The organism is Variovorax sp. 350MFTsu5.1, assembly GCF_048302515.1.
Taxonomy (GTDB): Bacteria; Pseudomonadota; Gammaproteobacteria; order Burkholderiales; family Burkholderiaceae_C; genus Variovorax; species Variovorax guangxiensis.
In genome coordinates, this window is the sequence record NZ_CP157620.1 from 5,977,800 (window position 1) to 6,090,364 (window position 112,565).

A 112,565-nucleotide genomic window follows, 5' to 3' on the forward strand; every position below is an offset into this window, starting at 1 on the left:
CGTCTGCTCTTCTTTGGGCATCGAGAGGTGCTTGGGCAGCAGGTTGCCGATCACGCCGATGGGGCTGGTCTCGGTCATGCCCCAGCCCTGCACGAAGTCGGCGCCGAAGTCGCGCTCGAAGCGCTCGATCATGCTGCGCGGCGTGGCGGCGCCGCCCACGCCGATGCGCTTGAGGCCGATGGCGCGCGTGTCGATCTCGGGGTGCGCATCGAAGTACTGGAACAGCATCAGCCAGATGGTGGGTACGGCCTGCGAGAAGCCGACCTTCTCGTCGCGCATGAGCTCATACAGGCTCTGGCCGTCCATGTGCGGGCCGGGCATGACCAGCTTCATGCCGGTCATCGCCGCCGCATACGGCATGCCCCATGCGTTGGCGTGGAACATCGGCACCGCGAGCAGCAGCGTCATCTGCGAGTTGACGCCGAAGGTGTCGGGCGCGCACTCCATCAGCGAGTGCAGCACGGTGGAGCGATGCGAATACAGCACGCCCTTCGGATTGCCCGTGGTGCCCGAGGTGTAGCAGAGCGACGATGCGGTGCGCTCGTCGAACTCGGGCCACTCGTACTGCTCGCTCTGCGAGCCGACGAGTTCGTCGAAGCACAGCAGGTTGGGCACGTCGATGGCCGGCATGTGCGCGCGGTCGGTCATCGCGATGAAGGCGCGCACCGACTTCAGCGCCGGCGCGAGCTTCTCCACCAGCGGCGCGAAGGTGGTGTCGAAGAACAGCACCTTGTCTTCCGCGTGATTGACGATGTAGTCGATCTGCTCCGGAAAGAGCCGCGGGTTCACCGTGTGGAGCACAGCGCCGGAACCCGACACGCCGAAGTACAGCGCAAGGTGGCGCCAGGTGTTCCACGCGAGCGTGCCCACGCGGTCGCCGCTCTCGATGCCCAGCGTCCTCAGCGCATTGGCCACCTGCTTGGCGCTGCGCTGAATCTGCGCGTAGTCGGTGCGGTGCACCGGCCCCTCGACGGTGCGGCCCACGATCTCCGCATGCGGATGAAAGGTGGCCGCGTAGTCGATGAGCGACGAGATCAGCAGCGGGCGGTCTTGCATCAATCCGAACATGTCTTGTCTCCTGTACGCTGGCCGGATGCTAGGCAGCGGCCATGCCGTGCGGCATCGTCGGAAGAGACGATTGAGGCCATCCGAGGGTTGCCCCTAGCATCGACCCCCAAGAGGACTTTGGAATGAACGTTCAGGACGCCATCGCCACCCGCCGCTCGGTGCGCGAGTTTCTCGACACGCCGGTGCCCGGCGAAGTCATCCGCCGCGTGATCGAACAGGCGCTGCGCGCGCCTTCGGGCGGCAACCTGCAGCCCTGGCACCTGCACGTGGTGGGCGGCGAGAAACTCGCAGAGCTCAAGGCCATCATGCGCACGCGCGTGAAGGAAGCGCCCGCCGGCGAAGGCAGCGAGTACGACATCTACCCGCGCGAGCTGGTCGCGCCCTACCGCGACCGCCGCTTCGCAGTGGGCGAGGCGATGTACGCGCGCCTGGGCATTCCGCGCGAGGACAAGGCCGCGCGCCGCGAATGGTTCGCTCGCAACTACCAGTTCTTCGGCGCGCCGCTCGCGCTCTTCTGCACCGTCGACCGCCGCATGGGCCCGCCGCAGTGGTCCGACCTGGGCATGCTGCTGCAGAACGTGATGCTGCTTCTGCGCGCCGAAGGCCTGGACAGCTGCCCGCAGGAATGCTGGGCGATCTACCCGCAGACCATCGGCAGCTTCATCGGCCTGCCGCCCGAGCGCATGCTCTTCACCGGCATGGCCATCGGTTACGCGGACCGCAGCCGGCCGCTCGATGCGCTGGTCACCGAGCGCGCACCGCTGTCGGAGGTGGCGGAGTTCGTCGGCATCTGAGCGCGATGCTCGCAGCGGAACGGATCGTGCTAGCCCTCGTGGCACAACGAACAGCACGAGACGCCGCATGCTCATCGCACAGATCTCCGACCCGCACATCCGCCCCGCAGGCCAGCTCTACCAGGGCGTGGCCGACTCGAACCGCATGTTCGGGGAAGCCATCGACCACCTGCACGCGCTGGACCGCCGGCCCGACCTCGTGCTGCTGACGGGCGACCTCGTCGACGAGGGCCGCCCCGAGGAATACGCGCAGGCGCGGCGCCTGCTCGCGAAGCTGGAGATCCCGTACCTCGTGATCCCGGGCAACCACGACCGCCGCGAGAACTTCCGCACCGCCTTCGCCGACCACTCCTACCTGCCGGCCGAGGGCGCGCTGCACTACTGCATCGACGAGCACCCCGTGCGCATCGTGGCACTGGACTCGTGCGTTCCCGGCCACCACCACGGCGGCGTCGACGCGCAGGGCCTCGCATGGCTTCAGCGCACGCTGGAGGCCCACCGCGCCAAACCCACGCTGCTGATGCTGCACCACCCGCCCTTCGTCAGCGGCATTCCCTACATGGACACGTACCGCTACATGGACACGCCGCCGCTCGAAGCCATCGTGCGCGGCGCCCCCAACATCGAGCTGGTGCTGTGCGGCCACGTGCATCGCACGATGCTGCGGCGCTGGGCGGGCACCGTCGTGTGCGCCTGCCCGAGCAGCACGACCGAGATCGCGCTGCAACTGGCCGAAGGCGCGGCGCCGGCCTCGTACATGGGACGGCCGGGCTGCATGCTGCACCTGTGGAGCGACACCCACGGCATGGTGAGCCATGTCAGCCACATCGGGGCGATGGAAGGACCATTTCCGTTCGCCTGAGCGAGCCGGCGCTCGCGCGCTCAGGATCTCTTCAGGCAAGGCGGACAGAATCCGCCCGGGTTCCGCAAGGAACGACGCAGCCACCCAAACAACGCAGGGGCAGCCCCGGTCGACCAGGAGAGATTCGATGCAGAAACAACAACAGCCCTACTGGTTTCCCGCCAAGCGCTACGGCTGGGGCTGGGGGCTTCCCAATCGCTGGCAAGGCTGGGTGGTGGTCGCCGTCTACGCCGCGCTGGTGCTGACGGCGGTGTATTCGCTTCATCCCGAACAGGAGCCGCTGCGCTTCTTCCTCGGCCTCGCGATTCCGACCCTCGCGCTGGTGGCGGTCTGCTGGCTCAAGGGCGAGCCCCCGCGCTGGCGCTGGGGCGACGAAGACAGCGGGAAATAAGCCGCCGGTGCCCCTCGGCGCGCAGAATGTTGCCGGGGGTCGTGCTGGCGAGCGGGGCGGTGGGGTGGAGAGCGACGCAGGCGGCACGCTCTTCGACATGGCAGCCTCGGGTGACGCGGGCAGAATGCGGCGGATCATCGCGACCGAAACCCGCACGACATTTATCCAATGCCCCGCGCGTCGACGCAGCAACGCTCGACGCGAGTACGCCGGAATGAACCGAGAGGGCGCCGGCTGACAAGCCTCCGGCCGTCGTTGCGGATCAGGACGCTGCGATGACGCGATCCCGCCCCATCGCCTTCGCGCGATACAGCGCCGCATCGGCCAGCGCCAGCACGTCGTCGATGCCGGTGCCGCCGGAGCTGCTCCCCCCGGCCGCCACGCCGATGCTCACCGCCATCGAGCCGACGACGGCCATGGACGAATCCGCCGGGAAGGGCTCGCCAACGGCCTGCCTGAGGCGCGCCGCAATTTCCATCGCCTCGGCCTTGCCGGACTCTGGCAGCAGCACGACGAATTCCTCGCCGCCGTAGCGGCCGAGCACGCCCTTGTCGCCGATGGCGCGCTGCATGCGGTGCACCGCCTCGCGCAGCACGGCGTCGCCCATCTGGTGGCCGAAGCGGTCGTTGATGTCCTTGAAGTGGTCCAGGTCCACCATCAGCAGCGCGCCGCGGCGCTCGCCCGAGGTGAAGGCGCCCTCGCAGGCGTCGAGCACCGCGCGGCGGTTGAGCGCGCCGGTCAGCGGGTCGCGCGTGGCCAGGTATTCGAACTCGGTGTGCACGCGGTCGGTGGCCATCAGGATGGCGGCGATGGTCAGCAGCAGCACGGTGAACGAGTACATGCTGATGTAGAGCGACTGGATCCAGGAGCCCTCCATGAGACCGCTGCCCGCCATGCCCGCCACCACCGACACGAAGCGCAGGGCCGCCACCAGCGCCTGCGCCAGCAGCAGCCCCGTCATCAGCCGCTTGCCGAACACGCGGCCGGTGTGCCGCATGTACAGCAGCGCATGCCGGAAGAACAGCGCCGACACCGCCAGGGTGACGAACAGCAGCCGCATCTCGAAGTCGGGCTTCACGATGCCGAACCAGAAAAGCGCCACCGCCAGGACGCAGTTCAGCACCGTCCAGCCCCGGGTGTCGCTGCGGCCGAACAGGAACTTCTGGCTGCCGGCGTAGTACAGGATGCAGGCCTGGTACAGGACGAAGTTGGCGACGACGATGGTGAGGAAGTCGGGGAAGTAGCCGCGCGCCGCGAACAGCATGGTGCTCACGAACGCCACCAGCGGCGCCCGCGCCCATTCGGCCAGCCCCTGGATGCTGCGCGGATAGCTGCGCTGCATGAAGAAGACCACGAGCGCCATCACGACGCCCATGACGCCGGCCAGCAGGATGACGGAGCGAGGATCGAGGATGGATGGCGATGCGCCCATGGAGCCCGATTATGTTGGCATCGGCCAACCCCTATCCCGCGGCTCGGTTCCGCAGGCCCGGGCGGGGCCGCTGCTCAGGCCTTTCGGAACACCGGCTCGCGCTTCTCCAGGAAGGCTCTCACGCCCTCGGCGAACTCGGGCCGGTCGAGCAGCTCGCGCTGGCGCTGGGCCTCGTGGCGCATTTGCGCCACCAACGGCTGGCCGGCGGCAGACTCGTACACCGCGCGGATCTCGCGCGCCGCATGCGCGGGCAGCCGCGCGAGCCGCTGCGCCACCGACACGGCCTGCGCGCGCAGTTCGGCATCGTCCACGCAGGCCCATACCAGGCCCCATTGCGCGGCCTGCTCGCCCGAGAGCCGCTCGCCGAGCAGCGACATGCCCACGGCCCGCGCGCGACCCACCAGCCGTTCGAGGAACCAGGTGGTGCCCAGGTCGGGCACGATGCCCAGTCTCGGCATGAAGGGCAGGTAGAAGTAGGACGAGCGTGCCGCGATCACCACGTCTGCCGCCAGCGCCACGCCGACACCTGCGCCCGCCGCCGGACCGTTGATGGCGCTCACCACCGGAAAGGGCATGCCGCGCAGGTCCTCGATGAGCCGGTTCGACAGCGCCTCCATCGCATCGGCCGTGCGCTGGCCGATGCTGCCGTCCCCGCCGCCGGGGCCCATGCTCGACAGGTCTGCGCCCACGCAGAAGGACTTGCCCGCGCCGGTCAGCACCAGCGCGCGCACCGTGCCCGCCTCGCCTTCCTTGCGCAACTGCGCGAGCCTGTCGCGCAGCGCCTGCTGCAGCCCGGCCGTCAGCGGATTGAGCCGCTTCGGGATGTTGAAGCTGACGATCTCCACATCGCCTTCGCGCTCGCACAGGATGGGGTCTTCATCCACGGGACCCATGCCTTGCTCCAAGGCCGTCACAGCCGCTCGACGATGGTCACGTTGGCCATGCCGCCGCCCTCGCACATGGTCTGCAGGCCGTAGCGCTTGCCACGCTGGCCGAGCGCGTGCACGAGCGTGGTCATGAGCTTGGTGCCCGACGCCCCCAGCGGATGCCCCAATGCGATCGCGCCGCCGTTCACGTTCAGCCGCGCGGGGTCGGCATCCAGCGTCTGCAGCCAGGCCAGCGGCACCGGCGCGAAGGCCTCGTTGACTTCGTACAGGTCGATGTCGGAGATCTTCATGCCCGCCTTCTTCAGCGCGCGCTGCGTGGCGGGCAGCGGGGCCTCCAGCATGATCACCGGGTCGTGCCCCATCACGCTCATGTGGTGGATGCGCGCGAGCGGCTCCACGCCCAGCGTCTTCAGGCCGCGCTCGTTCACCACCATCAGGCCGCTGGCGCCGTCGCAGATCTGGCTGGCGGTGGCCGCGGTGCAGCGCCCGCCCTCGGCGATGAGCTTCACGGCGGCGATGCTCTCCAGCGTGGCGTCGAAGCGGATGCCCTCGTCCACGGTGTGCTGCTCGCCGGGCTCGGCGCCGTCGGCCATGCGCACCGCCACGGGCACGATCTCGCGCTCGAAGTGGCCGGCCTTCGTCGCCGCGATGGCGCGCCTGTGGCTTTCCAGCGCATAGCGGTCGAGCTCGTCCTTCTCGATGCCGTAGTTCCTGGCGATCATCTCGGCGCCGGTGAACTGGCTGAACTGCACGTCGGGATAGCGCTTTGCCATGAGCGGGCTCACGTAGAAGCCCAGCCCGTTCTTCAGCGGCAGCGTGACGGGCATGCCCATGGGCACGCGCGTCATGCTTTCCACGCCGGCGGCGATCACGATGTCCATGGTGCCCGACATCACGGCCTGCGCCGCGAAATGCAGCGCCTGCTGCGACGAGCCGCACTGCCGGTCGACCGAGGTGGCCGGCACCGATTCGGGCAGCTTCGAAGCGAGCACCGCGTTGCGCGCGATGTTGGAAGACTGCTCGCCGGCCTGGTCGACGCAGCCCATGATGACGTCCTCGACCAGCGCCGGGTCGGCGCCGGTGCGCTCCACAAGCGCGTCGAGCACCTGCGCTGCGAGGTCGGCCGGGTGCCAGCCGGCGAGGCGGCCGTTGCGGCGGCCGCCGGCGGTGCGCGCGGCGGCGACGATGAAGGCTTCGGGCATGCGAGTTCTCCTGTCTGTATCTGTGTGGATGTAGGGATCGGATCAGCGCGGCGCCATGCGGATGGCCCCGTCGAGCCGCACGCTCTCGCCGTTGAAGTAGCCGTTGGTGATCATCAGCTCCGCCAGCGTCGCGTATTCCGCCGGGTTGCCCAGGCGCTTCGGAAACGGCACCGACGCCGCCAGCGCCGCCTTCACGTTGTCGGGCGCGCCCTGCAGCAGCGGCGTGTCGAAGATGCCCGGCAGGATGGTGTTGACGCGGATGCCCTCGCTCATCAGGTCGCGCGCGATGGGCAGCGTCATGCCGACGATGCCGGCCTTCGATGCGGTGTAGGCCGCCTGCCCCATCTGGCCGTCCTGCGCGGCCACCGAGGCGGTGTTGACGATGGCGCCGCGTTCGCCGTCCTGCAGCATGCCGAGCGTGAGCATGCCGGCGGCCGACTTGGCGATGCAGCGGAAGGTGCCGACCAGGTTGATCTGGATGATGCGGTCGAAATTCGCGAGCGGAAAGTGCTTGATCTCGCCGGTGGCCTTGTCGCGGCTGGCGGTCTTCACCGCGTTGCCGGTGCCGGCGCAGTTGACCAGCACGCGCTCCTGGCCGTGCGCCGCGCGCGCCCTGGCGAAGGCGGCGTCCACCTGTTCCTCCGACGTGACGTCGACCTTGCAGAAGATGCCACCGAGTTCCTTCGCCAGCGCCTCGCCCTGCTCGGCGTTGAGGTCGAAGAGCGCGACTTTCACGCCGTGGCCCGCGAGGCTGCGCGCGGTGGCGGCGCCCAGGCCCGAGGCGCCGCCGGTGACGACGGCCGCAATGCTGGAATCGAGTTGCATCTGCTGGTGTCCTTGAGGTGTCTTGAATGGTTTGTCCACATCCAGTTTAGGAAGCAGAATCGGCCGCACACATCGTCGGAAACGACGGGATTTCAGCGCCGCATGCAGCCGCCCACACCCCGCATCCTCGAAACCAAGCTCAATCCCCCGGCCTTCGTCGCCACGCAGGTGCCGCGCACCGCGATCGGGGAGGAGGTCGCCTCGGCGGCCGTGAAGCTGGTGCTGGTGCGCGCGCCGGCCGGCTTCGGCAAGACCACCGCCATGGCGCAGATCCGCGAGCGCATGGAGGCGCGGGGCATCGCCACCGCGTGGCTCACGCTGGACCGGGCCGACAACGACGTCTCGCGCTTCCTCGACTGCCTGGCCGAGGCCGTGCAGCGCCTGGGCGTGGAGGAGGCGCGCGGCAACAACAGCAACCCCTTCGACGCGGTGGCCGCGCTGGCGGCGCACGAGTCGCCCTTTACGCTCTTCCTCGACGACTTCGAGCGGGTGCAGGAGCCGGCCGTGCTGGGGCTGGTGCGCGAGATCGTCGAGCACCTGCCGCGCCGGGGGCAGATCGTGATCGGCTCGCGCAGCCTGCCCGACCTGGGCCTGGGCCGGCTGCGCGCGCGCGGGCAGCTCACCGAGATCGACACCGACCGGCTGCGCTTCAGCCTGGAGGAGACCGGCGCCTTCTTCGGCCCGCGCCAGGCGCTGCCACCCGAAATGCTTTCGCTGCTGCACCGCAAGACCGAGGGCTGGGTGGCGGCGATCTGGCTCGCTTCGATGGCGCTGGAGCGCCACGGCACCGGCACCGAGACCGCCACCGCCACTGCTTTTGTCGAGCGCTTCTCGGGCTCCGACCGCGCGGTGGCCGAGTACCTGGCCGAGGACGTGCTCGCGCACCAGCCCAAGGAGATCCGCGACTTCCTGCTGCGCACCAGCATCCTGCGGCAGCTCGACGCATCGGTGTGCCAGGCGCTGTGCCCGCGCGTGGACTGCGCGGCCATCCTCGAGCGGCTGGCCGCGTCGAACCTTTTCCTCACGCCGGTGATGAGCGGCGACGGCGATGCGTGGCGCTATCACAGCCTCTTCGCCGACTTCCTTCGCGCGCAGCTCGCGCGCGAGATGCCCGGCGAGCCGGCGCGCCTGCATCTCGCGGCCTCGGGCTGGTACGAGTCGCACGGCCGCCCGGTGCCCGCCATCGACCACGCCATCGAGGGCGGCGACCATCCGCATGCGCTGAATCTGCTCGACCACCATGCCGCGCAGTTCCTCGAGGAAGGCCGCATGCGCATGCTGGCGCGCTGGTTTTCGGCCATTCCCGAGCACCAGCTGCGCGAGCACCCCTTCCTGCAGCCGATCTCGCTGTGGGCCACCTGCTTCACCCACGGCCCATGGGACGCGATGCGGCAGCTCGACGCATCGGGCTGCCTCGACAGCCCCATCGCCGAGGTGCGCGCGAGCGCCCACACGCTGGTGCCGCTGCTGCTGGCCATGCAGGACCGCCACGACGAAGCCTACGAGGCCGGCCGCCTGAGCCTGGCGCGCCTGCCCACCGGCCTGGCCTTCGCCGACAGCGTGCTGCTCAACGCCATGGCCCACATCCTCGCGGTGCGCGGTGACCAGCACGAGGCGCGGCGGCTGCTCGACGCGGCCCGCCGCGAGCAGGGCAACAGCGCCTTCAACCGCATGTACACCGAGTCGCTTGCGGGCCTGTTCGACCTGCACGAAGGCCGGCTGCGGCAGGCCACCGCGCGGCTGCGCATGGCGGTCGATTCGACGCATGCCGTGTCGTACAACCACAGCCACGGCAACGCATGGGCCGGCGTGCTGTATGCGGGCGCCGTCTACGAGACCAACCAGTTGGTGCAGGCCGAGCGGCTGCTCAACGTCTACCTGCCGCTGGCGCGCGACGTGGGCCTGCCCGACCACATGATCCTGAGCCACGCGATGCGCTCGCGGCTGGCCTTCCACGCGGGCGACATCGACGCGGCCTTCCAGGCGCTCACCGAGCTCGAGTACCTGGGCCACGCGCGCCAGCTGCCGCGCGTGGTGGCGGGCGCCAAGCTGGAGCGCTCGCGCATGCTGCTGCTGCAGGGCAACGGCCCGGCCTCGCACGACGAGCTGCTGCGCGCCGACGACCCCACCCTGTGGGAACGCGAGCGCCGCCAGCGCCTGCCCGCGCACGACCTCGACTATCTGGCGCTCGCCAAGGCGCGCTGGGAAATCGCCTTCGGCGACGCGCGCATGGCGCTCTCGGTGCTCGACGCCGAACTGCACGCCGCGCTCGCCGTGGCCCGCAACCGCCGCGCGCTAAAGCTCAGGGTGCTGCGCGCCCTCGCCCTGCAACGCGCCGGCGACCCGGCCGCCGCCACCGAGGAGTTCGCAGAGGTGCTGCAGGCCGCGAGCCAGGAAGGCTTCATGCGGCTGATCCTCGACGAGGGCCCGGCCGTCGGCACGCTGGTGCACCGCTGCGCCGCCGCGATGCAGGAAGGCGGCGGCGACCCGATCCTCGCCGACCACCTGCAGCGCCTGCTGCAGGCCGTGGGGCCGATGGCGGCACCGGCCGAGTCGGAAGCGCCGGCCGGCGACGCCATCGAGGAGCCGCTCACGCGCAAGGAAATCCGCGTGCTGCAGCTGCTGGCCGAGGGCTACTCGAACAGCGCGATGGCCGAGAAGCTCTTCGTGTCCGACAGCACCGTGCGCACGCACCTGCGCAACATCAACATGAAGCTGGACGCGAAGAGCCGGACGCAGGCGGTGGCGATCGCGCGCAGGCTCGGTGTCATCCGATAGCCTTACATCCGGCCTTTTTCAGGCACCGCGCACCCCCTGAACTACGGATTCCGGTGATACCCCGCCGGTGCCTGCGTCCCTAGCATTTCCCTCTGTGTTCCAACTGCCGCGATAGCGCAAGGCGCATCGCGGCGCATGGGAATCCCGGCCTGGCGCCGCACCCCGAGGCGCCCGGCAGGAAGCCATGCAAGAACCAGAGAGCGGACTCAAGCCGAAGCACCATGCCCAAAGGAATCCCCAACCCCGCAGCCATGTACGGCATCTACCCTCGCAGCTGGGGCTACGAGGTGTCGATCGTGCGAAACGGAAAGCGCTACTTCCAGCAGTTCGGCCGCGCCAGCTACGGCGGCGACGCGCAGGCGCTGCGCCAGGCGCAGGAATGGCGCGACGGCGTGGTCCGCAGCGTGCCGCCGGTGCCGCGGCGCACGCGGGCCGAGAAACTGCGCATCAACAACACCACGGGCGTGTCGGGCGTGTTCTGCCAGGTCGCGCCCGGCGGCAGGGTGCGGGCCTGGGTCGCCAAGACCTACATCGGGCAGGACGAGATCCTGCGCACCGACTTTCCCGTGAACACGGTGGGCGAGGCGGCGCAGGCGCTGGCCATCGAGGAGCGCGCGCGCCAGCTCGAGCGCATGGACGGGCTCGCCAAGCTGCATCCGGCCGAGGAGAGCATCCGCACGAGCCCGCCGTCCGCTCCCGCCGGGCTGCTGGCCCCCAAGCGCTCGAAGTCGGAGATCAGGCGCAGCACCAATTCGAGCGGTGTGAGCGGCGTGCACTTCAAGGCGCCGAACCCGGGCCATCCGGGCTACTGGCTCGCCATCACGTACACGGCCGGCCGCGGCAGCGTGAGCAAGGCCTTCTCCATCAAGGAGCACGGGCCCGAGAAGGCGAAGCAGCTGGCCATCGAGGAGCGCCAGCGCCAGCTCGAGGAGAAGCTCGCGTTCCTGCAGCAGGACAGCAGCGTCGCCGCCAGGACGCCGCCGCTTTCCATTCCCTTCCTGCTCGACCAGCCTTCGCAGGCGTCCTCGCTGCAGCACGGCATGGCTGCCGGCGGGACAAGGCCGCCGCAGTGAACCCGCCCGCTTCCGGGACCGGCTCCGTTGGCGCGGCTGCCGGCGGATATGCGCGCCCGGCGCGCTCCCGCGAAGATATTTTTCCGATCTGTTGCGTGCGAGCGAATTCGTGGCGGCGCTTCGGCCAGAATAGCTGCGAAATATGCGCGCCGAAGCGAGACGCGCAAGCCGGGGAGCCCATCGGAATCAGCATCGGCGATGCTGAGTACGGAAGTAGCAGCATCACGTCGAGAATGCCCAAAGGTGTCCCGAACCCGGCAGCCATGTATGGCATCTACTCCAGGTCCTGGGGTTTCGAAGTTTCCATCGTCCGCAACGGCGTGCGCCATCACAGGCTGTTCGGCAAGGCCAGCTATGGCGGCGCGGAACAGGCGCTGCTCCATGCGCAGGACTGGCGCGACCACATCGTGCGCAGCGTGCCGCCACAGCCGCGCAGCGCGCGCGCCGAGAAGCCCCGCGCCAACAACAGCACCGGCGTGACCGGCGTGTTTCACCATCTCGCGCCGGGCGGCCGCGTGCGGGCCTGGATGGCCAAGACCTACATCGCGCCCGACGAGATCCTGCGCACCGATTTCTCCGTCGCCGAGCTCGGCGACGCCGCGCAGGCGCTGGCGATCCAGGAACGCGCGCTGCAGCTCAAGCGCATGACGGGACTGGCGCACATCCACCCGGCGGAGGAAGCGATCCGCATGGGCCTGTCGGCCCACCCCGCCGGGCCGCGCGAGCCCAAGCGCTCCAAATCCGAGATCACCCGGCGCAACAACACCAGCGGCGTGAGCGGCGTGCATTTCAAGACGCCGAACCCCAGCCACCCCGGCTACTGGCTGGCCATCACCTACACGGCGGGCAAGGGCAGCGTGAGCAAGGCCTTTTCGGTGAAGACATACGGCGCGGAGGTGGCGAAGAACATGGCCATCGCCGAGCGTGCGAACCAGCTCGCCGACAAGCGGCGGGCGACCGGCAACCAAGAAGAACGGCAGAGAGGAAAAGCCGAGCAGGGAGCCCGAGCGGCATCCGGCGCGCGGCGGAACAACTGATGAGGTCATTGCAAGAAAAAGGCTTCGCGAAGACTGCGAAGCCGGGGAGCGGCTGTGCGCGCGGAGCGGCTCGCCGATGAGGCACAAGCAACTGCACCAGCTGCTGCGCGTGGCGTCGCACCTGATGGACCAGGCCGCGGCCGAAGTACACGCCACCGACCTCGGCCCGGTGGACGAGAATATTCAGCGCATCGGCCGCGCCCTGATCGAGGTGATCGAGGTGCAGCGCCAGATCTACGCCGCGCAGCCGGAACTGCAGCCCAAGACGCTGGCCGCCACATCGCGCGAAAGCGACGCCAACCGGCTCTTCACCCAGTTCACGATGGAGGCGCTGGAACTGGAGGACGCGGGCAACCCCGAGGCGGCGCGCGAGAAGTACACGCAGTTCATCGGCCTGTCGCCCTCGTATCCCCACCGCGAGATCGCGCGGGCGGAAATCAGGCGGCTGTCGTGACCCGGCCGGGGCTCAGAGCGCCCCAACTTGGAAAGCCAGGGCTCAGAGCGCCCTGGCGATCACCTCCTTCATGATCTCGTTGGTGCCGCCGTAGATGCGCTGCACCCGCGCGTCGGCGTACATGCGCGCCACCATGTATTCGTTCATGAAGCCGTATCCGCCGAAGAGCTGCAGGCATTCGTCGACCACGCGGCCCTGTGCTTCCGAGCCCCAGAGCTTGGCCATGGAGGCGGTCGCGGTGTCGAGCCTGCCGGCCACGAGGTCCTCGATGCAGCGGTCGATGAAGGCGCGGCCTACCTTGATCTGCGTGGCGATCTCGGCGAGCTTGAACTTCGTGTTCTGGAACTCGGCCACCGGCTTGCCGAAGGCCTTGCGGTCGCGCACGTAGTCGAGCGTGGCCTGGTAGGCGCCTTCCATGGTGGCCAGCGCGCTCAGGCCGATGATGGTGCGCTCGTAGGGCAGGTCGCTCATGAGCTGGAAGAAGCCCTGGCCCTCCACGCCGCCGAGCAGCGCGTCGGCGCTCACGCGCACGTCGTCGAAGAAGAGCTCGGAGGTGTCCTGCGCCTTCATGCCGATCTTGTCGAGCACGCGGCCCACGCGGAAGCCCTCGCAGCCTTCGGTCTCCACGATGAGGATCGACGTGCCCTTGGCGCCCTGCGTCGGGTCGGTCTTGCACACCACCAGCACCACGCCGGCCAGGAAGCCGTTGGTGATGAAGGTCTTGGAGCCGTTGACGACATAGCCGCCGTCCTTCTTCTCGGCGCGGGTGCGCACGCCCTGCAGGTCGGAGCCTGCGCCGGGTTCGGTCATGGCGATGGCGCCCACCATCTCGCCGCGCGCCATGCGCGGCAGGTAGTGGCGCTTCTGCGCCTCGGTGCCGTGGTTGAGGAAGTAGTGCGCCACGATGCTGTGCACCGAGGTCGCCATGCCGGTGAGCGCGCGGCACGACATCTCCTCGTAGAACACGGCCTCGTGGCGGAAGTCGCCGCCGGCGCCGCCGTACTCCTCGGGAATGTCGGCGCACAGCAGGCCGAGCGCGCCGGCCTTGCGCCACACCTCGTGGCCCACGTGGCCGCGCTTGCGGGCCTCCTCGTCGTGCGGGAGCACTTCGGTCTCGATGAAGCGCACCACGTTGTCGCGGTACAGCTCCAGGTCTTCGTCGCTCCACGAGCGGCGGAAATCGATGGCCATGTTGTCTTCCTTTGCTTTCTTTCTCTGATTCTTGCGTCCCGGGCCTCAGCCGACGCGCCGTTCCCGCCCGGCCCAGAAGGGCTCGCGCAGCTGGAACTTCTGCAGCTTGCCGGCCGCCGAGAGCGGCAGCGCGTCGCGGAACTCCACGCTGCGCGGGCACTTGTAGTTCGCGATGTGCTCGCGGCAGTGGGCGATGACGGCCTCGGCTTCCAGCGCCATGCCCTCGCGCCGCACGATCACCGCGTGCACGCGCTCGCCCCACTTGTCGTCGGGCACGCCGATCACCGCAGACATCAGCACCTGCGGCATCTGCGCGATGGCGTTCTCGACCTCGGCCGAATAGACGTTCTCGCCGCCGCTGACGATCATGTCCTTCATGCGGTCGACCACGTAGACGAAGCCCTGCTCGTCCATGTAGCCGCCGTCGCCGGTGTGCATCCAGCCGCCGCGCAGCGCGGCCTCGGTCTGCCCGGGCTTGTTCCAGTAGCCCTTCATCACCATCGGGCCGCGCGCGACGATCTCGCCGACCTGCCCGGGAGGCAGCTCGTTGTCTTCGCCGTCGACGATGCGCACCTCGGCGATGGGCACCGGCGTGCCCGCCGAACGCAGCAGGCGATCCCGGTCAGGACCGGGCAGATGGCAGTGCGGCGAGAGCGCCGTGACCACGGGCGACAGCTCCGTCATGCCGTAGACCTGCGCGAAGGCGGCGCCGGGAATGGCGCGCATCGCCTGGTCGAGCAGCGCGGCGTCTATGGGCGCGGCACCATAGAACAGCAGCTGCAGGCTCGACAGGTCGAACTCCGCGAAGCGCGGATGCTCGACCACGCGCTTGATCATCGTCGGCACCATGAACATCTCGGTGATGCGCGCGGACTGCACCGCCTGCAGCACGGCCAGCTCGTCGAACATCGGCAGCACGTGCGTGGGCGTGAGCCGCAGCATGTTCTGGATGGTGGCGCCGCAGCCGGCCACGTGGAACATGGGCGCGGCAACGAGGGCCACAGCGTTCTGCGCGTCGCGCGGAAGCGCCGCCACAGTGCTCAGCGCGTTGATGCACAGGTTGCCGTGCGTGAGCATCACGCCCTTGGGCTGCCCGGTGGTGCCACCGGTGTACATGATGGCGGCGAGCTCGTCGGGCGCGTGCGGCGCATCTTCGACGGGCTGCGCCTCGCCCAGCAGCGCCTCGTAGCCCACCGTGCCCTCGGGCACCGCGCCGTCGCCGCAATAGACCACGGTGCGCAGCGAGGCCGAGAGCTGCCGCAGCGCCGGCACCATCGGCACGAACAGGTCGTCCACCAGCAGGATGCGGGTGTCGCAGTCGTCCAGCGAGTAGGCGACCTCCTTCGGGTTCCAGCGGATGTTGACCGGGTTGATCACGCCGCCGCCCCACCAGGTGCCGAAGAAGTATTCGACGAAGCGGTGCGAGTTGAGGCTCATCATGCCGACGCGGTCGCCGCTGCCCATGCCAAGCTGTTTCAACACGGCGCCCAGGCGCGCAACGCGATCGGCGAGCGTGGCGAAGTCCAGCCGCGTGACGCCGCAGACGATGGCTGTGGCGTTCGGCTTCTCGCGCCGGCCCTTGTGCAGGGGTTGGGTGAGGAACATGGGTGGCTGTCTCCGTTCTTGTCTTCTTCTTGCGTTCTTTTTCTCAGGCGCCGCACAGCGGCGCGATGGCTTCCGCCGCCACGCCCCAGCGACGCAGCACCGTCGGGCCGTCGTCGCGCGCCGTGGGCTGCGGCACCATCGGCGCGGTGCGGCTGAAGCGCGGCGCGGGCGCGGGCTGCACCACGCCGCCCACGTTGGCGAAGGTGCCGCGCGCCACGTTGTGCGGATGCTCCGGCGCCTCGTCCCAGTCGAGCACCGGGGCGAAGCAGGCGTCGCTGCCTTCGAGCAGCACGCACCACTCGTCACGCGTGCGGGTGCGGAACACGTCGGCCATGCGCAGCTTGAGCAGCGGCCAGCGGTCGGCGTCCATCTGCGCGTCGAAGGCGGTGTCGTCGGCGATGCCGCAGCGCTCACGCAGGAGCGCGTAGAACTGCGGCTCGATGGCGCCCACGGCCACGTACTTGCCGTCGGCGCAGGCGTAGGTGTCGTAGAAGTGCGCGCCACCGTCGAGCATGTTCTCGCCGCGCTGGTTGCTCCACTGGCCGGCCGACCTGAAGCCGTACATCATGGAAGACAGCAGCGCCGCGCCGTCGGTCATGGCGGCGTCGACCACCTGCCCCTGGCCCGAGCCCTTGGCCTCGTGCAGCGCGGCGAGGATGCCGAAGGCCAGCAGCATCGCACCGCCTCCGAAGTCGCCCACGTAGTTCAGCGGCGGCACCGGCGGCTCGCCCGCGCGGCCGATGGCGTGCAGCGCGCCGCTGATGGCGATGTAGTTGATGTCGTGGCCCGCCGCATGCGCGAGCGGCCCGTGCTGGCCCCAGCCGGTCATGCGGCCGTACACCAGCCGCGGGTTGCGCGCGTGGCACTCGGCGGGACCGAGCCCCAGCCGCTCCATCACGCCAGGACGGAAGCCCTCGATGAGCACGTCGGCCCTGGCGATGGCGTCGAGCACCGATTGCGCGGCGCCTTCCGCGCGCAGATCGACCTGCAGCGTGCTGCGCCCGCGCGCGAGGATGTCGTGCGGCGCGGTGCGGGTGCCGGGCCGCTCGATGCGGATCACCTCCGCCCCCATGTCGGCAAAGAGCATCGCGCAGAACGGCCCCGGGCCGATGCCCGCCATCTCGATCACCCGAAGGCCTTGCAGTGGACCAGCCATGGTGCGTCTCCTGTGTGTGGAGGCATCTTGGCGCCGGGCCCACGGCGCCGCATCGTCGAAAGCGACGAATGCGCGGCGCTATGCCATCGCGGCGGCGGCACGCAGCTTCGCCACGCGCCGCAGATGCCACGAAGGCGGGCCGAACTGGCCTTCGATGAGCGTGGCGCGGCGCACGTAGTGGCCCACCGCCAGCTCTTGCGTCATGCCCATGCCGCCGTGCAGCTGCACCGCGCCCTGCCCCACGGCCTTGCAGGCCTTCGCGGCGGCCACCTTGGCGGACGAAACGGCGCGTGCGCGTTCCGGCGCGGATGCCGTGTCGATGGCTTCACCCACGCTGGCGGTGAGCGCCGCCGCCTGCTCCAGTGCCATGTGCATGTCGGCAAGCCGGTGCTGCAGCACCTGGAAGCTCGCGATCGGCACGCCGAACTGCTTGCGCTGGCGCACATAGTCGAGCGTGTCGCGCATCAGGCGGCGCATGACGCCGACGGACTCGGCGCAGACGGCGAGCGTGGCTTCGTCGAGCGCCTGTTCGATCTGCGGCAGCGCGGCGCCTTCCGTGCCCAGCAAGGCATCGGCGGGCAGGCGCAGGTCGTCGAGGGCGATGTCGGCTGCGCGGCCGCCGTCGCGCGTCGGATAGGCGCGAAGGCGCAGGCCGGGCGCGTTCTTCGGAACGACGAAGAGCGAGAGGCCGGCACCGCTTCGCGCGCTCAAGAGCAGGTGGCTGGCCCATGGCGCGGCGTGCACCACGGCCTTGCGGCCGTCGAGGCGGAAGGAGCCGTCGGCATCGCGCACGGCTTGGGCCTGCACGTCGGCGCGGTCGTGCCGGCTCTGCGGCTCGGCATGCGCGAAGGCGAGTACGGCGTCGCCGGCGACCACGCGAGCGAGCAGCGCATCGGCCTGCGCACCGGGGTTGCGCTGCAAAAGGCCGGCGCCGATCACCATCGTCGACAGATAAGGCTCGGCGGCGAGCGCGCCGCCCAGCGTTTCCATCATCGCGAGATGCGCGGCCATGCCGCCGCCGAGGCCGCCCTGCGGCTCGGGCAGTGGCGCGCGCAGCAGGTCGAGATCGGTGGCGAGGCCGCGCCAGAACGGCGGCGGTGCGTCGTCGGCCTTGCGCAGCACGTACAGGCGCTGCTCGAAGCCGTGGTTGTCGTCGAGGTAGCGCGCGAGGCTGTCGCGCAGCATCGCCAGGGTGTCGTCGCGTTCGGTGGTGGCGTTCATGGAGCGGCCTCTCTCTCAGTTCGCCAGCAGGTGGGCAGCGACGATGTTGCGCTGCACCTCGTTCGAGCCCGCATAGATCGAAGCCGCGCGGTCGTTGAGGTAGGCCGACATCGAGAACACGGCGTCCTCGGGAACGGGCAGCGCGCCACCCTGCAGGCCGTCGTCCAGCGGAAGGTCGGCGGCGGCGTAGTGGGCGGCGATTTCGACGCCCAGCTCGGTCAGCCGCTGGCGCAGCTCGGAGCCCAGCACCTTGCCCATCGACGGGCGGATGCCGTGCGGCTCGCCGCGGGCCTGCGCGCGCAGCGATTGCAGCTCGGTGGCCTCGAGCGCGTCGATGGCGCATTCGGCTTCGGCCAGGCGCAGTGCCATGTCGTCGGCCTCGTGCGGGTCGCCCACCGCGAGGGCCGCGTCGGCAGCTTGCTGCAGGCGGCGCAGGCGCGCGCGCAGCATCGGCGCCCACGCGCCGCCGCGCTCGTGCTGCAGCAGGTACTTGGCGATGGTCCAGCCCTGGTTCTCCTCGCCTATGAGCCCCTCGGCCGGCACGCGCACGTCGTCGAAGAACACCTGGTTGAGCTCGTGGTCGCCCGAGATGCTGATGATCGGCCGGATGGTGATGCCCGGCGCCGGGATATCGAAGCACAGGAAGCTGATGCCCTGCTGCGGCTTGCCGCCCGACGCGGTGCGCACCAGGCAGAACATGCGGTTGGCGTACTGGGCGTGGGTGGTCCAGATCTTGGTGCCGTTGATGACGTAGTGGTCGCCCTCACGCACGGCCTTGCACTGCAGCGAGGCCAGGTCGGAGCCCGACTGCGGCTCCGAGTAGCCCTGGCACCAGTAGTCCTCGCCCGAGCGGATGCCGGGCAGCCAGGCGCGCTTCTGCGCCTCGGTGCCGAAGGCGATGATCACCGGCGCGACCATGCCCGGGCCCATGGGCGCGCGCGCCGGCGCGTCGGCGGCCGCCAGCTCGGCCGAGAAGATGTAGTGCTGCATCGGCGTCCAGCCGGTGCCGCCGTGCTCCACCGGCCAGTGCGGCACGCTCCAGCCGCGCCTGGCGAGGATGCGGTGCCAGCGGTTGCCGTATTCGTAGTCGCTGAAGATGCCCGAGCTGCGCCGGCCGGCGGCGCGCAGCTCGGGCGTCAGCTCGCGCGCGAGGAAGTCTCGAACCTCGTCGCGGAATGCGGTTTCCGCGGCCGTGAGTGCCCAGGCCATGTGTTTGTCGTCTCCATTCGGGATGCTGCGGCGAGTGTGATGCCGGCGGGGGCTGGTGGCATCGTCGGATCGGACGAACGTGGTTTGGCCGCCAGCGACCTACGGATTCCAGTGGACTTCTGTTTTCATCCGGGATAGTCCGATACGCCGCCGTGCCGCTTCCTGCTTCAATCTGCCGGGGAGTCGTTCCGGGCGCAAAAAAATGCGCCGCGCTGAAGGAGCACCGCAGTGAGCACTGTCATTCCCGGCTTCCCGCACGCCAGCGTCGAGCGGCTGTGCGACTACGAACTGCCGGAACCGCCTGCCGCCGCCTCCACCCTTTTCCAGAACCTGCCGGAAGCCGACGGCCCCGAGAAGCTCGCGCTGGCCTGGTGGCTGTGGATGGACGAGCTGGGCAAGAGCATGTTCAGGCACTACGACGCCTGGCGCGAGCAGTTGGGCCACGCGACGGCGAACGGCCCCGATCGCAAGGGCTGACGGCCGGCCGCACCGCGCTCAGGCGGCGACGGCTTCGCGCTGCGGCGCCGCCTTCGCGGGCACGGGCATGTGCCTGGCCCAGTCGATGATTTCCAGCGTGCCGTCGGCATGCTCGGCCAGCGCCGTCAGGCTCTCGACCCAGTCACCGTCGTTGCAGTAGAGGATGCCGTCGATGTCGCGCATCTCGGCATGGTGGATGTGGCCGCAGACCACGCCCTGCGCGCCGCGCTTGCTGGCCTCGCGCGCCACGGCCACTTCGAAGTCGCCCACGTAGCTCACGGCCCGCTTGACCTTGCCCTTGAGGTACTTGGACAGCGACCAGTAAGGCAGCCCCATGCGCGCGCGCAGCGAGTTGAGGTGGCGGTTGAGCTTGAGCGTGAATTCGTAGAGCGAGTCGCCCACGTAGGCCAGCCACTTGGCGCACTGGATCACGCCGTCGAACAGGTCGCCGTGGATGATCCAGAGCTTGCGGCCGTCGGCCGTCTCGTGGATCCACTCCTCGGCCACGTCGATGCCGCCGAAGTTGTGGTGCAGGTACTTGCGGGCGAACTCGTCGTGGTTGCCCGGGATGAAGATCACGCGCGTGCCCTTGCGCGCCTTGCGCAGCAGCTTCTGGATCACGTCGTTGTGCGCCTGCGGCCAGTACCAGTGCCGCTTGAGCTGCCAGCCGTCGATGATGTCGCCGACCAGGAACAGGGTCTCGCACTCGGTGTGCTTGAGGAAATCGAGCAGGGCCCTGGCCTGGCAGCCGGGCGTGCCCAGGTGCAGGTCGGAGATCCAGAGGGTGCGGAATTGCAGTGGCGGACGCCCGCGATCATCGTCCTCGGGGTCGAGGGCCCGGGTCGCGGTGTCGCGCCATGCGCGAAGGAAAGCGTCGTCGCGTTGCATGGCCGGGTAGGCTCCCACCGCCGGGTGACCATACGATGGCGTCCCCGTGACATCCCGATGACTTGTCGCAGTGCAGCAACGCACAATCGCGCGATGCGACCTGGCCAGATCATCGTTCTAGCGACCCCTGTCTTCTTCCTGCTGATGGGGATCGAATTCGCGGTCGGCCGCGCGCGTGCCCGCCGTGGCACGGGACAGGACACCTACCGCCTCGCCGACGCCGTCAACAGCGTCGGGCTGGGCATGCTGAGCCAGATCAGCGCGGTGCTCACCGGCCTTCTGCGCATCGGCATCTACACGGCCGTGTACTCGTCGATCGCGCTCTTTCCGCAGGAAGCAGCGAAGGAGTTCTGGACCGCCTGGTACGGCTGGCTGCTGGCGCTCGTGTTCTACGACTTCTGCTACTACTGGCTGCACCGCATGGGCCACGAGTCGGCCGTGCTGTGGGCCGCGCACGTGGTGCACCACCAGAGCCAGCACTACAACCTCTCGACCGCGCTGCGCCAGACCTCCAGCGGCGCGCTGCTGGGCTGGATCTTCTACCTGCCGATGGCGGTGGCCGGCGTGCCGCCGCTGGTGTTCGGCGTGGTGGCGCTCGTCGACCTGCTCTACCAGTTCTGGGTGCACACCGAGCAGGTCGGCAGGCTGGGCTGGTTCGACCGCTGGTTCTGCTCGCCCTCGAACCACCGCGTGCACCACGCGGTGAACGACCAGTACCTCGACCGCAACTACGGCGGTGTCCTGATCGTGTGGGACCGCATGTTCGGCACCTTCCGCGAGGAGGACGAGCGCTGCGTCTACGGCACGCGCGGCGGGCTGCGCAGCTGGGACCCGCTGTGGGCCAACGCCGAGGTCTACTGGGCGCTCGCGAAGGATTCATGGCACGCGCGCAGCTGGGCCGACAAGCTGCGCGTATGGATCAGGCCGCCGGGCTGGCGGCCGGCCGACGTGGCGGCGCGCTTTCCGAAGCCGCCCTTCGACATCGCGAAGGTGACGCGCTACGAACCGGTGGTGAGCGCGGGCGTGCAGTGGTTCGCGGGCATCCAGTTCCTGCTGCTGGTCGGGTTCGCGGTGGTGTTCCTGTGGTTCTCCGACCTCCTGCCGCTGCCGCATTCGGCCGTGTGGCTGGCCGCGCTGACGGCCATGCTGTGGGCGATCGGCGGCGTTCTGCAGGGGCGGCTGGCCGTCACGGAGGTGCTGCTGATCGAGGCAGCCGCCCTGGCCACGGCCAGCGCGGCACTGGGCATCGGCTGGCTGCACTACCTGTTCAAGCCGCTGGCGCTGTCGATCGCGATCTTCCTCGCGGCCCGGCGGGCGCTTTCGGCCGGCCCGATCACCGGCTTCGATGGCCTGCTGCTGGCGGGCCTGGTCGCCTCGCTGGCAGGCGACGTGCTGCTGATGGGGCCGGGCGGGATGTTCGTGCCGGGCCTCGTGTGCTTCCTGCTGGCCCACCTCGCCTACATCGCTCTGTTTCGCATCGGCGTGGGCCTGTTCCCGCGGCCGGGGGCGCTGGCGGCCACGCTGCTGGTCGGCGCGGGGATGTACGCCTTTCTCTGGCACGGCGGGCTGCCTGTGGCGCTGCGGATCCCGGTCGGCGCCTACGTGGTGGTGATCGCCTGCATGGCGGCGCAGGCCATAGGGCGCGCCGCGGTGCTGCGCCGGGCCGACCCATCGGCGGCATGGGTGGCAGTGGGCGCGTGCTTCTTCATGCTGAGCGACTCGCTGCTGGCGATCAACAAGTTCATGGCGCCGTTGCCGCTGGCGCAGCTGTGGGTGCTGGCGACCTACTACGCGGCGCAGGTGTTGATCGTGCGGCACGCCAGGCCCAAGGCCTGACTTCGGCTCGCTCGCTCGCTCCCCGCTGGACCTAATCCGCGCAGCGCTGGATTTCCACCGTCGAGTGGCGGATCTCCTCGTGCATCGAGAAGCAGGCCCGCACCTCGTCGGCGGTGAGCGTCGGCGAGTGCGTCACCACCGTGAGCGCGCAGGCGTACGCGTCGCGGCCCACGCGCCACACGTGCAGGTCGGCCACGCGGGTTTCGGAGTCGGCCAGCATGGTCTCTACGCCTTCCCTGATCTCCTGCGTGACGGGGTGGTCCATCTCGCGGTCGAGCAGCACCTTGCCGGTTTCCTTCAGCAGCCCCTTGGCCCAGACCGCCACCAGCACCGCGCCGACGATGCCCATCGCCGGGTCGAGCCAGGCCCAGCCGTAGAACCAGCCGCCCAGCAGCGCCGCGATGGCGAGCACCGAGGTGGCGGCGTCGGCCACGACGTGCAGGTAGGCCGAGCGCAGGTTCAGGTCGTGGCCATGGTGGTCGTGATGGCCGTGCCCATGGTGATCGTGCGCATGGCCGTGGTCGTGCCCGTGATGGTGATGCGCCCCGCCCAGCAGCCGCGCGCAGACCAGGTTGACCACCAGCCCCAGCACCGCCACCGCGATGGCCTCGGGGTAATGGATGGCCGAGGGCGACCACAGCCGCTCCAGCGAGCCCACCACCATCAGCGCCGCCACACCCAGCAGCGCCAGCGCGCTCGCGAAGCCGCCGAGCACCTCGATCTTCCAGGTGCCGAAGGCGAAGCGCGGGTCGCGCGCGTAGCGGCGCGCGGCGGCGTAGGCGAAGGCGCTCAGCCCAATGGCCAGCGCGTGCGAGCTCATGTGCCAGCCGTCGGCCAGGAGCGCCATCGAGTTGAACCACCAGCCGGCGCCGATCTCGACGACCATCATCGCGAAGGTGATCCACATCACCAGGCGCGTGCTGCGCTCGGCGGAAGAGGTGTCCGCGCCGAAATGGTGGTCGTGCTGCCAGGCGCTCAGGTCATGGGTGTGCATGGAATTCAGGCTCCAAAGAGATCGGGACCGTCGGCGCGGCCCGAAGGCGGCGCCACGCCCAGGTGGCGGTAGGCGGCCAGCGTGGCGATGCGCCCGCGCGGGGTGCGCTGCAGGTAGCCCTGCTGGATGAGGTAGGGCTCGATCACGTCCTCGATGGTGTCGCGCTCCTCGCCGATGCTGGCGGCCACGTTGTCCAGCCCGACCGGGCCGCCGTCGAAGCGGTGGATGACGGCTTCCAGCAGCTTGCGGTCCATCAGGTCGAAGCCCTGCGGATCGACGTCGAGCATGGCCAGCGCGCGGTGGGCGATGTCTTCGGTGATGCGGCCGGTGCCCTTGACCTCGGCGTAGTCGCGCACGCGGCGCAGCAGGCGGTTGGCGATGCGGGGCGTGCCGCGCGAGCGGCGGGCGATCTCGAAGCCGCCAGCCGGGTCGGCCTCCACCTTGAGCAGGCCGGCGCTGCGGTGCACGATCAGCGCCAGCTCCTCGGGCGTGTAGAACTCCAGCCGCGCGACGATGCCGAAACGGTCGCGCAGCGGGTTGGTCAGCATGCCGGCGCGGGTGGTCGCGCCCACCAGCGTGAAGGGCTGCAGGTCGAGCTTGATGCTGCGCGCCGCGGGGCCCTCGCCGATCATGATGTCGATCTGGTAGTCCTCCAGCGCGGGGTACAGGATTTCCTCGACGACCGGGCTCAGCCGGTGGATCTCGTCGATGAAGAGCACGTCGTTCGGCTCCAGGTTGGTCAGCAGCGCCGCCAGGTCCTTGGGCTTCTCGAGCACGGGGCCGGAAGTCTGGCGCAGGTTCACGCCCAGTTCGGCCGCGATGATGTGCGACAGCGTGGTCTTGCCCAGGCCCGGCGGGCCGAAAAGCAGCACGTGGTCGAGGGCTTCCTGCCGCTTGCGCGCGGCGCCGATGAAGATCTCGAGCTGCTCGCGGACCTTGGCCTGGCCGACGTACTCGTCCAGCAGCTTGGGGCGCAGGGCCCGTTCGATCGCCTCCTCGTTGGGCGAAGCGGGGGCTGCGGACACCACGCGTTGGGGAGCGGGCGCGAAATCGTCTGTCTGGATGGTCATTTGCTGGGGGTGTGCGACTACAAGTTTAGTCCCGAGCGCCGCGCCGGGCCGCCCCAAGCAAGCGAGCGCCCCCTCGGGGGGCAGCGAGGACACGCAGTGCCGAGCGTGGGGGCCTGTTCTTCGCTGGCAGAATGCTTCGGCCATATAACGAACGAGGGGAAGCCAGCACGTGTCGATCTACGAACTGAAGCCGCGTTTCCAGGCCCTGCTGCGGCCTCTGGTGATCCGGCTGCATGCGATGGGCGTCACCGCCAACCAGGTCACGCTGGCGGCATGCGCGGTATCGGTGGCGCTCGGACTCTGGCTCTTCTTCGCGGCGCCCTCGCTGGCGGCCTTCGGGCTCATCCCGTTGTGGATGTTCCTGCGCATGGCCTTCAACGCCATCGACGGCATGCTGGCGCGCGAGCACAACCAGCAGAGCAAGCTGGGCGCCTTCCTCAACGAACTGACCGACGTGGTCTCCGACGCGGCGCTGTACCTGCCTTTCACGCTGGTCCAGCCCTTCGGCGGCTTCTGGGTCGGCACCGTCATCGTGCTGGCCGGGCTGAGCGAGTTCGCCGGCGCGCTGGGCCCCACCGTGGGCGCCTCGCGCCGCTACGACGGCCCGCTGGGCAAGAGCGACCGGGCCTTCGTGTTCGGCGCGCTCGGCCTCTACGTGGCGCTGGGCGGGCCGCTGCCGGGCTGGACGGCCTGGCTGATGCCGCTCGTGGCCGCGCTCGTGGCCTGGACCATCACCAACCGCATCCGCCGGGCGCTGGCGGAGGCAGACGACAAGAATCAGACAGGGACTCAATGACGAACACCACTCCACGCATCGCCGAGGAACTCCACTTCCAGACGCACGACGGCGAATCGCTCTTCTATCGCCGCTGGCCCGCCACGGGGGCCGCGCGGCGCGGCGCCGTGCTGCTTTTCCACCGCGGCCACGAGCACGGCGCGCGCATGGCGCACCTGGTCGACGAGCTCGACCTGCCCGACTTCGACTTCTACGCCTGGGACGCCCGCGGCCACGGCCGCTCGCCGGGCCAGCGCGGCTACAGCCCCAGCTTCGGCACTTCGGTGCGCGACGTGCAGACCTTCGTGCAGCACATCGGCGCGGTGCACGGCGTGCCCGAGCAGGACATCCACGTGGTCGCGCAGAGCGTGGGCGCGGTGCTGATCGCCACCTGGGCGCACGACTACGCGCCCAAGGTGCGCGGCCTCACGCTCGCCTCGCCGGCCTTCAAGGTCAAGCTCTACGTGCCCTTCGCGCGGCCCGGCCTGACGCTGATGCACAAGCTGCGCGGCCTGTTCTTCGTCAACAGCTACGTGAAGGCGAAGTTCCTCACGCACGACCCGGAGCGCATCGCCAGCTACGAGAGCGACCCGCTCATCAGCCGGCCGATCGCCGTCAACATCCTGCTGGGCCTGTACGAAGCGGCCGAACGCGTGGTGGCCGACGCCAACGCGATCACGCTGCCGGTGCAGCTGCTCATCTCGGGCGCCGACTGGGTGGTGCACCACAAGCCGCAGCACCAGTTCTTCGAGCGGCTGGGCAGCGCGGTTAAGACCAAGACCGAGCTGCCGGGCTTCTTCCACGACACGCTGGGCGAGAAGGACCGCGCGCCGGCCGTGGCGCAGATCCGCGAATTCATCCTGCAGCGCTTCGACGAGCCGGCCGTGCCGGTCGACCGCCGCGAGGCGCACCTCAGCGGCGAGACGGCCGAGGAGTCGCGCGCGCTGGCCGAGCCGCTGTCGCCCCTGTCGCCGCGCGGCGCCTACTGGGCCATGACGCGCGCCGGGTTGAAGCTGGGCGGCACGATGTCCGAGGGCATCAGGCTGGGCCACGAAACCGGCTTCGACTCCGGCAGCACGCTCGACTACGTCTACCGCAACCATCCGCAGGGCAGCTCGTTCATCGGCCGCTCCATCGACAAGACCTACCTCGAATCGATCGGCTGGCGCGGCATCCGCCAGCGCAAGATCCACGTCGAGGAACTGCTGCGCATCGCGATGGAGCGGCTGGCCGAGATGCACCGCGAGGTGCGCCTGATGGACATCGCCGCCGGCCACGGCCGCTACGTGCTCGACGCGGTGCAGGCCAGCCCGGTCAAGGCCAGTTCGATCCTGCTGCGCGACTACAGCGACATCAACGTGCGCGACGGCCGCGCGCTCATCGCCGAGAAGGGCCTGGAGGACATCGCCCAGTTCGTGCAGGCCGACGCCTTCGACCGCATGAGCCTGGCCAGCGTCACGCCGCGGCCCACGCTGGCCGTGGTGTCGGGCCTGTACGAGCTCTTCCCCGACAACGAGATGGTGCGCCGCTCGCTCGCGGGCGTGGGCGACGCGGTGGAAGACCGCGGCTACCTGGTCTACACCGGCCAGCCCTGGCACCCGCAGCTCGAGATGATCGCGCGCGCCCTCACCAGCCATCGCCAGGGCGAGGCCTGGGTGATGCGCCGCCGCACGCAGTACGAAATGGACCAGTTGGTGGAAGAAGCGGGCTTCCGCAAGATCGACCAGCGGGTCGACGAGTGGGGCATCTTCACGGTGTCGCTGGCGGTGCGCGTCACGCAATGACGACCGCCCCGCCGGCACGACGGCCCTGGAAGCGCGCAGCCGCCTGGCTGGTGCTGCTGGGGCCGCTGTTCTACGCGACCTACGGCTTCGCCAACTGGTGGGCCACCACGCGCGCCAACGTGCCGTCGATGGCCTTCGAATGGGAGCGGCACGTGCCGTTCTGGCCGTGGACCATCTTCCCGTACTGGACGATCAACGCCTTCTACGCGCTGTCGCTCTTCCTCGCGCGCAGCAAACATGCGCTCGACCGGCATGCGCTGCGGCTGCTGACGGCCACGCTCGTCGCCTGCACCTGCTTCGTGCTGTGGCCGCTGCACTTCAGCTTCGGGCAGCCGCCGGTCGACGGAGCGCCGGCCTTCCTGTTCAACGCGCTGCGCGGCTTCGACCAGCCCTTCAACCAGGCGCCATCGCTGCACATCGCGCTGGCGGTGATCCTGTGGGACTGGTATCGCCAGTTCCTGAAGCCGCTGTGGGCGCGGCTGGTGCTGCACGTGTGGGCCTTCGCCATCTGCGCGTCGGTGCTCACGACCTGGCAGCACCACTTCATCGACATTCCGACCGGCGCGCTGCTCGGCATCTTCTGCGTGTGGCTGTGGCCGCTGGAGCGCGTGGTGTCGATGCCGCGCGCCTGGCGCACCACCCGCGATCCGCAGCGCTGGAAGCTGGCCGGTTTCTACGCGGTGGGCGCGGCGCTGTTCCTGGCGGCGGCGCTCTACGGCGGCGGCATCGCGCTGTGGCTCGCCTGGCCGGCCGCCTCGCTGGCGCTGGTGGCGCTGAACTACGCCGGCTTCGGCGCGCGCGGCTTCCAGATGGACGGCCATGGCCGCATGGCCTGGGCGGCGCGGTGGATGCTCGCGCCCTACCGGCTCGGCGCCGCCATCAACGCCTGGCTCTGGACGCGCAGCCTGCCGGCCTCGGTCGAGATCGTGCCGGGCCTGCGGCTGGGCCGCCGGCCGACGCACGCCGAATGGCTGGCGGCCGGTCGGCCCCGGCTGGTGAGCCTGTGCGCCGAGCTGCAGCTGCCCGCCGGCGTGCCGCACGCGCGCTGCGTACCTATCCTCGACCTGACGGTGCCACCCACCGTGCGCCTGCAGCGCGCGGCGGCCGTCATCGAAGGCCAGCGCAGGAACGCGGACGGTGCCACAGTGTGGGTCTGCTGCGCGCTCGGCTTCTCGCGCAGCGCGGCGGCGGTGATCGCCTGGCTGGGCCGCTACGGCGCGGCCGGTGGCGTCGCCCAGGCCGAGGACACGGTGCGCCGGGCACGGCCGCAGATCGTGCTGCGGGATGCGTGGCGGGTTTCCCTGGAGCCGTTCGAGCCCTTGCAGGAGGTGCCGCACCATGACCGATGACAACGACAGAACCACATGCGCCGCGCTCGCGGCGCTGCTGCGCGCCATGGCGCTGCTGGCCCTCTGGGGCTTCGCGCTCACCTGCATCTCGGCGCTGGTGCTCGCGCTGACGCTGCGTTCGCTCTCGACCACCGCCACCATGGGCTTCGGCGCCGTCGTCATCCTCGGCGCGCTGGAGCGCTACTTCGCGTTCCGCCTGCGCTTCGACGAGGCGCTGTTCGACGGCCTGGCGCGCAACACCGTCGCCTCGCTCGAGGCGCTCGATCGCGCGCTCTCCTCGCTCGGCCTTCGCGAGCCGCCGCCTTCGCAGCATGCGCCCCGCCCGCTCGACGACCGCGTGCAGGGCACCCGCCAGCTCATGCAGCGCCACGCCATCGTGGTGGCCTGCCAGAGCGCCTTGTTCCTACTAGCCTTGATGACACAGGACTTGTCATGACTCTCCCCCAGGCTTGCCCACTGCGTGTGGCCTCCTCCCCCCTCGCCGGGGGCCGCACCAGCGGCCCGGCAAAGCCGGTTCCGCGGTGCGCACCGAACCAGGCGTTCACGCCGGAGGCGACGCTTTGAGCGATAGCACGGACAAGCCCGAAAGCACCGTGCTGCGGCGCGGGCTCGCCATCGTGGCGGGCAAGCTCATCATCGGCGCGGCCGGGCTGCTGACCGGCGTGCGCGCCATCTGGTCGGGCACCACGCCCAAGGCCGAGCAGACGCTGTACTTCGCCAACCACACCAGCCACGGCGACTTCGTGCTGCTGTGGGCCACCCTGCCGCCCGACCTGCGCGCGCTGACGCGGCCCGTGGCGGGGCAGGACTACTGGATGGCCTCGAAGCTGCGGCAGTTCATCGGCATCGACGTGTTCAACGCGCTGATGATCCGCCGCGACGGCTCGGGCCAGGGCGAGAACCCGGTGGAGCAGATGAAGCAGGCACTGGACGCCGGCGACTCGCTCATCATGTTCCCCGAGGGCACGCGCAACACCGGCGACGAGATCCTGCTGCCCCTGAAGAGCGGCCTCTTCCACCTGGCGCGCGCCTGCCCCAACGTGCGGCTGGTGCCGGTGTGGATCGAGAACCTCAAGCGCGTGCTGCCCAAGGGCACGCTGGTGCCGATTCCGCTGGCGTGCACGGTGCGCTACGGCGCGCCGATCTCGCTGGCAGAGGGCGAGGACAAGACCAGCTTCATTGCCCGCGCTCGCGCCGCCATGCTCGACCTGCGGCCCGAGTACGACCGCATCGAGGAGAACGGACAAGCCGGAAACAACAACACAGGGACCGCCGCATGATCGAGCTCTCTCCCTTCGCGTGGACCACGCTCAAGCTCTTCGGCGGCGTGGCCGGCGTGCTGGTGCTGGCCTCGGCCATCGGCGCGCTGCTCAAGTGGAAGGTGGCGCACAGCCAGCCGCACTCGGTGATCGACAACCTCAACTCGCGCGTCAACGCGTGGTGGGTGATGGTGGCGGTGATCGGCATCGCCTTCGCCTTCGGCAAGGGCGGCGTGATCGTCCTGTTCTACCTGATCTCGTTCTATGCGCTGCGCGAGTTCATCAGCCTGGCCTACACGCGCCGCGGCGACCATGCGCCGATCGCGCTGGCCTTCTACCTCGCGCTGCCGGGGCAGTACTTCCTGATCTGGATCGACTGGTACGGGCTTTACGCCATCTACATCCCCGTCTACGCCTTCCTGCTGTTGCCCATTCTGGCGGCGGTGGGCGGCGACACGCGGCGCTTCCTGGAGCGCACCTCGAAGATCCAGTGGGGGCTGATGGTGTGCGTGTTCTGCATCAGCCACGTGCCCGCGCTGCTCACGCTGCAGATTCCGGGCTTCGAGGGCCGCAACCTGCTGCTGATCGCCTTCCTCGTGATCGTGGTGCAGGGCAGCGACGTGCTGCAGTACGTGTGGGGCAAGCTCTTCGGCAAGCGCAAGGTGGCGCCCGAGCTCTCGCCCTCCAAGACATGGGAAGGCCTGGTCGGCGGCGTCGCGAGCGCCACCGCGCTGGGCGCGGCGCTGTACTGGGCCACGCCCTTCAACCCGTGGCAGGCGGCGCTGATGGCGCTCACCATCTGCCTCATGGGCTTCTTCGGCGGGCTCGTGATGTCGGCCATCAAGCGCGACCGCGGCGTGAAGGACTGGGGCTCGATGATCGAGGGCCATGGCGGCATGCTCGACCGGCTCGACTCGGTGATCTTCGCGGCGCCCATCTACTTCCACGCGCTGCGCTACTGGTGGGTGCCATGAGCAAGGCGCAAGAGCAAGAAGAGCGCGTCGTGCACGAGGCGCCTCTGGAGTGCGCCAACGCAGCCGCGTGGGCGCGCTGGCTCAGGCGCCACCACGCCAGCGCCGCCGGAATATGGCTGCGCATCGCGAAGAAGGACAGCGGCATCGCCTCCATCGACTACGCCGCCGCGCTCGAAGAAGCGCTGTGCTGGGGCTGGATCGACGGCCAGCGCAGGAGCGACGACGCGCAGTACTTCCAGCAACGCTTCACGCCACGCACCAAGCGCAGCATCTGGTCGCAGATCAACCGCGCCAAGGTGCTCAAGCTCATCGAGGAAGGCCGCATGCAGCCGGCCGGCCATGGCGAGATCGAACGCGCCAAGGCCGACGGCCGCTGGGAGGCGGCTTACGAGGGCGTCAGCGCCGCGACGGTGCCGCCCGACCTGCAGGCCGCGCTCGACGCCAACAAGAAGGCCGCGAAGTTCTTCGCCACGCTCGATTCGCGCAACCGCTTCGCGGTGCTGTTCCGCACCCAGGGCGCGAAGAAGCCCGAGACCCGCGCGCGGCGCATCGCGCAGTTCGTGGAGATGCTCGCCAAGGGCGAGAAGATCCACCCCTGAGCCTCATCCGGCTCCTCCTCAGGTGCCGGCGGCGATGCGCGCCAGCCGGTCCGCATCGACGATGCGGATGCGCTTGTAGCGCATGTCGATGGCGCCCTCTTCAACCAGGCGTCCCAGTTCCTTGTTGATGGTCTGGCGCGACAGGCCCAGCATGGCCGCCAGGTCGTTCTGCGACAGCCGCACCAGCGGCCCCCCGGCGTCCTCCGCGGTTCCAGGACCCTGCCCGCCGTAGAAGTGGACCAGGCTCATCAGCGTGGCCGCCACACGCCCGTGGATCGAGTTGAGCATCTGGTTCTGCAGCAGCACGATGCTCAGCCGCTGGCGCTGCAGGCCCAGCTTGGCCACGTCGCGCCACAGCACCGGCTCGGCGTCGAGCACCGCGATCACCGCGTCGCTGGGCAGGTGGACGATCACCGAATCCTCGTGCGCGTGGTAGTCGTAGGCCAGCGGAACGTCTTCCAGCAGCCGCACCAGCGGCGCCACCTGCCCCGGGCCCAGCAGTGCGTTGACGTACTTGCGGCCGTTGGCGCTCATGCTGCTGATCTCGAGGCAGCCCGACACCACCACCAGCAGCTCGCGCCGGTGGCGGTCGTGCGCGAGCACCTGCGTGCGCCGGCTGTAGCGCTCCATGCGCGCGGACTTCATGAGCTCGGTGCGGCGCGCGTCGGGCCAGCGCGAGAACAGCTCGTTCCAGCGCAGTGCGCGCTCGATGAGCGCGGCGCTCTCTTCGGCGTTCCTGGGGGTGGAGCGGGGCGATCGGGTCAGCGGGTTCTCCCTGCCGTGATGTTCATGAATCTGTCAAAGCATTGACAGATTCGGGAGGGCGTCATTTCTATCGTAAGCACCGGACATCCACAAGCACACAAGCGGCACCGCCATGCATCCGCATGCGGCAAGCCCTACCGGAGACAAGCAGCACATGAAGAAGACAGCCGCCGCCGGCCTCGCGCTGGCGGCCTACTCCTCGCTCACCCTGGCCCAGAGCAGCGTGACCATCTACGGCACGGTCGACCTCTACATGGCCTTCGCCAAGTCGGGCATCACCTCGTCGAAGCGGCTCGAAGATGGCGGCCAGACCGCCTCGCGCCTGGGCTTTCGCGGCACCGAGGACCTCGGCGGCGGGCTCAGCGCGCATTTCACGCTCGAAAGCGGCTTCGCGCCCGACACCGGCAACGGCACGCTGCCCGGGCCGGCCATGTCGTTCAGCCGGCAGTCCTTCGTGGGCCTGTCGGGACCGTGGGGCCAGATCGATGCGGGCCGCATGTACACGCCGATGTTCTACACGCTGTTCAAGGCCGACCCGTACGGCGTGAACTCGGTGTTCTCGCCGATCAACCTGGTGGCCGCCACCGACGCGCAGCCGGGGCTCACGCCCTTCGCCGCGCGTGCCAGCAACATGGTGCGCTACCGCACGCCGGTCAGCAGCGACTTCTTCGCGGACATCGCCTACGCGCCGGGCGAATCGAGCGCGCCCAGCCACCAGAGCGGCAACTTCTACGGCGGCAGCCTGGGCTGGTCACGCAAGCCCTACTACATCGCCTACGCCTTCCAGCGCGCGCGCTCCGGCTCGGCCGCCGCGCCCGTGGCCGAACCGGCCACCACCACCTACCAGGCACTGAGCGGCGCCTACGAGCTGCCGGACATCGGGCTGCAGTTCTACGCCAACTACGTGCGCAACAGCTCGAACCTGCCGCGCGTGCCCACGGCGAAGCTCGCGAGCCTGGGCGTCACCTACAACGTGACGCCCGCCTCGAACCTGATATTCGAGGCCATGCAGCGCAAGGTGGACGACACCGGCCGCTCGCAGCTCGCGTGGACGCTGGGCTACGACTACTACCTGAGCAAGCGCACCGTGCTCTATGCGCGCTGGCTGCGCCTGCTCAACCGGCACGGTGCCTCGGCCTCGCTCGCGACCATCGCCGTCGCGCCCGACAGCGGCGCCGGCGTGCGCGTGCTCGCCGCCGGCATCCGCCACAACTTCTGAAACCGCTCCTCTTTCCTCTATCCATGGATTTCTTCTCGTCCCAGGCCGAATCGCTCTCGGCCCTGTTCGCGCCAAGCTCCATCGCGGTGGTCGGCGCCTCGTCCAGCCCGCAGAAGATCGGCGGCATCCCCATCGATTACCAGCGCCGCTTCGGCTTCGACGGCGCGCTCTACCCGGTCAATCCCAACGCCGGGCGCATCCAGGAACTGCAGGCCTGGCCCGACCTGCGGTCCATCGGCAAGCCGGTGGACCTGGCCATCCTCGCCGTGCCCGCCGCGCTGGTCGACGGCGCGCTCGACGACGCCATCGCCGCGAAGGTGAAGGGCGTGGTGCTGTTCTCGTCGGGCTTCGCCGAGACCGGCGCCGAGGGCGCGGCCGCGCAGGCGCGGCTGGGCGACAAGGCGAGCGCGGCCGGCGTGCGGCTCGTCGGCCCGAACTGCCTGGGCTTCATGAACATCGCGCGCAATGTCTACGCGACCTTCTCGCCGGCGCCCGGCGTGGGCCGCGTGGCGGCAGGGCGCATCGGGCTGGTGAGCCAGTCGGGCGCGTTCGGCGCGTATGCGTACTCGATGGCGCGGGCGCGCGGCGTGGGCCTGTCGCTGTGGGCCACCACCGGCAACGAGGCCGACGTGCAGTTCGCCGACTGCCTCGCCTGGCTGGCGCAGGACCCGGCCACCGACGTGATCATGGGCTACATGGAAGGCTGCCGCGACGGCCCTCGCCTGCGCGCCGCGCTGGCCCTCGCGCAGGCGAACGGAAAGCCGGTGGTGATGGTCAAGGTGGGCAGCACGGCGCTTGGCGCGCAGGCCGCGGCCTCGCACACCGCCGCGCTGGCAGGCGACGACGCGGTGTATGACGCTGTGTTCCGCCAGTACGGCGTGCTGCGCGCGCGCAATCTCACCGAGTTCTTCGACCTGGCCCACAGCGCGGCCGTGGCCGGCCGGCCGCGCGACCGCTCGATCGGCCTGTTCACGCTCTCTGGCGGCGTGGGCGCGCTGATGGCCGACGAGGCCTCGGCGCAGGGCCTGGACGTGCAGCCGCTCAGCGATGCGGCGCAGGACACGCTGCGCAGCTGGGTGCCCTTCGCGGCGCCGCGCAACCCGGTCGACATCACCGGGCAGGTCACCAACGACATGAGCCTGCTGGAGCGCAGCGCCCGTGTGATGCTCGACGACCGGGGCTTCTCATCGTGGATGGGCTTCCTCGCGGCCGCGGGCGCGTCGGACGCCTTCTGGCCGGTGCTGCGCGAACTGGTGGGCTCGCTGCGCGCGGCCTATCCCGACACGCTGCTGGCCATCAGCACGCTGCTGGCGCCCGAGCGCCGCGCGGAGCTGGAGGCGATGCGCTGCCTGGTGTTCGCCGATCCTTCGGACGGCATCCGCACGATCGCCGCGCTCGCGGGGCTGAAGACCGGCGCGGTGCCTTCGACGGTCCCGGCTCTCGCCTCGAATCCGCTGAAGCTGTCCCCCGGCACCATGTCCGAGCCCGACGCGCTGGCGCTGCTTGCCGAGGCCGGCGTGCCGGTGGTCGAGCACCGGGTGGTGCGCAGCGCCGACGAGGCGGCGGCCGCCGCCGAGGCCATCGGCGACGCGGTGGTGGTGAAGATCGTCAGCGCGGACATCCCGCACAAGTCGGACGTCGGCGGCGTTGCACTCGGGCTGCGCGGCGCTGCGCAGGCGCGCGCAGCCTTCGAGCGCACGCGCGACCATGCCCTTTCGGCACGGCCTGATGCACGGCTCGACGGCGCATTGGTGGCGCGCATGCTGACGGGCGGCGTCGAATGCATCGCGGGCGTGCACCGCGACCCGGTGTTCGGGCCGGTGCTGATGTTCGGCCTGGGCGGCATCCACGTCGAGACGCTGCGCGACGTGTCGCTGCGCGCGCTGCCGATCACGCGCGACGACGCGCTGGCCATGGTGCGCGAGCTGCGCGCCTTCGCGATCCTCCACGGCGCGCGCGGGCGTGCGCCGGTCGATCTCGAATCGATCGCCGATGCCCTGTGCGCGCTGGCGGGCTTCGCGCTGCGCGCAGGCGATTCGCTCGACAGCGCCGAGATCAACCCGCTGATCGCGCGGCCTCGGGCCGACGGCGGCTGCGTGGCGGTCGATGCGCTGGTCGTCGGACGCGCCGCATGAACAACCACGGGAGACAGACCGCATGACGACATCGAAGAGACAACTTGCCATGCTCGGCATCCTCGGCATGGGTGCCGCCATCGCGCACGCCGAAGCGCCCTTTCCGTCGAAGCCGCTGCGCATCGTCGTGCAGTACCAGGCGGGCGGCTCCACCGACATCCTCGCGCGCATCGTGGCGGAGGGGCTGTCGAAGCGGCTGGGCCAGCCGGTGGTGGTCGAGAACCGCAGCGGCGCGGGCGGGATCATCGGCACCGACTACGTCGCCAAGAGCGCGCCCGACGGCTACACGCTGCTGCTGACGGTGCCGGGCCCGGTCACCGCGAACATGGTGCTCTACAGCAAGCTGCCCTACGACCCGCGCACCGACCTGCGCATGGTCTCGGACATCGCGACCACGCGCACCGTGCTGGCGGTGCATCCTTCCGTGCCGGCGAAGGATTTCAGGAGCCTCATCGCCACGGTGAAGGCAGCGCCCGGCAAGTACACGATGGGCTCGTGGGGCCCGGGCACGCAGCCGCACCAGATCCAGGTCTACATGGACAAGACCTACGGCCTGCAGACGCTGCACGTGCCCTACAAGGGCGAGAGCCCGATGGCGGTGGACCTGATCAGCGGCGTCATCAACATGACGGTCGGCTCGGTCACCACGCTGCAGCCGTACATCGCGGCCGGCAAGCTGCGTGCGCTCGCGGTGGCCGGCCCGCGCCGCGCCAAGGCGCTGCCCGACGTGCCGACCTTCGCCGAGCAGGGCTACGCCGACGAGGTCTATGCGCTGACCGGCCCGACCTCGCTGATGGCGCCCGCGAAGACGCCCGACGCGGTGGTCGAGCGGCTGGGGCGCGAAGTCAGCGCGGTGATCCGCCAGCCCGAGGTCAGCCGCCGCATCGAGGAACTCGGCGCCGAGCCGGTGGGCAACCTGCCGGCCGAAGCCACCGCTGCCTACAAGGCGTTCCTTCCCGTGACGCTGCGGCTCACGCAGGCCACGGGCGTGAAGCTCGATTGAACCGATCCATGAACTCCAGCAAAGAGACATCCCGATGACCGCTCCCGATTCCACCGTCACTGCCGCGCGCAAGGCGCTGGCCCGCTCCATCGGCCTGGCCGCCTTCGTCTACGGCTATCCGCTCACCGAGACCTACCGCACCTGCGCGATGCAGACCGCGCCCCGGGGCGAGCGCCGCACCGGCGCCTCGCACGGTTCGGACGTGCGCGCGCCGGTGAACACGCTGCATCACGCGCCGCGCCCTTCCACCGATGAAGACCGCGACGTGGTGACGCCAGCCAACGACCTGCTCTACACCATCGCCTGGGTGCACCTGGCGCAGGGGCCGATGCTGCTGACCGTGCCCGCGTCGTCGCGCCACCCGGGCCGCTACTTCGTGCTGCCGCTGTACGACGCCTACACCGAGAACTTCGAGAACCTGGGGCCACGCAACTGCAACCCCGAGGGCGAGACGGTGGTGCTCGTCGGCCCCGGCGGCACGGTGCCGGCATCGCTCGAGGGCCACCGCGTGGTGCGCTGCCCGACCGACCTCGTCTGGCTGATCGGCCGCATCCTCGTCGGCGACGAGAGCGACTGGCCGGCCGCGCGCGCGTTGCAGTCCGAGATCAGGCTGGAGCCCGCACCCGGCACAGTGCTGCAGGGACGGCCCGCCGCCGTCGAACACTGGGCCGGCCCGGCGGTGGATGCCATGGCTGCTGCGTTCGAGAACGGCGAGCCGGCCGCGCAGGTGGCGCCGCGCTTCTTCACCAACATGTGCCTGGAGCTCGCCGAGGCGCCGGGCCGCGTGGAAGACCGCGCGCTGGTCGCCTGGTTCGGCCAGGCAGGGCTGCGACCGGACGCCACCTTCTCGTGGGACACGCTGGACGAGCCCGCGCGCGAAGGGCTGATCGAAGGCTTCGCCGAAGGCGTGCAGCTGGTAGGTGCCGCGGGCCGCAACCGCCGCCCCAAGCCCTGGTCGATGACGCCTTCCACCGGCCGCTACGGCAACGAGTTCCTCGGCCGCGCCCGCACCGCCTACCTGGGCCTGGGCGCGCTGGCCACCAGCGAGGCGGTGTACGCCGCCGCGCACTACGACGAGAAGCAGGAGCCGCTGGACGGCAGGCGCAGCTACACGATGCGCTTCGAGGCCGACGACCTGCCGCCCGCAGATGCCTTCTGGTCGGTGACGCTCTACGACGCCGACCGTTTCCTCTACCCCAACGAGATCAAACGACATGCGATCGGCGACCGCACGCCCGGACTGAAGCGCGCGGCCGACGGCAGCCTGGAGCTCAGCCTGAGCCATTTGCGCCCGGCCGACACGTCCAACTGGCTGCCCGCGCCGGCCGGCCGCTTCTACCTGATCCTGCGCATGTACTACCCGCGCGAAGGCGTGCAGAGCTGGCGCATTCCCGCCCTGCAGGCACGGGAGGCCTGAGCGATGCAGACGACAACCATCGACGACGAACTGCGCACGCTGGCCGAGCAAGCCGTCGTCTACGCCTTTCCGCTCTACGAGATGAGCCGCATGCGCGCCGCCACCTCGCCGCAACGCACCGACAGCGCCGGCGAAGCGCCCAAGCCCCATCGCTGGTGCAACGTGTTCACCCACGCGCGCCAGCTGCTGGGAGCGGGCAAGAGCCGCGTGGTGACGCCGAACAACGACACGCTCTACACCAACGCATGGCTGGACCTGGGCGACGGCCCGCTGGTGATCGACGTGCCCGACACGGCCGGGCGCTACTACGTGCTGGGCCTGCTGGACTTCTACACGAACCCCTTCGCGCATATCGGCCAGCGGCTCACGGGCACGGCCGCGCGCTCCTTCCTCGTCACGCCTCCGGGCTGGCGCGGAGAAGTGCCGGCCGCGTTCGCGCAACCCGGCTCGCACATCGAGGCACCGACGCGCTGGCTGTGGGTCATCGGCCGCATCCTGGTCGACGGGCCGGGCGACGTGCCCGCAGTCAATGCGCTGCAGGACGGCTTCGTCGTGCGCACGCTCGGCGACTGGCGGGCCGGCAAGGCGGCATCGATGCCGAAGCACTTCGACCCGGCCTGCGACCCGAAGGCGCCGCTGGGCGCCGAGCACTTCGCCACCCAGGTGAATCGGGCGCTGCGCGAGAACCTGCCGCCCGCGCGCGATGCCGCGCTGCTCGCCCGCTTCGCACGGCTCGGGCTGGGCCCCGATGCCGGCACGCCCGACGAAACGCAGCTCGGCCTGCTGCAGGACGCGCTCGATGCCGTGCTGCCGCGCCTGCGCAATGCGCAGTCGGGCACCACGGCACCTTCGGGCTGGGTGCAGATGCCGCTGGTCGAAGGCAGCTTCGGCGACGACCACCTCGCGCGCGCGCTGGTCGCGCTCAAGTACATCGGCATGCTCGAGAGCCGCGAGGCGACCTATCCGCTGGCCTGGCACGACGCCACGGGGCGCAAGCTCGACGGCAGCGGCCGCTACACACTGCGCTTCGCGCCGGGCGCGCTGCCGCCGGTCGAAGCCTTCTGGTCGCTCACCATGTACGACAGCCGCGACTACATGCTGGTGGACAACCCCATCGACCGCTACACCATCGGCGACCGCACGCCGGCGCTGCGCCGCGATGCGGACGGCGGGCTCACGCTGCACATCCAGCATGCGAGCCCCGAGGGCGAGACCGCGCGCGCGAATTGGCTGCCGGCGCCCGCCGGCGATTTCTATCTGTGCCTGCGCGCCTATGTGCCGCGCGAGGAAATGCTGGACGGCCGCTATGCGCTGCCGGCGCTGGTGCGTATCGCGGAGGCCGCATGAGCACCAACAACAGTACGAACAACACTGAACAGGAAAAGCCCTTCCTCATCGTCGGCACGGGCACCGAGACGGTTGCGCCGGGGCTGCACATCCTGCGCGGGCAGGGACAGTCCTTCGTGGCCGAGACCGATGCCGGCCTCGTGGTGATCGACGCCGGGCCAGGCGGCGCGGTGACGCAGGGCATGATCGACGCGGTGCGCCAGATCAGCAACGCGCCGCTGCATGCGCTGTGCTTCAGCCACGGGCACGTGGGCTACAACTCCGGCGTGCCGATGTGGCTCGCGCATGCCGCGCAGCGCGGGGATGCGCCGCCGCGCGTCATCGCGCACCGCAACGTGCCGAAGCGCCACGCGCGCTACCGCGAGACCGAGACGCTGCAGCACCGCATGGCGGAGATCCAGTTCAACCGGCCCGCCGGTTTCTTCGACCACCGGCTCGCCATGCATCCGCCCACGGAGATCTTCGACGACCGGCTGCAGATCGGACAGGGCGACAGCCGCATCGAGCTGCGCTGGGCACCTTCGGAGACCGACGATGCGATCGCGCTGTGGAGCCCGTCGCAGCGCGTGCTGTACGGCGGCGCGGCGCTGATCGACTCGATTCCCAACATCGGCACGCCGTTTCGCACGATGCGCGACACGGTGCGCTGGGCCGACACGCTCGAAGCGCTCGCCGCGCTCGGTGCGCGCAAGGCGGTGCGCGAGTTCGGCGCCACGCTCGAAGGCGAGGAGCAGGTGCGGCACGTGCTCACGCACACCGCGCGCGCGCTGCGCTGGCTGCGCGCCGAGGTCGTGCGGCTGATGAACGAGGGGCACAACGAGCGCGGCGTGCTGGCGCGCATGCGCTTTCCCGACGAGCTGTTCGGCGTCGAGTGGATGAAGCCCACCTATGGCGACCCCGGCTACATCGTGCGCGACATCTACCGCTCGGAGAACGGCTGGTGGGACCGCAACCCGACCTCGCTGCATCCCGAGGCGCCGGAGGCCATCGGCCGGGCCGTGGCGGAGGCCATCACCGACAAGCGCGGCGTGATCGTGCGGGCGTGCGGCTTCGCGAAGGAAGGCCGCTGGCAGCTCGCGCTGCACGTGATCGACCTGCTGGCCACGGCCGAGGGCGACGCGCCCGAGATCGTGGAGGCGCGCTCGCTGAAGGCCGAATGGCTGCGCGAGCGCGCGCGGCAGGTGCCGAGTTACGTCTCGCGCAACCTGTATCGCGTGGGCGCGGACATGATCGAGCAGGGAACGCAGGCGCGCTTCGGCATCCACTGACGAACAGGTAGATAGATAGAGAGACCAGGAGACAAGACATGAGAAGCACAACACTCCTCCGACGCCATCTGCGCAACCTGGCCGTGGGGGCGCTCGCGGCATGGGCCGCAGCCTCCGGCCATGCGCAGGGCAGTGCCGACGCGTATCCCGACAAGCCGGTGACGCTGATCGTGCCGACGGCGGCGGCGGGCGGCACCGACACCATCTCGCGGCTGATCGCGGATGCGCTCTCCAAGTCGCTGAAGCAGCCCTTCATCATCGACAACCGCCCGGGCGCCAACGGCATCCTCGGCACCGAGCTCGCGGCGCGCGCCACGCCCGACGGCTACAAGCTGCTGTTCACCTACGCGGCGGCGATGGTGGTGAACCCCAGCCTCTACAGGAAGCTGCCCTACGACCCGCTGAAGGACTTCGCGCCCGTGGCGCAGATCGGGCGCGGCGGCAACCTGCTGCTTGTGCGGCCGGACCTGCCGGTGAAGACGCTCAAGGAATTCGTCGCCTATGCCAAGGCCCGCCCCGGCAAGCTCAACTATTGCTCGTGGGGCAGCGGCTCCGGCGGCCACCTCGCGATGGAGAGCCTCAAGAAGCAGGCCGGCCTGTCGATGACGCACGTGCCCTACAAGGGCAGCGGCCCCTGCGTGCAGGACCTGATGGGCGGGCAGGTGGACGCGGCCTTCGCCGACATGTCGTCCACGGTGGAACTGGTGCGCGCCGGGCGCCTGAAGGCGCTGGCCAACAGCGGCCCCTCGCGCATCCCGATGCTGCCCGACGTGCCGACGATGACCGAGGCCGGCTACCCCTTCGGCAATTACTCGTGGTACGGCGTGCTGGCGCCCGCGAAGACGCCTCCGGCCATCGTGAAGAAGCTCAACGCGGCGGTGAACCAGGTGCTGAAGGACCCGGCCGTGGTGGAGCGGCTGCGCGAACTGAACTTCACCGACCTGCCGCAGAACACGCCCGAGCAGTTCGCCGCGACGATGCAGAAGGACCTGCACGACTGGAGCGTGCTGGTGAAGGACATCGGGCTCACGCTGGAGTGAAGCCCCGGCCGCGCCCGCCTTACTTGGCCAGCGACTTCAGCGCCAGCTTGATGCCCTCGCTCACTGCCACATCCTTGGGCAGCGCCTTCAGCGCGAGCGCGGCTTCCTTGTCGCTGTAGCCCAGCGCGACCAGCGCCTGCAGGATGTCGGCCTGCGCGTCGGAGGCGGCGTGCGCCGGCAGGCCGATGTCGGCGCCGAGCTTGCCCTTGAGCTCCAGCAGCAGCCGCTCTGCCGTCTTCTTGCCGATGCCGGGGATCTTCACCAGCCGGCCCAGCTCCTGCGTTGTGATCGCCTGCGAGAGCTCGCCCACGCTCATGCCCGAGAGCAGGCCCAGCGCGGTGCGCGGGCCCACACCGGTGATCTTGATGAGCTGGCGGAAGGCGGCGCGCTCTTCCGCCGTGCCGAAGCCGTAGAGAATCTGCGCGTCCTCGCGCACGACGAAGTGCGTGAGCAGCGACACCTTGGTGCCGACGTTCGGCAGGTTGTAGAACGTGCTCATCGGCACGTCGACTTCGTAGCCGACGCCGTTGCAGTCCACCACCACCTGCGGCGGATTGCGTTCGGCAAGGATGCCGGTCAGTTTGCCTATCATTGGCTCCCCCCCGTTGCTTGCTCACTTCGTGTAGCCGCTTCCCCCCTCAAGGGGGCAACACCGGCGGCCCGGCAAAGCCGGTTCCGCGGTGTTCCCCGCCTTGGACTGCGTTTTTTCGAGCGTGGCTGGTCTTGCATAGGGCTGCCGATTAGATGGAAATGGATACTGCGTGATTCTGCGACACACCTTTACCCCCCTGAACAATTCGCGCCTGAGCCACCTGTGCGGCCCGCTGGACGCGCACCTGCGCCGCATCGAGGACGCGCTGGGCGTGAAGATCGCGCACCGCCACGAGCAGTTCAAGGTCGACGGACCCAAGGCCCCCGCGCAGCGCGCGATGGACGTGCTGCAGGCGCTGTACGAGATCGCCCAGCGGCCTATCGACGCTGCGGTGGTGCAGCTCACGCTGGCCGGCGACGGCGGCATGCTCGAAGGCGACGAGGACGCGGCGATGCTCGTCACCCGCCGCGGCGACCTGCGCCCGCGCACGCCCACGCAGGCGATCTACCTCGACAACATCGCCAAGCACGACATCACCTTCGGCATCGGCCCGGCCGGCACCGGCAAGACCTACCTGGCTGTGGCCTGCGCGGTCGACGCGCTGGAGCGTGCGGCAGTGCAGCGCATCGTGCTGACGCGCCCGGCGGTGGAAGCGGGCGAGCGGCTGGGCTTCCTGCCCGGCGACCTGACGCAGAAGGTCGACCCCTACCTGCGGCCGCTGTACGACGCGCTCTACGACCTGATGGGTTTCGAGAAGGTGCAGAAGGCCTTCGAGCGCAACGCGCTGGAGATCGCGCCGCTGGCCTTCATGCGCGGGCGCACGCTGAACAACGCCTTCGTGATCCTCGACGAGGCGCAGAACACCACGCCGGAGCAGATGAAGATGTTCCTGACGCGCATCGGCTTCGGCGCGCGCGCGGTGGTGACGGGCGACGTGAGCCAGATCGACCTGCCCAAGAACCAGTTGAGCGGCCTGATCGACGCCGAGCGCGTGCTCAAGCGGGTGAACGGCATCGCGATGACGCACTTCACCAGCGCGGACGTGGTGCGCCATCCGCTGGTGGCGAAGATCGTCGATGCCTACGACGGCCAGCGCAAGCGCGCGGGAGGCCATTGAGATGGCGGCATCGAAGCTCCCGGCGCTTTCGCTTTCGCTGCAGTTCGGCCGCTTCAAGGGCGTGGAGCGCCATCGCGCCGCGCTGCCGCGCCACAGCGTGACGCGCTGGATACGCCATGCACTCGACATCGATGGCGAGATCACGGTGCGCATCGTCGATGCCGACGAAGGCCAGCGACTGAACCGCGAGTTCCGCGGCAAGGACTACGCGACCAACGTGCTCACATTCGACTATGCGCAGGGCCCGCTGGTGATGGCCGACCTGGTGCTGTGCGCGCCGGTGGTCGCGCGCGAGGCGAAGGAGAACCGCAAGACGCTGGCCGACCACTACGCCCACCTGCTGGTGCACGGCGCGCTGCATGCGCAGGGCTGGGACCACGAGACCAGCGAGGCCGACGCCGACGAGATGGAGGCGTACGAGATCGAGATCCTCGCGGGGCTGGGCATCCGCAGCCCGTACGGCAAGTAGATGGCAGGCCGCGGCGCTACGCCGTCATCTGCAGCGGGATGGTGACCGGCCCGTCGTTCAGAAGGTGCACCTGCATGTCGGCGCCGAATTCGCCGGTGGCCACCACCGGGTGCGCGGCGCGGGCCTGCGCCACGAAGTACTCGTAGAGGCGCCGGCCTTCGTCGGGCGGCGCGGCCTGGATGAAGCTGGGGCGGTTGCCGGCGCTCGCATCGGCCGCCAGCGTGAACTGGCTCACCACCAGCAGGCCGCCGCCGATGTCCTGCACGCTGCGGTTCATCTTGCCGGCCTCGTCGGCAAAGATGCGCAGCTTGAGGATCTTGGCGAGCATGCGGTCGGCGAGCGCGTCGACGTCGCCCCGCTCGGCGCACAGCAGCACCAGCAGGCCCGCATCGATGGCGCCGACGGTGCGGCCGGAAATGTCTACGCGGGCATTCGCCACGCGCTGGAGAACGGCTTTCATAGGGGGTGATGTTCGCCGGCCTGGGTGGCGCGGGCTTCCATGGTCAGGGGCAACAGCTGGATGGTGACGCGCAGGCCGGGCACGGCGTCCATGAGCGCCTGCTCGAGTTCGTCGCGCATGCTGGCGGCGTGCTGCAGCGTCCAGTCGCCGGGTACGTGCATGTGCAGGTCGGCAAAGCGGCGCTGGCCGGCGCTGCGCGTGACCATGTCGTCGAAGCGCAGCCGCCTGCCTTCGGGCACGCGGGTAGCGAAGGCGTCGATGGTGGCGCGCACGGTGGCGAGGGTCTCGGGGTCGAGGGCCTTGTCCATCAGGCCCTGCGAGGAGCGCCACACCAGCTTGACGCCCTCGCGGGCGATGTTCAGCGCGACGCCGATGGCCAGCACAGGGTCGAGCCAGAGCCAGCCGGTGAGCATCACGCCGACGATGCCGACCAGCACGGCGGCGGAGGTCCAGACGTCGGCCATCAGGTGGCGGCCGTCGGCCTCCAGGGCGATCGAGCGGTGGGCGCGCGCCGCGCGGAACAGCAGGAAGGCCAGCCCCGCGTTGAAGCCCGAGCTGAGCACCGACAGCGCCAGGCCCCAGCCCAGCTGCTCCAGCGGCTGGGGCGAAAGCAGGCGCTGCACCGAGACCCAGAGGATGGCGACGGCGGCCCCGACGATCAGGATGCCTTCGAAGCCCGAGGAGAAATATTCGGCCTTGTGGTGGCCATAGGGGTGGCCGTCGTCGGCCGGCCGCTCGGCGATGGTCACCATGGCCAGCGCGAAGACGGCGCTCGCGAGGTTCACGAAGGACTCCATGGCGTCCGAGATCAGGCCCATGGAATTCGTCATGTAGCCGGCCAATCCCTTGAGCGCGATCGTGATCAAAGCCACGGCAATCGAGGCGCGCAGCAGCGTCTTAGGGGTAAACATCATGCAAATGCCATCAGGAATGGAGCAGGAAGCAACGCGAAAAGCGGTAAAAGACCGCAGAAACAGCCTGAATTATCGGCCTCGTGTCCATATGTAACGCCTTCGCATTAATAATGTTTGGCAAACGTTGCGCAACTGTTATTCGCAGAGAGCCAGATGATGAAAAACCTCGTGACCGCCCTCGGCGGCCTCGCCATCGCGGGAGCCGCCATGCTGGCGCAGGCCCAGACGCCGCCGGCCGCACCCGCGGCCTCCCCCGCGACTGTTCCCGCTCCGGCACCTGCTCCCGCCCCAGCAGCGCCTGCTCCCGCAGCAGCCGTGCCGGCTCCAGTGCCTGCCGCTGCCGCTGCCAAGGCAGATCTCCAAGCCGGCTTCGTGAAGTCGGTGCGCGGCAACGTCCAGCTGCTCAACGGCGCGGGCGCCGCCCGCACCGCCAGCCCCGGTGACGCGCTGGGCGCCGTGGACCGCATCGTGACCGGCCCCGACTCCTCCGCCGCCGTGGTGCTGCGCGACGACACGACGCTGGTGGTCGGCCCCTCGTCGCGGCTCGATCTCAAGGAATTCCATTTCGACGGCACCACGCGCGAGGGCGGCATCCTGCTGTCGCTGCTGCGCGGCTCGATGCGCATGATCACCGGCCTCATCGGCAAGACCAACCCCGACGCGGTTCGGGTCGAGACGCAGACCGCCACCATCGGCATACGCGGCACCGACTTCATCGTGCAAGCCGACGGCCAGCCATGATGAAGACGCAGATGCCGAAACTCCAATCCTCCCGTTTCCCCTCGCTTCTCGCGGCGACGCTGGCCGCAGCGCTTCTGGCCGCCTGCTCCACGCCCGGCACGCGTGTGGTGCTGCTGCCGCAGGCCGACGGCAGGCCCTCGGCGGTGGTGGTTCGCGCCAAGGACGGCGAGGAAGTGCTCTCCACGCCCTACCAGCGCGCCACGGCCGCGGTCGGCGCCAAGGGCGCACCGGTGGTCGACAACGTCGATCCGGCCAAGGTGCAGGCGGAGAACAAGCCGCTGTTCGACATGCGCCCGCCCCCGCCGCAGCGCTACACGGTGTACTTCGAACTCGGCGGCACCACGCTGACGGCGGCATCGCAGCAGATCATGAGCGAGGCGCTGGCGGCGGCGCTGGCGCGCAGCGGCGGCGACATCGTGGTCACCGGCCACACCGACACCAAGGGCAACGGCGACCAGAACGACGAGCTGTCGCGCCGCCGGGCGCAGGAAGTGGCACAGCTCTTCGTGGAGCGCCAGTTCCCGGCCAACCGCATCGAGGCCGTGGGCCGCGGCGAACGAGACCTCGCCATCCAGACCGCCGACGACGTGGACGAGCCGCGCAACCGGCGCGTCACCATCGAGGTCCGCTAATTAGACATAGAGGGATCGAGCAGGTCGCCCCGGAGGGCGATCAGCTCAGGGTCACGCGCGCGAACTTGCGCTTGCCGACCTGAACCACGTAGCTGCCTGCAGGCAGCTTCAGCGCCTTGTCGCTGACCACGGCGGAATCGATGCGCACGCCGCCACCGTCGATCAGGCGGTTGCCTTCCGAGGTCGAGGGCGCGAGGTTCGCCTGCTTGAGCACCTGGGCGATGCCCAGCGGGGCGCCCGAGAGCGACACCTCCGGAATCTCGTCCGGCACGCCGCCCTTGCTGCGGTTGATGAAGTCCTGCTCGGCCGCATCGGCCGCCGCCGCGCTGTGGAAGCGGGTGGTGATTTCCTTGGCCAGCGCGACCTTGGCGTCCTTCGGGTTGCGCCCGCCCTCCACCTCGGCCTTCAGCGCCGCGATCTGCTCCAGCGACTGGAAGCTCAGCAGGGTGTACCAGCGCCACATCAGGTCGTCGGAGATCGACAGCACCTTGGCGAACATGGTGTTGGCGTCTTCGCTGATGCCGATGTAGTTGTTCTTGCTCTTGGACATCTTCTCGACGCCGTCGAGCCCTTCCAGCAGCGGCATAGTGAGGATGCACTGCGGTTCCTGGCCGTATTCCTGCTGGAGATGGCGGCCGACGAGCAGGTTGAACTTCTGGTCGGTGCCGCCCAGCTCCAGGTCGCTCTTGAGCGCGACCGAGTCGTAGCCCTGCATCAGCGGGTACAGGAATTCGTGCACCGAGATCGACTGGCCGGCCTTGAAGCGCCTGTTGAAATCGTCGCGCTCCATCATCCGGGCCACCGTGTACTTGGCGGCCAGCTGGATCATGCCGCGGGCGCCCAGGGGGTCGCTCCATTCGGAGTTGTAGCGGATCTCGGTCTTCTCGGGGTCCAGCACCAGGCTGGCCTGCTTGTAGTAGGTCTGGGCGTTGGCCTCGATCTGCTCGCGGGTGAGCGGCGGGCGGGTGCTGTTGCGGCCGGAGGGGTCGCCGATGGTGGTGGTGAAATCGCCGATCAGGAAGATCACCCGGTGGCCCAGGTCCTGCAGCTGGCGCATCTTGTTGAGCACCACGGTATGGCCGACGTGAATGTCCGGCGCGGTGGGGTCCAGGCCCAGCTTGATGCGCAGCGGGGTTCCGGTGGCTTCGGAGCGCTGGAGCTTGCGCACCCATTCGTCCTGCGGCAGCAGCTCGTCGGCGCCCCGGAGGGAGATTTCGAGCGCGCGTCCTACACTATTCGAGAGGCTCATGGATGTAACAGAATCGGCCTTTACGGGCTTTTTTAGCTGATTTTTGGGGTGCCGAAGCTATACTCAGCCCGACTTTTCTAGCGCCGAATTCTAAGCGGCGCTCTTTCCGCACCGTCTCCTGCCGCCCTGAACGTTACTGGGCCTTGCAGCACGGACCTGCAGAACCTGAGCTGGAATTCATAGTTTGATCAACGGCATCCTTGCCGCCGAGGAGCTTCTCGCTTCCCGCGTGGCTTACACATTCCGGACGTACCCCAGGCAGATCACCGCGATCATCGCGGGCGCGCTGCTGAGCGCCGGCACCCTCGCGGTGGCCTCCCTGGGCCCCGACGCATCCGACCTCCCCGTCCACCAGATCCTCGAAGCCACGGCGCCCGTCTCGTTCGCCGACCAGAGCGAATCGCTCGAGAACTTCAGCTTCACCCTCTTCCGCACCGACGTCACCCGCTCCAGCGACACGGCCGATGCGCTCATGAAGCGCCTGGGCATTTCCGACCCGGCCGCCACCGCCTTCGTGCGCGGCAGCGTCGAGGCCCGCAACGCGCTCTTCTCGCGCGCCGGCCGCACCGTGACGGCCGAGGCCACGCAGGAAAACCAGCTCAAGAAGCTCAGCGCCCGCTGGATTCCCGACGGCGACGGCGGCTTCAAGCGCTTCGTCATCGAGCGCACGCCCACCGGCTTCTCGGGCGTCACCGAGCGCGATTCGCTCACCCCCGGCACGCGCCTGGCGAGCGGCACCATCCGCACCTCGCTCTTCGCCGCCACCGACGACTCGCGCATCCCCGACGCAGTGGCCAGCCAGCTCGCGGACATCTTCGCGGGCGACGTCGACGTGCGCAACCTGCGCAAGGGCGACCGCTTCGCCGTGGTGTACGAGACCTTCGAAGCCGACGGGCAGGCGCTGCGCAGCGGCCGCGTGCTGTCGGCCGAGTTCGAGAACAACGGAAAGATCCACCAGGCCGTCTGGTTCCAGCCCCCCGGCGCGGGCCAGAAGGGCAGCTACTACCGCCCGAACGGCGACAGCCTGCGCAAGGCCTACCTGGCGACGCCGGTCGAGTTCTCGCGCGTGTCCAGTGGCTTCGCGATGCGCATGCATCCGATCCTGAACAGCTGGCGCCAGCACAACGGCATCGACTACGCGGCGCCCACCGGCACCTCGGTGCGCTCGGTCGGCGACGGCACGGTCGACTTCGCCGGCACGCAGAACGGCTACGGCAACATCGTCATCATCAACCACCGCAACAACCAGCAGACGGCATACGCTCACCTGAGCCGCATCGACGTCAAGGCCGGCCAAGCGGTGAGCCAGGGCCAGACGGTCGGCGCGGTGGGCTCCACCGGCTGGGCCACCGGCCCGCACCTGCACTTCGAATTCCGCGTGGGCGGCGTCTACCAGGACCCAGCCTCCATCGCACAGGAAGGCGGTGCTCCGATCACCGCTGCCATGCGTCCTGCCTTCGAACGCGTTGCCGTGGGCGCGCGCACCGAGCTGGCCGCGGCCTTCTCCGTCATCCAGGCCAGCGCCGACTGACCTCCCGGCGATGGCGGCCGAGGAGCTTTTCATCGGCCTCATGTCGGGCACCTCGCTCGACGGCGTCGATGGCGTGCTCGCCGACTTTTCGGGCGGCCGCATCGCGGTCAAGTCCTACGCCACAGCCCAGTTTCCGGTGGCATTGCGCGCCGAGCTGCTGGCGCTGAACACGCCGGGCGACAACGAACTCCACCGCGCGGCACTGGCCGGCAACGGCCTGGCCCGCGCCTACGCCGGCGTCGTCGCCCAGCTGCTGGCCGACAGCGGCACCGATGCCGGCGCGATCACCGCCCTCGGCGCGCACGGCCAGACCGTGCGGCACCGGCCGCTCGAGTTCGACGAAGTCGGCTACACGCTGCAGATCAACAATCCCTCGCTGCTGGCCGAGCTGAGCGGCATCGACGTGGTGGCCGACTTCCGCAGCCGCGACCTCGCGGCCGGCGGCCAAGGCGCACCGTTGGTGCCGGCATTCCACCGCGCGCTGTTCGGCAGGCCGGACGAGACGGTTGCGGTGCTGAATATCGGAGGCATTTCCAACCTGAGCCTGCTGCCGGCCACCAACCGGCCGGCAGGCGCGCCCACGGTGCTCGGCTTCGACTGCGGCCCCGGCAACGCGCTGATGGACCACTGGTGCCAGGCCCATCAGGGCCAGCCCTTCGACCGCGGCGGCCAGTGGGCGGCCAGTGGAAAGGTGCTGCCCGGCCTGCTCGCGCAGCTTCTGGCCGACCCGTACTTCGCCCGGACCCCGCCCAAGAGCACCGGCCGCGACCTGTTCAATCCCGACTGGCTCGCCGCGCAGCTCGGCACCGCGACCATGGCGCACGAAGACGTACAGGCCACGCTGGCCGAACTGACCGCGCATGCTTGCGCGGCGGACCTCAAGAGCTACGGAAAAGATAGCAAGCTGCTGATCGTCTGCGGCGGCGGCGCGCTGAACGACCACCTGCTCGCCCGGATGCGCGCCCTGCTGCCAGGCGTGACGGTCGCGGCTTCCACCGATCACGGGCTGCCGCCCCTGCAGGTCGAGGCCGCCGCCTTCGCCTGGCTTGCCCGCGCAACGGTGCGCCGCGAGCCGGGCAACCTCGCCAGCGTGACCGGCGCGCGCGGCGCCCGGGTGCTGGGCGCGATCTACCCCGCCTGACCCGATCAGCCCTGGCCGGAAACCTCCGGTTGCGCCGGGTGCGGCGCACGCACTTCAGATGGCAGATGCCAGAAGATGAGCGCGGAAGCGATCGTGATGAGCCCCATGGTCGCAAAAGTCGCCTGGAAGGCGTCCAGCGTGTGGGCCGGCGTGTCGGTGCCGAACACACCGTTGTAGCCCGCCAGCACCGCGCCCGCGGCGGCCACGCCCATGCTCATCGCGAGCATCTGCACCATCGACAGCAGGCTGTTGCCGCTGCTGGCCGTGCTGCCGTCCATGTCCTTCAGCGTGATGGTGTTCATGGCCGTGAACTGCAGCGAATTGACCGCCCCGAAGGCCAGCAGCTGCAGCACGTGCAGCGCCATCGGCTGGCCCGGCGCCGTGAGCCCGAAACTGGCCATGGTGCAGCCGACGAGGATGGTGTTGACCACCAGCACCTTGCGGTACCCATGGCGGGTGATCAACGGCGTGGCGAAGCGCTTCATGGCCATGCCGGCCAGCGCGATCGGCAGCATCATCAGCCCGGCGTGTACCGGCGAGTAGCCCATCGACACCTGCAGCAGCAGCGGCACCAGGAAGGGCATGCAGCTGCTGCCCAGCCGCGAGAACAGGTTGCCGATCAGGCCGATGCTGAGCGTGGGCACATGGAAGAGCGAGGGCGCGAACAGCGGCTCGGGCGTGCGCGCGGCGCGCAGCCAGTAGCCGGCGATGCTCGCGAAGCCGAAGATCAGCACCACCATCACCCCGCCCTGGCGCAGGCCCACGCCGTCGAGCGCGAGCGAAATCGCCACCATGCCGAAGGCCAGCATCGCGTAGCCCACGCTGTCGAAGCGCTTGAGCGCCGCGCCCCGCAGGTCGGGCATGTACTTCAGCGTGGCGATGCAACCGGCCAGCCCCACGGGCACGTTGATCAGGAAGATCCAGTGCCAGGAGGCGTACTGCACCAGCCACCCGCCCAGCGTGGGGCCCAGCAGGGGGCCGATCAGCCCCGGGATGGCCACGAAACTCATCGCCTGGAGAAACTCCCCGCGCGGCACCGTGCGCAGCAGCGACAGCCGCCCGACAGGCAGCAGCAGCGCCCCGCCGAGCCCCTGCACCACCCGCGCCGCCACCAGCTGGCCCAGGCTGTGCGACAGCGCGCACAGCACCGAGCCCAGCGCGAACAGCACGATGGCCGAAAAGAAGATGCGCCGGGTGCCGAAGCGGTCGGCGATCCAGCCCGAGGCGGGGATCAGCATCGCCATGGTGAGCGCGTAGGCCACCACCACCGACTGCATGCGCAGCGGACTCTCGCCCAGGCTCGCGGCCATCGCGGGCAGCGCCGTGTTGATGATGGTGGCGTCGAGCGTCTGCATGAAGAAGCCGACGGCCACGAGCCACAGCAGGCTCCTGCGAACGGGTTGATCGGCGGGCTCAGCCTCGGGAGTCGTCATGGCGCGAAAGGAAACGGGAACGAAAAAGCCGCCCGAAGGCGGCTTTCTGGGGGGAGGCTGGTCAGCGGCATCCAGGCATCAGGCCGAGAAACTCGACCCACAGCCGCAGGTGCTGGTGGCGTTCGGGTTCTTGATCACGAACTGGGCGCCTTGCAGGTCTTCCTTGTAGTCGATCTCTGCGCCGACCAGGTACTGGTAGCTCATGGCATCGATGAGGAGCGACACACCGTTCTTGGTCATGGTGGTGTCGTCTTCGTTGGTGATCTCGTCGAAGGTGAACCCGTACTGGAAGCCGGAGCAGCCGCCACCCTGCACGAACACGCGCAGCTTGAGGTCGGGATTGCCTTCTTCGGCGATCAGGTCGGCCACCTTGGCTGCCGCGCTGTCGGTGAAGATGATCGGCTCGGGCATCTGGGTCTGGATGTTTTCGGCTACGGCGCTCATGGGCTAATAACTCCTTGGGGGGCCGGATGTGCGGTCAATGAAACGAATCCTACTGCAATGACGCGATTCCGGCAGGCCATGGCCGGCTCGCACCCCATTGCAAGTGGGGTCGGAGCAGCCCGGTACCAGGGGCCTCCAACGAAAAAGCCGCCCGAAGGCGGCTTCTTGTTCGCTCGCAGGAAGCGGATCAGCGCTTGCTGAACTGCTTGCGGCGACGGGCGGAGTGCAGACCGACCTTCTTACGTTCGACTTCACGTGCATCGCGCGTGACGTAGCCAGCCTGGCTCAGCACCGACTTCAGCGCTGCGTCGTAGTCGATCAGCGCGCGGGTGATGCCGTGGCGGGTAGCGCCGGCCTGGCCCGATTCGCCGCCGCCGTGCACGTTGACCATCACGTCGAAGGTTTCGAGGTTGTTGGTCAGCGCGAGGGGTTGCTTCGCGATCATGATCGAGGTTTCACGGCCGAAGAAATCCTGGATGTCCTTGCCGTTGACCGTGATCTTGCCCGAGCCCTTTTTCAGAAACACGCGGGCGACGCTCGATTTGCGACGGCCGGTGCCATTGTTCCATTCACCAATCATTCTCAAGGCTCCTTAGATTTCCAGCGTCTTGGGCTGCTGGGCGGCGTGCGGGTGCTCAGCACCACCGTACACCTTGAGTTTCTTGATCATTGCGTAACCGAGCGGGCCCTTGGGCAGCATGCCCTTGACAGCCTTTTCCAGGGCGCGGCCCGGGTGCTTCGATTGCATGTCGCGGAAGTTCGTCGCCGTGATACCGCCCGGGTAGCCCGAGTGACGGTAGTACACCTTGTCGATGGACTTGGCGCCGGTGACGCGCAGTTGCGATGCGTTGATGATGACGATGAAGTCACCGGTATCGACGTGAGGCGTGTAAATGGCCTTGTGTTTGCCGCGCAGACGGAGAGCAACTTCGCTGGCTACTCGTCCGAGGACCTTGTCGGTCGCGTCAATCACAAACCACTCGTGCGTCACGTCAGCGGGCTTTGCGCTGAACGTTTTGGTCATGAGTTTTCTCTTGAAAAGAGGGTTTGGCGGGCCCTTTTCCACGGTCGGCGTTCCTCTGACGGGAATCTCTTAGGTGGGTTTCGAAGTCTTCGCCGCGGGGCCACAAAAACGCTGCGAAGCCCGCGATTATACGAAGAATGGCCCTGGGCGGGCAAATTCGCCCGTATCCAGCCCCAACACCGTTACCATCCTCCCCCTATGTTCAGTTACCGCCACGCCTTCCATGCCGGCAACCACGCCGACGTGCTCAAGCACACGGTGCTGATTGCCACGCTCGACTACCTGCTCGAAAAAGAGGCGGCGCTGACGGTCGTCGACACCCACGCCGGCGCCGGCCTCTACCGCCTGGACGGCGACTACGCCGGCACCAGCGGCGAGGCGGCAGACGGCGTCCTGCGCCTTCTTTCGGACAAGAAAGAGCCCGCCACGCCGGCTCCTGCGACAAAGCCTGCTATCAAAAAGGCAGCACCCGAAGCCGAAGCCCCGCTGGCCGACGCCATTGCCCGCTACCTGAGCGTGATCAGCGACTTCAATCCCAAGGGCGGCGCCCGCGTCTACCCCGGCTCACCCTTCATCGTGCAGCACCTGCTGCGCGACCACGACAAGCTCAAGCTGTTCGAGCTGCACCCCACCGACGCGCGCACGCTGGACGCCAACATCGCCCAGCTGGAGGCCGGCCGCCAGATCGCCGTGCTGCGCGAGGACGGCTTCGGCAGCGCCACCAAGTTCCTGCCGCCGCCGTCGCGCCGCGCGCTGGTGCTGATGGACCCCAGCTACGAGATGAAGACCGACTACGGGCGCGTGCTCGACTTCATGGCCGAGGCGCTCAAGCGCTTCGCCACCGGCACCTACGCAGTCTGGTATCCGATCATTCCGCGCCCCGAGGCGCATGACCTGCCGCGGCGGCTCAAGACGATGGCGACCAAGGCCGGCAAGTCGTGGCTGCACGCCACGCTGACGGTCAAGTCCAGCAAGATCACGAAAGATGCCGCCTCGGGTGAAACGCACCGGCCGGGCCTGCCGGCCAGCGGCATGTTCCTGATCAACCCGCCCTACACGCTGAAGCCGATGCTGGCGGCCGCACTGCCGCAGCTGGTGGAGCGCCTGGGCCAGGACCGCAACGCGGCCTTCTCGCTCGATTCGGGCGGCTGAGCCGGCCGAATCTCCCAACCTTTACTTGCGACGCCGGGGCGGTACCGCCGCCTTGCGCCGAACCGGAACCGGTGCCCGCGCCCGCTGCTGCGACGGCTCGCTCGACGCCGCCGGCGCCGCTGCATCGCCGGCCTCCACCGGCAAGCCGCCGCAGCGCATGCCGTCGCGGTCGACGACCGTCAGCGCCACCTGCTTGATGCCCAGCCCCGTCAGGCCGATGCGGTCGGCCGCCGCGCGGCTCAGGTCGATCACCCGGCCTGCCGCATAGGGCCCGCGGTCGTTGATGCGCACCAACACCTCGCTGCCATTGACGAGGCTGCGAACGCACACGCGCGTGTTGAAGGGAAGGGTCTTGTGCGCCGCCGTCATGGCGGTCATGTCGAAGCGCTCGCCGCTGGCGGTCTTGCGCTGGTGGAACTGGATGCCGTACCACGAGGCGCCGCCGCGCTCGAAGATCTCGCGCGGCCCGTCGTCGGGCACGCCGTCGTCCGGCGCCTGCTCGCCCGTGCCCGAGACAGCGAGGTCATAGCGCACCGCCGGCACGCTGGAGCGCGCGGCCGCGCCCGGAGGCACCGCGATGGCGCGAGGCAGGGGCAGCAATTTCGCGTTGCCCTCGGCGTCGGTCGCAGGCGGCATGGCGCATCCCGCGAGAACGCAGGTCGCCGCGGCAAGCGCCGCCCGAAGCCCCGCGCGCCTTCTCAATCGAGGCGCTCCAGCACAGCCAGCGTGGCCGCCGACTGGTTCATCGTGTAGAAGTGCAGCGCCGGTGCGCCGCCTTCCTGCAGGCGTGCACACAGGTCGGTGACCACGTCGAGGCCGAAGGCCTTGATCGACGCCGTGTCGTCGCCGAAGCTCTGCAGCCGCAGGCGGATCCAGCGCGGGATCTCGGCGCCGCAGGCGTCGGAGAAGCGCATGAGCTGCGTCGAGCTCGTGATCGGCATGATGCCCGGCACGATCGGGGTGTCGAGCCCGAGCTTGCGCACGTCGTCGACGAAGCGGAAGTACGCCTCGGGGCTGAAGAAGTACTGCGTGATCGCCGAATCGGCGCCCGCCTTCACCTTGGCGGCGAAGGCCTGCAGGTCGGCCTCGGGCGAGCGGGCCTGCGGGTGGATCTCGGGGTAGCAGGCCACCTCGATGTGGAAGTCGCGGCCGGTCTCCTCGCGGATGAAGCCGACGAGGTCGCTCGCGTACTGGAACTCGCCACCGATGCCGTAGCCGCTGGGCAGGTCGCCGCGCAGGGCCACCAGGCGCTTGACGCCCATGGCCTTCAGCTCGGCGAGCTGCTCGCGCACGGTGGCGCGGGTGGCGCCGATGCACGAGAAGTGGCTTGCGGCGTCCACGCCCTCGGCCAGGATCTCCTGCACCGCGCCGAAGGTGCCCTGGTGCGTGGAGCCGCCCGCGCCGTAGGTGACCGAGCAGAACTGCGGCTTGCGCGCATAGAGCTGCTGGCGCACCGCGCGCAGCTTGACCGCGCCTTCGGGCGTCTTGGTCGGGAAGAATTCGAAACTCAACGGAAGGCGCACCTGCGTCTCCTTAGGAACCGTTCGCGCGCACGGCGCGCTCGGCATGAATGAAAAACTCGCGGTTGCCGTCGCCACCGGCGATCGGGCTGTCGAACCACTGCAGCACCCGCAGGCCGAGCGCCTCGCAGGCATCGCGCAGGCGCTTCTCGACCACCGCGTACATGGCCTCGTCTCGCACGATGCCGCCCTTGCCGACCTGGCCCGGTTGCAGTTCGAACTGCGGCTTGACCAGCATCAGCAAGCGGCCCTCGTCGGCCAGAAACTCGACCACCGCCGGCAACACCAGCGTGAGAGAGATGAACGACAGGTCACCCACGACCAGGTCGAAGCGCGACTCGCCCTCCTCGCCCAGATCGTCGGCCGAGAGAGCGCGCGCATTGACGCCCTCGATGGCCACCACGCGCTGGTCCTCGCGCAGCCGCGCATGCAGCTGCCCGTGGCCGACGTCGACGCCCACCACCCTGGCGGCGCCGCGCTGCAGCAGGCAATCGGTGAAGCCGCCGGTCGACTGGCCCACGTCGAGGCACAGCTTGCCGGCGGCGTCGATACCGCTCGCCGCCAGAGCGCCTTCGAGCTTGAGCCCGCCGCGCGACACGTAGCGCGCTTCCGCCGCGTCGAGCAGCTCGAGCTCGGCCGATTCGGGCACGTCGTCCTTGTTCTTGACGACGTCGCGCCACGCGTCGCCCGAGCCCGCATCACGCCAGCGCAAGCCGCCGGCAATGAGCCGCACGGCCTGCGAACGCGATGCGGCAAGGCCGCGCTCCACCAGCAACTGATCGGCGCGCATGCGTTGGCTGTCGCCGCTCAGTAGCGGTAGGTGTCCGGCTTGTAGGGGCCGTTCTTGTCCACGCCGATGTAGGCGGCCTGCGTGTCGGTCAACTCGGTGAGCATGGCGCCGACCTTCTTCAGGTGCAGGCGCGCGACCTTCTCGTCGAGGTGCTTCGGCAGCACGTAGACCTTGCCGGCCTGGTAGGCGTCGGGCTTGGTGAACAGCTCGATCTGCGCGATGGTCTGGTTCGCGAACGACGACGACATCACGAAGCTCGGGTGGCCCGTGCCGCAGCCCAGGTTCACGAGACGGCCCTTGGCCAGCAGGATGATCTTCTTGCCGTCGGGGAACTTGATGTGGTCGACCTGCGGCTTGATCTCTTCCCACTCGTACTTCTCGATCGAAGCGACGTCGATCTCGTTGTCGAAGTGGCCGATGTTGCAGACGATGGCCTGGTCCTTCATGGCGGCCATGTGCTCGTGGCGGATCACGTCGCGGTTGCCGGTGGTGGTCACGAAGATGTCGGCCTTGTCGGCGGCGTATTCCATCGTCACGACCTTGTAGCCTTCCATGGCGGCCTGCAGGGCGTTGATCGGGTCGATCTCGGTCACCCACACCTGCGCCGACAGCGCGCGCAGCGCCTGGGCCGAGCCCTTGCCCACGTCGCCGTAGCCGGCCACGCAGGCGATCTTGCCGGCGATCATCACGTCGGTGGCGCGCTTGATGCCGTCCACCAGCGACTCGCGGCAGCCGTACAGGTTGTCGAACTTGCTCTTGGTGACCGAGTCGTTCACGTTGATGGCGCGGAACAGCAGCGTGCCCTTGGCCGACATTTCGTTCAGGCGGTGCACGCCGGTGGTGGTTTCTTCGGTCACGCCGATGATCTCGGCCGACTTGCGGGTGTACCAGGTGCCGTCGACGGCCAGCTTGGCCTTGATGGCGGCGTAGAGGATGCGCTCTTCCTCGCTGGTCGGGTTGGCGAGCACGCTCTGGTCCTTCTCGGCGCGCTGGCCCAGGTGCATCAGCAGCGTGGCGTCGCCGCCGTCGTCCAGGATCATGTTCGGGCCTTCGCCCTTCGAGCCCTTGGGGCCGAAGTCGAAGATGGCGTGGGTGTAGTCCCAGTAGTCCTTGAGCGACTCGCCCTTGATCGCGAACACCGGCGTGCCCTTCTCGGCGATGGCGGCGGCGGCGTGGTCCTGCGTCGAGAAGATGTTGCACGAGGCCCAGCGCACCTGCGCGCCCAGCGCCTGCAGCGTCTCGATCAGCACGGCCGTCTGGATGGTCATGTGCAGCGAGCCGGTGATGCGCGCGCCCTTCAGCGGCTGCGACTTCGAGAACTCCTCGCGGATGGCCATCAGGCCGGGCATCTCGGTTTCCGCGATGCGGATTTCCTTGCGGCCCCAGGCGGCGAGGGACAGGTCGGCGATCGCCTGGTCGGCGGTCGAAACGGGGGTGGGTTTGAGAACAGCGCTCATGGGAACTCCAACAAAACTGGTTTGAAGATGCCGCTGCGTACGGAAAAAGACTCACCGCAAGAACAGCGGGTGAGCGTCGTTGCGACGTGGTCCGAGCCTCACGCCTGATGGCGCTGCAACGCTCCTCGGAGCGGCGGATTGTAGACGGGGCACGAGCGGGCGCCAATGCTCGGGGTTTGGCCGGCATTTGTCATCCCCGGCATGTCATTGACCTCTGGTTACGATTTCAACAGGTTCGGTTCAGGAGCCGCCGGCTTGCTGCCGAGCCCACTTGAAAACAAAAGGACACGACATGAGGAAGAGGATGACGAGGTATCTCGCGAGCTGGGGCATGGTCGCCTTGCTGGCGGCCTGCGGAGGGGGCGGAGGAGGAGGCTCCGGCCTCTCGCTGTCGTCGGGCGGCAGCGGGAAACCCGAGGTCGCGGCAGCCAAGACCCTGGGCACGCCCGACGCGCGCAACGGCAGCTACCGCGTCTACGCGGCCAACGGCACGCAGCAGCAGCTCTCGGTCGATTTCGACGCCGGCAGCTACACGATGACGGACAACCTCGGCGCGGCCGAGTCCGGCACTTTCGCCGAAGACTTCACCGAGCCCGGCACCTACGTGTTCGCGAGCGGCCGCATCACCACCGCGGCCAACACCTCGCGCTTTCGCGTGACCACCGACACCATCGTCGGCGCCTTCCCGTTCCAGACCGCGTACTCGAGCCCCGCTGCCTACGCCGCGCAGCCCTTCGTGGCGGCGCGCGACTTCGTCACCACCGCCGCGCTGATCGACGGCACCTACAACCGCTTCAGCATCACGCGCAGCCCCGGCGGCGTGCAGGACTCGACGATCCTCTCGATGCGCCTGTCGGGCAGCGGCACGGTGCTGGAGTTCTGCAACGACTCGATCATCTACAAGATCGAGCTCTGCCCCGCCGCCTCGAAGCGCACCTACGCCGTCACGCCGGGCGTCGACGACGCCTGGGTCGCGACCAACGTGGCCAACAGCAGCGACGTCGCCAACTTCCGCGTGGCGCGCATCGGCGGGCAGAACGTGTACCTCGGCGGCGGCGTCAGCGTCTCGCCGGCCCAGCAGTTCATGCGCATCGGCCTGCCCGAGTCTTCGAGCTGGCCGACCACGCGCGGCATCGGCTCGTCGACCACGGGCAGCTGGGGCACGAACTTGATCAGCACCACCAACTCGGTGCGCACCTCCACCGGCACGGACGACACCTTCGGCACCCTCACGATGCCGGTGGACAGCACGGCCTACACGAACCAGCCCCTGGGCATCCGCGGCGTCAACTTCACCGGCGCGAGCAAGTACTTCGCGATGCAGGCCGGCGAGCTGTCGGTGCTGGTCGGCGCACGCAACAACACCGCCACGCAGGGCTACATCCAGCTCAACCTGATCGACACCGGCGCCACGCCCGACGCGCGCAACGGCCGCTACAAGGTCTACGCTACCAACGGCTCGCGGCAGACGCTGGCGCTGAACCTCGACAGCAAGCGCTACGAGATGACCGATGCCGCCGGCACCGTCGCCTCGGGCAGCTTCGCCGAGGACACCACGGAAGCGGGCAGCTTCATCTTCGACAGCAGCCGCATCACGAGCGCCGCGAACACGGCGCGCTTCCGCTTCACGACGGACACGGTGGTCGGCGCGTTCCCGTTCGCGGTCGCGCAGGTCACGCCCGAGGGCTACGCCGTGCGGCCCTTCGTGGCATCGCGTGCGCTTGTGAAGACGCAGAGCGCCCTCGACGGCACCTACAACCGGCTGGGCATCAACATGACGGCCACCGGCGGCGATTCGTCGATCACCCAGATCCAGATCGCCAACGGCGGCACCGTGCTCTACCTGTGCAACGACAACGTGATCTACCGGATCGACAACTGTCCTTCCGCATCCGTGCTGACGTACACCGTGTCGGCTGGCACCACCGTGGACACCTGGCGCATCGTGAACGTGGCCAATCCGTCGGACAACGGCACCTTCGCGGTCGCGCGCGTCGGAAGCGAGAACATCTACCTCTCGGCCGGCAATGTGGCGTCGACGCCCCCGAGGTCGGTGTTCCGCATCGGCCTGCCCGAACGCGCCACATGGCCCACCGTCATCGCGCGCGGCAGCGCCACCAGCGGCGGATGGGGCAGCACCGGCCTCGACGCGTCGTACTACACGCGCACGCAGACGCTGCCCGACGGCACTAGCGCCACGCTCGCCGCGACGCTGGGTTCGATGGGCACGAACGGTCCGCTCAACATGCGCGCGGCGACCTTCATCGGCCCGAACTACCACTTCGCGAGCCAGAGCAGCAAGCTCTTCGCGATGGTCGGCTCGCGCAACCCGGCCACGGCCGGCACGATGGAGATCGACCTGATCGACTGACGCCGCGGGCGCTTCGCCCTGAAGGCCAGGAAGGCCGCATGCCGCGCTCGTGGCATGCGGCCTTTTTTCATTGCTCATTCAGGCCTAAGACGGCCGCCTGCACGTTTCGCCGACGCGACGTACATTGGCCGGCCCACAGCCCCTCCCCTGAAAAGCCAACATGCAGATCCACTCCTCCAGCACGCCCAGGACCTTGCTCTCGGCCCTTGCTACCGCCGCCAGCCTGACCGCGGCCCTGCTTCCGGCCATCGCGTCCGCCCAGAGCGCCGACACCGTCCGCATCCGCGGCACTCTCGTGCGCGTCGATGCGAACACCCTGGTCGTGCAGGACCGCACCGGCGAGGTCGTCTCGCTCGCGCGCCCGGCCGACTTGTCGGTATCCGAGGTCTATCCGATCAAGCTTTCGGACATCAGGCGCGGCAGCTTCATCGGCACCGCCGCCATGCCGCAGGCCGACGGCACGCAGAAGGCGCTCGAAGTGGTCGTGTTCCCCGAGGCCGCGCGTGGCACCGGCGAAGGCCATCGCCCATGGGACCTGCTGCCCGAAAGCACCATGACCAACGCCACCGTCGCCGACCTGGCCGCGGCGCCGAAGTCGGTACGCGGCGGCCAGCAGCTGCACCTGACCTACAAGGGTGGAGAGAAAACCGTCGTGGTGCCGCCCGACGTGCCGGTGGTCACCTTCCGACCCGGCACCGATGCGCTGCTGGTACCCGGCGCCCGGGTGCTGGTCAATGCGCAGGAGAAGAACGGTACGCCCACGGCCTTGCGCGTGACGGCCGGGCGCAACGGCTTCGCGCCGCCGATGTAGGCCCCGAAGCCGGCAACGAACGCGGGCACGCACCCAAGGGAAATCCCGCAGGCATTTTTGTCGCTGCGGCGACCTCCGGCGCACCGGCGCGGCGTATCGTGGCGAGGGATTTTTGCCGTCAGGCTGGTCCTCGCCATCCAAACGTCCACCGTCACAGGAGATTCCGCACCATGGCCACTGCCAAGAAAGCCGCCGCCAAGAAGACCACCGCCAGCAGCAGCACCAGCACCGCCGGCGCGAAGAAGGCGGCGCCCGATGCCGCGGACATGCTCAATCCGCTGAAGGGCATGGCCGACCGGCTGCAGAGCCTCAACCTGACCGGTGGCGCCGGCAAGCTGCTGGAAAGCGGCCGCAAGGACCTGGCGGCGCTGATGGAGGCCAACGAGAAGTCGTACAAGGGCCTGCAGACCGTCGTGCAGCGGCAGACGGAAATGATCAAGAGCGCCATCTCCGAGTGGCAGACCGCCGCCAAGGAAATGCCCGGCAAGGACCCGAAGGAAAACCTCGCCAAGCTCGACGAGCTCGGCCGCCAGTCGTTCCAGCGCGCCATCGACGACATCAAGGAGCTGGCCAACCTCGCCGCCAAGTCGCAGGCCGACGCCTTCGACGTGGTGCGCCAGCGCATCCAGGCGAACGTGGACGAAGTGACGAAGATGCTGCAGCGCAAGTAATACGCTTGCGCGCCCGGCCATGACCGCAGCCCCGCCCCGCGTCGAGCAACGCACGCGCGCCAACGGCATCGAACTGGCCTGGGACAGCTTCGGCGATCCGGCCGCCGAGCCGCTGCTGCTGGTCATGGGCCTCGGCGCGCAGATGGTGGCGTGGGACGACGCCTTCTGCGCCCGGCTCGCCGAGGCCGGCGGGCACCGCGTGATCCGATTCGACAACCGCGACATCGGCCATTCGACGCACCTCACGCTGCTGGGCGTGCCCGACATCCAGGCGCTGATGGCGCAGGCGATGGCCGGGCTGCCGCTGCGAGCGCCCTACGACCTGCGCGACATGGCGGCCGACTGCGTCGGGCTGCTCGACGCGCTGGGCATCGCGCGGGCGCACGTCGTCGGCGCCTCCATGGGCGGTGCCATCGGGCAGGAGCTGTGCATCCACCATCCGCAGCGCATGCTGTCGTTCACCAGCATCATGTCGAGCACCGGCGCGCCGGGACTGCCGCCGCCCACGCCCGAGGCGATGGCAGTGCTGTTCTCGCCGGCGCCGACCACCTTCGCGGCCTACCAGGCGCACTACGCGAAGGTGTGGCGCGTGCTGCGCGGACCCGGCAGCTTTCCGCTCGACGAGGCGCGCGACGCCGAGAAGGCGCAACTCGTCTTCCTGCGCGGGCTCAACCCGGCCGGCGTGGCGCGGCAGCTCGCGGCCATCCTGGCCTCGGGCAACCGCAAGCCCGCGCTGCGCAACGTGCGCATGCCCACGCTGGTGATCCACGGCGACGACGACCCGCTGGTGCCGGTGGCCTGCGGCGTCGACGTGGCCGATGCGATAGCGGGCTCGCAGCTGCTGCGCATCCCCGGCATGGGGCATGCGTTGCCGATCCCGATGTGGCCGCAGATCGTCGACGCCATCGCGGCGCACACGGCGCGGCACCCAGGCGACTGAAGCAGAAGAAACAACAAGGCGACAAGGGAGCATCCGCCATGACGAACAAGTTCTCCCCTCTCGACCCGATGGCCATGTGGCGCGAACTCACGGCCCAGTGGGAAAAAACCACCAACGAGTTCGCCAACGAGACCATGGCCTCGGACCCGTTCCGCCAGGGCATGCACGGCGGCATGAACGCCTCGCTCACCGCGCAGAAGGCGCTGGGCGAGCTGATGGCGCGCTACCTGACGATGCTGAACCTGCCGACGCGCGCCGACCTGCAAGTGCTGGGGGAGCAGCTGCAGCGCATCGACGATCATCTGGCGCGCATTGCCCGCGCCGTGGAGGGCGGGCCCGCTTCCTCCGCTGCGGCAGCGCCGGGGCCGCGCCGCACCCGGCAGCCTCCGAAGGCAGCACCTGCAGAACCTGCGGCAGCGCCCGCCACCCCGCCCCGCACGCGCAAGCCCCCGGCAGGAAAGCGCCAAGCATGAGCACCACCGCCGACACGCCCTTCGCCCTGCCCGACATCGCGGTCGACATGGCCGCCGAGATCGAGCGCGCGATCCAGCGCAACCTCAAGGGCCTGGACTTCCTCACCACCGCCGCGCCCGCCGTCGGCCAGACGCCCAAGGACGAGATCCACCGGCGCGGCACGCTGAGCCTGTACCACTACCGGCCCATGGCCGACGAGATCTACCGCGTGCCGCTGCTGATCGTGATGGCGACCACCAACCGCGGCTACATCCTCGACCTCGCGCCCGGCCAGAGCATGGTCGAGCATCTGCTGCTGCAGGGCTACGACGTCTACATGATGGACTGGAACGCGCCGCGCCCGCAGGAGAAGTACCTGCGCATCGAGGACTACGTGCTCGACTTCATCCCCGATTCCATCCGCCGCGTGCAGGAGCGCTCGGGCGAGGAAGACGTCACGCTCGTGGGCTACTGCATGGGCGGCGTGCTCTCCACGCTCTATGCCGCGCTGCACCCCGGCGGGCCGATGAAGAACCTCGCGCTCTTCACCACGCCCATCGACTTCAACCGCATGAAGCTCTTCCACGCGTGGTCGGACCGCCGGTATTTCGACGTCGACCGGCTCATCGACACCGTGGGCAACGTGCCGCCCGAGATGCTCTTCGCCTCCTTCGACATGCTGCGCCCCGCGGGCCGAAGCGCCGGCATGGTGCAGCTGTGGGACAACATGGACAACGACGAATTCGTCAAGTCGTACCGCATGTTCGACCGCTGGGGCAACGAGATGCTGCCGCTGGCCGGCGAGTACTTCCGCCAGACCGTCAAGGAGCTCATGTGGGGCAACAAGCTGCACAAGGGCGAGCTGGTGATCGGCGGGCAGAAGGTGCAGCTGAAGAACATCAGGGTGCCGGTGCTGCACGCGCTCGCGCAGCACGACCACATCGTTCCCTACGAGGCCGGGCAGCCGCTCGTGGCCGGCGTCGGCTCCACCGACAAGGAGGAGGTGGTGCTCAAGGGCGGCCACGTCAGCCTCGCCGCCGGGCCCAACGCGGTGCGCCGGCTGTGGCCCAGACTGGACGAATGGCTTGGAGTGCGATCGACATGAGCATCACCACCGTGACCGACTCCTTCTCGCGGACCTACCCGCGTACCGTGACCAGCAGTGACGGCAACATCGTCCTGCGCCTGATGGCCGCCGAAGACGCGAATGCCGTGCTCGCCTTCGCGCAGGCCCTCCCGGCGCACGACCTGCTCTTTTTGCCGCGCGACATCACCCAGCCCAAGGTGATGAACGCCTGGGTGCGCGCCATCGAGCGCGGCGACATCGACAGCGTGCTCGCGGTGCGCGAGAAGGCCGTGCTCGGCTGCGCGGCGGTCATCCGCGATCCGCACTCCTGGTCGAGCCACGTCGCCGAACTGCGCGTGCTCGCCGCGCCCGAGCTGCGCGGCAGCGGCCTGGGCCACAAGCTCGCGCGCGAAGCCTGCGCGCTGGCCATCGAGCGCGGGGCCGAAAAGCTCGTCGCCCGCATGACCGTCGACCAGCGCGGCGCCATCGCCGTCTTCCAGGCCCTGGGCTTCAAGCCCGAGGCGCTGCTGGGCAAGCACGTGAAGGACCGCCAGGGTATGGCGCACGACATCGTGGTGCTGAGCCAGGACGTGGCGCGGTTCGAGGCGCAGATGCGGGCGTATGGGATGACCGAGGCGGTCTAGGAGAGAAGAGACGAGCCGACGCTCAATCGGCTTTCAGGCAACTTTTTCGCAGGTTTTTGTTATACAAAGTATCCAAAATCAACAATCGTAGATACGATCCCGGCAAGAGTGCTCGGAGGGAGCACAAGGCCGATGCCACCGCATCAAAGAGCCGATCCGGAGAAACAAACAATGAAAAGAGCATTCGCCGCGCTCGCAGGCACGGTCGTGTTGGGCCTGGGCCTGGCCTCGTGTGGAGGCGGAAGCGGAGGAGCAGCATCGCCGGGAACCGGCACTTCTGCCCAAGGCGCAGGCAAGAGTGACGAGGCAGTCGCATATAGCCTGGAGGCTGCCGGCAAGCAAGACGGCGGCGAAGCGATCCTGGCGCAAGTCGTGGATGCAGACCGGGACCAGACCCGGCCTGCCGGCCTGACCCGCAATCCTGCCGGCGACGACAGCCGCAACGGGGTCTACACGGTCTACGCAGCCAACGGGACGGAACAGGTGCTGTCGATCAACTTCGATACCGGCACGTACGCGATGACCGACGCATCCTTGCAGGTGACGGCCGGAACCTTGAGCCGCGATTCCGTGGACGCCGATGTCGGCATCTTCAACAGTCCGCGAATCACCGCGCAGGTCAACACGGCACGCTTCCAGACAACGGACGGAGTCATTCTGGGCGGCTTCCCGTTCAGGCAAGGCGATTCGGCCTCGCCCACGTACGCGGTGCAGCCTTTCCTGGCGCTCCGCTCCTTCGTGGACGATCCGAAGCAATTCGACGGCATCTACAACGTCGTCGGTGTCGCGGTCGGGGCGACCAAAGGCTATTCCAGCTCGCAAATCCAGCAGATCAGCATCGAAGGCAACGGTGCACGATTGAAGTTCTGCATGAACGATCTCGTCTTCTCCAGCGGCGGATGCGCCGGTGCCGGGGTGGAGAACTACACGATCAGCAAGGACCCCTCCGGCGCATGGCTCGCCGCGAATGTTGGCTTTCCGGGCAACAAGTTCAGATTCCGGATGGCGCGCATCGGGGGCCAGAACGTATTCCTGGCCGCCAACCCGTTCTCGACGCCCGGTTACCCGCCCGAGAACTACCAGCGGCTGAGCATCGGTTTTCCCGACGCTGCAAGTGCCCAGGAAACACTCAAGGCGCGGGTATACGCGTCGGACGGCAGCTACGGCATCGCCGTGACCGATGCCCCCATGTACAGCACCAACACCCGCCGGCCAGACACGACGACCAGCGGTTTCGCCTACGACGCGAAAGTCGTGGCGGGCACGCAGGGCGTGCAGCAGATCAACGGCGCGGGAAACGCCAGGCTCTTCGCCATCCGGAACACGAAACTGGTCGCGCTGGTGGGCACCCCCGCCAACCTGGACACGCGGGGCTATCTGCAGATCGGACTGATCGACGGCCCCGTCAGCCGGGGACCGAACAGCGGCACCTATTCTGTCTTTGCAGCATTCGGCTCGCGGCACACCCTGAGCATCGACCTCGCGGCGAAGAGCTACGGCACGGCGGACGAGGCCGGCGTGTCGACGAGCGGCACACTCGTCGAGGATCCCACCGAGCCGGGCACCTACATCGTCAGCAACGTCCGCATCGACGCCGCCGTCAATACGGCACGGGTCCGCCTCGCGAAAAATACGGTGGTAGGTGCATTTCCCTTCCCGACCAGGCCACTCGGGGACCTGTTCCAGGTCCAACCCTTCATCGGCTCAAGCGCGCTTGCAACCGCGCAATCCGCAATCGATGGCACCTACAACCAGTTCACGCTGACCTCGGACAACGACTCGGCAAACAAGCGAGTGGCGCGGCAGGTCAGGATCGCCAACAACGGCACGAGCCTGCAGATATGCGACGACGACGCGAGCTGGCAGGCGCGCTACGCCATCGACAACTGCCCGGCCGAACTGAAAACGGTCTTTGCGATATCGCCCGGTGCCGCAAGCGGCAACTGGACGGCCGAGATTCCGGGCGTGCCGCCGAGTTCGCCCAACTTCGCACGGAAGTACGGCTTCAGCATCATGGAAATGGCTGGTCAGAAGGTCTACGTGGGTGCGCAGTACGACTCGTGGGCCAACAAGACCTTCAGCATCGGCCTGGAAGACAGCGACGCATGGCCATCCGTCGTGGCCCGAGGTGCGTCCACGCGGCGCGTGGCCGGCTATCCCTCCAACAGTTCCTGGAACAGCGTGGGGCTGGACTCCTCGTGGCTCGACCGCACGGTGGCACACGCCGACGGCACCCAGAGCACCGAGCGCCTTGCGCTCGCGCCTACCGACCTGACCACGCCCCAAGGCCTGCGCGGCATCGGCCTTGAACCAGGCATCGGCCCACGCTACATCGTCATGCAGAGCAAGGGGCTCGCAGTCATGTCGAACGGTTCGGGCTTCGGTATCGATTTCGGAATTTTCTTGATTGAGGGAGCGGATCAATGAGCATGAAGCCCGAACACATCAACGCGTGGACGCGTGGTGCATTTCTCGCGTTGGTATTGGGCCTCGCAGGATGCGGTGGCGGTGGCGGTGGCGGAAGCGCAGGTGGAAGCGCTGGCGCGGGAGGCGTATCCACGGCGATGAAGGGCGACGCCGGCGCAGAGGTGGCCTCCGGCACCCTCCAGGCGCCAGGCATCGAGGACGACTCCGGATTGACTGCGCAGCAGGCGACCAGCCCCGCACTCGACCCTTCCTCCGCCGTGCCGCGCCTGAACGCAGGCGATCCGCGCAACGGCGCGTACTACGTCTATTCCGCCGACGGCAGCAACGGCACCAGGCAGAAGCTCGGGATCAACTTCGATACGAAGAGCTATTCGCTGGTCGACAGCAAGGGGAGCGCCACGTCCGGCACTTTCAGCGAGGACCCGGCGGAACCCGGCACCTATGTCTTTGCAAGCGGTCGAATCACCAGCGCGGTGAACACGGCGCGCTTCCGCATCACGACCGATGCGATCGTCGGGGCGTTTCCGTTCGAGAAGCCATGGTCGGATCCGGTCACCTACCAGGTCGCACCCTTCATCGCGGCGCGGGCCTTCGTCACCGACCCCTCCCAGCTGGACGGCGAATACAACCGCCTGGGCATCAGCTTGAACAAGAACGGTACGGCGGACTCCCAGATCCTGGCGATGAGTATCTCGAAAGGGGGCACGCAGCTTGAGTTGTGCCTGGACAATGTCATCTACTACGTGGAGGCGTGCCAGTCGCTACGCACTTTCGCGCTCACGCCCGCTGCCGATTACGCGTGGACCGGCATCAACATCGCCGCGCCAAGTGACGTACTGCAGTTCCGGATGGCTCGGATCGACGGACAGAATGTGGTTCTCTTCGGAGGCAGCAGCGCCACGGCGCCTGACATACGCCCGTTCCGCATCGCGCTGCGCGACACAACCACCTGGCCCACTGCGCGTTATGTCGGCAGCTCTTCCGATGGCCGATGGGGAACAAACCTCATCGGTCCGGCCAGCACCACACGCACCAGTTTCGACTCGACGGGCGCCTCCGCCAGCCTCACGCTACCAGTGAGCGACGCGGCTTCCAACAGCGCGCAGGGCATCCACCCGATCAACAGCACCGGCACGGACAGATATTTCGCGACGCAGAATGGCGTACTTTCTGTAATCGTCGGCGCCCGCAATCCCGGCACACAGGGCTACATCCAGATCGGCTTGTTCAAGGACAACGGAGGGGTCGACCCTCGCAGCGGTAGCTACAGAGCCTTCTCGGTCCAACGCAAAGACGTCAAGCTGACTCTCGACTTCGATGCAGGCACTTATCAGATGGACGAGTCCTTTCCGAATGCCAGCGCCGGCACGTTCAGCCCCGACCCTGCAGATCCTGGCTCCTATGTCTTTTCCAGTCCGCGCATTGGAACAGTATTGAACACGGCACGGTTCCGTATCACTGAAGACGCCATCGTCGGCGCCTTTCCTTTCTACGCAGGAGCCCTCGCCACACCCAGGTATCAGGTACAGCCCTTCATCGCGGTACGCAGCTTGGTCACAAGCCCCTCCGACTTGCCTGGCAGCTATGACTTGATGGTGGCGGGGATGCCGACTGCCGTCGCGCCGCCGTACTTCTCGTCCAGCATGGCGCGCCTCGTCATCGCAGCAGACGGCCATCGGGCGCAAGTCTGCAAGCTCGCCCCGGTCACGACCTGCGTCGACGAGGCCACTCCGGGCGCTTACGTCGTGGCGGCGTCGTCAACCTCCTGGTATCTATTTTCTGGAGGCGGCATCATGCTTACCCCCTTCCACATAGCAAACGTGGGAACTCGCAAGATCTTGGTGGCGTCTGACTTTGAGTTCTACGGAAGCGACGACAAGCTCGGCTCCTACCTCATGCTCGGCATACGTCAGCCTGCCACGAGTTCGAGCACATGGCTCGGCAACAGCGTCCACAGCTATTCGGGCGCTGGCGAACTGGGGTCGTTGCTGACCAGTCCCACAAGCTATGGCGGGACTTACAGGAAAGCAGATGGAACGACAGGGCCGTTCGCGCTGACGCTTGGACCGGTCACGAACAATGAACGGGTCAAGATCGGTACCGACACGGCTGGAATACCGTACCTGGCGATCAACGATGGCCGTTTCGTTTTCGCGATGCCGTCGAACGGCGATGGGAGCAAGCTGCATATTGGCCTCGTAGATTGATGGCGAGCTGCCAACAGTCAATGCAGCCGGACCATCCTGCAGGGACGCCTAGGCGCTGCAGAAAGCGGCTTTCGCTGCATCGCAAGCGACCGCAACCTTGACTCGGGGGCCGCGGGCCCGCAATCGCGCGAGGGAGAGAAAAAATGAAATACAAGATCCGGTCCTGCCGAGCGCTTCTGTGCGCAGCATTCGCATGCCTTGGATTGCAGGGATGTGGAGGTGGCGAAAACGGCAGCGGCGGCGCAAGCGCGCCGCTGGTAACGAGCGTCGGCACGGTCAAGAGCGCCAACGAAGTCGAGTCGGCGAAAGAGGCCATGCGGTCCGACGAAGCGGCATATTTCGTCGAGACCCAGCAATCGAGCGCTGCGACTTTTGATCGCCGAGCCGCCACCGCACTCTCGAACAGCCACGACCCACGCAGCGGCGTCTACTACCTCTACGCTGCCGACGGCACCAACGGCACACGCCAGAAGCTCGGCATCAATTTCGACACCCGAAGCTACACGCTGACGGACGACCGCGGCCAGGCCACCTCCGGCACTTTCAGCGAAGACCCCGCGGAGCCGGGCACCTACGTCTTCGCAAGCAGCCGCATCACGAGCGCCGCCAACACGGCACGCTTCCGTCTCGCTCCAGATGCGGTCGTCGGCGCCTTTCCTTTCGAGAAACCTTGGTCGAACCCCACGGCCTATCAGGTGATGCCGTTCGTCGCGGCACGCGCCTTCGTCACGGACCCGACGCAACTCGACGGCAACTACAACAGCTTCGGCATCATCCGCAAGAGCGATGGAACGTCGGACTCGCAGGCTCTCACGATGCGCATCACGGGGCACGGCACAACGCTTGAAACGTGCTTCGGCTACCAGGACCTCCACAGCCTCGATTCCTGCCCCACCATCTTGAAGCGGACGTACGCCATCACGGCCTCGCCGGATTTCACGTGGACGGGAACCAGCAATTCGCCCGCCGACGTCCTCCAGTTCCGCATGGCCCGAATCGGCGCACAGAACATCCTGCTCTCGGGCGGGTACACCGACACAGCCCCCGACACCCGGGTCTTCCAGATCGGCCTGCCGGACGCCCCTGTCTCCGGTTGGACCCAGTCCAGATACATCGGCGCGGCAACCGATGGCAGTTGGGGAGCCAATGTCTTCGGCAACTGGGACTCGATCCGCACAGCGGTCACGCCGGAAGGAACCGTCGATGAACTCAGCCTCCCGCTGGCATCGATCGGAAGACCGCAAGGCGTCCGGCTCCTGAACTCCGCGGGCACCAAGAGGTACTACGCGATGTTCAACGGCACCCTTTCGGTCGTCATCGGGCGTCCCATCGAGAACGCCCGTGGCTACATGGAAGTCAGCCTCTACAAGGACAGCTGGAACGCCCGAAACGGACACTACACGGTGTTCACGACCAACGGCACCGAGCAGACGCTGGACATCGACTTCGACAAGAAGCTCTACACGATGACGGCCCCCGGTGGCGACGCAACCACAGGCACCTTCAGCGAAGACCCGAACGACCCCGGGACCTACATCTTCGCGAACAGGCGCATCACGGCCGCATCCAACACCGCGCGCTTCAGGACCAAGATCGACGCCATCGTCGGAGGATTTCCATTCGCTCTCTTCAAGTCGAATCCCGTCGCCTACGCGGTCCAGCCCTTCATTGCCGTACGCTCTTTCGTGACTCAAAGGAGCGGACTGGCCGGCACCTATGATGTGATCGTTACGGCGGGAGGCAGCAACAACCTCACGCATCCAGGTGCCTACTGGCAGCTCTACATCGATGCGGCGGGAACGGTCGCAAGGCAATGTCTCCCCGCAACCATTGCCTGTCTCCCTGAGGCGAGCCTGGGCGACTACGCCATCTCCCCGGGCGCGTCGCCTGGCATCTGGGTGTTTACCCGGGACGAAAAGACGTCTTTCACCGGACGAGTTGCCCGCATCGATGGCCGGAACGTCATGCTGCAGGCCTCGGAGTCCTACTCACCGTACATTGCGCCAAGCTCCCCGCTTTTCCCATACCCGATCTGGACGCTCAACACCGGCTTTCCGCGGCCGACGGGTGCGACAAACCCCGTGTACTGGCCTGCGATGCGCATGCATATCGCCTCGACGGGGGGCACATTCGGAACCGCATCCCTCGACGCGACCCGCTACGCGACCAGCTACTCGCGGCCAGACGGCACTTCCGACTCGCTGGCGCTCGAAATGCAGGGCATCTCAGGCAACGCGCAGGTGCGAGAAGGCACCGACAGCACCGGGACGAGATACCAGTTGGCCCAGAACGGTGTCATCGCGCTCATGCAGGCGCCATGGCCCTTCGACAACCTGCACATAGGCCTGGCCGACTGACCCGTCCGACCGCTTCGGTCCAGTCTGCGAAAATCGCGGGTTCCTTGGAGTTCCCCCGTGTCATCGCCCTTCGTAGCCGAAACCCGCCGCCGCCGCACCTTCGCGATCATTTCCCACCCTGACGCCGGCAAGACCACGCTGACCGAAAAGCTGCTGCTTTTCTCCGGCGCGATCCAGATCGCCGGCTCGGTGAAGGCGCGCAAGGCCTCGCGCCATGCCACCTCCGACTGGATGGAGATCGAGAAGCAGCGCGGCATCTCGGTGGCCTCGTCGGTGATGCAGATGGTCTACCGCGACCACGTCATCAACCTGCTGGACACGCCGGGCCACAAGGACTTCTCCGAAGACACCTACCGCGTGCTCACCGCCGTCGACTCGGCGCTGATGGTGATCGACGCGGCCAACGGCGTGGAAGCGCAGACGCGCCGGCTGATCGAGGTCTGCCGCCAGCGCGACACGCCCATCATCACCTTCGTCAACAAGATGGACCGCGAAGTGCGCGAGCCGCTGGACATCCTCGACGAGGTGGAGCGCGAGCTGGGCATGCCCTGCGTGCCCATGACCTGGCCGGTGGGCCAGGGCAAGAGCTTCCGCGGGATCATGAACCTGCGCACGCAGGCGATGACGGTGTTCGAGTCGGGCAGCGAGCGCCTGCCGCAGGACTTCGAGACCATTCCGCTGAGCGAGCGCGATACGCTGGTCAAGCGCTTCGGCGCCGACTTCGAGACCGCCATGGAAAGCATGGAGCTCGCCACCGGCGCCTCGCCCGCCTGGGACCGCGAGGCCTTCCTGGCCGGCAAGCAGACGCCCGTGTTCTTCGGCTCCGGCGTGAACAACTTCGGCGTGATGGAAGTGCTCGACGCGCTGGTCGACCTGGCGCCCTCGCCGCGTTCGCGCACCAGCACCACGCTGGTCAACCGCCAGCCGGTGACCAAGGAGATCCAGCCCGAGGACAAGGACTTCGCGGGCGTGGTCTTCAAGGTGCAGGCCAACATGGACGCCAACCACCGCGACCGCATCGCCTTCGTGCGCATGGCCTCGGGCAAGTACACGCCGGGCATGAAGCTGAAGGTGCAGCGCACCGCCAAGGAGCTGCGCCCCACCAGCGTCGTGACCTTCATGAGCCAGCGCCGCGAGGCAGTGGAAGAGGCCTACGCGGGCGACATCGTGGGTTTCACCACCCACGGCGGCGTGCAGCTGGGCGACACCATCACCGATGGCGCGAGCCTGCAGTTCACCGGCCTGCCCTTCTTCGCGCCCGAGCTCTTCATGACCGTGATCCTGAAGAACCCGCTGCGCACCAAGCAGCTGCAGCAGGGCCTGGCCCAGCTCGGCGAGGAAGGCGCGATCCAGGTCTTCCGCCCCGAGATCGGCGGCCCGATGCTGCTGGGCGCGGTCGGCCAGCTGCAGTTCGAAGTGGTGCAGCACCGCCTGAAGGCCGAGTACGACGCCGACGTGCGCCTCGAAGGCTGCCAGTACACCGGCGCACGCTGGATCACGGCCGACACGCCCGCCGAGCTGCGCGAGTTCGTGAACGCGTATCCGCAGCGCATGGCGAAGGACGCGGCGGACACGCTGGCCTTCCTGTGCACCTCGCCCTACGACGTTCGGCTGGCGCAGGAGCGGTTTCCGAAGATCCACTTCCATCCGCTGCGCGAGCATGCGGGGCTGGCGCTTCAGAGCGCGGGGTAAAGAGACGGGATCGGGCAGCCGAACGCAGAAGGAAGACAAAAACTACGCAGAGATCGCAGAAGAGAACCTGGTCATTTCTGGATTTTTCCTCTGCGACTTCTGCGAAACCTTTGCGACTTCTGCGTTCGGCTTTCCTGCCGGTTCGCAGTCCCTCAACTGCCCGTCGACGCATAGCGGCGCAACCCGAAGCGCCACACCCCGAAAGCCGCCGCCAGGAACACGAACCCGGCGAGCGGCGACACCAGGCCCACCCACGCCGGCGCCCCCAGCGGGTCGGCCTTCCCCAGGATCGCCAGCACCGGGTAATAGGCCACGCAGGCCAGCGGCACGATGAAGGTCAGCACGCGCCGGAACCAGCGCGCATAGAGCGCCAGCGGGTACTGCGCGGCCTGCACGCCGCCGTAGGTCAGAACGTTCGCGATCTCGAGGCTCTCGACGGTCCAGAAGGCCAGGGTGCCCTGCAGCACCAGGATGCCGAGGAACAGCGCCACGCCGCCCGCGATGGCGATCAGCGCGATGGCCACCGCGCCCGGCGTCCACGCGATGCCCATCTGCTGCGTCGCGAACGCCACCATCGCCAGCCCCTGCAGCAGCCGGCCCAGGCGGCTGATGCGAAAGTCGTTGCCCATCAGCTGCAGCGCGAGCGGACGCGGGCGCAGCAGCAGGCGGTCGAAGGCGCCGGTGCGCAAAAACTCCGTGCCGAGCACGTCAAAGCCGCGGCCCAGCGCATCGGCCAGCGCGAACATGCAGTTCACCAGGCCGTAGAAGAGGGCCACCTCGCCGATGCGCCAGCCCTGCACGTCGCCGAAGCGGTGGAACAGCGCCCACACGGCGATCACCTCGATGCCGGTGCCGAGGAACTGGCCGACGGTCAGCATCAGCGCCGAGGCGGGGTAGCGCGCTTGCCCGCCGAGGGACGCGCCGACCAGCCGGAAGAAGAGCGGAATCGATCCCATCGCCCTCACCTGCCCTTACCCGCCCTGCACCTGCAGGCCGCGCATCGTGCGGCCCATGGCGAAATGGCCGAAGGCCACGAGCACCGCGATCCAGAAGACCTGCAGCCCCAGCCCGCCGATGGCCTGCCAGCCCTGCAGCTGCCCGAAGTACAGGCGCGCCGGAATGTCCATCAGCCCGGCCAGCGGCTGGACCAGCAGCGCGGTCTGCCAGCCGTCGGGCAGCATCGCGAGCGGCAGCAGGTTGCCAGAGAGAACGATGACCACCGGCGTGGCCACCGCGCTGATGCCGCGTTCGTTGAGCGCGGCGGTGGCGGCCACGTTCAGCAGCATCACCATCGACGTCGACAGCAAAAGTGCGAAAACCACCGAGAGCATGAAGGCGAGCCCCGCCGCCACGCCCGCAGGAAGCTGCCATGCCCACTCGCCGAGGCCGGCCAGCGGCAGCACGACCATCGCGAACGCAGCCATCAGCGCCACGCGCGGCAGCACACGCGCCGCAATCCAACCGGCGCTGCGCGCGAACCACAGCGCATAGGCATCGACGGGCCGCAGCCGGTCATAGGCGACGGCGCCGGTGCGCACCGCCTGCCCCACTTCCGGGTCGCCCAGCCAGGGCAGCAGCACGAGCAGCCCCTGCGCGAGCCAGGTGTAGGTGATGGCCTGGGCTAGCGACATCGAGCTGCTCGCGCCGGTGCCAGCCGCATGCCCGTAGAAGGCCGCGAACACCATCACCTTGATGCCGCCCCACCAGCACTGCGTGGCGAAGCCGGCGAGCGCGGCGGTGCGGTACTGCAGCATCTGCTGGAAGCGCGACGCGAAGGCCGCGATATAGGGCCGTGCAAGGTCGTGCGGGCGCATCGCCGTCACGCTTCAGCCGCTCCGTGCATGGCGTAGAAGCGCGCAATGACGGCCTCGATCGCCAGGCCTTCGAGGCGAATGTCCTCCACCGCATGCGCGGCGGCGATGCGCGCGATCAGCGCGGGCGCCGCAGTGCGGGCCGGATCGAAGTCGAGCACCAGCGTCTGGCCGTCGCGCGAGTGCACCCGCGCGCCTTCCACCTGCGCGGGCAGCTCGGCGCCCTGCGCGAAGTCGACCACCAGGCGCCGCTCGGCCATCACCTGCGCGCGCAGCGCCTCGACCGGGCTGTCGGCCAGCACGCGGCCGTGGCCGATGATGATCACGCGGCGAGCCAGCGCCTCGATGTCGTGCATGTCGTGCGTGGTCAGCAGCACGGTGGTGCCGCGCTCGCGGTTGGCGCGGCGCACGAAGTCGCGCACGGCCAGCTTGGAAGGTGCGTCGAGGCCGATGGTCGGCTCGTCGAGAAAAAGGATCTCGGGCTCGTGCAGCAGCGCCGCGGCGATCTCCGCGCGCATGCGCTGGCCGAGCGAGAGCTGCCGCACCGGCTGCGCGAGCACGCGCTCCAGGTTCAGCAGCGCCACCAGTTCGTCGCGCGTGCGGCGGTAGCGTGCCGGGTCCACGCGGTAGATGTCGCGCAGCAGGTCGAAGCCGTCGCCCACGGGCAGGTCCCACCACAGCTGCGTGCGCTGGCCGAAGACCACGCCTATGCGCCCCACGTGCCGCTCGCGGTCGGCGAAGGGGTCGCGACCGTCGATCTCCACGCGCCCGCCGTCGGGCCGCAGGATGCCCGAGAGGATCTTGATGGTGGTCGACTTGCCCGCGCCGTTCGGCCCGATGAAGCCCAGCAGCTCGCCGCGCTCCAGCGCGAACGACACGCCCGACAGCGCCTCCACCGTGCGATGGCGGCGCTGCACGAGGCCGCGCAGCGCGCCCATCACGCCAGGGTCGCGTTCGGAGATGCGGTAGGTCTTGCGGAGGTCGTCGACGAGGATGTGGGGCATGGAGGGCGCCGCGCCGGCCTCGATGGCACGGCGGGGGCGGGATGCTACACGAAAGCGCCGGTACGATCGGCGCTCCCCCTGCATTGCTCTCTCCATGCCCACCTTGCCTTCTTCGCCCCACCATCTGCTGCCGCTGGCCCAATGGCCGCAGGCCGCGCGCGGTGCGCTCATCGGCGTCTTCACCGACATCGACGACACGCTCACGCACGACGGCGCCATCACGCCCGATGCGCTGCAGGCGCTGGGCGATCTGAAGGCGGCGGGGCTTTCGGTGGTGGCGATCACCGGCCGGCCGGTGGGCTGGAGCCTGCCCTTCGTCAACGCCTGGCCGGTCGATGCCATCGTGGCGGAGAACGGCGCGGTGGCGCTGCTGCCTTCGGCCGACGGCCGCGTCGAGAAGCGCTACCAGCAGGACGAGCCCACGCGCGCCGCCAACTTCGCGCGCATGCAGGCGGTGCTGGAGCGCATCGAGCGCGAGCTGCCGGGCGTGGGCCGCGCCACCGATTCGCCGGGTCGTGAGACCGACATCGCCATCGACCACAGCGAATTCGTGCAGCTGGGCGACGCCACCATCGCGCAGGTGGTGGCGCTGATGCGCGGCGAGGGCATGCACGCCACCGTGAGCAGCATCCACATCAACGGCTGGTACGGCGACAACGACAAGCTCGAAGGCGCGCGCTGGATCGTGCGCGAGCTGTGGGGTCGCACGCTAGACGGCGAGATGGACCGCTGGGCCTACGTGGGCGACTCCACCAACGACCAGCTGATGTTCCGCACCTTCGCGCACAGCATCGGCGTGGCGAACGTCGCGCGCTTCGTGCCGCAGTTGGAGCACCTGCCGCGCTACGTGACGCAGGCCGAACGCGGCACCGGCTTCGCCGAGGCGGCGAGCGCGATTCTCTCGGCGCGCTGAACACCGCCGGACGCTGCGGACAAACAACACTCCGCGCGAAAAATACGGACGAAAAAAAGCCCGCCGAGGCGGGCGAAGGGACCGTTCGACGGGGTCCTTGGAGAAAACAGTCTCGGGGTTCGCTGCGATCAGAAGCTGTGGCGGATGCCGAACTCGTAGCCCATCGACGACTTGGGCTGCAGCGCCACGCGGTTGTACGTTGCCACGTACGACGGGCCGGCGCCGACTGTGTTGCCGGCACCGTTCTTGTTGGTCACGCGCGCGATCGTGCCGTAGAGCGCGGTGCGCTTCGACAGGTTGTGCACGTAGCCCAGCGCGAACTTGTTCGACTTCGGGTCGGGGGTGTTCACGGCGAAGAGGGCCGGCACACGGTTGTAGTCGTACTTGACCTGCGAGTACGAGGCGCGGATCTGGCCCGGGCCGATCGGCACGGTCACGCCGATCAGGTAGCCGGTGAGGTCGGTGCTCGGCACCGGCGTGAAGATGTTCAGCGGATCGCGCTGGTCCTTCGAGCGCGAGTACTCGCCGAACAGCTTGGCCACGCCGAAGTCGTAGGTCGCGCCGAGGTTGAAGGTCTTGATCTTGCCGGGACGTGCCACGGCGGAGGAACCTGAACCGGAGGTGAAGCTGGTGTCGTTCTGCGCATAGCTGACGGCGACGTCGACCGGGCCCGAGGCGTACCCGACGCGGCCGCCGATATGGCGGCCGGTGTTGGTGCGGTCGGCGCCGGTGATGGTGTCGGGCGACAGGCGGGTGATCTCGTGGAAGCTGTAGCCCAGGTTGCCGTAGAAGCCGCCCAGGTTGCGCGGCAGGAAGTACTGGACCATGTTGCCGGCGCGCTTGTAGGTGCTGTTGCTGCCGTAGCCAGTGCCCGAGAGGCTGCCTTCGTTGGCGTCGATGATCAGCGAGCCGCCGATGCCGGTGTCGCCGAACGGATCGAACTGCTCGTCGTTCAGCACGGTGGCGGTCTTGTCGCGGCCGATGCGGAACTCGCCGAAGCTGCCGGCCAGGCTCACGGTGGAGCGGCGGCTGAAGTTGGAGACGCCGGTGGCGCCGTCGTCGTTGGTGATCGGGGCTTCGAGCCAGAAGCTGGCCGACAGGCCGCCGCCGAGGTCTTCGACGCCGCGGAAGCCCAGGCGGCTGGAACTCAGGCCCGAGTTGGCCAGCTCGGTACGGCTGGCCTTCACGCTGTAGTGGGGGGTGAAAAGGGTGGCCGGGACCGACTCGCTCTTGTTCGAGACGTTGCGGTAGGCCGCATCGACGACGCCGAACAGCGTCACGGTCGATTGCGCCGACGCGGCACCGCAGGCTGCCATCGCAGCCAGAACAAGCAGGGATTTTTTCATTCGTATCACTCCAGGATGGGGAAGTTGCCGCTCCGATGCCGGATGCAGCTGCTGAGAGCCCGGGCTTTTGCGCCACAAGACTGCATCGGAGTGTTTCCATCGCGGAAGACAAACGAATTACATAGGGTAAGTACCCACCCCCCGAAGGGCCAAGCCTCTTGACATAGGTGCCCTGACTGTTTCCTGACCCGGAACGCCGTTCCGGCCACTCACTCGTCCATGGGCAATTCGCGCTGCCGGCGTCGCAGCACCATCCACTGGCTCCACGTGCCGAAGGCGGCGATCAGCAGCAGCACCGCCGCATAGCCCTCGGCCGTGTTCAGCAGCCCCAGCGGCGCCACCAGGAAGCCCGCGAGCATGGCCGGCAGGCTGAACGCGAGATAGCTCACCACGAAGATCGCCGCGAAGAGCTCGCCGCGCTCGTGCGATTGCGCCATCGGCGCCAGCGTCTGCACCAGCGCCGAGAACGCGCCGCCGAAGCCGATGCCCGCTACCGCCGTGCCGACGAAGAAGAGCGCGAGCGAACGGGTGGCAAGCGAGGCCAGCAGCAGCACCAGGCCGAGCGCGATGCTGGCCATGCCGACGATGGCCGGGCGCGGAGCCGCAAGGCGGCCGAGCAGCGTCGGCGCGATGGCTCCCATGCCGGAAAGCACCGCCACCGTGAGGCCGTTGACCACGCCGTTGTCGATGCCGAACACATGCAGCATCAGAGAAGGCGCCAGCGACAGGTACAGCCCGCCGAGCGCCCACACCACGATGAACACCGGCAGCCCGCGCGCGAACTCGGCGCGTGCCTTCGCCGGAATCGACACGCGCGGCACCAGCGAGGCCAGCGCCCCGGCGCGCGGCGTGACGGTCTCGGGCATCCACAGCACCACCGCCGCGCCCAGCGCGAACACCGCGGCGAGCACGCCGAACACCAGCATCACCGGTTGCAGCGAGAACTTCACCGCCATGCCCGTGAGCAGCGCCCCCACCGCAAGGCCGGCGAGCGGCGACACGCTCGTGATCAGCGCCCCCAGCCGCTTGCGCGAAGCCGGCGCTGCCTCGACCACCGCCGCGCTCAGCGCGCCGCTCGCGATGCCGGTGGCGATGCCCTGCACCACGCGCGCGACGATCAGCCCGCCGATGCCGTTCGCCAGCAGGAAGAGCCCCATCGCCACCGCCTGCAGCACCAGCGCCGACAGCACCACCGGGCGGCGCCCGATGTGGTCCGACAGCGAGCCGGCTACCAGCAGAGAAACCAGCAGCGCGATCGCGTAGACCGCGAAGGCCACCGTGAGCAGCGACGAAGAGAAATGCCAGGCGTGCTGGAACACCACGAACAGCGGCGAAGGCGCGGCAGCCGCGAAGAAAAAGGCGAACAGCACAGCCGCGAGCAGCGGAAAGGCCGCGCGCTGCGGCAGGCGCCAGGGCCTGGAGCGCGCCGCGAGGTCGGCGGTGGCGGAAGCGAGTTCGGGGCAGGAGGACGGCATGGCGAATCCTTAATGCAACTTTTTTTGCTTTTGTGATTCTAGACATGCGAATCCTCTAAAGCAAATATCTTTGCGTTAAAGTCCAGACCATGACCGACATCGCCCTCCCCAACAAACGCCCCGGCGGCCGCAGCGCCCAGGTGCAGGCATTGGTGCGCACTGCCCTCGAAGAACTCGTGGCGGAACAAGGAAGGGAGCGCGTCACGGTGCCGGCGGTGGCCGAGCGCGCGGGTGTCAGCGCCTCCAGCATCTACCGGCGCTGGGGCGACCTGCAGGGGCTGCTGGCCGAAACCGCCACCCACCGGCTGGACCCGAACCGCCCGCTGCCGAATACGGGAACGCTGCGCGCCGACCTGGAAGCCTGGGCGCGCGAACTCATCGAGCACCTGGCCAGGCCGTGCAATACCTCGTTGCTGAAAGCCGCGGCCGCGCTGGCCAACGATGGCGCCGACACCGACTGCCTGCGCAACCGCCGCAGGGAGGCGCTCACGCTTGTCGAGCAGGCCCGCGCCCGCGGCGAGCCCGCACCCGAGCCGCAGCAGGTGATCGATCACCTGATCGCGCCGATCGTGTTCCGGCTGGTGTTCGGTGGAGACGGGGTGCAGCCGGAACTGGCGTCCCGGCTGGTGGACGAGCTCTTCGTCCTCAGTTCGTCTTGACTTCCTTCGCCAACCCCAGCTTCTCGATGATCGCCTTCTCCTTCACCACCGTGTCCTGCGCGAACTTGGTATAGGTGGCCGAGCTCATGTAGTTCGGCAGCATGTCGTAGCGGCCCAGCGCGGCGACGTAGCTCGGCTCCTCCATCGCCTGCTTGAAGGCGTCGTGCAGCTTCTTCACCACCTCGGGCGGCGTGCCCTTGGGTGCGCCGATGCCGAAGGGCGAGTTCTGCACCACGTCGTAGCCGAGTTCCTTCAGCGTGGGCGCGTCGGGGAACTTGGCCAGGCGCTTCTCGCCCCAGGTGTTGAGCACGCGCAGCTTGCCGGCCTCGACCTGCGGCGCGAAGCCGGTGCTGTCGGCCGCGGCCATCAGCTGGCCGCTGACCACCGCGAGCATCAGGTCGGCACTGCCCTTGTAGGGCACGTGCTGCAGTTGGATGCCGGCCTTCTGCGCGACGATCTCTGTCGTCAGGTGCGGGCTGGTGAGCGTGCCCGTGGAGCCGTAGGTGAGCTTGCCGGGGTTGGCCTTGGCGTATGCGACGAAGTCGGCCCAGGTCTTGAAGGGGCTGTCGGCCGGCACGACGATGCCGAAGGCGTAGCCGGTGACGTTGATGACGTAGGTGATGTCCTTGAGCGGATCCCAGTTGATCTTGGTGGTGTAGCCCAGGCGGAACACGCCCAGCGGAATCTGCGCGACGGTGTAGCCGTCGGGCTGCGCGGTCTGCAGCGCCTGCGCGGGCAGCGTGCCGCCGGCGCCGGGCTTGTTGTCGATGATCACCGGCTGGCCGAGGATCTTGCTCGCGTTCTCCGCGAGCTGGCGCATGGTGATGTCGGTCGGGCCGCCCGCCGGGAAGGCGATCACCAGCTTGATGGGCTTGGCGGGAAAGGCCTGCGCGAGCGCCGCCATCGGAAAAGCGAGGCCGCCGGTTGCGGCGAGTGCGGCGGCGGTACGGAGGAAGGTGGAGCGGCGGAGCATGGCTGACTGGGTCCTGACTTGGGAAAGCGCCGATTGGGCCCCGCCGCACCGGCGAAGGCAATCGGGGCTGCCCTGATTTCCGTGGGAAACAGGGGCGAATTCCGGCGTCCGAGTCGCCTGCGCGTCAGCTGCTAGGCCTGCGCGAAGCCTTCGATCACGTTCACCGCGTTGACGCCCACCTCCGCCACCGCGTAGCCGCCCTCGAAGACGAACACCGTCGGCAGTCCGGCGCGTGCCAGGTCCTCGCCCATGCGCAGGTAGTCGTCGCTCTTCAGCCTGAAGCCGGAGATCGGGTCGCCCTCGAAGGTGTCGACGCCCAGCGAAACCACCAGCGCGCCGGCCTTCACTTCGGCGATGCGGGCCAGCGCGGTTCCCAACGCGGCGCGCCACGCGGTGAAGTCGGTGCCGCGCGGCAGCGGCAGGTTGTGGTTGAAGCCCTCGCCCCGCCCGGCGCCGCGCTCGTCGGCATGGCCCAGGTAGTAGGGATAGTCGGTCAGCGGATCGCCATGCAGGCTCGCGAAGTGCACGTCGCCGCGCTCGTAGAAGATGGCCTGGGTGCCGTTGCCGTGGTGGTAGTCGACGTCGAGCACGGCCACGCGTTCGACGCCCGCGTCGCGCAACGCCTGCGCGGCGACGGCAGCGTTGTTGAGGAAGCAGTAGCCGCCGAAGAAATCCGCGCCCGCATGGTGGCCCGGCGGCCGCGTGAGCGCGAAGGCGGCACGCTCGCCGCCGATGACGCGCTGCGCCGCGGTCCACGCGCATGCCGCGCCGTGGCGCGCCGCCGTCCAGCTGCCCGCCATCAGCGGCGTGCCCGCATCGAACGAGAACAGTCCCAGGCGCGCCGGAAAGCTCTTCGGCAGCACGTCGCTGCGCATGCCGCGCGTGGGCCAGTACGAGGGCAGCGCGTCGCGCGTCGCGTTGGACGGGTCGAGCGCCACCCACTCCTCCCACGCATGCGCGATGAAGTCCAGGTAGCGCGGCGCATGCACCTTGGCCAGCACCGCCTCGTCGAAGGCATCGGGCGCCTGCAGCGGGCCGATGTTCCTGCGCTCCAGCTCATGCCTCACATGATCGACGCGCGCGGGCACCTCGAAGCACGGCACGAGCTCGCCGCGGAACATCTCGACTTTGCCTTGGTGAAGAACGTGCTGGTCGTTGTAGATGGTGAGCATGAAGATGGAAGGCCGGTGCGGCTGTGGCGAAGCCGCCCATCATGCCGCACGCCGCAGCACCGCCCGGCGCCGCCCCGAGGCGGTGAGCCCGAACAGGTCCTTCGGGTCGTCGAGCTCCGGCACCAGCGCGATCTGCCGGCCGATGCCGCGCTCGGTCGCGATGCGCTGGATGTAGCGCAGCGCCGTGTAGTCCTCCAGCGCGAAGCCCACCGAGTCGAACAGCGTGACCTGCGCCGCGCTCTCGCGCCCCGGCACCTCGCCGAGCAGCACGCGCCAGAGCTCGTGCACCGGGAAGTCGGCGGCCACCTGCTGGATCTCGCCCTCGACGCGGGTCTGGGGCTCGTACTCGACGAACACGCGCGCCTTGCCGAGCACGCCGGGATGCAGCTCGGTCTTGCCGGGCGAATCGCCGCCCACCGCGTTGATGTGCATGCCCGGGTCGATCATGTCGGGCGTGAGCACCGTCGCGCGCCCCTGGTAGGCGGTGACGGTGGTGACGATGTCCGCGCCGCGCACCGCCTCGGCCACCGAACGGGCGCGCACGATCTCCAGCGGCGTGCAGGCCGCGAGGTGGCGCACCAGCTTGTCAGTGGCATGGGGGTCGATGTCGTACACCCGCACTTCCTCGATGCCCAGCAGCGCATGGAAGGCCAGCGCCTGGAACTCGCTCTGCGAGCCGTTGCCGATCAGCGCGAGGCTGCGCGAATCGGGCCGCGCCAGCGCCTTCGCGGCCATCGCCGAGGTGGCGGCCGTGCGCAACGCGGTGGTGAGCGTGAGTTCGGAAAGCAGCACGGGGTAGCCCGTGTCGACCTCGGCCAGCACGCCGAAGGCCATGACGGTCGGCAGCCCGACCTGCGTGTTGTGCGGATGCCCGTTGACGTACTTGAAGGCGTAGGCGCCGTCGTCGGCCACCGGCATCAGCTCGATCACGCCGAGGTGCGAATGGCTGGCCACGCGCGCCTTCTTGTCGAACTCGCGCCACCGCATGAAGTCGTCGCGCAGCGCGTCGGCCAGCGCGGTGAGGAACTGCGGAACCCCGGTCTCGTCCACCAGGCGGACCAGGCTGTGAACATCGATGAAGCGGGTCATGACATGGCTCCTTGCGTAGCCCCGCCGCGGCGCTTCATCCCATCGCATGTTTACTCCACCATGGCTGATTCAGGATGCGCCTGCGCCAAGGGTTGAGAGCCATTGTGCGCCTGCTCGCGAACCTTTGCGAGCCCTCTGCGGCTGCCGCCTTCAGTCGCTGCGGCGCTCCTCGATGCTGCGCTCCAGGAAGCGCCAGAGCCGCTCGTCCTCGCTGAAGGCGACGTTGAAGCGCAGCCAGCCGGTGGGGCGCGGGTTGACCAGGAACAGCTGGCCCGGGCCCAGCATGATTCCCTCGGCCGCGGCGCGCCGCGAGAGCTCGGCGCTGTCGGTGATGTCCGGATGCCGGGCCCACAGGTACATGCCGGCCGCGGGCTCATGAAACAGCTCGAAGCCCAGTCCCCCCAGCCGCCGCGCGACACTGCCGTGCGCCTGCGCGAGGCGCTCGCGCAGGGCCTTGAGATGCTTGCGCCAGCGGCCGTCGGTCACGGTGCCGAAGGCCAGGCGCTCGGTGATGTCGGACGATGTGAGGCCCGAGATCATCTTGAGCTGCGCCAGCTCGTCGAGCAGCTCGGGCTGCGCGATGACGTAGCCGACGCGGATGTTCGGCGAGATGGTCTTCGAATAGCTGCCCACGTACACCACGCGGCGCAGCTGCCCCAGGCTGGCCAGCGAGGGACGCATCGACGCGTCCATTTCGGCGTAGATGTCGTTCTCCACCAGCGTGAAGTCGTGCGCCTGCGCGAGTTGCAGCAGCTGCACCAGCTGGGGCAGCGAGGCCATGGAGCAGGTCGGGCTCTGCAGCCGCGGCTGCGTGAAGAAGGCCTTGGGGCGGTGCACCGCCAGCAGCGCTTCGAGCGCGGGCATGTCGTAGCCCGAGGGAGTGCGCGGCACGCCGACGATCTCCACGCCCAGGAAGCGCAGCATGTACATCAGGTTCGGATAGCCGGGATCGTCCACGAGCACGCGGTCGCCCGGCTTGAGCAGGCGGCGCGCGACGAGATCCAGCGCCTGGCTCGAGCCCTGGGTCAGCAGCACCTGGGCGGCCTCGACCACGATCTGCTGCTCCGAAAGCGCCTCGGCCGTCGCCATGCGCAGCGCCATGTGGCCGAAGGGCAGGCCGTAGCCGCCGATGTCGCTGCCTTCGGAGGCCAGGTGGCGCAGGCTGCGGCGCATGCCGTCCTCGAAGAGCCAGTCGTGCGGCAGCCAGCCGCAACCGGGCTTGAGTGGCAGGTTGCGGTTCTCGAAGATCTGCTGGAGATACCACCGCGCGTCGAAGCGGGGGTCCGCGCGGGGCGCGCTGGCCGTGCCGGCGGCGCTCTCCTCGCTGCGCCGCTTGACGAAGAAACCGGCGTTGGCCCGCGAGACCAGCAGGCCCTGCGCCACCAGCCGGTCGTAGGCTTCGACCACCGTGAAGACGCTGACGCCATGGGCGGCGGCGAAGGCGCGGATCGACGGCAGCTTGGTGTCGGCCTTGAGCTTCTGGGCGCCGATCAGACCGCGCAGCCCTTCCACGATCTGGCTCACCAGTGGCGTCGGCTGTTCGGGGCGAAGAATGAGCATCGGGGGTGTCTCCGGCGGTCCGGCCTGCACCATATTGAGGAAAGTATGTACAGGATACAAGACCAGTACAGTCCTCCGGACGACCGCTTCCGGTGTACATGGCCGGTCCGGATCGGGCGACCTAGAGTGCCGGCATTCCTTTCCTTCCAGCACTCAAGCACAGGTCGTCCCCCATGCAACGCGAACCCCACCTCAGCAACGCCGCCCTCATGACCCGCCGCAGCGCGGCCGTCGCGCGCGGTGTCGGCCAAGCCCATGAAATCTTCGTCAGCCGGGCCGCCAACGCCGAGCTCTGGGACGTCGAGGGCCGCCGCTACATCGACTTCGCGGGCGGCATCGCGGTGCTCAACACCGGCCACTGCCACCCGGAGATCACCGCCGCAGTCAAGGCGCAGGCCGAGCTCTATTCGCACACCTGCTTCCAGGTGCTGGCCTACGAGCCCTACGTGGAGCTGGCTGAGCGCCTGAACGCGCTGGCGCCCGGCGCGTTCGCGAAGAAGTCGGTCTTCCTGAGCACCGGCGCCGAGGCGGTGGAGAACGCGGTCAAGATCGCCCGCGCCCACACCCGGCGCCCGGGCGTCATCGCCTTCACCGGCGGCTACCACGGCCGCACGATGATGACGCTGGGCCTCACCGGCAAGGTGGCGCCCTACAAGGTCGGCTTCGGCCCCTTCCCGGGCGAGGTGTTCCATGCGCTGTACCCGAATGCGCTGCACGGCGTGAGCGTGGACGAGGCCCTGCATTCGGTCGAGCTGCTGTTCAAGAACGACATCGAGCCCGAGCGCGTGGCGGCCTTCATTCTGGAGCCGGTGCAGGGCGAAGGCGGCTTCTACGTGGCGCCCAACGACTTCGTCGAGGGCCTGCGCGCGCTGGCGGACCGCCACGGCATCCTGATCATTGCCGACGAAGTGCAGACCGGTGCCGGCCGCACCGGCACCTGGTTCGCCAGCGAGCAGTGGCCGGTGGCGCCCGACCTGATCACCACCGCCAAGTCGATGGCGGGCGGCTTCCCGATCTCCGGCGTGGTGGGCCGCGCCGAGGTGATGGACGCCCCCGCCCCCGGCGGCCTGGGCGGCACCTATGCCGGCAGCCCCATCGGCTGCGCCGCGGCGCTCGCCGTGCTTAAGGTGTTCGACGACGAGCAGCTGCTGGCGCGCAGCCGTGCGCTGGGCGAGCGGCTCATGGCCGGCCTGCGCCGCATCGCGGCGGGCGAGCCGTCCATCGGCGACGTGCGCGGGCTCGGCGCCATGCTGGCCATCGAGCTGTTCGAGGAGGGCGACACCGCGCGGCCCGACGCCGCGCTGACCCGCAAGGTGGTCGCGGAGGCGGCACGGCGCGGGTTAATCCTGCTGTCATGCGGCACCTACGGCAATGTAATTCGCGTGCTGGTGCCGCTCACGGCATCCGACTTGCTTGTGGACGAAGGCCTGGCGCTTCTCGCGGACAGCTTCGCCGCACTGCGCTGATCGACCGATCCTTTTCCTGAATCCTCCATGACCGCAGAACCCTTGGTGCGCTTCCAGCGCGTCCAGAAGACCTACGACGGCGAGCACCTGGTGGTGCGCCAGCTCGACCTGGACATCCACCGCGGCGAGTTCCTGAGCCTGCTCGGCCCTTCGGGATCGGGCAAGACCACCACGCTGATGATGCTGGCGGGCTTCGAGTCGCCGACCTCGGGAGAGATCCTGCTCGACGGCAAGCCGATCACCCGCACGCCGCCGCACAGGCGCAACTTCGGCATGGTCTTCCAGAACTACGCGCTGTTCCCGCACATGAGCGTGGGGCAGAACGTGGCCTATCCGCTCACCGTGCGCAAGGTGCCGAAGGACGAGCAGCAGCGCCGCGTGCAGCGCGCGCTCGACATGGTGCAGCTGCGCGGCATGGCCGACCGCCTGCCCGGCCAGCTCTCGGGCGGCCAGCAGCAGCGCGTGGCGCTGGCGCGGGCGCTGGTGTTCGAGCCCCAGCTGGTGCTGATGGACGAGCCGCTGGGCGCGCTCGACAAGCAGCTGCGCGAGCACATGCAGATCGAACTCAAGGACCTGCACCGCCAGCTGGGAGTTACCTTCGTCTACGTGACGCACGACCAGGGCGAGGCGCTCACCATGAGCGACCGCGTGGCGGTGTTCAACGAAGGCGTGATCCAGCAGTTGGACACGGTCGACCGTCTCTACGAAACGCCTTCCAACCGCTTCGTGGCCGGCTTCGTCGGCGACAACACCGTGCTCAGGGGCCAGCTGGGCCAACGCCAGGGTCATGGCGGCGAGCATGCCGAAATGACGCTGCCCGACGGCCGCGTGCTGCACGGGCTCAACGTGAGCGGCGCGGCTTCTGGCGCGGCCGTCGAGGCCTGCATCCGGCCCGAGCGCGTGGTGCTGCACCGCCGCACGGACGTGCAGCGCGCCAACATGCTCGAGGCCGAGGTGGCGCGCGTCATCTACTTCGGCGACCACCTGCGGCTGCTGTGCAGCGTCGGCGGCGGCCAGGCCGACGCCACCGTGAAGCTGCCGCTGGACGGCCTCGACGGCGCCGCCGCGCCGCGAGCCGGCGAGGCGGTGGTGCTCGAGTTCCCGACGGCGCATGCGCGCATCTACGCCCCCTGAAGCCGGCCTTCCCTTCCCCGATCGCTTTCCCCCTCGTTCCCGTTCATCACCCAGGAAGATTTCCACCATGAAAAAGACACTTCTCGCCTGCACCGTCGCCGCCAGCTTCGCCCTGCCGGCCCTCGCCCAGCAGCAGCTCACCGTGGTCAACTTCGGCGGCGCCAATGCCAACGCCCAGAAGAAGGCCTACTACGAGCCCTACGAGAAGACCGGCACCAAGATCGTCGCGGTCGAATACAACGGCGAGCAGGCCAAGATCAAGGCCATGGTGGAGACCAAAAAGGTCACCTGGGACGTGGTCGAGGTCGAATCGCCCGACGCGGCGCGCGGCTGCGACGAGGGCCTCTTCGAGAAGCTCGACTATTCCAAGATCGGCACCAAGTCCGACTTCCTGCCGGCCGCCGTCACCGACTGCGGCGTGGGCCTGTTCGTGTGGTCGACCGTGATGGCCTACAACGGCGAGAAGCTCAAGACCGCGCCCACGAGCTGGGCCGATTTCTGGGACGTGAAGAAGATTCCCGGCAAGCGCGGCATGCGCAAGGGCGCGCGCTACAACCTTGAATTCGCGCTGATGGCCGACGGCGTGAAGCCGGCCGACGTCTACAAGGTGCTCGGCACCAAGGAAGGCGCCGACCGCGCCTTCAAGAAGCTCACCGAGCTCAAGCCCAACATCCAGTGGTGGGAAGCCGGCGCGCAGCCGCCGCAGTTCCTGGTGGCCGGCGACGTGGTGCTGACCACCGTCTACAACGGCCGCATCGACGCGGCCAACCGTGAAGGCCGCGACCTCAAGATCTACTGGCCGGGTGGCATCTACGACCTCGACTACCTGGTGATCCCCAAGGGCGCGCCGAACAAGGAAGCCTCGCTGAAGTACATCCAGTTCGCGATGCAGCCCGCCAACCAGGCGGTGTATGCCCAGAACATCGCCTACGGCCCCACCAACACCAAGGCGCTGGCCTCGCTCAGTCCCAAGGTGCTTGCCGACCTGCCGACCTCCTCGACCAACGCCAAGGACGCGCTGCAGTTCAACGTCGGCTTCTGGGCCGACCAGGGCGAGGCGCTGGAGAAGCGCTTCGCGGCCTGGGCCACGCAGTAAACCGGCAGACGAACCAGCGAACGCGAAAGAGGCCATGCACGCGGCAACGTCTGTTCCCCCGGTTCCAGCGGAAGCGCCCCCCGGCGAACTGCGGCGCGCACTGGCGCGCGCCGAGGCCCGCCGCAAGTGGCGCGCCTTCGCGCTCACGGCGCCGCTGCTGGTGTTTCTTCTGCTGACGCTGCTGGTGCCCATCGTGGCGCTGCTGCAGCGCGCGGTGGAGAACCCCGAAGTGGCCAACGCGCTGCCTCGCACCGTGCGCGCGCTCGACGGCTGGAACCGCAAGGAGGCGCCCGCGCCGGCGGCCTATGCGGCCATCGCGGCCGATCTCGGACAGCTGCCCGACAGCTCCGACGCGGGCGCCCTCGCGCGCCGCCTCAACACCGAGATCGCGGGCGCCCGTTCGCTGGTGATGGGTGCCTTCAGGGCGCTGCCCATCGCCGGCACGCCGGAGGAGATCAAGGCACGCATGCTGGAGCTCGATCCGCGCTGGGGCGAAGCGCCGTACTGGCAGGCGATCGCCAAGAACGGCTCTCGCTGGACGCCCGACTACCTGCTCGCCTCGGTCGACCTGCGGCGCGACGTGGCCGGCGAGGTGGAGCGCATGCCCGCCGACCAGCGCGCCTTTGCAGGCATCCTGCTGCGCACCTTCCAGATCAGCGCCGTGGTCACCTTCTTCTGCCTGCTGCTGGCCTATCCGCTGGCGTGGTGGCTGTCGACGCTGCCGGCGCGCAAGGCCAACGTGCTGATGATCCTGGTGCTGGTGCCGTTCTGGACGTCCATCCTGGTGCGCGTGGCCGCATGGATCGTGCTGCTGCAGTCCGAGGGCCTGGTCAACCGCGGCCTGATGGGCATCGGCCTCATCGACCATCCGCTCGCGCTGCTGTTCAACCGCACCGGCGTGATCATCGCGATGGTGCACATCCTGCTGCCCTTCATGATCCTGCCGCTGTACAGCGTCATGAAGAGCGTGCCGCCCACCTACCTGCGCGCGGCCGTCTCGCTGGGCAGCTCGCCGCTGGCGGCCTTCTTCCGCGTGTACGTACCGCAGACCTACCCCGGCATCGGCGCCGGCGCGCTGCTGGTCTTCATCCTGGCGATCGGCTACTACGTGACGCCGGCGCTGCTCGGCGGCGCGGACGACCAGATGCTGAGCTACTACATCGCGCGCTACACCAACGTGGAAATCAACTGGGGCATGGCCTGCGCGCTGGGCGCCGTGCTGCTGGTCGCCACGCTGCTGCTGTACGCCGTGTACCGCCGCATCGGCAAGGCCGAGCTGAGCCTGGGCTGAGCAGCCACAAAGACAGGAGTCATCATGCTGAAGCTCCCCCAATTCCCGGCCTACGCCACCTTCGCCGACAAGCTCGGCTGGTGGCTGGTGCGCGCCGGCTGCGTCGCGGTGCTGGCCTTCCTGCTGGCGCCGATCCTGGTGGTGATTCCGCTGTCGTTCTCCGACAGTTCGTTCCTGGCGTATCCGATCCCGGGCTGGTCGCTGCGCTGGTACCGCAATCTCTTCGACTCGCCCGAGTGGGCGCGCGCGGCGCGCAACAGCTTCATCGTGGCGCCCGCCGCCACGGTGCTGGCCACCGTGCTGGGCACGCTCGCGGCGGTGGGGCTGTCGCGCACGAACTTCGCGTTCAAGGGCCTGCTCATGAGCGTGCTGATCTCGCCGATGGTCGTGCCGATCGTGGTGGTCGGCGTAGCCACCTACCTCTACTTCGCGCCGCTCGGTCTGGCCGACACCTACCTCGGCCTGATCGTGGTGCACGCGGCGCTGGGCGCGCCCTTCGTTCTGACCACCGTGCTCGCCACGCTGGCAGGCTTCAACCAGAACCTGGTGCGCGCGTCGCTGAGCCTGGGCGAGACGCCGTTGCGGACCTTCATGCGCGTCACGCTGCCGGTGATCGCGCCGGGCGTGATCTCGGGCGCGCTGTTCGCCTTCGCGACCTCGTTCGACGAGGTGGTGGTCACGCTGTTCCTCGCGGGGCCCGACCAGGTCACGCTGCCGCGCCAGATGTTCACCGGCATCCGCGAGAACATCTCGCCCACCATCGCCGCCGTGGCGACGCTGCTGATCATCTTCACCACCACGCTGCTGCTCGCGCTCGAATGGCTGCGCGGACGGCGGCGCTGAACACTCCATTCGCGCGATGCCCTCCACGACCCCGAACCAGCCGCTGGGCGGCAACACCATGCCGCGCTTCGCCGGCCCCGGCACGATGATGCGGCTGCCCCCGGCAACGTCGCCGGAAGGACTGGACGCCGCGTTCATCGGCGTGCCGCTGGACATAGGCACCTCCAACCGCCCCGGCGCGCGCTTCGGGCCGCGCCAGATCCGCGCCGAGTCGGCGCTGCTGCGCCCCTACAACATGGCCACCGGCGCCGCGCCCTTCGACCGGCTGAACGTGGCCGACCTGGGCGACGTGCCGATCAACACCTATTCGCTGGACAAGTCGCTGGCCATCATTTCGGCCTTCTACGACACGGTGCTGGCAGCAGGATGCGCCCCGCTGACGCTGGGCGGCGACCACACCATCGCACTGCCGATCCTGCGCGCGGTGGCGCGAAAGCACGGCCCGGTCGCACTGGTGCACGTGGATGCGCATGCGGACGTGAACGACGACATGTTCGGCGAGCGCATCGCCCACGGCACGCCGTTCAGGCGCGCCGTCGAAGAGGGCCTGCTGGCCTGCGACAAGGTCTGGCAGATCGGCCTGCGCGGCACCGGCTATGCGGCCGACGATTTCGACTGGCCGCGCGCGCAGGGTTTCACCGTGGTGCAGGCGCACGAGGTCTGGTATCAGTCGCTCGCGCCGCTGATGGCGCAGGTGCGCGAGCGCATCGGGCCCGCGCATCCGGTCTACATCAGCTTCGACATCGACGGCATCGACCCCTCGTTCGCGGGCGGCACCGGCACGCCCGAGATCGGCGGGCTCACCGTGCCGCAGGCGCTGGAGATCGTGCGCGGCTGCCGCGGCCTGAACGTTGTGGGCGCCGACCTGGTGGAGGTCAGCCCGCCCTACGACACGAGCGGCAACACCGCGCTGCTGGGCGCCAACCTGCTCTACGAAATGCTCTGCGTGCTTCCCGGCGTGCCCTTCCGCTGACACGGCCTCTGCCCGCGCAGGCCATTACCGGTTACCCATTCATTCATTCCTTCCGAGACAACACGAGAACATGGACACGAAGACTTCTCCCCTCGCGCTGCTGAACGACCCGACCCTGCTCAAGACCGATGCGCTGATCGCCGGCGAGTGGACGAAGGGCGCCAGCCGCTTCGACGTGAACGACCCGGCCACCGGCCGGAAACTGGTCGACGTGGCCAACCTCACGCGCGCGGATGCCGCGCACGCCATCGCCGCCGCGAACGGGGCGCTCGCCGCCTGGCGCGGCAAGACCGGCAAGGAGCGCAGCATCGTGCTGCGCAAGTGGTTCGACCTGCTGATCGCCAACACCGAGGACATCGGCCGCCTGATGACCGCCGAGCAGGGCAAGCCCTTCGCCGAGGCCAAGGGCGAGGTCGCCTACGGCGCGAGCTTCATCGAATGGTTTGCCGAAGAAGCCAAGCGCGTGAACGGCGAGGTGCTGCCGCAGTTCGACAACAACCGCCGCCTGCTGGTGATGAAGCAGCCCATCGGCGTGTGCGCGGCGATCACGCCGTGGAATTTTCCGCTCGCGATGATCACCCGCAAGGTGGCTCCGGCGCTCGCTGCCGGCTGCACGGTGGTCATCAAGCCGGCCGAGCTCACGCCGCTGACCGCGCTGGCCGCGGCGGAGCTGGCCGTGCGGGCCGGCATTCCGGCGGGCGTGCTCAACGTGCTCACGGCCGACAGCGCCAACAGCATCTCGATCGGCAAGGAGCTGTGCGAGAGCGACGTCGTGCGCCACCTGAGCTTCACCGGCTCCACCGAGGTGGGCCGCATCCTCATGAGCCAGTGCGCGCCGACGGTCAAGAAGCTGTCGCTGGAGCTGGGCGGCAACGCGCCCTTCCTGGTGTTCGACGACGCGGATGTGGATTCGGCCGTCGAAGGCGCGATTGCCAGCAAGTACCGCAACGCCGGCCAGACCTGCGTTTGCGCGAACCGGCTGTACGTGCAGGAGGGCATCTACGACGCCTTCGTCGAGAAGTTCGCGGCCAGGGTCAAGGCGCTCAAGGTCGGCAACGGCTTCGACGACGGCGTGGTGCAGGGCCCGCTGGTCGAGGACGCGGCCATCGACAAGGTGCAGCGCCACGTCGACGACGCCGTCGCCAGGGGCGGCAAGGTGCTGGCCGGCGGCCACAGGATGCAGGGCCAGTTCTTCGAGCCGACCGTCATCGCCGACGCCACGGCCGACATGCTGTGCGCGCGCGAGGAAACCTTCGGCCCCTTCGCGCCGGTGTTCCGCTTCAAGACCGAACAGGAAGGCATCGACGCGGCGAACAATACCGAGTTCGGCCTGGCGAGCTATTTCTACACGCGCGACGTGGGCCGCATCTTCCGCGTGGCGGAGGCGCTGGAGTACGGCATGGTCGGCATCAATGCCGGCGTGATCGCCACCGAGCACGTGCCCTTCGGCGGCGTGAAGCAGTCGGGCCTGGGACGCGAGGGCTCGCACCACGGCATGGACGACTACGTCGAGATCAAGTACCTCTGCCTGGGCGACATCCAGAAATAGGAAGAGAAGAAGAGGAAAGAAGGAGGGGGCGGGAAGAGCCGGGGCAAGCCCCGCCCTGCCCTGCCCTGCCCTGCCCTATCGCGCCAGCACGGGCGCCAGCGCCACGCCGGTGTGCGTGCCCAGCCGCACCACCTCTTCGGGCGGCGCCGACGCGACGACGCGCCCGCCCGCGCTGCCGCCCTCGGGCCCGAGGTCGAGGATCCAGTCGGCCTCGGCGATCAGGTCGAGGTCGTGCTCGATCACCACCACGCTGTGGCCGCCGTTCACCAACCGGTGCAGCACGTGGATCAGCTTCTCGACGTCGGCCATGTGCAGGCCCACGGTCGGCTCGTCGAGCACGTACAGGGTGTGCGGCGCCTTCTGGCCGCGGCGGGTGATGTCGTCGCGCACCTTGCTGAGTTCGGTCACCAGCTTGATGCGCTGCGCCTCGCCGCCCGAGAGCGTGGGCGAGGGCTGCCCCAGCGTGAGGTAGCCCAGCCCCACGTCCTTCAGCAGCTGCAGCGGGTGGCTGATGTTGGGCATGCTCGCGAAGAACTCGACGGCCTCGTCGACTTCCATCTTCAGCACGTCGCCGATGCTCTTGCCACGCCAGCTCACGGCCAGCGTCTCGGGGTTGAAGCGCGCGCCGTGGCACACCTCGCAGGGCACCTTCACGTCGGGCAGGAAGCTCATCTCGATGGTGCGCACGCCCGCGCCCTCGCAGCCCGGGCAGCGGCCTTCGCCGGTGTTGAAGCTGAAGCGCGCCGGGCCGTAGCCGCGCGCCTTGGCCTCCAGCGTGTCGGCGAAGAGCTTGCGGATGGTGTCCCAGAAGCCGATGTAGGTGGCCGGGCAGCTGCGCGGCGTCTTGCCGATGGGCGTCTGGTCGACCTCGAGCACGCGGTCGACGGTCTCGTAGCCCTCGACCTTGCGGCAGCCCGCCCACGCGGGACGCTTGCCGGCGGCGTCGGCGTCGCGGCCGGCCTTGGTCGAGCGCTGCGCCACGATGGCCTGCACGTTGGCCAGCAGCACGTCGCGCGCGAGCGTGGACTTGCCCGAACCGCTCACGCCGGTGACCACCACGAGGCGGCGCAGCGGCAGCGTGGTCGTCACGTCCTGCAGGTTGTGCAGGTTGGCGCCTTGCACGGTGAGCCATTCGCCGCTCTCCTCGGCCTTCGGGTCGGGCGAAGGGATCAGCCGGCGCGCCTGCAGCGGGTGCCGGATGGCGTCGCGCAGGTAGCGGCCGGTCTGCGAGTCGTCGGCCTTCTGGATGTCGGCGACCGTGCCCTCGGCGACCAGGCGGCCGCCGCGCTTGCCGGCGCTCGGGCCGATGTCGATGATGTGGTCGGCGCGGCGGATGGTGTCCTCGTCGTGCTCCACCACCACCAGCGTGTTGCCCTTGTCGCCGAGCTTGTGCAGCGCGTCGAGCAGGATCTGGTTGTCGCGCGCGTGCAGGCCGATGGTCGGCTCGTCGAGCACGTAGCACACGCCCTGCAGGTTGCTGCCGAGCTGCGCCGCCAGGCGGATGCGCTGCGCCTCGCCGCCCGAGAGCGTGGGCGCGCCGCGGTCCAGCGTGAGGTAGCCCAGGCCCACCTCTTCCAGGAACTCGAGCCGGCTGCGGATCTCGGGCACGAGGTCGCGCGCGATCTCGGCTTCTCGGCCGCTGAGCGCGAGCCCCTCGAACCACTGGCGCACCTCGGTCACGCTCATGCGCGCGAGTTCGGTGATGCCGATGCCGCCCGAGCCGTCGGCCGCGGTGCCGAAGCCCACGGCGCGCGCCGTGGCGTTCAGGCGCGTACCCTGGCAGGTCGGGCAGGCCACGTCGGCCAGGTCTTCCACCTCGGGCTCGGCGAAGGTCTGCTCGCGGCCCTTGTCGTCGCCGGCCAGCACGGAGTCGTCGAACACCTTGCGCTGGTCCTTGCTGAGCTTGACGCCGGTGCCCACGCAGTCGGGGCACCAGCCGTGCTTGCTGTTGTAGCTGAACAGGCGCGGATCGAGCTCGGCGTAGCTGGTGCTGCACACCGGGCAGGCGCGCAGCGTGGAGAACACGTGGACGCGGCCGATGCCGGCGGCGGACACGCCCGCCATCATCGCGGCGCGCAGCCCGTCGAGTTCGCTGAGCACGTGCACCACGCCCTTGCCGTGCTCGAGCGCCTTGGCCAGCGCCGCGCGCAGCTCGTTCTCGTTCGAGGGCAGCACGTCGAGGCTGGCCACCGGCAGCTCGATGCTGTGCTCCTTGAAGCGGTCGATGCGCGGGAAGCCGGTGGTCGGCAGGAAGTCGCCGTCCACGCGCAGGTGCGTGAAGCCGCGCGGGCGCGCCCAGTCGGCCAGCTCGGTGTACACGCCCTTGCGGTTGGTCACCAGCGGCGCGAGCAGGCCGATGTGCTGGCCCTTGAAGTTGCGCATGAGCTGCGCGGCGATGCTGTCGGGGGTCTGCGGCTGCACGGCCGCGCCGTCGTGGATGCAATGCTGGATGCCCAGCTTCACGTACAGCAGGCGCAGGAAGTGCCACACCTCGGTGGTGGTGCCCACCGTGCTCTTGCGGCCGCCGCGCGACAGGCGCTGCTCGATGGCCACCGTCGGCGGAATGCCGTACACCGCGTCCACCTCGGGCCGGCCCGCCGGCTGCACGATGCTGCGCGCGTAGGCGTTGAGCGATTCGAGGTACCGGCGCTGCCCTTCGTTGAAGAGGATGTCGAAGGCCAGCGTCGACTTGCCCGATCCGCTCACGCCCGTCACCACGCTGAACTTGCCGCGCGGAATGTCGACGCTCAGGTTCTTCAGGTTGTGCTCGCGCGCGTTGACGATCTGCACCGCATCGGCACCCGGCGCCGCCTTGGCGTTGGCGATGTAGCGGCGCGCGGCGCGCTCGGCCACCTTGTAGGCCTCGGGGCCGATGGCGAGTTCGTAGTCGGCCAGCGCGGCTCCGGTGAGCGAGGCGCGATTCTCGCGCAGCTGCTCGGGCGTGCCCTGGGCCACCACCTGCCCGCCGCCCTCGCCGCCTTCGGGGCCGAGGTCGATGAGCCAGTCGCTCGCGCGGATCACGTCGAGGTTGTGCTCGATCACGATCAGCGAATGGCCGGCGTCGAGCAGCTTGCGCAGCGCGCGCATGAGCCGCGCGATGTCGTCGAAGTGCAGGCCGGTGGTGGGCTCGTCGAACAGGAAGAGCGTGCCCTTGCGCGCCACCGACTGCTTGCTGGCGGTGGCGTTCTTCGCGGCCTCGGCCAGGAAGCCCGCGAGCTTCAGGCGCTGAGCCTCGCCGCCTGAGAGCGTGGGCACGGGCTGGCCGAGCTTGACGTAGTCCAGCCCCACGTCGGAAATGGGCTGCAGCACGCGCAGCACGTCGCGGTCGGCCTCGAACACCGCGGCCGCCTCGGCCACGGTGAGTTCGAGCACGTCGGCCACGTTGTAGCTGCGGCCCTTGCGTTCCACGCGCACTTCGAGGATCTCGGGGCGGTAGCGCTTGCCGTCGCAGTCGGGGCAGCGCAGGTACACGTCCGACAGGAACTGCATCTCGACGTGCTCGAAGCCCGAGCCGCCGCAGGTCGGGCAGCGCCCGTCGCCGGAGTTGAAGCTGAACTTGCTCGCGGTGTAGCCGCGCTGGCGCGAGAGCGTGGCCGTGGCGAAGATCTCGCGGATCGCGTCCCACGCGCCCACGTAGCTCGCGGGGTTGGAACGCGCGGTCTTGCCGATGGGCGACTGGTCGACGAACACCACGTCGCCGAGGTGGTCGGCGCCGAGCAGGCGGTCGTGCGCGCCGGGCGTCTCGGTGGCCTTGCCGAAGTGGCGCATCAGCGCGGGCGCCAGCACGTCCTGGATGAGCGTGGACTTGCCCGAGCCGCTCACGCCGGTCACGCACACCAGGCGCGCCAGCGGGAACTCGACCGTCACGTTCTTCAGGTTGTGCTCGCGCACGCCTTCGAGGATGAGCCGGTGCGTGTTCTCGCTCACCAGCCGCTTGAAGCCCATGCCGATCTTCTTGCGACCGCCCAGGTACAGGCCGGTGAGCGTGTCGGCGTCGCGCAGCTGGTCGGTGGTGCCGTCGAACACCACCTGCCCGCCGCGCGCGCCGGGGCCGGGCCCCATGTCGATCACGCGGTCGGCGGCCAGCATCACGGCCGGGTCGTGCTCGACCACCACCAGCGTGTTGCCCGCGTCGCGCAGGCGCAGCATGGCCTCGGTGATGCGGTTCATGTCGCGCGGGTGCAGGCCGATGCTCGGCTCGTCGAGCACGAAGAGCGTGTTGACCAGCGAGGTGCCCAGCGCCGTGGTCAGGTTGATGCGCTGCACCTCGCCGCCGCTGAGCGTGCGGCTCTGGCGGTCGAGCGTGAGGTAGCCGATGCCCACGTCGTGCAGGTAGCGCAGGCGGGTGGTGATTTCCTCGAACAGCAGCTTCAGCGCCTGGATCTCGCCCTCGCTGGCCGCCTGGCCGTTGCCGTGGTGCTCGATGCGGTCGAAGAGCTGGCGCAGCCGCTCGATGGGCAACAGCATCAGGTCGTGCAGGCACAGGCCCGGCAGCGCCTCGAGCTGGGCGCGCGTCCATTTCACGCCGTTGGGCATGAAGCGCTTCTCGGGCGGCAGGACGGCGTCGGCGTCTTCCTTGCTGCCGATGCGCCACAGCAGGCTCTCGAGCTTGAGGCGCGCGCCGCTGCAGGTGGGGCACGGCGTGTAGCTGCGGTACTTGGACAGCAGCACGCGGATGTGCATCTTGTACGCCTTGCTCTCCAGGTAGCCGAAGAAGCGGCGCACGCCGTACCACTGCTTGTTCCAGTTGCCTTCCTTGTAGTTGGGCGTGCCCTCGATCACCCAGTGCTTCTGCTCGTCGGTGAGCTTGTTCCAGGGCGTGTCGCGCGGGATGCCGGCCGCCTCCGCGTGGCGCATGAGGTCGTCCTGCGCCTCCTTCCAGGCGGGCGTCTGGATGGTCTTGATGGCGCCGGCGCGCAGCGTGAGCTTGTCGTTCGGAATCACCAGCCCCAGGTCGACGCCGATCACGCGGCCGAAGCCGCGGCAGGTGTCGCAGGCGCCCACGGCCGAGTTGAACGAGAACATCGACGGGATCGGGTCGGCGTAGCGGATGTCGCTCTCGGGGCAGTGCAGGCCGGTGGAGAACTTCCACACGTCGGTCACTGCGTTCTCTTCCGAGCCGGTGGCGTGCACCGTGACGCGCCCGCTGCCGCGCTTGAGCGCGACTTCAATGGCTTCCACCACGCGCGAGCGCTCGGCGCCGGACGCACGGAAGCGGTCGGCCACCACGTCGAGCACCTTGCGCGGACCGGTGGGCGTGGCCACCTCGCGCTCGGACTGCACGCGCGTGAAGCCGCTGGCGGAGAGCCACTGCGTGACTTCCTCGGCCGTGGTGCTCGCGGGCAGCTCGACCGGGAAGGTGACGACCAGGCGCGGATCGCCCGCAGCGGCCGCGCGCTCGACGATCTGCGCGTAGATGCTGTCGGGCGAATCGTGGCGCACCGGCAGCGCGGTCTCGCGGTCGAACAGGTTGGCCGCGCGCGCGAAGAGCAGCTTCAGATGGTCGTTCAGCTCGGTCATCGTGCCGACCGTGGAGCGCGAGGAGCGCACCGGGTTGGTCTGGTCGATGGCGATGGCGGGCGGCACGCCTTCCACCTTGTCGACGGCCGGCTTGTCCATGCGGTCGAGGAACTGGCGCGCGTAGGCGGAGAAAGTCTCCACGTAGCGCCGCTGGCCTTCGGCATAGAGGGTGTCGAAGACGAGGCTCGACTTGCCCGAGCCGCTGGGCCCGGTGACCACCGTCATTTCGCCGGTGCGGATGTCGAGATCGAGGTTCTGGAGGTTGTGCTGGCGCGCGCCGCGAATCCGGATGGAGCCCTGTGTCATGAGTGCCTTGGGGGGTGGGGCAAACATTCTAGGGAGTGCCTCGTGACGGGTTTGCGCATTACGTCACAAGGTCGGTGGCTGCGCAGGGGTTTGTCCGGATGGAGTTAAAAACACTTTCAGAAACAAATAGCACATTTGTTTTCACGTTCGCCCGGCCGGGCGCCCGCATTGCTTCGAAAGGACTCCATGACGAAAACGCGCACGCTCTGCGCCGCCGCCCTGCTGGCCTTCAGCGCCCTGGGGGCGTCTGCCCAGATCCTGATCGGCCAGACCGCCGGCATGACCGGCTCGGTGGCCGCGAGCGTGAACGAGACCATCGGCGGCGCGAACCTGGTGATCGACGCGGTCAACGCGCAGGGCGGCATCCATGGCGAGAAGATCGAAGTGCTGCGCATGGACGACGGCTTCGACGTGAAGCGCGCCAGCGAGAACGCGCGCGTGCTGATCGAGGAGAAGAAGGTGCTGGCGCTCTTCATGAGCCGCGGCACGCCCCATTCGCAGGCGATCATTCCCTGGCTCGACAAGAACGACGTGGCGCTCATCGGCCCCTCCACAGGCGCGATGGTGCTGCACAAGCCGCTGCAGAAGCACGTGTTCAACGTGCGCGCCACCTACCAGCGCGAGGCCGAGAAAGCGGTGCAGCACCTGTTGACCATCGGCCTCACGCGCATCGCGGTGGTGCACGTGACCGACTCCTTCGGCACCGACGCGCTCGAAGGCGCGATGACCGGCTTCAGCAAGGGCAACGCCAAGCCGACCGTGATCATCCCGGCCGACCGCGACAAGCCCGACTACAAGACCATCGTGCCCGCCATCAAGGGCGCCGACGCGCAGGCCGTGGTGTGGATCGGCTCCGGCGTGGCCGTGGTCGACGGCATCAAGGCGCTGCGCGCCGCGGGCTCGGCCGCGCAGGTGGTCACGCTGTCGAACAACGCCTCCTCGGGCTTCATCAAGCAGCTCGGCGACGCGAGCCGCGGCGTGATCGTGACGCAGGTGTTTCCCAACGAGCGCTCGCTGGGCCATCCGATGGTGAAGGAAGCCCTGGCTCTCGCGCAGGCCAGGGGCCAATCGGAACTGTCGCCGGCCGCGCTCGAAGGCTTCGCCTCGGCCAAGGTGCTGGTGGAGGCGCTGCGCCGCGCCAGCCCCAAGCCCACGCGCGCCAGGATGGTGGCCGCCCTCGACAGCCTGCGCGGCTACGACCTGGGCGGCGGGCTGGAGGTGAGCTATTCGCCCACCGACCACAGCGGCATCGATTTCGCGGACCTCTCGATCATCAGCGACGGTCGCTTCAAGCGTTGAGTCCCCGCCCCGAGAGGGGCGAGTTTGAACGGCCCGCCGGCACAACCGGCGGGCCGCTTTTTTTCCGGGCGCTGGAAACCTTGGTTTGACAGGGTTTGCGCGAGCTAGCGAGACGTGACGTTCAGCAACACATTACACAGTTTCTGACAGAGGCGACCGCTTCCTGGAAAGGCTTTGCTCGATGAAGAAGACGTTCACGTCCTGCGCCGCTGCGCTGTTCCTGGCCATGATGGCGCCTGGGGCGGCGGCCCAGATCCTGATCGGCCAGTCGGCCGACCTCTCGGGCCCCGTGGCGGCCAGCGTCAAGGAAACGATCATGGGCTCGCAGCTGGTCATCGACCAGGTCAACGCCCAGGGCGGCATCAACGGCGAGCAGATCGAGGTCATCCGCATGGACGACGGTCTCGACGCCAAGCGCTCGCTGGAAAACACGCGCGTGCTCATCGAGGACAAGAAGGTCGTCGCGCTGCTGCTGAACCGCGGCACGCCCAACACGCTCGCGGTGATCCCGCTGCTCGACAAGTACGGGGTGGCGCTGGTCGGCCCCTCGACCGGCGCGATGGCGCTGCACAAGCCGCTGCAGAAGAACATCTTCAACGTGCGCTCCACCTACCAGCGCGAGGCAGAGAAGGCGGTGCAGCACCTGCAGACCACCGGCATCCAGCGCATCGCCGTCGTGCAGGCCGACGACTCCTTCGGCAAGGACGCGATGGAAGGCGCGAACAAGGGCTTCGAGAAGGCCAACCTGAAGCCGGCGGTGGTGGCGCTGGCCGACCGCAACAAGCCCGACTACGCGGCCATCGTCCCGCAACTCACCAAGGCCAACGCGCAGGCGGTGCTGTGGATCGGCTCGGGCACGGCCGTGACCGACGGCGTGAAGGCGCTGCGTGCTGCCGGCTCGGCGGCGCAGATCATCACGCTGTCGAACAACGCGGCCTCGGGCTTCATCAAGGAACTGGGCTCGGCCAGCGCGGGCGTGATCATCACGCAGGTGCTGCCCTACGAGCGCTCCTTCGGCCATCCGCTCATCAAGGAAGCGTTGGCGCTGGCCAAGGCCAAGGGCCAGAACGAGCTCTCGCCCGCGCTGCTCGAAGGCTTCGTCGCCACGAAGGTGATGGTGGAGGCTCTGCGCCGCACGGGGCCGAAGCCCACGCGCGCGAAGCTGATCGCCACGCTGAATGCCTTCCAGTACGACGTGGGCGGCGGGCTCGACATCAGCTACTCGCCGACCGACCACACCGGCATCGACTACGTAGACCTGTCGATCGTCAGCGACGGCAAGTTCAAGAGATAGGCTCGCCCGGCCTCACTTCGGCGCGGCGGCGGGCGCGGGTTCGTGCGTGGTGGTGTCGCCACCATGCTTCTCGCCCGACATGTCGACCTTGTCACCGGCCTTCGAGATCACGTACAGGGCAATGGCGGCGAAGATGACGAAGCCGACGACGAGTTTCCACATGGGTTTTGTCTCCTGGATGGTTCAAGAAAAAGGCCTCATGCGGTCGGCATGAAGCCTCTTTGTTGAACGGAGGGCGGCGCCCTCCTGCCTGTTCTTCGGCGACGGTCAGTCGTTAGCGTAGATGTCCACGTCCTTCGTCTCGCGAATGAAGAGCGTGCCCACCACCAGCGTGATGCCGGCGATGATGATCGGATACCACAGGCCGTTGAACATGTTGCCGGTCGAGGCCACGATGGCGAAGGCGGTGGTCGGCAGCAGGCCGCCGAACCAGCCGTTGCCGATGTGGTAGGGCAGGCTCATCGAGGTGTAGCGGATGCGCGTGGGGAAGAGCTCCACCAGCATCGCGGCGATCGGGCCGTAGACCATGGTCACCAGCAGCACCAGCCAGAACAGCAGCACCACCGTCAGCACCTTGTTCATCTTCGCGGGGTCGGCCTTGGCCGGGTAGCCGGCGACCTTCAGGTCTTCGGCCACGCCCTTCTTGAAGGCGGCGATTTCCTTGACGGAGTTCTCGTCGAACTTCGAATTCACGACGTTGCCGACGGGTGCCTCGACCGACTTGTCGCCGATCTTCACGATGGCCTTCGAACCCGGCGCGCCGGCCACGTTCTCATAGCTCACCGAGTTCTGCACCAGGTAGCGCTTGGCGATGTCGCACGAGCTCTTGAAGTCGATCTCGCGCGCCACCGGGTTGCCCTGGAAGGAGCAGGTCGCGGGATCCGCCGTCACCGTCACGCCGGCGGTGGCCTGTGCGCGGGCCAGGTCGGGGTTGGCGGCTTCGGTCAGCATCTTGAAGACCGGGAAGTAGGTGACCACGGCCAGCAGGCAGCCGGCCATGATGATCGGCTTGCGGCCGATCTTGTCCGACAGCGTGCCGAACACCACGAAGAAGGGCGTGCCCAGCAGCAGCGCGGCGGCGATCATCAGGTTGGCCGTGGTGGCGTCGACCTTCAGCTGCGCCGTCAGGAAGAAGAGCGCGTAGAACTGGCCCGAGTACCAGACCACCGCCTGGCCGGCCGTCAGGCCCACCAGCGCCAGGATCACGATCTTCAGGTTCTTCCACTGGCCGAAGGACTCGGCCAGAGGCGCCTTGGAGGTCTTGCCCTCGGCCTTCATCTTCTGGAAGGCGGGCGACTCCGACAGCGTCAGGCGGATCCACACCGAGATGCCCAGCAGCAGGATCGACACCAGGAACGGAACGCGCCAGCCCCAGTCGTTGAAGGCCGCCTCGCCCATGAACTCGCGCACGCCCAGGATTACCAGCAGGCTCAGGAACAGGCCGAGCGTGGCGGTGGTCTGGATCCACGAGGTGTAGGCGCCGCGCTTGCCGTGCGGCGCGTGCTCGGCCACGTAGGTGGCGGCACCGCCGTACTCGCCGCCGAGCGCGAGGCCCTGCAGCATGCGCAGCGCGATCAGGATCACCGGCGCCGCGACGCCGATGGTCGCGTAGCTCGGCAGCAGGCCTACGATGAAGGTCGACAGGCCCATGATCAGGATGGTCACCAGGAAGGTGTACTTGCGACCGATCATGTCGCCCAGCCGGCCGAACACGATGGCGCCGAACGGACGCACCAGGAAGCCGGCGGCGAAGGCCAGCAGCGCGAAGATGAAGGCGGCGCCCGCATCCAGGCCGCTGAAGAACTGCTTCGCGATGATCGCGGCCAGCGAACCGTAGAGGTAGAAGTCGTACCACTCGAACACGGTGCCCAGCGAGGAGGCGAAGATGACTTTCTTCTCCTCCGAGGACATGGGCCGGGGGGCCGGGTGCGGCACTCCCCTCGAATCTAGTGTGGCTGCCATTGGTCGTCTCCTGTGTGTATGCGTTCATTCGTTCCCGGAATCCGGGACCGTGCGGCATTCTTGGAGGCGCGACTGACCCGAGCCTTTCGCGAAACTGAACCGGCGCTTACGGTTTAGGGTGAAACCCGCGCAGCACGTTTCAGCCTGTAAGAAATCGGGGTGCTTTTCCGGCGCCCGCGGGTTTGTACTCAGCCCTGTTTGCTGCTGCGCAGCAAGGCCGGGCGCTGGTCCGCCGAAGCCCACTCGGGGCCGTCGAACCACGCATCGCCCGACAGGTAGGCGCGCAGCATCTGCAGGCCGTCGAAGCCCCAGAACAGGCGGCCGTCGACCACGTAGGTCGGCGTGCCGAACACGCCCTGGCGCAGGGCCTCTTCGGTGTTGCGCTTGAGCAGGGCCTTGCTCTCGTCACTGTTCGCGTCGCGCTTCGGCCCGAGCTGCGCGGTGAGCGCGGCGAGCCGCGCCGGGTCGCCCGCTTCCTCGCCGCCGCGCCACACGTGGCGGAAGATGGTCTCGGCCACGAGGCGGCTGATGGTGCCGTCGTCGCCCGTGGATACCGCCAGCCGCAGGTGCGCCAGCGGGTTGTAAGGATGCGAGGCCGGCATCCGGATCTCTATGCCGTGCGTGTGGCCCAGCCAGAGCACGTGGCGGTAGGTCCAGCTGCGCTTCGACGGAATCTCCGCCGGCCCGAGCTGGCCATGCTGCTTGAGCAGCGCGCCAAGCAGCACCGGCCTGTAGGCCACGCTGTAGCTCAGGCCCTCGAGCGCTTCGGGCAGGTGCTCGAAGGCGAGGTGCGCGTAGGGCGAGATGAAGTCGAGATGGAAGTCGATGTGCTTCATGGGCTGCTGTCTCCTGGGTTCGCCGCGGGCACGCGCCAGATGCCGGCCTTCGCCCGCAACTCTATCGCCCGCCACACGTGGCGCCGGGTCTCTTCTTCCATCCTGCTCCAGCCCGCGATCTCGGGGATGGTGCGCAGGCAGCCTCCGCAGAAGCCGCTCAGGCGATCCATGCGGCACACCGAGCAGCACGGCGAAGGCACATCGCCCGCCGCGGCCTGCACCGCCACGGCGCGTTCGGCCAGCGTCTCGGCTTCCGCGAAATTCACACCACGTCGGCCACCGGCGCGCCGGTGAGCTTCTCGAGGTCGTGCGGGCGCAGCTGGAACACGGCGTGCGGATGGCCGGCTGCCGCCCAGATCTCCTCGAAGCGGAAGAGCTCGCGGTCGATCAGCACCACGGGCGGCGTCAGGTGGCCCACGGGCGACACGCCGCCGATGGTGAAGCCGGTGCGCGACTTCACGAAGTCGGCGTCGGCGCGGCCGGTCTTGCCGACCAGCGCGTCGACCTTCTTCTCGTCCACGCGCTTGTCGCCCGAGGTGATGACCAGCACCGCCGACTCGTCGCTCTTGCGCCGGAAGATGATGCTCTTGGCGATCTGCCCGACCGCGATGCCGAGCGCGTCGGCCGCCTGCTGCGCGGTGCGGCAGGCGTCGTCGAGCATGCGTGGGGAGTGGGGGTGGCCGGCATCCTGCAGGGCGCGGGAAACGCGCTGGACGCCTTCGGGGAGGTTATGGAGTTCGGATCCGCACATGATGGCTTCGAATCTATCAGGCTGCCGGGCCGTGGGCGCCGGCTCCGTCAGGCGCTGCGCTTGAACAGGAACAGCATCGCGCCCATCGCCATCAGCACGCCGCCGAAGACGCGGTTCTGCGCGCGCCGTGCGCGCACGCTGCGCAGCATGCCCTGCAGCCGCGCGGCCAGCCAGGCGTAGCCGTGCATCACGGTCACGTCGACCATCACCGTGGTGGCCAGCAGCACCAGCAGCTGCAGCCACAGGGGCCGCGTCGGCTGAATGAACTGCGGCAGCACCGCGGCCATGAAGACGATGCCCTTGGGGTTGGTCACGTTGGTGAGGAAGCCGCGCAGCACGCGCTGCGGTGCCGTGAGGTCGGGTTCAGCCGCCTGCGTCGCGCCGCCCTCGATCTTCGCGACGGGCGCACGCCACTGGCGCCAGCCCAGCCACAGCAGGTAGCACGCGCCCACCACCTTGACGACCAGGAACGCGCTGGCCGAGGCGGTGAGCACCGCACCCACGCCAAGGCCGGCCACCAGCAGGATCACCGCGAGCCCCAGCTGCAGCCCCACGATGGTCGCCGTGGTGCGCCGCACGCCGTAGCTGAGCCCGTGGCTCATGCTGAGCACAGCGCCCGAACCGGGCGACACCGCGATGACGCAACTGGCCACCACGAATGCAAGCCACACATGCAGATCCACTGACTACTCCCGCTCTATCTGTTCGATTCAGCGCTTCAGCCGGCCCGCTTGGTGCGGATGGCCTTCGAGGCGCGCGAGTTCGGCTCGCGGCCCAGCGCCTCGCTGATGTAGACGCCCGCGTCGATCAGCCTGTCGAGATCGATGCCGGTCTCGATGCCCATGCCGTGCAGCATGTAGACCACGTCCTCGGTCGCCACGTTGCCGGTCGCGCCCTTGGCATAGGGGCAGCCGCCCAGGCCGGCCGAGGACGACTGGAAGTTCCACACGCCCAGCTCGAGCGCCGCCAGCGTATTGGCGAGCGCCTGCCCGTAGGTGTCGTGGAAATGGCCGGAAATGGCGTCGACATCGAAGTGCGCCAGCGTGGCTTCCATGGCCGCCTGCACCTTGCGCGGCGTGCCCACGCCGATGGTGTCGGCCACGTCCACGCGCTGCACGCCGATGCCCTTCATCAGCTGCGCGAGGTAGCCGACCTTGGCCGGCGCGATCTCGCCTTCATAGGGGCAGCCGACTGTGCACGACATCGCGCCGCGCACACGGATGCCCTTCTCGAGCGCCGCGGCCACCACGGGCGCGAAGCGCTCGATGCTTTCGGCGATGGAGCAGTTGATGTTCTTCTGGCTGAAGGCCTCGCTGGCGGCGCCGAACACCACGATCTCGTCGGGCCACTCCTGGCGCGGCGCGGCGATGGCCGCCTCGAAGCCCTTCATGTTGGGCGTGAGCACCGAATAGAGCACGCCCGGCTTGCGGCTGATGCCGTGCATCACCTCTGCGTTGTCGGCCATCTGCGGCACCCACTTGGGGCTCACGAAGCTGGTGACCTCGATCTCCTTCAGGCCCGCGTCCTGCAGGCGGTGCACGAGGCCGATCTTCACTTCGGCGGAGACGGGCTGCTTTTCGTTCTGCAGGCCGTCGCGCGGGCCGACGTCGACGAGCCTGACTTGGGTGGGGAGTTTCATGGGATGTCTCTTGTATCGCTGGAGGATGGAAGACCGCCTTCGATTGTCGGCCACATGGAAATCCCCTGCCTGGTACAGAAGCCGGGGAAGGTAGCAATGCGCGCCTGCGAGGTTGCAAATGGCGCCAGGCGATCGGTGCTAGGCCGTTTCCCTCTGCTCGAAGCCGTCGGGCGGGGCCTGGGCCGCGATGGCACCGGCCGGATCGCCAACGTCGACCGCATCGACGCGCGCGCCTTCCGGCCCCTGGCGCGCCCAGCGGATCAGCTCTTCCACCGCAGAAGCCTCACCGGCCACGAGCGCCTCGACGCTGCCGTCGCGCCGGTTGCGCACCCAGCCGCGCACACGCAGGCGCTTCGCGGCCTGCAACATCGACCAGCGATAGCCCACGCCCTGCACGAGGCCGCGGATGGCGAGATGGCGGGCGACGGTGTTCATGGCTCCAGAGAGATCAGTACGACTTGGGCAGCCCCAGCGCCTTCTCGGCGATGAAGTTCAGGATCATCTGCGGGCTGACGGGCGCGATGCGCGGGATGTAGCTCTCGCGCAGCAGCCGCTCCACATGGTATTCCTTCGCGTAGCCCATGCCGCCGAGCGTGAGCACCGCGTTCTGGCAGGCATCGTGCGCCGCCTCGGCCGCGAGGTACTTGGCGGCGTTGGCCTCGATGCCGCAGGGCTCGCCCGCGTCGTAGAGCGTGGCGGCCTTCAGCATCATCAGGTCGGCCGCCTCCAGGTTGGCCCAGGCGCGCGCCAGCGGATGCGCCACGCCCTGGTTCTGGCCGATGGGGCGGCCGAACACGACGCGCTCCTGCGCGTACTGCGAGGCGATGCGCAGCGCCGCGCGGCCGATGCCGATGGCTTCCGCCGCGATCAATATGCGCTCGGGGTTGAGGCCGTGCAGGATGTATTCGAAGCCCCTGCCCTCCTCGCCGATGCGGTCTTCCTCGGGCACTTCGAGCCCGTCGATGAAGAGCATGTTGGAGTCCACCGCCGCGCGGCCCAGCTTGTGGATCTCGCGCACCTCGACGCGGGCGCGGTCCAGCGGCGTGTAGAACAGCGTGAGGCCCTGCGTGGGCTTCTTCACCTGGTCGAGCGGCGTGGTGCGCGTGAGGATCAGCATGCGGTCGGCCACCTGCGCGGTCGAGATCCAGATCTTGCGCCCGTGCAGCACGTAGCCGCCGCCGGGCCGGCGCACGGCCTGGGTCTTGAGGCTGGTGGTGTCGAGCCCCGCGTCGGGCTCGGTGACTGCGAAGCAGGCCTTCTCGGTGCCCGCGATCAGCGGCGGCAGGAAGCGCTGGCGCTGTTCCTCGCTGCCGAACACCACCACCGGGTTGAGCCCGAAGATGTTCATGTGCACCGACGACGCACCCGACATGCCCGCGCCCGATGCGCTGATGGCGCGCATCATCAGCGCCGCCTCGGTGATGCCCAGCCCCGCGCCGCCCTGCGCCTCGGGCATGGCGATGCCGAGCCAGCCGCTCTCGGCCACGGCGCGGTGGAACTCGTGCGGGAACACGGCGCGGTCGTCGTGGTCGCGCCAGTAGTCGATGGGAAAGTCCTCGCAGAGGCGTTCGATGGCGGCGACCAGCGAGCGCTGGTCTTCGTTCAAGGAGAAATTCATTCTTCGCTGTCTTTCGTCGGTTCAGGTTGCAGCGTGACGCCGCGCTCGAGCATGCGTTCGATGGCCTTGTCGCCATAGCCCGCCTCGCGCAGCAGCTCCACGCTCTGCTCGCCGATGCGCGGCGCGGGGCGGCGGATGGCGGCCGGCGTGGCGCTGTAGCGGCCGACCGGCGCGAGCGTGCGGATGCGGCCCTCGCTCGGGTGGTCGAGCTCGGGATAGAAGCCGACGGCGCGCAGGTGCGGGTCGTCGAGCAGGCTTTCGGTGCTGTGCAGGCGCGCGACCGGGATGTCGGCGGCGGACAGCGCGGCAAACCATTCGTCGCAGGTGCGCGTGGCCATCACCTCGGCCACGAAGGCATACACCGCGCCGATGTTCGCGGCGCGCGCGGTATGCGTGCCGAACATCGGCGAGTCGCGCAGTTCGGGCCGGCCGATCACGTCGAAGAAGGCCTGCCAGTGCTTGTCGTTGTAGATCAGCACGCTGAGGTAACCGTCGGCCGTGGCGTAGGGCTTGCGGTGCGGCGCGAGCAGGCGCGCGTAGCCGGTGGGCCCCAGCGGCGGCTCGAAGCTGTGGCCGCCGAGGTGGTCGCCCATCACGAACTGCGACAGCGCCTCGAACATCGGCACCTCCACGGCCTGGCCCTTGCCGGTGCGCTGCGCATGCAGCACCGCCGCGAGCAGCGCGATGGCCGCCTGCAGCCCCACCGCACGGTCGGCCAGCGTGACGGGCGCGTAGCGCGGCGCGCCGCCGCTTTGCTGAGCGAACAGCGAGGCGACGCCGGCCGCGCCCTGGATCAGGTCGTCGTACGCCGGCTTGCCCGCATACGGCCCCTGCTCGCCATAGCCGAACGCGCCGAGGTAGACGATCTTCGGGTTCACCGCCGACACCGCCTCGTAGCCCAGCCCGAGCCGCGCCATCGCCTGCGGCCGCGTGTTGTAGATGAGCGCGTCGCAGCCCGCGGCCAGCCGCAGGCAGGCCTCGCGGCCCTCGGGCTGCTTGAGATCGAGCACGATGGAGCGCTTGTTGCGGTTGAGGTGCATCGCCATCGCGCCCATGCCCGGGTTGCGCATCGGGCCGACGGCGCGCAGGTTGTCGCCGCCGGGCGGCTCGACCTTGATGACGTCGGCGCCCAGGTCGCCCAGCGTCTGCGTGGCATAGGGCCCCATCACCACGGCCGTGAGGTCGAGGATGCGGATGCCCTGCAGAGGTCCGCCCGCGCTCATTCGGGCTGGATCCCCGCCGCCTGGATCAGCTTCTTCCACTTCGCCAGTTCGGCAACCGTGAACGCGCCCAGCTCTTCAGGCGTGCTGCCGAAGGCGTCGAAACCCAGCTTCGCCACGCGCTCGCGGAAGACCGGGCCGTTGGCCATGTCGGCCAGCACCTTGTTGAGCTTCAGCACGATGTCCCGCGGCGTGCCGGCCGGCGCGAACACGCCGTTCCAGGAGGTGATGTCGAAGCCCTTGAGTTCGGGCGTGTCGGCCAGCGGCGGCAGTTCGGGGAAGAGCTTGGTGCGCTCCTGCGTGGTGACGGCGATCGCCCGCATCTTGCCGGCCTTCACCGTGGCAAGGCCCGCCGCGAGGTCGACCACCATCATCGACACCTGCCCGCCGATCAGGTCGGCGATGGCCGGCGGCGTGCTCTTGTACGGCACGTGCAGCATCGGCACGCCGCTCATGCGCGAGAGCGTGGCGCCGCTCACGATGCCGGTGCTGTTGCCGCTCGCGTAGGTCAGCTTGCCGGGATGCGCGCGGCCCCAGGCCAGCAGCTCGGCCACGCTCTTCACGGGCAGGTCGTTGTTCACCACCAGCATGAAGGGCAGGTTGCCCATGCGGCTGACGGGCGCGAAGTCTTTCACCGGGTCGTAGGGCAGCGACTTCATCAGGCTCGGGTTGGCCGAGTGCGTGGTGTTGGTGGTCATGAACAGCGTGTAGCCGTCGGGCGCCGCCTTGGCGACGTACTCGGCCGCGATCACGCCGTTGGCGCCCGCCCTGTTGTCGATGATGACCGAGGCCTTGAGCGCATCGCCGAGCATCTGTCCCGCGATGCGCGCCACCGCGTCGGTGCCGCTGCCTGCGGCGAAGGGCACGACGATGCGTATGGGCTGCTTCGGATAGCCGTCCTGCGCGAAGGCCCAGGGCATGGCGCCCGCGAGGCCCGCGGCGGCGCCGATGGAAATGAAACGGCGACGGTTCGCCATCGCGGCCGGTTGCCCGGTCGCGTTCTTCGTTGTCTGCATGGTTTGTCTCCGGTTGTCGTTTGCTGTCGCTTCAGGGCCGGATCACGCGCTCCGGCGATTCCTCGTAGGGCGGGCTGTAGATCACCAGCACGCGCACCGGCTCGTCGCTCACCACGGTGAAGGTGTGCATCGCGTCGGCGGGAAAGAAGCAGCTGTCGCCCGGGTGCAGCTCCTGTCGCTGGCCGCCCACCTCGGCGACCGCGCGGCCTTCGAGCATGTAGCAGACCTGCTCGATGCCCGGGTGCGCATGCGGCAGCGCGCCCTTGCCCTTCTGGATGTGGCCCACCAGCACTTCGAGCTGCTTCGCGCCCACGGTCTCGGGGCCGATCAGCCGCTTGTTCAGCGTGCCGGTGTGGTTGGCGGGGTGGTAGCCGGCGATCTCGGCCTCGCGGACGAAATAGCGGGGGGCTGCTGCTGTCGTTGCTGTCATCGGGGGCTTTCGTTCTTGGGTTCGATGGCGAGGCAGGCCGAGCGCAGCATCGCGGCGATCTCCTCGATGCGCGCCTCCATGCGGTAGCGCGGACCTGCGACAGAGATGGCGTAGGCCTCGCCGCCGATGCGCAGCGGCCAGGCCAGGCCGATCAGGTCGGGAATGCTCTCGCCGAGATTGCCGTACCAGCCGCGCGTGGCGGAGCGCTGCAGTTCGGCCTCGATGGCGTCGGCGGTGGTAAGGGTGGCGTCGGTCAGCGGCGCGAGGGTCGCGCCTTCGAGCAGCCGGCGGCGCTCGTCCGGGTCCAGCGTTGAAAGCAGCGCGCGGCCGATGGAATTGGCGTACGCCGGGCGCGTCTCGCCCGACTCGGCCGTGTAGCGGATGCTCTGCGGCGCGCTCAGCACTTCCAGGTACACCACCTGCCCCGCGTCGCGGAACTTGCCGAACACCACCGTCTCGCGCGCCGCGTCGCGCAGCTCCTCCAGCGTGGCCTTCACCCGGTCGAGCACCGGGTCGTGGGCGGCGATGACCTGCGCCATCGCCAACAGCCGGCCGGTCGGGTAGTAGCCCTGGCGGCGGCCGGTCTCGTACATGTAGCCCTGCTCCTCGAGCGTGCGGATCAGGCCCAGGC

102 protein-coding genes and 1 riboswitch (2 of these 103 cut by a window edge) are annotated in these 112,565 nt (G+C 68.8%); of the genes, 53 read left to right on the forward strand and 49 right to left on the reverse strand.

Annotation, left to right across the window (positions count from 1 at the left end):
* Positions 1 to 1,068: the 5' portion of a long-chain-fatty-acid--CoA ligase gene (locus tag ABL843_RS27145; protein WP_418117971.1), read on the reverse strand. 573 nt of this gene lie to the left of the window's left edge; 1,068 of the gene's 1,641 nt are visible here — the first part of the coding sequence; it begins with the start codon at positions 1,066 to 1,068; the stop codon falls past the left edge of the window.
* A 122-nt stretch (positions 1,069 to 1,190) separates the two neighbouring features.
* On the opposite strand from ABL843_RS27145, the gene ABL843_RS27150 reads away from it, so the two are divergent.
* From ABL843_RS27150 to ABL843_RS27160, 3 genes are all read left to right on the forward strand, one after another.
* Positions 1,191 to 1,862, forward strand: coding sequence for a nitroreductase (locus ABL843_RS27150; protein ID WP_418117972.1), 672 nt, complete (start codon positions 1,191 to 1,193; stop codon positions 1,860 to 1,862).
* Between the two features lie 67 nt (positions 1,863 to 1,929).
* Positions 1,930 to 2,724, forward strand: a complete 795-nt coding sequence (locus ABL843_RS27155) for a phosphodiesterase (protein WP_418117973.1) — start codon at positions 1,930 to 1,932, stop codon at positions 2,722 to 2,724.
* A 127-nt stretch (positions 2,725 to 2,851) separates the two neighbouring features.
* Entirely contained in the window at positions 2,852 to 3,115 is a 264-nt protein-coding gene (locus ABL843_RS27160; RefSeq protein WP_369660764.1) for a hypothetical protein, read from the forward strand.
* A gap of 262 nt (positions 3,116 to 3,377) precedes the next feature.
* Here the strand turns inward: ABL843_RS27160 and ABL843_RS27165 are convergent, their stop codons facing one another.
* The 4 genes from ABL843_RS27165 to ABL843_RS27180 all read right to left on the reverse strand — a co-directional run bounded on the left by ABL843_RS27165 (position 3,378) and on the right by ABL843_RS27180 (position 7,461).
* The gene (locus ABL843_RS27165) at positions 3,378 to 4,547 is read right to left on the reverse strand and encodes a GGDEF domain-containing protein (RefSeq protein ID WP_418117975.1); all 1,170 of its coding nucleotides are present in this window, start codon (positions 4,545 to 4,547) and stop codon (positions 3,378 to 3,380) included.
* Positions 4,548 to 4,621: 74 nt separating this feature from the next.
* Complete coding sequence (locus tag ABL843_RS27170) at positions 4,622 to 5,440, reverse strand: enoyl-CoA hydratase-related protein (RefSeq protein WP_418117977.1); 819 nt, start codon at positions 5,438 to 5,440, stop codon at positions 4,622 to 4,624.
* A 17-nt stretch (positions 5,441 to 5,457) separates the two neighbouring features.
* The gene (locus ABL843_RS27175) at positions 5,458 to 6,636 is read right to left on the reverse strand and encodes an acetyl-CoA C-acetyltransferase (protein WP_418117978.1); all 1,179 of its coding nucleotides are present in this window, start codon (positions 6,634 to 6,636) and stop codon (positions 5,458 to 5,460) included.
* Positions 6,637 to 6,678: 42 nt separating this feature from the next.
* Positions 6,679 to 7,461, reverse strand: coding sequence for an SDR family NAD(P)-dependent oxidoreductase (locus ABL843_RS27180; protein WP_418117979.1), 783 nt, complete (start codon positions 7,459 to 7,461; stop codon positions 6,679 to 6,681).
* 102 nt (positions 7,462 to 7,563) lie between these two features.
* On the opposite strand from ABL843_RS27180, the gene ABL843_RS27185 reads away from it, so the two are divergent.
* The 4 genes from ABL843_RS27185 (at position 7,564) to ABL843_RS27200 (ending at position 12,803) form a co-directional block, all read left to right on the forward strand.
* A complete protein-coding gene (locus ABL843_RS27185; RefSeq protein WP_418117980.1) occupies positions 7,564 to 10,239 on the forward strand; it encodes a LuxR C-terminal-related transcriptional regulator in 2,676 nt (891 codons plus the stop codon).
* A 221-nt stretch (positions 10,240 to 10,460) separates the two neighbouring features.
* Positions 10,461 to 11,312, forward strand: coding sequence for an AP2 domain-containing protein (locus tag ABL843_RS27190; protein WP_418117981.1), 852 nt, complete (start codon positions 10,461 to 10,463; stop codon positions 11,310 to 11,312).
* 233 nt (positions 11,313 to 11,545) lie between these two features.
* Positions 11,546 to 12,349, forward strand: coding sequence for an AP2 domain-containing protein (locus ABL843_RS27195; RefSeq protein WP_311737042.1), 804 nt, complete (start codon positions 11,546 to 11,548; stop codon positions 12,347 to 12,349).
* A gap of 76 nt (positions 12,350 to 12,425) precedes the next feature.
* Complete coding sequence (locus ABL843_RS27200; protein WP_126023662.1) at positions 12,426 to 12,803, forward strand: hypothetical protein; 378 nt, start codon at positions 12,426 to 12,428, stop codon at positions 12,801 to 12,803.
* 42 nt (positions 12,804 to 12,845) lie between these two features.
* On the opposite strand, the gene ABL843_RS27205 is transcribed toward ABL843_RS27200, so the two are convergent.
* The 5 genes from ABL843_RS27205 to ABL843_RS27225 all read right to left on the reverse strand — a co-directional run bounded on the left by ABL843_RS27205 (position 12,846) and on the right by ABL843_RS27225 (position 19,185).
* The gene (locus ABL843_RS27205; protein WP_418117982.1) at positions 12,846 to 13,994 is read right to left on the reverse strand and encodes an acyl-CoA dehydrogenase family protein; all 1,149 of its coding nucleotides are present in this window, start codon (positions 13,992 to 13,994) and stop codon (positions 12,846 to 12,848) included.
* 45 nt (positions 13,995 to 14,039) lie between these two features.
* The gene (locus tag ABL843_RS27210; RefSeq protein WP_418117983.1) at positions 14,040 to 15,599 is read right to left on the reverse strand and encodes a long-chain-fatty-acid--CoA ligase; all 1,560 of its coding nucleotides are present in this window, start codon (positions 15,597 to 15,599) and stop codon (positions 14,040 to 14,042) included.
* Positions 15,600 to 15,642: 43 nt separating this feature from the next.
* Positions 15,643 to 16,755: a CaiB/BaiF CoA transferase family protein gene (locus ABL843_RS27215; protein WP_418117985.1), complete on the reverse strand. Its 1,113-nt coding sequence runs from the start codon at positions 16,753 to 16,755 to the stop codon at positions 15,643 to 15,645.
* A gap of 78 nt (positions 16,756 to 16,833) precedes the next feature.
* Positions 16,834 to 17,976 (reverse strand): acyl-CoA dehydrogenase family protein, encoded by a 1,143-nt coding sequence (locus ABL843_RS27220; RefSeq protein WP_418117986.1) that lies wholly within the window; start codon positions 17,974 to 17,976, stop codon positions 16,834 to 16,836.
* 15 nt (positions 17,977 to 17,991) lie between these two features.
* Positions 17,992 to 19,185: an acyl-CoA dehydrogenase family protein gene (locus tag ABL843_RS27225; RefSeq protein WP_418117987.1), complete on the reverse strand. Its 1,194-nt coding sequence runs from the start codon at positions 19,183 to 19,185 to the stop codon at positions 17,992 to 17,994.
* 228 nt (positions 19,186 to 19,413) lie between these two features.
* Here ABL843_RS27225 and ABL843_RS27230 point away from each other — a divergent pair, with 228 nt between their 5' ends.
* On the forward strand, positions 19,414 to 19,662 hold the full coding sequence (locus tag ABL843_RS27230) for a hypothetical protein (RefSeq protein ID WP_126023668.1): 249 nt from the start codon (positions 19,414 to 19,416) through the stop codon (positions 19,660 to 19,662).
* Positions 19,663 to 19,680: 18 nt separating this feature from the next.
* On the opposite strand, the gene ABL843_RS27235 is transcribed toward ABL843_RS27230, so the two are convergent.
* A complete protein-coding gene (locus ABL843_RS27235; RefSeq protein ID WP_418117988.1) occupies positions 19,681 to 20,550 on the reverse strand; it encodes a UDP-2,3-diacylglucosamine diphosphatase in 870 nt (289 codons plus the stop codon).
* 93 nt (positions 20,551 to 20,643) lie between these two features.
* On the opposite strand from ABL843_RS27235, the gene ABL843_RS27240 reads away from it, so the two are divergent.
* Entirely contained in the window at positions 20,644 to 22,386 is a 1,743-nt protein-coding gene (locus tag ABL843_RS27240; RefSeq protein WP_418117989.1) for a lysoplasmalogenase family protein, read from the forward strand.
* Between the two features lie 31 nt (positions 22,387 to 22,417).
* Here the strand turns inward: ABL843_RS27240 and dmeF are convergent, their stop codons facing one another.
* Together dmeF and ruvB are read right to left on the reverse strand one after the other, a co-directional pair.
* Complete coding sequence (gene dmeF, locus ABL843_RS27245) at positions 22,418 to 23,380, reverse strand: CDF family Co(II)/Ni(II) efflux transporter DmeF (protein ID WP_418117990.1); 963 nt, start codon at positions 23,378 to 23,380, stop codon at positions 22,418 to 22,420.
* Between the two features lie 5 nt (positions 23,381 to 23,385).
* Positions 23,386 to 24,450, reverse strand: a complete 1,065-nt coding sequence (gene ruvB / locus ABL843_RS27250; RefSeq protein WP_369660747.1) for a Holliday junction branch migration DNA helicase RuvB — start codon at positions 24,448 to 24,450, stop codon at positions 23,386 to 23,388.
* Positions 24,451 to 24,619: 169 nt separating this feature from the next.
* On the opposite strand from ruvB, the gene ABL843_RS27255 reads away from it, so the two are divergent.
* The 7 genes from ABL843_RS27255 (at position 24,620) to ABL843_RS27285 (ending at position 31,190) form a co-directional block, all read left to right on the forward strand.
* Positions 24,620 to 25,246 (forward strand): CDP-alcohol phosphatidyltransferase family protein, encoded by a 627-nt coding sequence (locus ABL843_RS27255; protein ID WP_184640856.1) that lies wholly within the window; start codon positions 24,620 to 24,622, stop codon positions 25,244 to 25,246.
* Positions 25,243 to 27,009, forward strand: coding sequence for a bifunctional alpha/beta hydrolase/class I SAM-dependent methyltransferase (locus ABL843_RS27260; protein ID WP_418117992.1), 1,767 nt, complete (start codon positions 25,243 to 25,245; stop codon positions 27,007 to 27,009). Before ABL843_RS27255 ends, ABL843_RS27260 begins: the two co-directional genes overlap by 4 nt.
* Positions 27,006 to 28,358: a phosphatase PAP2/dual specificity phosphatase family protein gene (locus tag ABL843_RS27265; RefSeq protein WP_418117993.1), complete on the forward strand. Its 1,353-nt coding sequence runs from the start codon at positions 27,006 to 27,008 to the stop codon at positions 28,356 to 28,358. The genes ABL843_RS27260 and ABL843_RS27265 overlap by 4 nt, the downstream gene beginning before the upstream one ends.
* Entirely contained in the window at positions 28,348 to 28,794 is a 447-nt protein-coding gene (locus ABL843_RS27270) for a hypothetical protein (protein WP_126023676.1), read from the forward strand. The genes ABL843_RS27265 and ABL843_RS27270 overlap by 11 nt, the downstream gene beginning before the upstream one ends.
* 124 nt (positions 28,795 to 28,918) lie before the next feature.
* On the forward strand, positions 28,919 to 29,638 hold the full coding sequence (locus ABL843_RS27275; RefSeq protein WP_418117994.1) for a lysophospholipid acyltransferase family protein: 720 nt from the start codon (positions 28,919 to 28,921) through the stop codon (positions 29,636 to 29,638).
* On the forward strand, positions 29,635 to 30,591 hold the full coding sequence (locus tag ABL843_RS27280; protein WP_418117995.1) for a phosphatidate cytidylyltransferase: 957 nt from the start codon (positions 29,635 to 29,637) through the stop codon (positions 30,589 to 30,591). Before ABL843_RS27275 ends, ABL843_RS27280 begins: the two co-directional genes overlap by 4 nt.
* Positions 30,588 to 31,190 carry a YdeI/OmpD-associated family protein gene (locus ABL843_RS27285; protein ID WP_418117997.1) on the forward strand — a complete coding sequence of 201 codons (603 nt, stop codon included), beginning with the start codon at positions 30,588 to 30,590 and terminating at the stop codon, positions 31,188 to 31,190. The genes ABL843_RS27280 and ABL843_RS27285 overlap by 4 nt, the downstream gene beginning before the upstream one ends.
* A gap of 18 nt (positions 31,191 to 31,208) precedes the next feature.
* Here ABL843_RS27285 and ABL843_RS27290 read toward each other — a convergent pair whose 3' ends face one another.
* On the reverse strand, positions 31,209 to 31,820 hold the full coding sequence (locus ABL843_RS27290) for a Crp/Fnr family transcriptional regulator (RefSeq protein WP_126023815.1): 612 nt from the start codon (positions 31,818 to 31,820) through the stop codon (positions 31,209 to 31,211).
* Between ABL843_RS27290 and ABL843_RS27295 the strand changes: the two genes are divergently transcribed.
* From ABL843_RS27295 to ABL843_RS27330, 8 genes are all read left to right on the forward strand, one after another.
* On the forward strand, positions 31,819 to 31,974 hold the full coding sequence (locus ABL843_RS27295) for a hypothetical protein (RefSeq protein ID WP_354425458.1): 156 nt from the start codon (positions 31,819 to 31,821) through the stop codon (positions 31,972 to 31,974). The two genes, ABL843_RS27290 and ABL843_RS27295, sit on opposite strands and share 2 nt — an antisense overlap.
* Positions 31,975 to 32,109: 135 nt before the next feature.
* Positions 32,110 to 33,174 (forward strand): porin, encoded by a 1,065-nt coding sequence (locus ABL843_RS27300; RefSeq protein ID WP_418117999.1) that lies wholly within the window; start codon positions 32,110 to 32,112, stop codon positions 33,172 to 33,174.
* Between the two features lie 23 nt (positions 33,175 to 33,197).
* Complete coding sequence (locus ABL843_RS27305) at positions 33,198 to 35,309, forward strand: acetate--CoA ligase family protein (protein WP_418118000.1); 2,112 nt, start codon at positions 33,198 to 33,200, stop codon at positions 35,307 to 35,309.
* A gap of 49 nt (positions 35,310 to 35,358) precedes the next feature.
* Positions 35,359 to 36,312, forward strand: a complete 954-nt coding sequence (locus tag ABL843_RS27310) for a Bug family tripartite tricarboxylate transporter substrate binding protein (RefSeq protein ID WP_418120527.1) — start codon at positions 35,359 to 35,361, stop codon at positions 36,310 to 36,312.
* 34 nt (positions 36,313 to 36,346) lie between these two features.
* A complete protein-coding gene (locus ABL843_RS27315; protein ID WP_418118001.1) occupies positions 36,347 to 37,729 on the forward strand; it encodes a DUF1254 domain-containing protein in 1,383 nt (460 codons plus the stop codon).
* A gap of 3 nt (positions 37,730 to 37,732) precedes the next feature.
* Complete coding sequence (locus tag ABL843_RS27320; RefSeq protein ID WP_418118002.1) at positions 37,733 to 39,076, forward strand: DUF1254 domain-containing protein; 1,344 nt, start codon at positions 37,733 to 37,735, stop codon at positions 39,074 to 39,076.
* A complete protein-coding gene (locus ABL843_RS27325) occupies positions 39,073 to 40,344 on the forward strand; it encodes an alkyl sulfatase dimerization domain-containing protein (protein ID WP_418118003.1) in 1,272 nt (423 codons plus the stop codon). Before ABL843_RS27320 ends, ABL843_RS27325 begins: the two co-directional genes overlap by 4 nt.
* Positions 40,345 to 40,382: 38 nt before the next feature.
* Positions 40,383 to 41,384 (forward strand): Bug family tripartite tricarboxylate transporter substrate binding protein, encoded by a 1,002-nt coding sequence (locus tag ABL843_RS27330; protein ID WP_418118004.1) that lies wholly within the window; start codon positions 40,383 to 40,385, stop codon positions 41,382 to 41,384.
* Between the two features lie 19 nt (positions 41,385 to 41,403).
* Here ABL843_RS27330 and ruvA read toward each other — a convergent pair whose 3' ends face one another.
* On the reverse strand, positions 41,404 to 41,976 hold the full coding sequence (gene ruvA, locus ABL843_RS27335; RefSeq protein ID WP_126023684.1) for a Holliday junction branch migration protein RuvA: 573 nt from the start codon (positions 41,974 to 41,976) through the stop codon (positions 41,404 to 41,406).
* Between the two features lie 169 nt (positions 41,977 to 42,145).
* On the opposite strand from ruvA, the gene ABL843_RS27340 reads away from it, so the two are divergent.
* Both ABL843_RS27340 and ybeY read left to right on the forward strand, forming a co-directional pair.
* Positions 42,146 to 43,093, forward strand: coding sequence for a PhoH family protein (locus ABL843_RS27340; protein ID WP_418118005.1), 948 nt, complete (start codon positions 42,146 to 42,148; stop codon positions 43,091 to 43,093).
* A gap of 1 nt (position 43,094) precedes the next feature.
* Positions 43,095 to 43,562, forward strand: coding sequence for an rRNA maturation RNase YbeY (gene ybeY, locus ABL843_RS27345; RefSeq protein WP_418118006.1), 468 nt, complete (start codon positions 43,095 to 43,097; stop codon positions 43,560 to 43,562).
* 16 nt (positions 43,563 to 43,578) lie between these two features.
* Here the strand turns inward: ybeY and dtd are convergent, their stop codons facing one another.
* Positions 43,579 to 44,022 (reverse strand): D-aminoacyl-tRNA deacylase, encoded by a 444-nt coding sequence (gene dtd / locus ABL843_RS27350; RefSeq protein WP_126023687.1) that lies wholly within the window; start codon positions 44,020 to 44,022, stop codon positions 43,579 to 43,581.
* Positions 44,019 to 44,936, reverse strand: a complete 918-nt coding sequence (locus ABL843_RS27355; RefSeq protein WP_369660735.1) for a cation diffusion facilitator family transporter — start codon at positions 44,934 to 44,936, stop codon at positions 44,019 to 44,021. The genes dtd and ABL843_RS27355 overlap by 4 nt, the downstream gene beginning before the upstream one ends.
* Positions 44,937 to 45,089: 153 nt before the next feature.
* Here ABL843_RS27355 and ABL843_RS27360 point away from each other — a divergent pair, with 153 nt between their 5' ends.
* Positions 45,090 to 45,677, forward strand: coding sequence for a FecR family protein (locus ABL843_RS27360; RefSeq protein ID WP_184640865.1), 588 nt, complete (start codon positions 45,090 to 45,092; stop codon positions 45,675 to 45,677).
* 11 nt (positions 45,678 to 45,688) lie between these two features.
* On the forward strand, positions 45,689 to 46,309 hold the full coding sequence (locus tag ABL843_RS27365; RefSeq protein WP_369660734.1) for an OmpA family protein: 621 nt from the start codon (positions 45,689 to 45,691) through the stop codon (positions 46,307 to 46,309).
* A 40-nt stretch (positions 46,310 to 46,349) separates the two neighbouring features.
* Here the strand turns inward: ABL843_RS27365 and tyrS are convergent, their stop codons facing one another.
* The gene (tyrS, locus tag ABL843_RS27370) at positions 46,350 to 47,558 is read right to left on the reverse strand and encodes a tyrosine--tRNA ligase (protein ID WP_184640867.1); all 1,209 of its coding nucleotides are present in this window, start codon (positions 47,556 to 47,558) and stop codon (positions 46,350 to 46,352) included.
* 184 nt (positions 47,559 to 47,742) lie between these two features.
* Between tyrS and ABL843_RS27375 the strand changes: the two genes are divergently transcribed.
* Positions 47,743 to 49,089, forward strand: coding sequence for a M23 family metallopeptidase (locus ABL843_RS27375; RefSeq protein WP_126023692.1), 1,347 nt, complete (start codon positions 47,743 to 47,745; stop codon positions 49,087 to 49,089).
* Between the two features lie 10 nt (positions 49,090 to 49,099).
* Positions 49,100 to 50,230 carry an anhydro-N-acetylmuramic acid kinase gene (locus ABL843_RS27380; protein ID WP_418118007.1) on the forward strand — a complete coding sequence of 377 codons (1,131 nt, stop codon included), beginning with the start codon at positions 49,100 to 49,102 and terminating at the stop codon, positions 50,228 to 50,230.
* A 5-nt stretch (positions 50,231 to 50,235) separates the two neighbouring features.
* On the opposite strand, the gene mdtD is transcribed toward ABL843_RS27380, so the two are convergent.
* The 4 genes from mdtD to rplM all read right to left on the reverse strand — a co-directional run bounded on the left by mdtD (position 50,236) and on the right by rplM (position 53,131).
* The gene (gene mdtD / locus ABL843_RS27385; RefSeq protein WP_126023694.1) at positions 50,236 to 51,663 is read right to left on the reverse strand and encodes a multidrug transporter subunit MdtD; all 1,428 of its coding nucleotides are present in this window, start codon (positions 51,661 to 51,663) and stop codon (positions 50,236 to 50,238) included.
* 78 nt (positions 51,664 to 51,741) lie between these two features.
* Entirely contained in the window at positions 51,742 to 52,107 is a 366-nt protein-coding gene (gene erpA, locus ABL843_RS27390; protein WP_019656358.1) for an iron-sulfur cluster insertion protein ErpA, read from the reverse strand.
* A gap of 187 nt (positions 52,108 to 52,294) precedes the next feature.
* A complete protein-coding gene (rpsI, locus tag ABL843_RS27395; protein WP_126023695.1) occupies positions 52,295 to 52,687 on the reverse strand; it encodes a 30S ribosomal protein S9 in 393 nt (130 codons plus the stop codon).
* A 12-nt stretch (positions 52,688 to 52,699) separates the two neighbouring features.
* Positions 52,700 to 53,131 (reverse strand): 50S ribosomal protein L13, encoded by a 432-nt coding sequence (gene rplM, locus ABL843_RS27400; RefSeq protein ID WP_019656360.1) that lies wholly within the window; start codon positions 53,129 to 53,131, stop codon positions 52,700 to 52,702.
* Positions 53,132 to 53,329: 198 nt separating this feature from the next.
* On the opposite strand from rplM, the gene ABL843_RS27405 reads away from it, so the two are divergent.
* Positions 53,330 to 54,283 carry a 23S rRNA (adenine(2030)-N(6))-methyltransferase RlmJ gene (locus tag ABL843_RS27405; RefSeq protein ID WP_418118008.1) on the forward strand — a complete coding sequence of 318 codons (954 nt, stop codon included), beginning with the start codon at positions 53,330 to 53,332 and terminating at the stop codon, positions 54,281 to 54,283.
* Between the two features lie 21 nt (positions 54,284 to 54,304).
* On the opposite strand, the gene ABL843_RS27410 is transcribed toward ABL843_RS27405, so the two are convergent.
* The 4 genes from ABL843_RS27410 to ahcY all read right to left on the reverse strand — a co-directional run bounded on the left by ABL843_RS27410 (position 54,305) and on the right by ahcY (position 58,050).
* Positions 54,305 to 54,919 carry a septal ring lytic transglycosylase RlpA family protein gene (locus ABL843_RS27410; RefSeq protein WP_184640870.1) on the reverse strand — a complete coding sequence of 205 codons (615 nt, stop codon included), beginning with the start codon at positions 54,917 to 54,919 and terminating at the stop codon, positions 54,305 to 54,307.
* Positions 54,920 to 54,981: 62 nt separating this feature from the next.
* A complete protein-coding gene (gene metF, locus ABL843_RS27415; RefSeq protein WP_126023698.1) occupies positions 54,982 to 55,806 on the reverse strand; it encodes a methylenetetrahydrofolate reductase [NAD(P)H] in 825 nt (274 codons plus the stop codon).
* Between the two features lie 10 nt (positions 55,807 to 55,816).
* Positions 55,817 to 56,593: a TlyA family RNA methyltransferase gene (locus tag ABL843_RS27420; protein WP_418118009.1), complete on the reverse strand. Its 777-nt coding sequence runs from the start codon at positions 56,591 to 56,593 to the stop codon at positions 55,817 to 55,819.
* A 17-nt stretch (positions 56,594 to 56,610) separates the two neighbouring features.
* A complete protein-coding gene (gene ahcY, locus ABL843_RS27425; protein ID WP_126023700.1) occupies positions 56,611 to 58,050 on the reverse strand; it encodes an adenosylhomocysteinase in 1,440 nt (479 codons plus the stop codon).
* A gap of 64 nt (positions 58,051 to 58,114) precedes the next feature.
* Positions 58,115 to 58,183, reverse strand: a riboswitch (S-adenosyl-L-homocysteine riboswitch).
* A gap of 171 nt (positions 58,184 to 58,354) precedes the next feature.
* Between ahcY and ABL843_RS27430 the strand changes: the two genes are divergently transcribed.
* The 11 genes from ABL843_RS27430 to ABL843_RS27480 all read left to right on the forward strand — a co-directional run bounded on the left by ABL843_RS27430 (position 58,355) and on the right by ABL843_RS27480 (position 73,689).
* Positions 58,355 to 60,421: a hypothetical protein gene (locus ABL843_RS27430; RefSeq protein ID WP_418118010.1), complete on the forward strand. Its 2,067-nt coding sequence runs from the start codon at positions 58,355 to 58,357 to the stop codon at positions 60,419 to 60,421.
* Positions 60,422 to 60,581: 160 nt separating this feature from the next.
* Positions 60,582 to 61,232: a hypothetical protein gene (locus tag ABL843_RS27435; protein ID WP_418118012.1), complete on the forward strand. Its 651-nt coding sequence runs from the start codon at positions 60,582 to 60,584 to the stop codon at positions 61,230 to 61,232.
* 170 nt (positions 61,233 to 61,402) lie between these two features.
* Positions 61,403 to 61,903, forward strand: a complete 501-nt coding sequence (phaP, locus tag ABL843_RS27440) for a TIGR01841 family phasin (RefSeq protein WP_126023703.1) — start codon at positions 61,403 to 61,405, stop codon at positions 61,901 to 61,903.
* Between the two features lie 19 nt (positions 61,904 to 61,922).
* Positions 61,923 to 62,843, forward strand: coding sequence for an alpha/beta fold hydrolase (locus ABL843_RS27445; protein ID WP_418118013.1), 921 nt, complete (start codon positions 61,923 to 61,925; stop codon positions 62,841 to 62,843).
* A gap of 38 nt (positions 62,844 to 62,881) precedes the next feature.
* A complete protein-coding gene (locus ABL843_RS27450; RefSeq protein ID WP_418118014.1) occupies positions 62,882 to 63,316 on the forward strand; it encodes a hypothetical protein in 435 nt (144 codons plus the stop codon).
* Positions 63,313 to 64,401, forward strand: coding sequence for an alpha/beta fold hydrolase (locus tag ABL843_RS27455; RefSeq protein ID WP_369660723.1), 1,089 nt, complete (start codon positions 63,313 to 63,315; stop codon positions 64,399 to 64,401). Before ABL843_RS27450 ends, ABL843_RS27455 begins: the two co-directional genes overlap by 4 nt.
* Positions 64,398 to 65,006, forward strand: a complete 609-nt coding sequence (locus ABL843_RS27460) for an N-acetyltransferase family protein (RefSeq protein WP_418118015.1) — start codon at positions 64,398 to 64,400, stop codon at positions 65,004 to 65,006. Before ABL843_RS27455 ends, ABL843_RS27460 begins: the two co-directional genes overlap by 4 nt.
* Positions 65,007 to 65,177: 171 nt before the next feature.
* Entirely contained in the window at positions 65,178 to 67,433 is a 2,256-nt protein-coding gene (locus tag ABL843_RS27465; protein WP_418118016.1) for a hypothetical protein, read from the forward strand.
* Positions 67,430 to 69,640 (forward strand): hypothetical protein, encoded by a 2,211-nt coding sequence (locus tag ABL843_RS27470; protein WP_418118017.1) that lies wholly within the window; start codon positions 67,430 to 67,432, stop codon positions 69,638 to 69,640. The genes ABL843_RS27465 and ABL843_RS27470 overlap by 4 nt, the downstream gene beginning before the upstream one ends.
* 143 nt (positions 69,641 to 69,783) lie before the next feature.
* Positions 69,784 to 71,997 carry a hypothetical protein gene (locus ABL843_RS27475; RefSeq protein WP_418118018.1) on the forward strand — a complete coding sequence of 738 codons (2,214 nt, stop codon included), beginning with the start codon at positions 69,784 to 69,786 and terminating at the stop codon, positions 71,995 to 71,997.
* A 57-nt stretch (positions 71,998 to 72,054) separates the two neighbouring features.
* Entirely contained in the window at positions 72,055 to 73,689 is a 1,635-nt protein-coding gene (locus ABL843_RS27480; RefSeq protein WP_418118019.1) for a peptide chain release factor 3, read from the forward strand.
* A gap of 152 nt (positions 73,690 to 73,841) precedes the next feature.
* Here the strand turns inward: ABL843_RS27480 and ABL843_RS27485 are convergent, their stop codons facing one another.
* The 3 genes from ABL843_RS27485 to ABL843_RS27495 are packed head-to-tail and all read right to left on the reverse strand — an operon-like array spanning position 73,842 to position 76,504.
* Positions 73,842 to 74,645 (reverse strand): ABC transporter permease, encoded by an 804-nt coding sequence (locus ABL843_RS27485; RefSeq protein ID WP_126023710.1) that lies wholly within the window; start codon positions 74,643 to 74,645, stop codon positions 73,842 to 73,844.
* A gap of 15 nt (positions 74,646 to 74,660) precedes the next feature.
* Positions 74,661 to 75,503, reverse strand: coding sequence for an ABC transporter permease (locus ABL843_RS27490; protein WP_418120528.1), 843 nt, complete (start codon positions 75,501 to 75,503; stop codon positions 74,661 to 74,663).
* A gap of 5 nt (positions 75,504 to 75,508) precedes the next feature.
* Positions 75,509 to 76,504 (reverse strand): ABC transporter ATP-binding protein, encoded by a 996-nt coding sequence (locus ABL843_RS27495; RefSeq protein WP_418118020.1) that lies wholly within the window; start codon positions 76,502 to 76,504, stop codon positions 75,509 to 75,511.
* A 94-nt stretch (positions 76,505 to 76,598) separates the two neighbouring features.
* Between ABL843_RS27495 and ABL843_RS27500 the strand changes: the two genes are divergently transcribed.
* Entirely contained in the window at positions 76,599 to 77,417 is an 819-nt protein-coding gene (locus tag ABL843_RS27500) for an HAD-IIB family hydrolase (protein WP_418118022.1), read from the forward strand.
* A 128-nt stretch (positions 77,418 to 77,545) separates the two neighbouring features.
* Here ABL843_RS27500 and ABL843_RS27505 read toward each other — a convergent pair whose 3' ends face one another.
* Together ABL843_RS27505 and ABL843_RS27510 are read right to left on the reverse strand one after the other, a co-directional pair.
* On the reverse strand, positions 77,546 to 78,763 hold the full coding sequence (locus ABL843_RS27505; protein WP_418118023.1) for a porin: 1,218 nt from the start codon (positions 78,761 to 78,763) through the stop codon (positions 77,546 to 77,548).
* Positions 78,764 to 78,972: 209 nt separating this feature from the next.
* Positions 78,973 to 80,238 carry an MFS transporter gene (locus ABL843_RS27510; protein ID WP_418118024.1) on the reverse strand — a complete coding sequence of 422 codons (1,266 nt, stop codon included), beginning with the start codon at positions 80,236 to 80,238 and terminating at the stop codon, positions 78,973 to 78,975.
* Positions 80,239 to 80,327: 89 nt separating this feature from the next.
* Here ABL843_RS27510 and ABL843_RS27515 point away from each other — a divergent pair, with 89 nt between their 5' ends.
* Positions 80,328 to 80,897: a TetR/AcrR family transcriptional regulator gene (locus ABL843_RS27515; RefSeq protein ID WP_369660717.1), complete on the forward strand. Its 570-nt coding sequence runs from the start codon at positions 80,328 to 80,330 to the stop codon at positions 80,895 to 80,897.
* On the opposite strand, the gene ABL843_RS27520 is transcribed toward ABL843_RS27515, so the two are convergent.
* The 4 genes from ABL843_RS27520 to ABL843_RS27535 form a co-directional block, all read right to left on the reverse strand.
* A complete protein-coding gene (locus ABL843_RS27520) occupies positions 80,884 to 81,870 on the reverse strand; it encodes a tripartite tricarboxylate transporter substrate binding protein (protein WP_126023717.1) in 987 nt (328 codons plus the stop codon). The genes ABL843_RS27515 and ABL843_RS27520 overlap by 14 nt on opposite strands.
* Before the next feature lie 131 nt (positions 81,871 to 82,001).
* A complete protein-coding gene (locus ABL843_RS27525; RefSeq protein WP_418118025.1) occupies positions 82,002 to 83,042 on the reverse strand; it encodes a histone deacetylase family protein in 1,041 nt (346 codons plus the stop codon).
* A 39-nt stretch (positions 83,043 to 83,081) separates the two neighbouring features.
* Positions 83,082 to 84,131, reverse strand: coding sequence for an ornithine cyclodeaminase (locus ABL843_RS27530; RefSeq protein ID WP_418118026.1), 1,050 nt, complete (start codon positions 84,129 to 84,131; stop codon positions 83,082 to 83,084).
* Positions 84,132 to 84,281: 150 nt separating this feature from the next.
* Positions 84,282 to 85,691 (reverse strand): PLP-dependent aminotransferase family protein, encoded by a 1,410-nt coding sequence (locus tag ABL843_RS27535; protein WP_418118027.1) that lies wholly within the window; start codon positions 85,689 to 85,691, stop codon positions 84,282 to 84,284.
* 173 nt (positions 85,692 to 85,864) lie between these two features.
* On the opposite strand from ABL843_RS27535, the gene gabT reads away from it, so the two are divergent.
* The 7 genes from gabT to ABL843_RS27570 all read left to right on the forward strand — a co-directional run bounded on the left by gabT (position 85,865) and on the right by ABL843_RS27570 (position 94,043).
* Positions 85,865 to 87,157, forward strand: a complete 1,293-nt coding sequence (gene gabT / locus ABL843_RS27540) for a 4-aminobutyrate--2-oxoglutarate transaminase (RefSeq protein ID WP_418118028.1) — start codon at positions 85,865 to 85,867, stop codon at positions 87,155 to 87,157.
* Positions 87,158 to 87,184: 27 nt separating this feature from the next.
* Positions 87,185 to 88,291 carry an ABC transporter ATP-binding protein gene (locus ABL843_RS27545; protein ID WP_184640889.1) on the forward strand — a complete coding sequence of 369 codons (1,107 nt, stop codon included), beginning with the start codon at positions 87,185 to 87,187 and terminating at the stop codon, positions 88,289 to 88,291.
* Between the two features lie 67 nt (positions 88,292 to 88,358).
* Positions 88,359 to 89,387 carry an ABC transporter substrate-binding protein gene (locus ABL843_RS27550; RefSeq protein WP_184640890.1) on the forward strand — a complete coding sequence of 343 codons (1,029 nt, stop codon included), beginning with the start codon at positions 88,359 to 88,361 and terminating at the stop codon, positions 89,385 to 89,387.
* A gap of 34 nt (positions 89,388 to 89,421) precedes the next feature.
* Positions 89,422 to 90,678 carry an ABC transporter permease gene (locus ABL843_RS27555; protein ID WP_126023724.1) on the forward strand — a complete coding sequence of 419 codons (1,257 nt, stop codon included), beginning with the start codon at positions 89,422 to 89,424 and terminating at the stop codon, positions 90,676 to 90,678.
* A gap of 24 nt (positions 90,679 to 90,702) precedes the next feature.
* Complete coding sequence (locus ABL843_RS27560) at positions 90,703 to 91,521, forward strand: ABC transporter permease (RefSeq protein WP_184640891.1); 819 nt, start codon at positions 90,703 to 90,705, stop codon at positions 91,519 to 91,521.
* A gap of 16 nt (positions 91,522 to 91,537) precedes the next feature.
* Entirely contained in the window at positions 91,538 to 92,494 is a 957-nt protein-coding gene (speB, locus tag ABL843_RS27565; protein ID WP_126023726.1) for an agmatinase, read from the forward strand.
* Between the two features lie 70 nt (positions 92,495 to 92,564).
* On the forward strand, positions 92,565 to 94,043 hold the full coding sequence (locus ABL843_RS27570) for an NAD-dependent succinate-semialdehyde dehydrogenase (protein ID WP_418118030.1): 1,479 nt from the start codon (positions 92,565 to 92,567) through the stop codon (positions 94,041 to 94,043).
* Positions 94,044 to 94,118: 75 nt separating this feature from the next.
* On the opposite strand, the gene uvrA is transcribed toward ABL843_RS27570, so the two are convergent.
* Positions 94,119 to 99,869 carry an excinuclease ABC subunit UvrA gene (gene uvrA, locus ABL843_RS27575; protein WP_418120529.1) on the reverse strand — a complete coding sequence of 1,917 codons (5,751 nt, stop codon included), beginning with the start codon at positions 99,867 to 99,869 and terminating at the stop codon, positions 94,119 to 94,121.
* Positions 99,870 to 100,055: 186 nt separating this feature from the next.
* Here uvrA and ABL843_RS27580 point away from each other — a divergent pair, with 186 nt between their 5' ends.
* On the forward strand, positions 100,056 to 101,168 hold the full coding sequence (locus ABL843_RS27580) for an ABC transporter substrate-binding protein (RefSeq protein ID WP_418118032.1): 1,113 nt from the start codon (positions 100,056 to 100,058) through the stop codon (positions 101,166 to 101,168).
* Positions 101,169 to 101,349: 181 nt separating this feature from the next.
* The gene (locus tag ABL843_RS27585; RefSeq protein ID WP_126023732.1) at positions 101,350 to 102,462 is read left to right on the forward strand and encodes an ABC transporter substrate-binding protein; all 1,113 of its coding nucleotides are present in this window, start codon (positions 101,350 to 101,352) and stop codon (positions 102,460 to 102,462) included.
* 12 nt (positions 102,463 to 102,474) lie between these two features.
* Here ABL843_RS27585 and ABL843_RS27590 read toward each other — a convergent pair whose 3' ends face one another.
* From ABL843_RS27590 to ABL843_RS27650, 13 genes are all read right to left on the reverse strand, one after another.
* Positions 102,475 to 102,624 carry a hypothetical protein gene (locus ABL843_RS27590; protein WP_019656389.1) on the reverse strand — a complete coding sequence of 50 codons (150 nt, stop codon included), beginning with the start codon at positions 102,622 to 102,624 and terminating at the stop codon, positions 102,475 to 102,477.
* Positions 102,625 to 102,729: 105 nt separating this feature from the next.
* On the reverse strand, positions 102,730 to 104,424 hold the full coding sequence (locus tag ABL843_RS27595) for an MFS transporter (RefSeq protein WP_184640895.1): 1,695 nt from the start codon (positions 104,422 to 104,424) through the stop codon (positions 102,730 to 102,732).
* Positions 104,425 to 104,612: 188 nt separating this feature from the next.
* Positions 104,613 to 105,260, reverse strand: coding sequence for a 2-hydroxychromene-2-carboxylate isomerase (locus ABL843_RS27600; protein WP_418118033.1), 648 nt, complete (start codon positions 105,258 to 105,260; stop codon positions 104,613 to 104,615).
* Positions 105,257 to 105,526 carry a DUF1289 domain-containing protein gene (locus tag ABL843_RS27605; protein ID WP_418118035.1) on the reverse strand — a complete coding sequence of 90 codons (270 nt, stop codon included), beginning with the start codon at positions 105,524 to 105,526 and terminating at the stop codon, positions 105,257 to 105,259. Before ABL843_RS27605 ends, ABL843_RS27600 begins: the two co-directional genes overlap by 4 nt.
* A complete protein-coding gene (locus ABL843_RS27610) occupies positions 105,523 to 106,011 on the reverse strand; it encodes a YbaK/EbsC family protein (protein WP_126023736.1) in 489 nt (162 codons plus the stop codon). The genes ABL843_RS27605 and ABL843_RS27610 overlap by 4 nt, the downstream gene beginning before the upstream one ends.
* 47 nt (positions 106,012 to 106,058) lie before the next feature.
* Positions 106,059 to 106,694 carry a LysE family transporter gene (locus ABL843_RS27615; protein WP_418118036.1) on the reverse strand — a complete coding sequence of 212 codons (636 nt, stop codon included), beginning with the start codon at positions 106,692 to 106,694 and terminating at the stop codon, positions 106,059 to 106,061.
* 35 nt (positions 106,695 to 106,729) lie between these two features.
* Positions 106,730 to 107,650, reverse strand: coding sequence for a hydroxymethylglutaryl-CoA lyase (locus tag ABL843_RS27620; protein ID WP_418118037.1), 921 nt, complete (start codon positions 107,648 to 107,650; stop codon positions 106,730 to 106,732).
* A 138-nt stretch (positions 107,651 to 107,788) separates the two neighbouring features.
* Entirely contained in the window at positions 107,789 to 108,085 is a 297-nt protein-coding gene (locus tag ABL843_RS27625) for an acylphosphatase (RefSeq protein ID WP_418118038.1), read from the reverse strand.
* Between the two features lie 13 nt (positions 108,086 to 108,098).
* Positions 108,099 to 109,268 (reverse strand): acyl-CoA dehydrogenase family protein, encoded by a 1,170-nt coding sequence (locus tag ABL843_RS27630; RefSeq protein WP_418118039.1) that lies wholly within the window; start codon positions 109,266 to 109,268, stop codon positions 108,099 to 108,101.
* Positions 109,265 to 110,491, reverse strand: a complete 1,227-nt coding sequence (locus tag ABL843_RS27635) for a CaiB/BaiF CoA transferase family protein (protein WP_418118040.1) — start codon at positions 110,489 to 110,491, stop codon at positions 109,265 to 109,267. The genes ABL843_RS27630 and ABL843_RS27635 overlap by 4 nt, the downstream gene beginning before the upstream one ends.
* Positions 110,488 to 111,504 (reverse strand): Bug family tripartite tricarboxylate transporter substrate binding protein, encoded by a 1,017-nt coding sequence (locus ABL843_RS27640; RefSeq protein ID WP_369660704.1) that lies wholly within the window; start codon positions 111,502 to 111,504, stop codon positions 110,488 to 110,490. The genes ABL843_RS27635 and ABL843_RS27640 overlap by 4 nt, the downstream gene beginning before the upstream one ends.
* A gap of 31 nt (positions 111,505 to 111,535) precedes the next feature.
* The gene (locus ABL843_RS27645; protein WP_418118041.1) at positions 111,536 to 111,934 is read right to left on the reverse strand and encodes a cupin domain-containing protein; all 399 of its coding nucleotides are present in this window, start codon (positions 111,932 to 111,934) and stop codon (positions 111,536 to 111,538) included.
* On the reverse strand, positions 111,931 to 112,565 hold the 3' portion of the coding sequence (locus ABL843_RS27650) for an IclR family transcriptional regulator (protein ID WP_126023744.1). 115 nt of this gene lie beyond the right edge of the window; only the last 635 of its 750 coding nucleotides appear in the window; its start codon lies off the right edge, out of view; the stop codon is at positions 111,931 to 111,933. The genes ABL843_RS27645 and ABL843_RS27650 overlap by 4 nt, the downstream gene beginning before the upstream one ends.

Bases quoted from the DNA above. Each gene is read 5' to 3' on its own strand.
- ABL843_RS27270 (WP_126023676.1), top strand. From the start codon at position 28,348: ATGACCGATGACAACGACAGAACCACATGCGCCGCGCTCGCGGCGCTG.
- ABL843_RS27465 (WP_418118016.1), top strand. From the start codon at position 65,178: ATGAAAAGAGCATTCGCCGCGCTCGCAGGCACGGTCGTGTTGGGCCTG.
- ABL843_RS27205 (WP_418117982.1), bottom strand. From the start codon at position 13,994: ATGGCCATCGATTTCCGCCGCTCGTGGAGCGACGAAGACCTGGAGCTG.
- ABL843_RS27355 (WP_369660735.1), bottom strand. From the start codon at position 44,936: ATGATGTTTACCCCTAAGACGCTGCTGCGCGCCTCGATTGCCGTGGCT.
- rpsI (WP_126023695.1), bottom strand. From the start codon at position 52,687: ATGATTGGTGAATGGAACAATGGCACCGGCCGTCGCAAATCGAGCGTC.
- ABL843_RS27315 (WP_418118001.1), top strand. From the start codon at position 36,347: ATGACCGCTCCCGATTCCACCGTCACTGCCGCGCGCAAGGCGCTGGCC.
- ABL843_RS27645 (WP_418118041.1), bottom strand. From the start codon at position 111,934: ATGACAGCAACGACAGCAGCAGCCCCCCGCTATTTCGTCCGCGAGGCC.
- ABL843_RS27380 (WP_418118007.1), top strand. From the start codon at position 49,100: ATGGCGGCCGAGGAGCTTTTCATCGGCCTCATGTCGGGCACCTCGCTC.
- ABL843_RS27445 (WP_418118013.1), top strand. From the start codon at position 61,923: ATGACCGCAGCCCCGCCCCGCGTCGAGCAACGCACGCGCGCCAACGGC.
- dmeF (WP_418117990.1), bottom strand. From the start codon at position 23,380: ATGCACACCCATGACCTGAGCGCCTGGCAGCACGACCACCATTTCGGC.
- ABL843_RS27515 (WP_369660717.1), top strand. From the start codon at position 80,328: ATGACCGACATCGCCCTCCCCAACAAACGCCCCGGCGGCCGCAGCGCC.
- ABL843_RS27405 (WP_418118008.1), top strand. From the start codon at position 53,330: ATGTTCAGTTACCGCCACGCCTTCCATGCCGGCAACCACGCCGACGTG.
- ABL843_RS27485 (WP_126023710.1), bottom strand. From the start codon at position 74,645: ATGGGATCGATTCCGCTCTTCTTCCGGCTGGTCGGCGCGTCCCTCGGC.
- ABL843_RS27495 (WP_418118020.1), bottom strand. From the start codon at position 76,504: ATGCCCCACATCCTCGTCGACGACCTCCGCAAGACCTACCGCATCTCC.
- ABL843_RS27490 (WP_418120528.1), bottom strand. From the start codon at position 75,503: ATGCGCCCGCACGACCTTGCACGGCCCTATATCGCGGCCTTCGCGTCG.
- ABL843_RS27190 (WP_418117981.1), top strand. From the start codon at position 10,461: ATGCCCAAAGGAATCCCCAACCCCGCAGCCATGTACGGCATCTACCCT.
- ABL843_RS27170 (WP_418117977.1), bottom strand. From the start codon at position 5,440: ATGGGTCCCGTGGATGAAGACCCCATCCTGTGCGAGCGCGAAGGCGAT.
- ABL843_RS27470 (WP_418118017.1), top strand. From the start codon at position 67,430: ATGAGCATGAAGCCCGAACACATCAACGCGTGGACGCGTGGTGCATTT.
- ABL843_RS27235 (WP_418117988.1), bottom strand. From the start codon at position 20,550: ATGCAACGCGACGACGCTTTCCTTCGCGCATGGCGCGACACCGCGACC.
- ABL843_RS27455 (WP_369660723.1), top strand. From the start codon at position 63,313: ATGAGCACCACCGCCGACACGCCCTTCGCCCTGCCCGACATCGCGGTC.
- ruvB (WP_369660747.1), bottom strand. From the start codon at position 24,450: ATGACCATCCAGACAGACGATTTCGCGCCCGCTCCCCAACGCGTGGTG.
- phaP (WP_126023703.1), top strand. From the start codon at position 61,403: ATGGCCACTGCCAAGAAAGCCGCCGCCAAGAAGACCACCGCCAGCAGC.
- ABL843_RS27555 (WP_126023724.1), top strand. From the start codon at position 89,422: ATGCACGCGGCAACGTCTGTTCCCCCGGTTCCAGCGGAAGCGCCCCCC.
- ABL843_RS27195 (WP_311737042.1), top strand. From the start codon at position 11,546: ATGCCCAAAGGTGTCCCGAACCCGGCAGCCATGTATGGCATCTACTCC.
- ABL843_RS27240 (WP_418117989.1), top strand. From the start codon at position 20,644: ATGCGACCTGGCCAGATCATCGTTCTAGCGACCCCTGTCTTCTTCCTG.
- ABL843_RS27150 (WP_418117972.1), top strand. From the start codon at position 1,191: ATGAACGTTCAGGACGCCATCGCCACCCGCCGCTCGGTGCGCGAGTTT.
- ABL843_RS27560 (WP_184640891.1), top strand. From the start codon at position 90,703: ATGCTGAAGCTCCCCCAATTCCCGGCCTACGCCACCTTCGCCGACAAG.
- ABL843_RS27590 (WP_019656389.1), bottom strand. From the start codon at position 102,624: ATGTGGAAACTCGTCGTCGGCTTCGTCATCTTCGCCGCCATTGCCCTG.
- dtd (WP_126023687.1), bottom strand. From the start codon at position 44,022: ATGAAAGCCGTTCTCCAGCGCGTGGCGAATGCCCGCGTAGACATTTCC.
- ABL843_RS27360 (WP_184640865.1), top strand. From the start codon at position 45,090: ATGATGAAAAACCTCGTGACCGCCCTCGGCGGCCTCGCCATCGCGGGA.
- ABL843_RS27180 (WP_418117979.1), bottom strand. From the start codon at position 7,461: ATGCAACTCGATTCCAGCATTGCGGCCGTCGTCACCGGCGGCGCCTCG.
- ABL843_RS27305 (WP_418118000.1), top strand. From the start codon at position 33,198: ATGGATTTCTTCTCGTCCCAGGCCGAATCGCTCTCGGCCCTGTTCGCG.
- ABL843_RS27155 (WP_418117973.1), top strand. From the start codon at position 1,930: ATGCTCATCGCACAGATCTCCGACCCGCACATCCGCCCCGCAGGCCAG.
- ABL843_RS27505 (WP_418118023.1), bottom strand. From the start codon at position 78,763: ATGAAAAAATCCCTGCTTGTTCTGGCTGCGATGGCAGCCTGCGGTGCC.
- ABL843_RS27475 (WP_418118018.1), top strand. From the start codon at position 69,784: ATGAAATACAAGATCCGGTCCTGCCGAGCGCTTCTGTGCGCAGCATTC.
- ruvA (WP_126023684.1), bottom strand. From the start codon at position 41,976: ATGATAGGCAAACTGACCGGCATCCTTGCCGAACGCAATCCGCCGCAG.
- ABL843_RS27300 (WP_418117999.1), top strand. From the start codon at position 32,110: ATGAAGAAGACAGCCGCCGCCGGCCTCGCGCTGGCGGCCTACTCCTCG.
- ABL843_RS27530 (WP_418118026.1), bottom strand. From the start codon at position 84,131: ATGACCCGCTTCATCGATGTTCACAGCCTGGTCCGCCTGGTGGACGAG.
- ABL843_RS27220 (WP_418117986.1), bottom strand. From the start codon at position 17,976: ATGAACGCCACCACCGAACGCGACGACACCCTGGCGATGCTGCGCGAC.
- ABL843_RS27450 (WP_418118014.1), top strand. From the start codon at position 62,882: ATGACGAACAAGTTCTCCCCTCTCGACCCGATGGCCATGTGGCGCGAA.
- ABL843_RS27620 (WP_418118037.1), bottom strand. From the start codon at position 107,650: ATGAAACTCCCCACCCAAGTCAGGCTCGTCGACGTCGGCCCGCGCGAC.
- ABL843_RS27330 (WP_418118004.1), top strand. From the start codon at position 40,383: ATGAGAAGCACAACACTCCTCCGACGCCATCTGCGCAACCTGGCCGTG.
- ABL843_RS27260 (WP_418117992.1), top strand. From the start codon at position 25,243: ATGACGAACACCACTCCACGCATCGCCGAGGAACTCCACTTCCAGACG.
- ABL843_RS27410 (WP_184640870.1), bottom strand. From the start codon at position 54,919: ATGCCGCCTGCGACCGACGCCGAGGGCAACGCGAAATTGCTGCCCCTG.
- ybeY (WP_418118006.1), top strand. From the start codon at position 43,095: ATGGCGGCATCGAAGCTCCCGGCGCTTTCGCTTTCGCTGCAGTTCGGC.
- ABL843_RS27280 (WP_418117995.1), top strand. From the start codon at position 29,635: ATGATCGAGCTCTCTCCCTTCGCGTGGACCACGCTCAAGCTCTTCGGC.
- ABL843_RS27175 (WP_418117978.1), bottom strand. From the start codon at position 6,636: ATGCCCGAAGCCTTCATCGTCGCCGCCGCGCGCACCGCCGGCGGCCGC.
- ABL843_RS27290 (WP_126023815.1), bottom strand. From the start codon at position 31,820: ATGGAGCGCTACAGCCGGCGCACGCAGGTGCTCGCGCACGACCGCCAC.
- ABL843_RS27545 (WP_184640889.1), top strand. From the start codon at position 87,185: ATGACCGCAGAACCCTTGGTGCGCTTCCAGCGCGTCCAGAAGACCTAC.
- ABL843_RS27525 (WP_418118025.1), bottom strand. From the start codon at position 83,042: ATGCTCACCATCTACAACGACCAGCACGTTCTTCACCAAGGCAAAGTC.
- ABL843_RS27285 (WP_418117997.1), top strand. From the start codon at position 30,588: ATGAGCAAGGCGCAAGAGCAAGAAGAGCGCGTCGTGCACGAGGCGCCT.
- ABL843_RS27295 (WP_354425458.1), top strand. From the start codon at position 31,819: ATGCGCGCGGACTTCATGAGCTCGGTGCGGCGCGCGTCGGGCCAGCGC.
- ABL843_RS27210 (WP_418117983.1), bottom strand. From the start codon at position 15,599: ATGTTCCTCACCCAACCCCTGCACAAGGGCCGGCGCGAGAAGCCGAAC.
- ABL843_RS27510 (WP_418118024.1), bottom strand. From the start codon at position 80,238: ATGCCGTCCTCCTGCCCCGAACTCGCTTCCGCCACCGCCGACCTCGCG.
- ABL843_RS27570 (WP_418118030.1), top strand. From the start codon at position 92,565: ATGGACACGAAGACTTCTCCCCTCGCGCTGCTGAACGACCCGACCCTG.
- ABL843_RS27535 (WP_418118027.1), bottom strand. From the start codon at position 85,691: ATGCTCATTCTTCGCCCCGAACAGCCGACGCCACTGGTGAGCCAGATC.
- ABL843_RS27310 (WP_418120527.1), top strand. From the start codon at position 35,359: ATGCTCGGCATCCTCGGCATGGGTGCCGCCATCGCGCACGCCGAAGCG.
- ABL843_RS27595 (WP_184640895.1), bottom strand. From the start codon at position 104,424: ATGGCAGCCACACTAGATTCGAGGGGAGTGCCGCACCCGGCCCCCCGG.
- ABL843_RS27200 (WP_126023662.1), top strand. From the start codon at position 12,426: ATGAGGCACAAGCAACTGCACCAGCTGCTGCGCGTGGCGTCGCACCTG.
- ahcY (WP_126023700.1), bottom strand. From the start codon at position 58,050: ATGAGCGCTGTTCTCAAACCCACCCCCGTTTCGACCGCCGACCAGGCG.
- erpA (WP_019656358.1), bottom strand. From the start codon at position 52,107: ATGAGCGCCGTAGCCGAAAACATCCAGACCCAGATGCCCGAGCCGATC.
- ABL843_RS27185 (WP_418117980.1), top strand. From the start codon at position 7,564: ATGCAGCCGCCCACACCCCGCATCCTCGAAACCAAGCTCAATCCCCCG.
- ABL843_RS27585 (WP_126023732.1), top strand. From the start codon at position 101,350: ATGAAGAAGACGTTCACGTCCTGCGCCGCTGCGCTGTTCCTGGCCATG.
- gabT (WP_418118028.1), top strand. From the start codon at position 85,865: ATGCAACGCGAACCCCACCTCAGCAACGCCGCCCTCATGACCCGCCGC.
- ABL843_RS27520 (WP_126023717.1), bottom strand. From the start codon at position 81,870: ATGCTCCGCCGCTCCACCTTCCTCCGTACCGCCGCCGCACTCGCCGCA.
- ABL843_RS27580 (WP_418118032.1), top strand. From the start codon at position 100,056: ATGACGAAAACGCGCACGCTCTGCGCCGCCGCCCTGCTGGCCTTCAGC.
- ABL843_RS27625 (WP_418118038.1), bottom strand. From the start codon at position 108,085: ATGAACACCGTCGCCCGCCATCTCGCCATCCGCGGCCTCGTGCAGGGC.
- ABL843_RS27265 (WP_418117993.1), top strand. From the start codon at position 27,006: ATGACGACCGCCCCGCCGGCACGACGGCCCTGGAAGCGCGCAGCCGCC.
- ABL843_RS27320 (WP_418118002.1), top strand. From the start codon at position 37,733: ATGCAGACGACAACCATCGACGACGAACTGCGCACGCTGGCCGAGCAA.
- ABL843_RS27225 (WP_418117987.1), bottom strand. From the start codon at position 19,185: ATGGCCTGGGCACTCACGGCCGCGGAAACCGCATTCCGCGACGAGGTT.
- ABL843_RS27165 (WP_418117975.1), bottom strand. From the start codon at position 4,547: ATGGGCGCATCGCCATCCATCCTCGATCCTCGCTCCGTCATCCTGCTG.
- ABL843_RS27215 (WP_418117985.1), bottom strand. From the start codon at position 16,755: ATGGCTGGTCCACTGCAAGGCCTTCGGGTGATCGAGATGGCGGGCATC.
- ABL843_RS27610 (WP_126023736.1), bottom strand. From the start codon at position 106,011: ATGTGCGGATCCGAACTCCATAACCTCCCCGAAGGCGTCCAGCGCGTT.
- uvrA (WP_418120529.1), bottom strand. From the start codon at position 99,869: ATGACACAGGGCTCCATCCGGATTCGCGGCGCGCGCCAGCACAACCTC.
- tyrS (WP_184640867.1), bottom strand. From the start codon at position 47,558: ATGAGCCTCTCGAATAGTGTAGGACGCGCGCTCGAAATCTCCCTCCGG.
- ABL843_RS27435 (WP_418118012.1), top strand. From the start codon at position 60,582: ATGCAGATCCACTCCTCCAGCACGCCCAGGACCTTGCTCTCGGCCCTT.
- ABL843_RS27325 (WP_418118003.1), top strand. From the start codon at position 39,073: ATGAGCACCAACAACAGTACGAACAACACTGAACAGGAAAAGCCCTTC.
- ABL843_RS27635 (WP_418118040.1), bottom strand. From the start codon at position 110,491: ATGAGCGCGGGCGGACCTCTGCAGGGCATCCGCATCCTCGACCTCACG.
- ABL843_RS27460 (WP_418118015.1), top strand. From the start codon at position 64,398: ATGAGCATCACCACCGTGACCGACTCCTTCTCGCGGACCTACCCGCGT.
- ABL843_RS27630 (WP_418118039.1), bottom strand. From the start codon at position 109,268: ATGAATTTCTCCTTGAACGAAGACCAGCGCTCGCTGGTCGCCGCCATC.
- ABL843_RS27550 (WP_184640890.1), top strand. From the start codon at position 88,359: ATGAAAAAGACACTTCTCGCCTGCACCGTCGCCGCCAGCTTCGCCCTG.
- speB (WP_126023726.1), top strand. From the start codon at position 91,538: ATGCCCTCCACGACCCCGAACCAGCCGCTGGGCGGCAACACCATGCCG.
- ABL843_RS27600 (WP_418118033.1), bottom strand. From the start codon at position 105,260: ATGAAGCACATCGACTTCCATCTCGACTTCATCTCGCCCTACGCGCAC.
- mdtD (WP_126023694.1), bottom strand. From the start codon at position 51,663: ATGACGACTCCCGAGGCTGAGCCCGCCGATCAACCCGTTCGCAGGAGC.
- ABL843_RS27365 (WP_369660734.1), top strand. From the start codon at position 45,689: ATGCCGAAACTCCAATCCTCCCGTTTCCCCTCGCTTCTCGCGGCGACG.
- ABL843_RS27640 (WP_369660704.1), bottom strand. From the start codon at position 111,504: ATGCAGACAACGAAGAACGCGACCGGGCAACCGGCCGCGATGGCGAAC.
- ABL843_RS27420 (WP_418118009.1), bottom strand. From the start codon at position 56,593: ATGCGCGCCGATCAGTTGCTGGTGGAGCGCGGCCTTGCCGCATCGCGT.
- ABL843_RS27160 (WP_369660764.1), top strand. From the start codon at position 2,852: ATGCAGAAACAACAACAGCCCTACTGGTTTCCCGCCAAGCGCTACGGC.
- rplM (WP_019656360.1), bottom strand. From the start codon at position 53,131: ATGACCAAAACGTTCAGCGCAAAGCCCGCTGACGTGACGCACGAGTGG.
- ABL843_RS27500 (WP_418118022.1), top strand. From the start codon at position 76,599: ATGCCCACCTTGCCTTCTTCGCCCCACCATCTGCTGCCGCTGGCCCAA.
- ABL843_RS27430 (WP_418118010.1), top strand. From the start codon at position 58,355: ATGACGAGGTATCTCGCGAGCTGGGGCATGGTCGCCTTGCTGGCGGCC.